101 protein-coding genes, 3 tRNA genes and 1 pseudogene (2 of these 105 only partly in view) are annotated in these 113,756 nt (G+C 62.8%); 51 read left to right on the forward strand and 54 right to left on the reverse strand.

The features are described 5' to 3' along the window. The 6 genes from KVP10_RS09120 to KVP10_RS09145 form a co-directional block, all read left to right on the forward strand. Window positions 1-3,826, forward strand: partial view of an autotransporter domain-containing protein gene (locus KVP10_RS09120; protein WP_217964238.1) — the 3' portion only. It extends 317 nt beyond the left edge of the window; the window shows 3,826 of its 4,143 coding nt (coding positions 318-4,143); its start codon lies beyond the left edge, outside the window; its stop codon occupies window positions 3,824-3,826. A 417-nt stretch (window positions 3,827-4,243) separates the two neighbouring features. Beyond that, window positions 4,244-5,503, forward strand: coding sequence for an ABC transporter substrate-binding protein (locus KVP10_RS09125; protein ID WP_217964239.1), 1,260 nt, complete (start codon window positions 4,244-4,246; stop codon window positions 5,501-5,503). Window positions 5,504-5,623: 120 nt separating this feature from the next. Further along, complete coding sequence (locus KVP10_RS09130) at window positions 5,624-6,499, forward strand: branched-chain amino acid ABC transporter permease (protein WP_217964240.1); 876 nt, start codon at window positions 5,624-5,626, stop codon at window positions 6,497-6,499. Beyond that, entirely contained in the window at window positions 6,492-7,412 is a 921-nt protein-coding gene (locus KVP10_RS09135) for a branched-chain amino acid ABC transporter permease (RefSeq protein ID WP_217964241.1), read from the forward strand. Before KVP10_RS09130 ends, KVP10_RS09135 begins: the two co-directional genes overlap by 8 nt. Next, complete coding sequence (locus KVP10_RS09140) at window positions 7,402-8,196, forward strand: ABC transporter ATP-binding protein (RefSeq protein ID WP_217964242.1); 795 nt, start codon at window positions 7,402-7,404, stop codon at window positions 8,194-8,196. Before KVP10_RS09135 ends, KVP10_RS09140 begins: the two co-directional genes overlap by 11 nt. Beyond that, window positions 8,186-8,902 carry an ABC transporter ATP-binding protein gene (locus tag KVP10_RS09145; RefSeq protein WP_217964243.1) on the forward strand — a complete coding sequence of 239 codons (717 nt, stop codon included), beginning with the start codon at window positions 8,186-8,188 and terminating at the stop codon, window positions 8,900-8,902. The genes KVP10_RS09140 and KVP10_RS09145 overlap by 11 nt, the downstream gene beginning before the upstream one ends. A gap of 99 nt (window positions 8,903-9,001) precedes the next feature. Here the strand turns inward: KVP10_RS09145 and KVP10_RS09150 are convergent, their stop codons facing one another. The 5 genes from KVP10_RS09150 to KVP10_RS09170 form a co-directional block, all read right to left on the reverse strand. Continuing rightward, window positions 9,002-9,409: a DUF427 domain-containing protein gene (locus KVP10_RS09150; RefSeq protein WP_217964244.1), complete on the reverse strand. Its 408-nt coding sequence runs from the start codon at window positions 9,407-9,409 to the stop codon at window positions 9,002-9,004. 192 nt (window positions 9,410-9,601) lie between these two features. Continuing rightward, window positions 9,602-10,726: an NAD(P)/FAD-dependent oxidoreductase gene (locus KVP10_RS09155; protein ID WP_217964245.1), complete on the reverse strand. Its 1,125-nt coding sequence runs from the start codon at window positions 10,724-10,726 to the stop codon at window positions 9,602-9,604. A 39-nt stretch (window positions 10,727-10,765) separates the two neighbouring features. Then, window positions 10,766-11,686, reverse strand: a complete 921-nt coding sequence (locus KVP10_RS09160) for an SMP-30/gluconolactonase/LRE family protein (RefSeq protein ID WP_217964246.1) — start codon at window positions 11,684-11,686, stop codon at window positions 10,766-10,768. A gap of 69 nt (window positions 11,687-11,755) precedes the next feature. Further along, the gene (locus tag KVP10_RS09165; protein ID WP_246600500.1) at window positions 11,756-12,736 is read right to left on the reverse strand and encodes a Bug family tripartite tricarboxylate transporter substrate binding protein; all 981 of its coding nucleotides are present in this window, start codon (window positions 12,734-12,736) and stop codon (window positions 11,756-11,758) included. 133 nt (window positions 12,737-12,869) lie between these two features. Beyond that, complete coding sequence (locus KVP10_RS09170; RefSeq protein WP_217964247.1) at window positions 12,870-13,847, reverse strand: tripartite tricarboxylate transporter substrate binding protein; 978 nt, start codon at window positions 13,845-13,847, stop codon at window positions 12,870-12,872. A 400-nt stretch (window positions 13,848-14,247) separates the two neighbouring features. Here KVP10_RS09170 and KVP10_RS09175 point away from each other — a divergent pair, with 400 nt between their 5' ends. Beyond that, complete coding sequence (locus KVP10_RS09175) at window positions 14,248-15,942, forward strand: AMP-binding protein (RefSeq protein ID WP_217964248.1); 1,695 nt, start codon at window positions 14,248-14,250, stop codon at window positions 15,940-15,942. Between the two features lie 345 nt (window positions 15,943-16,287). Here KVP10_RS09175 and KVP10_RS21510 read toward each other — a convergent pair whose 3' ends face one another. Together KVP10_RS21510 and trxB are read right to left on the reverse strand one after the other, a co-directional pair. After that, on the reverse strand, window positions 16,288-16,791 hold the full coding sequence (locus KVP10_RS21510) for a Smr/MutS family protein (protein ID WP_217964249.1): 504 nt from the start codon (window positions 16,789-16,791) through the stop codon (window positions 16,288-16,290). A gap of 337 nt (window positions 16,792-17,128) precedes the next feature. Further along, the gene (gene trxB, locus KVP10_RS09185) at window positions 17,129-18,088 is read right to left on the reverse strand and encodes a thioredoxin-disulfide reductase (RefSeq protein WP_217964250.1); all 960 of its coding nucleotides are present in this window, start codon (window positions 18,086-18,088) and stop codon (window positions 17,129-17,131) included. A 44-nt stretch (window positions 18,089-18,132) separates the two neighbouring features. Between trxB and KVP10_RS09190 the strand changes: the two genes are divergently transcribed. The 5 genes from KVP10_RS09190 (at window position 18,133) to KVP10_RS09210 (ending at window position 24,937) form a co-directional block, all read left to right on the forward strand. Continuing rightward, window positions 18,133-20,490, forward strand: coding sequence for a DNA translocase FtsK (locus tag KVP10_RS09190; RefSeq protein WP_217964251.1), 2,358 nt, complete (start codon window positions 18,133-18,135; stop codon window positions 20,488-20,490). Continuing rightward, complete coding sequence (gene lolA, locus KVP10_RS09195; RefSeq protein ID WP_217964252.1) at window positions 20,480-21,109, forward strand: outer membrane lipoprotein chaperone LolA; 630 nt, start codon at window positions 20,480-20,482, stop codon at window positions 21,107-21,109. The genes KVP10_RS09190 and lolA overlap by 11 nt, the downstream gene beginning before the upstream one ends. A gap of 68 nt (window positions 21,110-21,177) precedes the next feature. Then, the gene (locus tag KVP10_RS09200; RefSeq protein ID WP_217964253.1) at window positions 21,178-22,482 is read left to right on the forward strand and encodes a replication-associated recombination protein A; all 1,305 of its coding nucleotides are present in this window, start codon (window positions 21,178-21,180) and stop codon (window positions 22,480-22,482) included. A gap of 115 nt (window positions 22,483-22,597) precedes the next feature. After that, on the forward strand, window positions 22,598-23,956 hold the full coding sequence (gene serS / locus KVP10_RS09205) for a serine--tRNA ligase (protein ID WP_217964254.1): 1,359 nt from the start codon (window positions 22,598-22,600) through the stop codon (window positions 23,954-23,956). Between the two features lie 75 nt (window positions 23,957-24,031). Continuing rightward, entirely contained in the window at window positions 24,032-24,937 is a 906-nt protein-coding gene (locus KVP10_RS09210) for a tetratricopeptide repeat protein (protein ID WP_217964255.1), read from the forward strand. 161 nt (window positions 24,938-25,098) lie between these two features. On the opposite strand, the gene KVP10_RS09215 is transcribed toward KVP10_RS09210, so the two are convergent. Next, the gene (locus KVP10_RS09215; protein WP_217964256.1) at window positions 25,099-25,407 is read right to left on the reverse strand and encodes a hypothetical protein; all 309 of its coding nucleotides are present in this window, start codon (window positions 25,405-25,407) and stop codon (window positions 25,099-25,101) included. A gap of 325 nt (window positions 25,408-25,732) precedes the next feature. On the opposite strand from KVP10_RS09215, the gene KVP10_RS09220 reads away from it, so the two are divergent. Beyond that, on the forward strand, window positions 25,733-26,572 hold the full coding sequence (locus KVP10_RS09220; RefSeq protein WP_217964257.1) for a transporter substrate-binding domain-containing protein: 840 nt from the start codon (window positions 25,733-25,735) through the stop codon (window positions 26,570-26,572). A 31-nt stretch (window positions 26,573-26,603) separates the two neighbouring features. Here KVP10_RS09220 and KVP10_RS09225 read toward each other — a convergent pair whose 3' ends face one another. Further along, window positions 26,604-27,323, reverse strand: coding sequence for an aspartate/glutamate racemase family protein (locus tag KVP10_RS09225; protein WP_217964258.1), 720 nt, complete (start codon window positions 27,321-27,323; stop codon window positions 26,604-26,606). 73 nt (window positions 27,324-27,396) lie between these two features. After that, entirely contained in the window at window positions 27,397-28,668 is a 1,272-nt protein-coding gene (locus tag KVP10_RS09230; protein ID WP_246600502.1) for a D-amino acid dehydrogenase, read from the reverse strand. A 330-nt stretch (window positions 28,669-28,998) separates the two neighbouring features. Here KVP10_RS09230 and KVP10_RS09235 point away from each other — a divergent pair, with 330 nt between their 5' ends. After that, on the forward strand, window positions 28,999-29,667 hold the full coding sequence (locus KVP10_RS09235; protein WP_217964260.1) for an amino acid ABC transporter permease: 669 nt from the start codon (window positions 28,999-29,001) through the stop codon (window positions 29,665-29,667). A 163-nt stretch (window positions 29,668-29,830) separates the two neighbouring features. Then, window positions 29,831-30,616: an amino acid ABC transporter ATP-binding protein gene (locus KVP10_RS09240; protein ID WP_281421968.1), complete on the forward strand. Its 786-nt coding sequence runs from the start codon at window positions 29,831-29,833 to the stop codon at window positions 30,614-30,616. 44 nt (window positions 30,617-30,660) lie between these two features. Here KVP10_RS09240 and KVP10_RS09245 read toward each other — a convergent pair whose 3' ends face one another. The 18 genes from KVP10_RS09245 to nusG all read right to left on the reverse strand — a co-directional run bounded on the left by KVP10_RS09245 (window position 30,661) and on the right by nusG (window position 51,997). Next, on the reverse strand, window positions 30,661-32,751 hold the full coding sequence (locus KVP10_RS09245) for a polysaccharide biosynthesis protein (RefSeq protein ID WP_343218712.1): 2,091 nt from the start codon (window positions 32,749-32,751) through the stop codon (window positions 30,661-30,663). Window positions 32,752-32,961: 210 nt separating this feature from the next. Beyond that, on the reverse strand, window positions 32,962-34,158 hold the full coding sequence (locus KVP10_RS09250; protein ID WP_217964262.1) for a DegT/DnrJ/EryC1/StrS family aminotransferase: 1,197 nt from the start codon (window positions 34,156-34,158) through the stop codon (window positions 32,962-32,964). Window positions 34,159-34,220: 62 nt separating this feature from the next. Continuing rightward, a complete protein-coding gene (locus KVP10_RS09255) occupies window positions 34,221-34,844 on the reverse strand; it encodes an acetyltransferase (protein WP_217964263.1) in 624 nt (207 codons plus the stop codon). Next, on the reverse strand, window positions 34,841-35,434 hold the full coding sequence (locus KVP10_RS09260) for a sugar transferase (protein WP_217964264.1): 594 nt from the start codon (window positions 35,432-35,434) through the stop codon (window positions 34,841-34,843). Before KVP10_RS09260 ends, KVP10_RS09255 begins: the two co-directional genes overlap by 4 nt. Continuing rightward, window positions 35,431-36,588 carry a glycosyltransferase family 4 protein gene (locus tag KVP10_RS09265; RefSeq protein WP_217964265.1) on the reverse strand — a complete coding sequence of 386 codons (1,158 nt, stop codon included), beginning with the start codon at window positions 36,586-36,588 and terminating at the stop codon, window positions 35,431-35,433. The genes KVP10_RS09260 and KVP10_RS09265 overlap by 4 nt, the downstream gene beginning before the upstream one ends. A gap of 186 nt (window positions 36,589-36,774) precedes the next feature. Then, on the reverse strand, window positions 36,775-37,860 hold the full coding sequence (locus KVP10_RS09270) for a glycosyltransferase family 4 protein (RefSeq protein ID WP_217964266.1): 1,086 nt from the start codon (window positions 37,858-37,860) through the stop codon (window positions 36,775-36,777). A 7-nt stretch (window positions 37,861-37,867) separates the two neighbouring features. After that, the gene (locus KVP10_RS09275; protein ID WP_217964267.1) at window positions 37,868-39,100 is read right to left on the reverse strand and encodes a glycosyltransferase family 4 protein; all 1,233 of its coding nucleotides are present in this window, start codon (window positions 39,098-39,100) and stop codon (window positions 37,868-37,870) included. 72 nt (window positions 39,101-39,172) lie between these two features. Continuing rightward, window positions 39,173-40,276, reverse strand: a complete 1,104-nt coding sequence (gene wecB, locus KVP10_RS09280) for a non-hydrolyzing UDP-N-acetylglucosamine 2-epimerase (RefSeq protein WP_217964268.1) — start codon at window positions 40,274-40,276, stop codon at window positions 39,173-39,175. Between the two features lie 141 nt (window positions 40,277-40,417). Then, complete coding sequence (locus KVP10_RS09285; RefSeq protein WP_217964269.1) at window positions 40,418-41,662, reverse strand: hypothetical protein; 1,245 nt, start codon at window positions 41,660-41,662, stop codon at window positions 40,418-40,420. Window positions 41,663-41,722: 60 nt separating this feature from the next. After that, window positions 41,723-43,156, reverse strand: coding sequence for a lipopolysaccharide biosynthesis protein (locus KVP10_RS09290; RefSeq protein WP_217964270.1), 1,434 nt, complete (start codon window positions 43,154-43,156; stop codon window positions 41,723-41,725). Beyond that, on the reverse strand, window positions 43,153-44,322 hold the full coding sequence (locus KVP10_RS09295) for a glycosyltransferase (protein ID WP_217964271.1): 1,170 nt from the start codon (window positions 44,320-44,322) through the stop codon (window positions 43,153-43,155). Before KVP10_RS09295 ends, KVP10_RS09290 begins: the two co-directional genes overlap by 4 nt. Before the next feature lie 2 nt (window positions 44,323-44,324). Continuing rightward, a complete protein-coding gene (locus KVP10_RS09300; RefSeq protein WP_217964272.1) occupies window positions 44,325-45,416 on the reverse strand; it encodes a DegT/DnrJ/EryC1/StrS family aminotransferase in 1,092 nt (363 codons plus the stop codon). Continuing rightward, complete coding sequence (locus tag KVP10_RS09305) at window positions 45,413-45,997, reverse strand: acyltransferase (RefSeq protein WP_217964273.1); 585 nt, start codon at window positions 45,995-45,997, stop codon at window positions 45,413-45,415. The genes KVP10_RS09300 and KVP10_RS09305 overlap by 4 nt, the downstream gene beginning before the upstream one ends. After that, entirely contained in the window at window positions 45,994-46,938 is a 945-nt protein-coding gene (locus KVP10_RS09310) for a Gfo/Idh/MocA family oxidoreductase (RefSeq protein WP_217964274.1), read from the reverse strand. The genes KVP10_RS09305 and KVP10_RS09310 overlap by 4 nt, the downstream gene beginning before the upstream one ends. A 56-nt stretch (window positions 46,939-46,994) precedes the next feature. Beyond that, a complete protein-coding gene (locus tag KVP10_RS09315; protein WP_217964275.1) occupies window positions 46,995-49,223 on the reverse strand; it encodes a polysaccharide biosynthesis tyrosine autokinase in 2,229 nt (742 codons plus the stop codon). Between the two features lie 85 nt (window positions 49,224-49,308). After that, window positions 49,309-49,755 (reverse strand): low molecular weight protein-tyrosine-phosphatase, encoded by a 447-nt coding sequence (locus KVP10_RS09320; protein WP_217964276.1) that lies wholly within the window; start codon window positions 49,753-49,755, stop codon window positions 49,309-49,311. Between the two features lie 10 nt (window positions 49,756-49,765). Continuing rightward, entirely contained in the window at window positions 49,766-50,815 is a 1,050-nt protein-coding gene (locus KVP10_RS09325; protein ID WP_246600504.1) for a polysaccharide biosynthesis/export family protein, read from the reverse strand. Window positions 50,816-51,382: 567 nt separating this feature from the next. Further along, the gene (nusG, locus tag KVP10_RS09330) at window positions 51,383-51,997 is read right to left on the reverse strand and encodes a transcription termination/antitermination protein NusG (protein WP_217964278.1); all 615 of its coding nucleotides are present in this window, start codon (window positions 51,995-51,997) and stop codon (window positions 51,383-51,385) included. Window positions 51,998-52,443: 446 nt separating this feature from the next. Between nusG and KVP10_RS09335 the strand changes: the two genes are divergently transcribed. Next, window positions 52,444-53,307, forward strand: a complete 864-nt coding sequence (locus tag KVP10_RS09335; protein ID WP_217964279.1) for a YdcF family protein — start codon at window positions 52,444-52,446, stop codon at window positions 53,305-53,307. Between the two features lie 27 nt (window positions 53,308-53,334). Here the strand turns inward: KVP10_RS09335 and KVP10_RS09340 are convergent, their stop codons facing one another. Next, window positions 53,335-53,976 carry a DUF3761 domain-containing protein gene (locus KVP10_RS09340; protein ID WP_217964280.1) on the reverse strand — a complete coding sequence of 214 codons (642 nt, stop codon included), beginning with the start codon at window positions 53,974-53,976 and terminating at the stop codon, window positions 53,335-53,337. Between the two features lie 429 nt (window positions 53,977-54,405). Continuing rightward, window positions 54,406-55,356, reverse strand: coding sequence for a hypothetical protein (locus tag KVP10_RS09345; RefSeq protein WP_246600505.1), 951 nt, complete (start codon window positions 55,354-55,356; stop codon window positions 54,406-54,408). 137 nt (window positions 55,357-55,493) lie between these two features. Here KVP10_RS09345 and KVP10_RS09350 point away from each other — a divergent pair, with 137 nt between their 5' ends. Together KVP10_RS09350 and KVP10_RS09355 are read left to right on the forward strand one after the other, a co-directional pair. Further along, window positions 55,494-55,772, forward strand: coding sequence for a type II toxin-antitoxin system RelE/ParE family toxin (locus KVP10_RS09350; RefSeq protein ID WP_217964281.1), 279 nt, complete (start codon window positions 55,494-55,496; stop codon window positions 55,770-55,772). Window positions 55,773-55,781: 9 nt separating this feature from the next. Beyond that, window positions 55,782-56,075, forward strand: a complete 294-nt coding sequence (locus tag KVP10_RS09355; RefSeq protein WP_217964282.1) for a HigA family addiction module antitoxin — start codon at window positions 55,782-55,784, stop codon at window positions 56,073-56,075. A gap of 117 nt (window positions 56,076-56,192) precedes the next feature. Here KVP10_RS09355 and KVP10_RS09360 read toward each other — a convergent pair whose 3' ends face one another. The 4 genes from KVP10_RS09360 to KVP10_RS09375 all read right to left on the reverse strand — a co-directional run bounded on the left by KVP10_RS09360 (window position 56,193) and on the right by KVP10_RS09375 (window position 60,309). Further along, on the reverse strand, window positions 56,193-57,044 hold the full coding sequence (locus KVP10_RS09360; protein WP_217964283.1) for an enoyl-CoA hydratase/isomerase family protein: 852 nt from the start codon (window positions 57,042-57,044) through the stop codon (window positions 56,193-56,195). Beyond that, window positions 57,041-58,207 (reverse strand): CaiB/BaiF CoA transferase family protein, encoded by a 1,167-nt coding sequence (locus tag KVP10_RS09365; RefSeq protein WP_217964284.1) that lies wholly within the window; start codon window positions 58,205-58,207, stop codon window positions 57,041-57,043. The genes KVP10_RS09360 and KVP10_RS09365 overlap by 4 nt, the downstream gene beginning before the upstream one ends. Window positions 58,208-58,334: 127 nt before the next feature. Next, window positions 58,335-59,708: an adenylosuccinate lyase gene (gene purB, locus KVP10_RS09370; protein ID WP_217964285.1), complete on the reverse strand. Its 1,374-nt coding sequence runs from the start codon at window positions 59,706-59,708 to the stop codon at window positions 58,335-58,337. 31 nt (window positions 59,709-59,739) lie between these two features. Continuing rightward, window positions 59,740-60,309, reverse strand: a complete 570-nt coding sequence (locus tag KVP10_RS09375; protein WP_217964286.1) for a cysteine dioxygenase family protein — start codon at window positions 60,307-60,309, stop codon at window positions 59,740-59,742. 340 nt (window positions 60,310-60,649) lie between these two features. Here KVP10_RS09375 and KVP10_RS09380 point away from each other — a divergent pair, with 340 nt between their 5' ends. The 3 genes from KVP10_RS09380 to KVP10_RS09390 all read left to right on the forward strand — a co-directional run bounded on the left by KVP10_RS09380 (window position 60,650) and on the right by KVP10_RS09390 (window position 63,973). Next, on the forward strand, window positions 60,650-61,624 hold the full coding sequence (locus KVP10_RS09380; protein WP_217964287.1) for a tripartite tricarboxylate transporter substrate binding protein: 975 nt from the start codon (window positions 60,650-60,652) through the stop codon (window positions 61,622-61,624). Between the two features lie 123 nt (window positions 61,625-61,747). Next, on the forward strand, window positions 61,748-63,103 hold the full coding sequence (locus tag KVP10_RS09385; protein WP_217964288.1) for a class-II fumarase/aspartase family protein: 1,356 nt from the start codon (window positions 61,748-61,750) through the stop codon (window positions 63,101-63,103). A gap of 120 nt (window positions 63,104-63,223) precedes the next feature. Continuing rightward, on the forward strand, window positions 63,224-63,973 hold the full coding sequence (locus KVP10_RS09390; protein WP_217964289.1) for an IclR family transcriptional regulator: 750 nt from the start codon (window positions 63,224-63,226) through the stop codon (window positions 63,971-63,973). Window positions 63,974-64,065: 92 nt separating this feature from the next. Here the strand turns inward: KVP10_RS09390 and KVP10_RS09395 are convergent, their stop codons facing one another. Next, on the reverse strand, window positions 64,066-64,281 hold the full coding sequence (locus KVP10_RS09395; protein WP_217964290.1) for a hypothetical protein: 216 nt from the start codon (window positions 64,279-64,281) through the stop codon (window positions 64,066-64,068). Window positions 64,282-64,618: 337 nt separating this feature from the next. Next, window positions 64,619-64,882 carry a hypothetical protein gene (locus tag KVP10_RS09400; RefSeq protein WP_217964291.1) on the reverse strand — a complete coding sequence of 88 codons (264 nt, stop codon included), beginning with the start codon at window positions 64,880-64,882 and terminating at the stop codon, window positions 64,619-64,621. Between the two features lie 491 nt (window positions 64,883-65,373). On the opposite strand from KVP10_RS09400, the gene KVP10_RS09405 reads away from it, so the two are divergent. After that, window positions 65,374-65,464, forward strand: a tRNA-Ser gene (locus KVP10_RS09405). A gap of 178 nt (window positions 65,465-65,642) precedes the next feature. On the opposite strand, the gene KVP10_RS09410 is transcribed toward KVP10_RS09405, so the two are convergent. The 3 genes from KVP10_RS09410 to KVP10_RS09420 are packed head-to-tail and all read right to left on the reverse strand — an operon-like array spanning window position 65,643 to window position 66,494. Next, window positions 65,643-66,032, reverse strand: coding sequence for a type II toxin-antitoxin system HicB family antitoxin (locus KVP10_RS09410; RefSeq protein ID WP_217964292.1), 390 nt, complete (start codon window positions 66,030-66,032; stop codon window positions 65,643-65,645). A gap of 20 nt (window positions 66,033-66,052) precedes the next feature. Next, window positions 66,053-66,235 (reverse strand): type II toxin-antitoxin system HicA family toxin, encoded by a 183-nt coding sequence (locus KVP10_RS09415; RefSeq protein WP_217964293.1) that lies wholly within the window; start codon window positions 66,233-66,235, stop codon window positions 66,053-66,055. Window positions 66,236-66,275: 40 nt separating this feature from the next. Further along, a complete protein-coding gene (locus KVP10_RS09420; protein WP_217964294.1) occupies window positions 66,276-66,494 on the reverse strand; it encodes a hypothetical protein in 219 nt (72 codons plus the stop codon). Window positions 66,495-66,760: 266 nt separating this feature from the next. On the opposite strand from KVP10_RS09420, the gene KVP10_RS09425 reads away from it, so the two are divergent. Both KVP10_RS09425 and yaaA read left to right on the forward strand, forming a co-directional pair. Then, complete coding sequence (locus tag KVP10_RS09425) at window positions 66,761-67,543, forward strand: 3-hydroxybutyrate dehydrogenase (RefSeq protein ID WP_217964295.1); 783 nt, start codon at window positions 66,761-66,763, stop codon at window positions 67,541-67,543. Window positions 67,544-67,680: 137 nt separating this feature from the next. Further along, entirely contained in the window at window positions 67,681-68,454 is a 774-nt protein-coding gene (gene yaaA / locus KVP10_RS09430) for a peroxide stress protein YaaA (RefSeq protein ID WP_217964296.1), read from the forward strand. A 165-nt stretch (window positions 68,455-68,619) separates the two neighbouring features. On the opposite strand, the gene KVP10_RS09435 is transcribed toward yaaA, so the two are convergent. Next, entirely contained in the window at window positions 68,620-70,959 is a 2,340-nt protein-coding gene (locus KVP10_RS09435; RefSeq protein ID WP_217964297.1) for an FUSC family protein, read from the reverse strand. 559 nt (window positions 70,960-71,518) lie between these two features. Between KVP10_RS09435 and KVP10_RS09440 the strand changes: the two genes are divergently transcribed. The 10 genes from KVP10_RS09440 (at window position 71,519) to pssA (ending at window position 83,507) form a co-directional block, all read left to right on the forward strand. After that, entirely contained in the window at window positions 71,519-73,252 is a 1,734-nt protein-coding gene (locus KVP10_RS09440; RefSeq protein ID WP_217964298.1) for an acetolactate synthase 3 catalytic subunit, read from the forward strand. A 19-nt stretch (window positions 73,253-73,271) separates the two neighbouring features. Beyond that, window positions 73,272-73,763 carry an acetolactate synthase small subunit gene (ilvN, locus tag KVP10_RS09445; protein ID WP_217964299.1) on the forward strand — a complete coding sequence of 164 codons (492 nt, stop codon included), beginning with the start codon at window positions 73,272-73,274 and terminating at the stop codon, window positions 73,761-73,763. Between the two features lie 131 nt (window positions 73,764-73,894). Then, window positions 73,895-75,064 (forward strand): ketol-acid reductoisomerase, encoded by a 1,170-nt coding sequence (gene ilvC, locus KVP10_RS09450; RefSeq protein WP_343218713.1) that lies wholly within the window; start codon window positions 73,895-73,897, stop codon window positions 75,062-75,064. 352 nt (window positions 75,065-75,416) lie between these two features. After that, window positions 75,417-77,732: a TonB-dependent hemoglobin/transferrin/lactoferrin family receptor gene (locus KVP10_RS09455; RefSeq protein ID WP_246600506.1), complete on the forward strand. Its 2,316-nt coding sequence runs from the start codon at window positions 75,417-75,419 to the stop codon at window positions 77,730-77,732. A gap of 34 nt (window positions 77,733-77,766) precedes the next feature. After that, the gene (locus KVP10_RS21280) at window positions 77,767-78,942 is read left to right on the forward strand and encodes a hemin-degrading factor (protein WP_246600508.1); all 1,176 of its coding nucleotides are present in this window, start codon (window positions 77,767-77,769) and stop codon (window positions 78,940-78,942) included. 124 nt (window positions 78,943-79,066) lie between these two features. Then, window positions 79,067-79,855, forward strand: a complete 789-nt coding sequence (locus tag KVP10_RS09470) for a heme/hemin ABC transporter substrate-binding protein (RefSeq protein WP_343218714.1) — start codon at window positions 79,067-79,069, stop codon at window positions 79,853-79,855. An 83-nt stretch (window positions 79,856-79,938) separates the two neighbouring features. Beyond that, complete coding sequence (locus KVP10_RS09475) at window positions 79,939-80,904, forward strand: FecCD family ABC transporter permease (RefSeq protein ID WP_246600552.1); 966 nt, start codon at window positions 79,939-79,941, stop codon at window positions 80,902-80,904. 20 nt (window positions 80,905-80,924) lie between these two features. Continuing rightward, window positions 80,925-81,827 (forward strand): heme ABC transporter ATP-binding protein, encoded by a 903-nt coding sequence (locus KVP10_RS09480; protein ID WP_217964303.1) that lies wholly within the window; start codon window positions 80,925-80,927, stop codon window positions 81,825-81,827. Window positions 81,828-82,048: 221 nt separating this feature from the next. Further along, complete coding sequence (locus KVP10_RS09485; protein ID WP_217964304.1) at window positions 82,049-82,720, forward strand: phosphatidylserine decarboxylase; 672 nt, start codon at window positions 82,049-82,051, stop codon at window positions 82,718-82,720. After that, a complete protein-coding gene (pssA, locus tag KVP10_RS09490; RefSeq protein WP_217964305.1) occupies window positions 82,713-83,507 on the forward strand; it encodes a CDP-diacylglycerol--serine O-phosphatidyltransferase in 795 nt (264 codons plus the stop codon). Before KVP10_RS09485 ends, pssA begins: the two co-directional genes overlap by 8 nt. A 151-nt stretch (window positions 83,508-83,658) precedes the next feature. Here pssA and KVP10_RS09495 read toward each other — a convergent pair whose 3' ends face one another. Continuing rightward, window positions 83,659-84,195 (reverse strand): hypothetical protein, encoded by a 537-nt coding sequence (locus tag KVP10_RS09495; RefSeq protein ID WP_217964306.1) that lies wholly within the window; start codon window positions 84,193-84,195, stop codon window positions 83,659-83,661. A gap of 309 nt (window positions 84,196-84,504) precedes the next feature. Here KVP10_RS09495 and rpsO point away from each other — a divergent pair, with 309 nt between their 5' ends. Next, window positions 84,505-84,774: a 30S ribosomal protein S15 gene (rpsO, locus tag KVP10_RS09500; protein WP_217964307.1), complete on the forward strand. Its 270-nt coding sequence runs from the start codon at window positions 84,505-84,507 to the stop codon at window positions 84,772-84,774. A gap of 175 nt (window positions 84,775-84,949) precedes the next feature. Next, a complete protein-coding gene (gene pnp, locus KVP10_RS09505; RefSeq protein WP_217964539.1) occupies window positions 84,950-87,106 on the forward strand; it encodes a polyribonucleotide nucleotidyltransferase in 2,157 nt (718 codons plus the stop codon). Window positions 87,107-87,329: 223 nt separating this feature from the next. Here the strand turns inward: pnp and KVP10_RS09510 are convergent, their stop codons facing one another. From KVP10_RS09510 to KVP10_RS09520, 3 genes are all read right to left on the reverse strand, one after another. After that, complete coding sequence (locus KVP10_RS09510) at window positions 87,330-88,238, reverse strand: Bug family tripartite tricarboxylate transporter substrate binding protein (protein ID WP_217964540.1); 909 nt, start codon at window positions 88,236-88,238, stop codon at window positions 87,330-87,332. A gap of 207 nt (window positions 88,239-88,445) precedes the next feature. Further along, complete coding sequence (locus KVP10_RS09515; protein ID WP_217964308.1) at window positions 88,446-89,393, reverse strand: hydroxymethylglutaryl-CoA lyase; 948 nt, start codon at window positions 89,391-89,393, stop codon at window positions 88,446-88,448. Next, entirely contained in the window at window positions 89,386-90,540 is a 1,155-nt protein-coding gene (locus KVP10_RS09520) for a CaiB/BaiF CoA transferase family protein (protein ID WP_217964309.1), read from the reverse strand. Before KVP10_RS09520 ends, KVP10_RS09515 begins: the two co-directional genes overlap by 8 nt. A 288-nt stretch (window positions 90,541-90,828) precedes the next feature. Here KVP10_RS09520 and KVP10_RS09525 point away from each other — a divergent pair, with 288 nt between their 5' ends. The 11 genes from KVP10_RS09525 (at window position 90,829) to KVP10_RS09575 (ending at window position 101,506) form a co-directional block, all read left to right on the forward strand. Continuing rightward, a complete protein-coding gene (locus tag KVP10_RS09525; protein WP_217964310.1) occupies window positions 90,829-91,728 on the forward strand; it encodes a LysR family transcriptional regulator in 900 nt (299 codons plus the stop codon). Window positions 91,729-91,765: 37 nt separating this feature from the next. Then, the gene (locus KVP10_RS09530) at window positions 91,766-92,200 is read left to right on the forward strand and encodes a PaaI family thioesterase (protein ID WP_217964311.1); all 435 of its coding nucleotides are present in this window, start codon (window positions 91,766-91,768) and stop codon (window positions 92,198-92,200) included. Between the two features lie 314 nt (window positions 92,201-92,514). Further along, the gene (locus tag KVP10_RS09535; protein WP_217964312.1) at window positions 92,515-93,081 is read left to right on the forward strand and encodes an NADPH-dependent FMN reductase; all 567 of its coding nucleotides are present in this window, start codon (window positions 92,515-92,517) and stop codon (window positions 93,079-93,081) included. Window positions 93,082-93,947: 866 nt separating this feature from the next. After that, window positions 93,948-94,454, forward strand: coding sequence for a hypothetical protein (locus KVP10_RS09540; protein WP_217964313.1), 507 nt, complete (start codon window positions 93,948-93,950; stop codon window positions 94,452-94,454). Between the two features lie 286 nt (window positions 94,455-94,740). Next, entirely contained in the window at window positions 94,741-95,928 is a 1,188-nt protein-coding gene (locus tag KVP10_RS09545; protein ID WP_217964314.1) for a CaiB/BaiF CoA transferase family protein, read from the forward strand. A gap of 36 nt (window positions 95,929-95,964) precedes the next feature. Continuing rightward, window positions 95,965-96,681, forward strand: coding sequence for a FadR/GntR family transcriptional regulator (locus KVP10_RS09550; protein WP_217964315.1), 717 nt, complete (start codon window positions 95,965-95,967; stop codon window positions 96,679-96,681). Next, window positions 96,674-97,489 carry an enoyl-CoA hydratase gene (locus KVP10_RS09555; protein WP_217964316.1) on the forward strand — a complete coding sequence of 272 codons (816 nt, stop codon included), beginning with the start codon at window positions 96,674-96,676 and terminating at the stop codon, window positions 97,487-97,489. Before KVP10_RS09550 ends, KVP10_RS09555 begins: the two co-directional genes overlap by 8 nt. 39 nt (window positions 97,490-97,528) lie before the next feature. Next, window positions 97,529-98,509, forward strand: a complete 981-nt coding sequence (locus tag KVP10_RS09560; protein WP_246600509.1) for a Bug family tripartite tricarboxylate transporter substrate binding protein — start codon at window positions 97,529-97,531, stop codon at window positions 98,507-98,509. A 336-nt stretch (window positions 98,510-98,845) separates the two neighbouring features. Beyond that, the gene (locus tag KVP10_RS09565) at window positions 98,846-99,841 is read left to right on the forward strand and encodes a Bug family tripartite tricarboxylate transporter substrate binding protein (RefSeq protein WP_217964317.1); all 996 of its coding nucleotides are present in this window, start codon (window positions 98,846-98,848) and stop codon (window positions 99,839-99,841) included. A 58-nt stretch (window positions 99,842-99,899) separates the two neighbouring features. Continuing rightward, window positions 99,900-100,688, forward strand: coding sequence for an SDR family NAD(P)-dependent oxidoreductase (locus tag KVP10_RS09570; protein ID WP_217964318.1), 789 nt, complete (start codon window positions 99,900-99,902; stop codon window positions 100,686-100,688). Next, entirely contained in the window at window positions 100,679-101,506 is an 828-nt protein-coding gene (locus tag KVP10_RS09575) for an alpha/beta fold hydrolase (RefSeq protein ID WP_217964319.1), read from the forward strand. Before KVP10_RS09570 ends, KVP10_RS09575 begins: the two co-directional genes overlap by 10 nt. 84 nt (window positions 101,507-101,590) lie before the next feature. On the opposite strand, the gene KVP10_RS09580 is transcribed toward KVP10_RS09575, so the two are convergent. The 7 genes from KVP10_RS09580 to KVP10_RS09610 form a co-directional block, all read right to left on the reverse strand. Further along, complete coding sequence (locus KVP10_RS09580) at window positions 101,591-102,484, reverse strand: PCC domain-containing protein (protein WP_217964320.1); 894 nt, start codon at window positions 102,482-102,484, stop codon at window positions 101,591-101,593. Window positions 102,485-102,880: 396 nt separating this feature from the next. Next, window positions 102,881-104,113: an MFS transporter gene (locus KVP10_RS09585; RefSeq protein ID WP_217964321.1), complete on the reverse strand. Its 1,233-nt coding sequence runs from the start codon at window positions 104,111-104,113 to the stop codon at window positions 102,881-102,883. A 126-nt stretch (window positions 104,114-104,239) separates the two neighbouring features. Beyond that, window positions 104,240-104,563, reverse strand: a complete 324-nt coding sequence (locus KVP10_RS09590; protein WP_217964322.1) for a type II toxin-antitoxin system HicB family antitoxin — start codon at window positions 104,561-104,563, stop codon at window positions 104,240-104,242. Window positions 104,564-104,571: 8 nt separating this feature from the next. Further along, complete coding sequence (locus tag KVP10_RS09595) at window positions 104,572-104,817, reverse strand: toxin HicA (RefSeq protein WP_217964323.1); 246 nt, start codon at window positions 104,815-104,817, stop codon at window positions 104,572-104,574. A gap of 278 nt (window positions 104,818-105,095) precedes the next feature. Next, entirely contained in the window at window positions 105,096-105,704 is a 609-nt protein-coding gene (locus KVP10_RS09600) for a L,D-transpeptidase family protein (RefSeq protein WP_217964324.1), read from the reverse strand. A gap of 20 nt (window positions 105,705-105,724) precedes the next feature. Further along, entirely contained in the window at window positions 105,725-106,468 is a 744-nt protein-coding gene (locus KVP10_RS09605; RefSeq protein ID WP_217964325.1) for a M15 family metallopeptidase, read from the reverse strand. Window positions 106,469-106,494: 26 nt separating this feature from the next. After that, window positions 106,495-106,582: transfer RNA gene (locus KVP10_RS09610), tRNA-Ser, on the reverse strand. Window positions 106,583-106,905: 323 nt separating this feature from the next. On the opposite strand from KVP10_RS09610, the gene KVP10_RS09615 reads away from it, so the two are divergent. The 4 genes and pseudogenes from KVP10_RS09615 (at window position 106,906) to KVP10_RS09630 (ending at window position 109,835) form a co-directional block, all read left to right on the forward strand. Next, entirely contained in the window at window positions 106,906-107,883 is a 978-nt protein-coding gene (locus tag KVP10_RS09615) for an NAD(P)H-quinone oxidoreductase (protein WP_217964326.1), read from the forward strand. A gap of 351 nt (window positions 107,884-108,234) precedes the next feature. After that, entirely contained in the window at window positions 108,235-108,984 is a 750-nt protein-coding gene (tpiA, locus tag KVP10_RS09620; RefSeq protein WP_217964327.1) for a triose-phosphate isomerase, read from the forward strand. 17 nt (window positions 108,985-109,001) lie between these two features. After that, window positions 109,002-109,451, forward strand: a pseudogene (secG, locus tag KVP10_RS09625) (preprotein translocase subunit SecG); the annotation flags it as partial. A 299-nt stretch (window positions 109,452-109,750) separates the two neighbouring features. Further along, a tRNA-Leu gene (locus tag KVP10_RS09630) sits at window positions 109,751-109,835 on the forward strand. A 308-nt stretch (window positions 109,836-110,143) separates the two neighbouring features. Here KVP10_RS09630 and KVP10_RS09635 read toward each other — a convergent pair. From KVP10_RS09635 to ugpE, 3 genes are all read right to left on the reverse strand, one after another. Next, complete coding sequence (locus tag KVP10_RS09635; protein WP_217964329.1) at window positions 110,144-111,532, reverse strand: GntP family permease; 1,389 nt, start codon at window positions 111,530-111,532, stop codon at window positions 110,144-110,146. Window positions 111,533-111,600: 68 nt separating this feature from the next. Further along, window positions 111,601-112,911, reverse strand: coding sequence for a methyltransferase family protein (locus tag KVP10_RS09640; protein ID WP_217964330.1), 1,311 nt, complete (start codon window positions 112,909-112,911; stop codon window positions 111,601-111,603). A gap of 155 nt (window positions 112,912-113,066) precedes the next feature. Beyond that, a protein-coding gene (ugpE, locus tag KVP10_RS09645; RefSeq protein ID WP_217964331.1) for a sn-glycerol-3-phosphate ABC transporter permease UgpE crosses the window boundary here: on the reverse strand, window positions 113,067-113,756 show its 3' portion. The gene runs 153 nt beyond the window's last position; the window shows 690 of its 843 coding nt (coding positions 154-843); the start codon falls outside the window, past its right edge — the gene reads right to left on this strand; the stop codon is at window positions 113,067-113,069.

Here is a 113,756-nt window from a genome sequence, read left to right on the forward strand (position 1 = left end):
CCTGTATATCGTCAATGGCGGAGCCACGATCGGCAATACCGGGTCGGGCGCCATCACCGGCGGAGCTGGCGGCGCCGGTGGATTTTCCGTATTTCTGGGTACTTCGGGCACCGGCGGTGCGGGCATACGCGGAAGCGATCTCCAGATCACCAACGGCGCCACGATCTCGGGCGGCAGTGGCGGCGCTGCTCCGGCAGGCGCCGGAGTGGGGGGCACCGGCGGCGCGGGCATAGTCGGAGACAGTCTCCAGATTACCAACAGCGGCACGATTTCGGGCGGCGTCGGGGGTGCGGCGGCCGGTGGTGTGTCTGTCGCAGGCCTCGGGGGCGCGGGCATCATCGGCACAGGCCTCGTCATCGGCAATACGGGCACGATATCCGGCGGATGGAGCGGCGACGGCACGACGCGGGCGGATGCCATTCATTTCACCGGCGGGGAAAATACGCTGACCTTGAGCGGCGACTGGCACCTGAACGGCAATCTCGAGATCGACTCGGGCAGCCTCACGTTCAACCTGTCCGACTCGCAAACCGTCGACAATTTCATTACCGGCGGCGGCTCCGTGATCCAGGGCGGCGACGGAGTCTTGACGTTGACGGGCGCCAACACCTATAGCGGCGGCACAACCGTTCAAACCGGCGGGGATCTGATCGTGGGCAATGACCACGCTCTGGGCACCGGCATGGTGACGCTGGATGCCGATTCGTTTTTGAAGTTCGGCGTCGATGGCCTGACCTTGGCGAACGATTTCACGCTGAATTCCCACGGAAGCTTTGAGACGAACGCAAACCAGACCGGCACCATTTCGGGTGTCATTGGCGGCGGAACCTCGGGCGACAGGCTGGAATTCTCGGGCGGTGGCAAGCTGGTGCTCACCAATGCCAATACGTATACCGGAGCTACGCTCATCGACTCGGGCACGCTGGCGCTGTCGGGCGCAGGCAGCATTGCCGATTCCATCGGCGTCGGACTCTGTGACTGCGACAGCACTTTCGACATTTCCGGCACGAACAATGGCGCCACGATCCGGGGCCTCGTCGGCGGGGGCCATGTCGAGTTGGGCAGCAAGACACTGACCATCAGCAATGCGACAGCCCTGGTGGACTACTCTGGCGTCATCGAAGGTGCCGGCGGCCTCGTGATCGGCGGCGGCGCTCAAATCTTGTCCGGAAACAACACTTATCAGGGGGGCACGTCCGTCGCTTCCCTCGCGTTCGTTGCGGTGGGCAGCGACACCGCCTTGGGCACCGGGCAAGTGTCCATGGCTGACAACTCCAGCCTGGTTTTCTTCGGTGAAGACCTGAATCTCGCCAATGACTTCAAATTAAGCGGCAAGGCCGGCTTTTTAGCGATCGTAGGCCAGACCGCCACTCTTTCCGGAATCATAGGCGACGGCGCATCTCCAGGTACGCTCGATTATGCTGGCGGTGGCACGCTGGTGCTCACCAATGTCAATACGTACACCGGCCCGACGGTGATCGGCGCGGACACGCTGGCGCTGTCGGGAGCCGGCAGCATCGCCAGTTCCAGCAGCGTCGAGTTCGACCCTTGCGGTTGCGGCGACGGCATTTTCGACATCTCGGCCACGGACAACGGCGCCACCATCCAGAGCCTGAGCGGCGACAGCGGCAGCACGGTCGTGCTGGGCAGCAAGACGCTGACCCTCAGCAATGCCTCGGGCGATTATGCCGGCACCATAACCGGCGCGGGCGGTTTGGCGATCAGCGGCGGCCAGGAATACTTGACGGGCGCCAATACCTATCAGGGCGGTACGATGATCCGTGGCGGCGCCATATTGAGTGTGAGCAGCGATGCGAACCTGGGCGATCCCGTGGGCGGGCTGACGTTCGACGACGGCACGCTCGACGCATACGGCGGCTTCAGTTCGGCGCGCGCGGTGTCCCTGGCCGGCAATGGGGCGTTCTATGTGGACGGCGGCAACACGCTGACCCTGTCGGGTCAGGTATCGGGCCCGGGCGGCCTGACGGTCACGGGCGACGGCAGCGGCAAGGTGGTGCTGAGCCACGCCAATACCTACAGCGGCCCGACGCAGATCGAGGCGGGCACGTTGGCCTTGTCGGGCGTGGGCAGCATCGCCGCGTCCAGCGGGGTTGATATTTGCGATTGCGGCGTGTTCGACATTTCGGCAAGCAGCGGCGGCGCCACGATCCAGAGCCTGAGCGGCGAGGGCGGGGTCAAGCTGGGTGGCCAGACCCTTACCCTGAGCAATGCCTCAGGCGTTTATGCAGGCGTCATTTCCGGCACGGGCGGGCTGGCGCTGGACGGCGGCCAGGAAACCCTGAATGGCAGCAATACCTACACGGGGGGTACTGCGGTGAACGGCGGCATGTTGTCGGTCGGCGATGCAGACCACCCGTCGGCGAGCATCCAGGGCAATGTACAAGTCAACGCCGGCGGCACGCTGCGCGGCCACGGCAGCATCGCTGGCGATGTGAATAGCACCGGCACGGTGTGGCCGGGCGGCTCGATCGGCACGCTGACGATAGGCGGCAACTACACGCAGTCGCCCGGCGGCACGCTGCAGTTGGAGATCAGCCCGACAGAGGCCTCGCAATTGAAAGTAGGAGGTACGGCGACCCTGGCCGGGAACTTGAGCCTTCTGTATGGGCCGGGCACGTACTCGGCGAAGAGCTATACGCTGGTGAGTGCCAGGGTGGTGAACGGCACCTTTGCCAAGGTAACGGCCAACACGCCCAAGGACGTGAATCAGTCGGTGGTTTATGCCGCTGATGCGGTGAGCCTGGGCTTGGTACCCAGCATAGTGGCGCCGACGCAGGCGACGATTTTCGGGGCGATGGGCTCTTCGGCGCTGCGCGCGGGGCAGGGCGCCAATGAGGTATTGCTGGATCGGCTGGCCGGGCCTTGCGGCGTGGTTGCGAGCGGCGCTGCGTCGCGAGGCGCGGCTGGCGCTTTGTCCACTGCTGGCAGCCAAGTTGCCGGCGCGTCAGGCACCGCCGCACAGTCCCTGTCCTGCCCACGCCAAGGCAACGGCCTGTGGATCCAGGCCCAAGGCACGGACACCCGCATCGACGGCAACCACGGCGCGCCCGACTCGCGCGACCGCCGCTATGGCTTCCTGACCGGCGTGGATCACCAATGGAAGGGCTGGACGGTCGGCGTAGCCGGCGGCTACAGCCACGCCGACGTGACCGAATCGGGCAATGGTTCCAAGGGTACCTTGGACACCCTGCGTATCGCCGGCTACGGCGCAAAGAACCTGGGCGCCTACACCTTGGCCGGCACCCTGGGCTACGCCTACGACTTCTCCTCGACCACGCGTTCGTTCGGGGCGCTGGGCAGTGCGAAGGGCGACGGCCATGGCCAGGAGTTCACCGCTGGCCTGCAGGCCAGCCGTCCCTGGTCGCTGGGCCCGGTGGTGCTCACCCCCAGGCTCGGCGTGCGCTACGCCTATCTCGACGGCCTGGGCACGGATGAAACCGGCTCGACGGCGCAGAACCTGGGTGTGGCCAATCAACACCTGCAAAGCCTGCAGCCCTACGTGGGCGTGACGCTGGACTATCCCTTTACTTTGCGCAACAGCGACAGGCCGGCCTCGGTGCAACTGCGGGCGGGCTATGCCTACGAAACGCAGAGCACGGGCCGCAACGTGTCGGTGACGGCGGCCGACGGCACGGGGTTCGTGATCGCGGGTACGCGCGACACGCGCGGCCTGGTGACGGCGGGGCTGGGGGCGACGCTGCCGGTGGGCAAGTCGACCAGCGCTTATGTGCGCTACGACAGTGTGCTGCACACGGGCAATGTCAATGCCCAGTCGCTGCAGGCGGGGGTGGACTACCGGTTCTAATGCCGGGCCGCGGCCGGCTGCCACCGGCCACGGCAACAATGCCTCGAATGGGACAGGGCCGTCCCGGCCTGGCAGCCGGGGCGGCCCTGTCTCGTCTTGGCTCGATGCTCGTAGTGCTTGGGGCTATGTCTCGATGCCCATAGTGCTTCCGGCCATACCGTGCCCGGCCGGATCACGGCCTGGCGCCCTGAGACATCATGGAATACCCCGATGTTCCGTCCCCGTATGATTCAGAGCGACGTAAGTGTTCGGGTATAACATGCCCTTAAGCACCATTCTTGTGTCCACATGACGGATACAGGTTCGTGCAGGGACGCGGCACGCGCGGCCCTGCACCGATGGCGACTCCACAAAGATTGCCACAGGCGATGCGCCGCTTGCACAACGGTCTTCGCCGCATATAAAAGGAGACTACTCATGTTGCGTAAAGCAATATCATCCGTGCTGGCGGCCTCTGCGCTGGCCTTGTCTGCCGGGGCCGTCGCGGCTTCCGCTCCCTCCGAAATCAAGCTGGGCACCCTGTATGCGTCGTCGGGCCCATTCGCGGCCATCTCCATGCCCGTCTACCTGGGCCTGAAGCTCTGGGTCTCGGAAGAAAACGCCAAGGGCGGCGTGATGGTCAAGCCCTACAACAAGCGCATACCCATCAAGCTGGTGTCCTATGACGACCAGAGCAATACCGCCACCGCCACCACGCTCTACAACCAGCTCATCACGCAGGACAAGGTAGACCTGCTGGTGTCCGACAGCGGTTCGGTGCTGACCTCGATCGCCGTGCCCATCGCGCGCGAACACAAAATGATGCTGTTCGACCAGACCGGCACGGGCGGCACTTTCTTCACCCCGGACAACCCCTACATCGCGCTGATGTCCGACCCAGTGTCCACCATCTGGCCCAAGTACATCGCCGATTTCCTGACCCAGGAAGGGCCCAAGCTGGGCATCAAGAAGATTGCGCTGCTGTATGCCACCAATGATTTCACCGGCACGCAGGCCAATGCCTTCCGCGGCTTCGTGCAGAAATCCGGCGCGCCCGTGAAGATCGTCTACGACAAGGGGGTGCCCACCAACACCTCGAACTACACGGTGCTCATCAACAACATCCGCGTCTCGCAGCCCGACGCCGTGGTGGAAATGGGCTATCCGGGCAACGACATTGCCTTCCTGCGCAACCTGCGCGATTCGGGTACGCACTTCAAGTGGCTCTTCGCCATTTATCCGGGCCTGGAAACCGAACACATGGTCGCCACGGTGGGCAATGACGGCCTGCGCTACGTCTACACCTACGCGCCGTCCTCGGTAGTGCAATACCATGCCGAGTCGGGCATGTCGCTGCCGGATTTCAAGGCGGCCTGGACCAAGGCGTATCCCGACAACAAGGTCGCCTTCGGCTTCAATGCCGTGGCGGGCTACACCACCGGCCTGGTGATCCAGAATGCCTTGGCCGTCACCGAAAGCATGGACCAACTGGCGCTGCGCAAGGCCGTGTTCAGCCTCTCGGGCAAGCTCAAGACCATAGACGGCACCTTCGAGCTGGACAAGAACGGTGCGCAGATCGGCGAAATCACGCCGCTCGGCCAACTGGTGCCCGACGGCAAGAAGGGCCTGAAGTTCGCCATTGTCTATCCTCATGATGTGGCCACGGGCAAGGCGGTGTATCCCGCGCCGTCCAACTAAGCCCTTGGCCCGCGGGCGTATCGGGTGCGTTGCGGCCTTGCGCCGCGCGCCCCGGTGCGTGTACGCTGCCCAGTATCGTGTCACTAGTCACTAGATAGTAGATAGCGAACCTATAGCGACATGCTTGCATATTCGATCCTGGCCGGCCTGCTTTTCGGTTTGTACTTCAGCCTCGTCGGGCTGGGGCTGAATCTCATTTTCGGGGTGATGCGCATCGTCAACCTGGCGCATGGCGACTTCGTCATGCTGGGGGCGTTCTCGGCCGTGGGCCTGTACGCCGCCACCATGTTGAACCCGATACTCGCCGCGGTGTTCTGCCTGGTGGTGTTCGCCGCCATCGGCTTTCCCTTGTATTACGCGCTGGTGCCGCGCTTGCTGCGCTCGCCCGACCCGGAAATGCTGTCTATCATCCTGTTCTTCGGCTTGTCGCAGGTGATCGAGTCGCTGGCTACGATTGCCTTCGGGCCGAGCGAACGTTCCATCCCCGGCGGGGCCTTGGGCCATCATCCGGTTTCCATTCTGGGCGAGACCTTTCCCGCCGCCTGGGTGGTCAGCGCCCTGTGCAGCGCGGCGGCGGTGGTGCTGCTGTTCCTGTACCTGTACCGCACGCGCGTCGGACGGCTGACCCGTGCCGTGATGGTGCATCGCGACGAAGCCCTGGCCACAGGCATAGACGTCGGCCGCGTTTCGGCGCTGGCCTTCGGCATAGGGCTGGGCCTGGCCGCGGTGGCCGGCTGTTTTGCGCCCTTCATGCTGGGCAGCGTCACGCCAGCCAGCGGCGTGCACCTGACCATACAGTCCTTCACGGTGATCATCGTCGGCTCGCTCGGCAGCCCGCTGGGCACTGTGCTGGGCGGCCTGATCTACGGAGTCTCGCTGATGCTCATGCAGACCTACTTCAGCTCCTGGGCCGGCCTGCTGCCGTATCTGATGCTGATCGCCATACTGCTCGTGCGCCCCAGCGGCCTGTTGGGCCGGAAGGTGCGCCATGCCTAAAGCGCTGCGACATTCCCTGTTGGTGCTGGTGCCGCTGATCGTGGTGGCGGCGCTGCTGCCGCAGGTGTATTCCAACCAGTTGTTGCTGTTCAATTTCCTGGTGTTCCTGACCCTGGCGCAGGGCGTCAACATCATCTATGGCTTTACCGGCTATCTGCCGTTCGGCTATGTCGGCTTCTTCGGCGCGGGAGCCTATGGTTTCGCGCTGGCCGTCATGCATTTGCACGCCGGCCCGCTGGCCGCCATGGCGGCCGGGGCCCTCACCTCGGTGATCTTCGGCCTGGTGTTGACGCCGCTGCTGCGCCTGTCGGGCCCGTACTTCGCCATCGCCAACCTGGCCGCGGCCCTGGCGATCGCCGAGATCGTCTCCAATCCCGAGCTGGAATCCATCACCAAGGGTCCTTACGGCGTGTCGCTCTCGGGTATCTTCAATCCGGCGTTCAGCTACGCCATCGCCGTGCTGGTGATGGTCTTCACCGTGGGCTGCGTACTGTACCTGCGCTATTCGCGTTTCGGGCTGGCCCTGCAGGCCATCAAGGACGATCCCATCAGCGCCGCGTCCTCGGGCATCAACGTGGTGCGGGCGCGCGTCATCGCCTGGCTGCTGTCGGCGCTGACCGCCGGCCTGATCGGCGCCAACTTCGCCTGGTATGTGTCGGTGTTCTACCCCGACAACGTCTTCAGCCCCGACTTCAGCATCTTCGCCATTGTCTTCGCGCTGTTCGGCGGCGTGGCCACCGTGACAGGCCCGATATTCGGCGTCATCGTGCTGTACGGGCTCTACAATTTCATCGGGATTTCGACGCCGCAGTACTTTCAGCTCATCTACGGCCTGCTGATCATGGCCCTGGTGCTGTTCCTGCCCAACGGGCTGGCTTCGCTGCTGCGGCGCTGGGGGATACATGTCATCTGAAGCCGCCGTCGCCACAGGCGCGCCCGCTGCGGGCGCCGCAACCGTGCCGCTGCTGCGGGTACAGGGACTGGCCAAGCATTTCGGCGCCTTCCGCGCGCTCGACGGCGTCAGCTTCGACGTCATGCCGGGTGAGGTATTGGGCCTGGTCGGCCCGAACGGCTCGGGCAAGACCACCTGCATCAACGTCATCACCGGGCTGTATCGGCCCGACGGCGGCAGCATCCTGTACCAGGGGCGTCCAGTCGGCGGCATGGCGGCGCATCGCCTGGTGCACCAAGGCATCAACCGCAGCTTCCAGATACCCAAGCCCTTCAAGTCGCTGACGGTGCGCCAGAACGTAGAAGTGGCGCGCACCTACGGCCAGCATGCAGCGCGCGCTGGGGAAGCCGAAGGCGGGGTGGCCGGCGACATCGGCGAACTGCTGCGCTTTCTCGGCCTGGAACAGCACGCCGACCGCATGGCGGGCGAACTTACCAGCGCCCAGCAGAAGATGCTGGATCTGGCACGAGCCCTGGCCACGCGGCCCAAGCTGCTGTGCGTCGACGAACTGGGCGCGGGCCTGAATCCCGCCGAGCTCGATCTGGTAGCCGGGCGCCTGCGCGAACTGGCGCGTTCCGGTATTGCGCTGCTCGTGGTCGAGCACTTGATGGATTTCGTCGACGAGGTTACCGACCGCCTGATCGTGCTCAGCGCCGGCAAGAACCTGTTCGCCGGCACCTTGGCGCAGGCGGTACAAGATCCGCGCGTCGTCGAGGTTTTCCTGGGAGCGCCGGATGAGCACTGATTTGCTGCGAGTGTCCGGACTGGACGCCGGCTACGGCAAGGTCCAGGCGCTGTGGGGCGCAGGCCTGACGGTACGCCCGCGCGAAACCGTGGTGCTGCTGGGCCCCAATGGCGCCGGCAAGACCACCTTGATCAAGACCATCATGGGCCTGCTGCCGAGCTGGGGCGGCACCATAGGCTTCGAAGACCACGACCTGTCGCACGAGCGCACCGACAAGCGCGTGCGCCGCGGTATCGCCTACATGTCGGAAACCGCCTGCTTTCCCGATCTGAGCGTCGACGACAACCTGCACATCGGCGGACAGTTCCTGCCGCCGGCCGAACTCAAGCGGCACATTGCCGACCTGTATCGGCGTTTCCCCATCCTGGAAGAAAAGCGCCGCGCGCTGGGCGGCAGCCTGTCGGGCGGCCAGCGCAAGATCCTCGGCGTGGCCAAGGCCCTGGCCGGCCAGCCCAAGCTGCTGGTCATGGACGAGCCTTCCGCGGGCCTGTCGCCGGTGTTCGTCAAGGAAGTCATCCAGGTGCTGCGCCAGTTCCGCGACCTGGGCTTGGCCCTGCTCATCGCCGAGCAGAACGTCAAGTTCCTCGACCTCGCCGACCGCGTCTATACGTTGGAAGGCGGGCGCATAGGCTTCGAAGGCACCGTCCAAGAAATGCACGCCGACGCAGCGCTGGAACGCGCGTATTTCGGGCTCAAGAAGGCTTGAGTATCGCGCGTTCGGAAACTGGCATAGTGCTTGAACACGCCCGTGGCGGCTTCTTCGCCATGCATGGCGGGTTGCCCGTGGCGGTTTGGCTCACTGTTGTCAGGCTTGGTCTTGCACCGGTTCTTCGACAATGTCGACCCGATCGGGGTAGAAGGCAAGGTAATCCTTGATCTGTGCGACCGCGGGGTACGGGTTTTCGTAAGTCCAGACCGCATTCACCAAACGCTCGCCGCCTTCGGGAATGGACAGGTATGCGCAATCGCCTTTGTACGGGCAATAAGTGGCGTGGTCGCTGCGCGTGAGGCGCACCATATCCGTGTCTTTTCTGGGAATATACAAGACGGCGGGATAGTTGGCTTCGCGCAGCGTCAGCGCCTCGCGGGTATCGGCGATGATCTGGCCGGTCAGCCTGATCAGCACGCGGTGGGGATTGTGTTCGATAGTGATGGGATGCTCGGGACCCGGAATCTTGACGGGCTTGGCGGAGGCTTTGACATCGCTGGACATAAGTACACTCCCTGGATGAGCCCCGCCGGGCCTTGTGCTTGGCATGGCTGTCTGGGGCAATGACGGGCTTGTCGAGTTTCGCGCCTTGATGGAGCGTTGGCAATGACATCATAGTGCCGCTTGGCCGGCCGGCGGAGGTGTTTGCGTCGAGAGCCGCCACTGCCCGTGCTGCCGTACACAGCGCGTCCGCGTTCAGTTACCCTGGTTTGCAGCCAACTGCGCCACATACTGTCCGATGGCCAGCGAAGACGTCAGCCCTGGGGATTCCATGCCGAACAGATTGATCAGGCCGGCCACGCCATGGCGCGACTGGTCCTGGATGACGAAGTCGGTTTCCGTGTTGTGCAATGACGACCCCGGCCCGGCAAGCCTGGGCCGGATTCCTGTATAGCCGGGCTGCAGGTCGCCGTCTTGCAGATTGGGATAATAGCGGCGCACCGCCTCGTAGAAGGCGGGCTCGCGTGCGGGATCGAATTCATAATCCACTGTGTCTCGCCAGCTCAGGTCGGGGCCGAACTTGCACTGCCCGCCCAGGTCCATCGTGACGTGCGCGCGCAGCGATCCTTCGCGGCTCGTAGGATACACGAGGTGCTTGAACGGAGACTTCCGGGCCAGCGAGAAATAATGCCCGATGGCGTAATAGATCGGCGGCACGAGCTTCGCGGGCATGCCGTCGATGCGGGACGCGACTTGTTGCGCCCCCAGGCCGGCGGCGTTGATGACGGTCTTGCACGAGACGGTGAAAGGCTCGGCGCCGCCCACTTCGATCACGATGCCTTGCGGGCCTGCGCGGCCGGCTTCGACCTTGCTTTGCAGCGCCAGGGTAGCGCCATGGTTTTCGGCATCGCCCAGATAGGCGAGCATCAGGCCGTGGCTGTCCACGATGCCGGTGGATGGTGAAAACAGCCCGGCCGTGCAGGCGACTTCCGGTTCCATGTCGGCGACTTCGTCGCGCGATAAAAGGCGCAAGTCGGTGACCCCTTGCGCGGCCGCGAGCTCTACGTACTTGTGCAGCGCCGGGATGCCGGTGTCGTCGGTCGCGACGATCAGCTTGCCGATGCGTTGGTGCTTGATGCCGCGTTCGCGGCAATATTCATACATGGCATTCTTGCCGGCGACGCACAGCCTGCCCTTGAGCGAACCGGGGGCGTATGAAATGCCCGCGTGGATCACTTCGGAATTACGGGCGCTGGTGTGCGTGCCGATGGCGGTTTCCGCTTCCAGGATGATTACTTCGCGGCCCGCCATGGACAGCGCGCGAGCGATGGCCAGGCCGATGGCGCCTGCGCCGATGACTACACAATCGATTTTTTCCATCTTCCTTGCTCTTGTTGCGTTCTGCTTTTTTGCCGTGGTTCAGGCGTGGGAAAACAAGGCCAGCCCTTCGGCGGGCAGTTCGGCTTCCAGCAATGTGCCGGTCTGCGATTCCACTATCACCAGTTGCCGGGTACCGGGGCGGAATGCGAGATTGGTGGTCGTGATACCTATGGGCGAGCGCACGTAGTGCGTGATTTCGCCGCGTGGGTTCAGCACGAACGCGCCGCCGAGGCTGGCGTGGCCGACCACCAGCCGGCCTTCCTTGTCGAGAGCCAGGCCGTCGGGGCCGCTGGTGCCGAAGAAGGTCTGGAAGAGCCCGGCCTTGCTGAGGTTGCCGTCGGGCAGCAGGGGGGCGCGCCAGATGGCATTGGCGCGCGTAACCGCAAGATAGAAGACGCTGCCGTCGCCGTTCAGCGCCAGCCCGTTCGGGCTGGGCACATTGCCAATCATGATGTCCAGCCTGCCGCTGGGTTCCAGGCGGTATACACGCCCGCTGGGCTCCTGCAGCCCGGTCTGGCCCTGGTCGGTGAAGTAGCAGCAGCCCTGCGAGTCGAAGGTGAGGTCGTTCACGCCTTTGAACGACTCGCTGGCCCGGTGGCCCAGCACGGACTCTATGGCGCCCGTCGCAGTGTCAAGGCGCAGGATGCCGCGCCTGTAGTCCGCGATCCACAGGCTGCCGTCGCGATGAATCGCCGAGCCGTTGGGCCAGCCGTCGTATTGGGCAGCCAGGGTCCAGTTCAAGCCGGGGTCGATGCGGAAGATCCGCCCGTTGGGTATGTCGGTGACCCATAGATTGCCGTCCCGGTCGAACGAGGGCCCTTCGAGAAAGCTGTCTATCGATTGCCCGGGCTTGTTGGCCCGGGCCCATTCGGTTTGCTGCGGTGTCCGGAATGTGTCCGGCAGCCGGGTCATGACCCGTGCCTCGATGACTTCAGGAGGAGAAAAAGACAGGTTCCACATGGCTGGGTATGAGTTGATGATGAACTATGGGGATATGAATCTATCGACTTGAATCGACCGGCTTGCAAGTCATTGGGGGTGTATCCCGGCTTCTCGAGCCGCCTCGGTCCACACTTTGGTTTCCTTGCGTATCATCGCCGCGAATTCCGCCGGGGCCATGCCGCCGGCGTGGGCGCCTTGCTTGGCCAGCGTCTGCACGATTGCCGGATCGGACAAGCCCTTCTTGATCAAGCCATACATGGCGTCGATGATTTTAGGGGAAGTGCCCTTGGGCGCGGCCATGCCGAACCAGTTCATGACCTTGTAGGCCGGCAGGCCTGCTTCATTGAAGGTCGGCACATCGGGCAGCACGGACACGCGCTGGCCGCCCGTCACCGCCAGGGCGCGAGCCCGGCCGCCCTGTATCTGCGGCACGGCGGTCGGGGTGGCGGTGATGAGGAAATCCACTTGGTTCGATACCAGGCCGCGCATCGCGTCGCCCGCGCCCTTGTAGGGAATGTGGGTGGCGGCAATGTCGGCGTCCTTGTTGAACACCACTGTCTGCAAATGGGTGGAGCTGCCGGCGCCGCCCGAGCCGAAATTCAGCTTGCCTGGGTGCTGCTTTGCGTACTTGACCAGGTCCTGCATGGTCTTGAAGGGGGATTTCTCGGGCACCACCAGCACCACCGGCGTTTCGACCAGGGTGGTAATGGGAACCAAGCCGGTGTCGTGGTTCCAGGGCAATTTGGAATACAGGGCCGGCAGCATGGCATAAGAGGTGTCGTTCGTGAGGAACGTGGCGCCGTCGGGGGCCGCCCGGGCGACTTCCGCCGTGCCTATGGTGCCCGAGCCGCCCGCCTTGTTTTCCACGAAGAACGACTGTCCGGTTTCCTGGGTGAGCTTCTGGGCTATCAGGCGTCCGGCGTAATCGGTAGTGCCTCCGGCCGCGTAGGGCACGATGATGCGCACCGGCCTGGACGGCCAGTCCTGGGCGCAGGCTTGGCCCGCCATGCACAAGGCGGCGCTTGCAAGTACGTAACGCAGGCACTGGGTCAGGGTCTTGCTATTCATGTGTGTCTCCTGTCTTTATGGAATGGGTGGCGGGGCGGATTGCCGCAAGCCGCAGTCTGGCGCGGCCGCCCGCACCAGGCTGCGGCGCCAGGGTGCGAGACGGTGGCCAGCCGCGGGCTTGCGCGATGCCTTTTCATTGCAATGAAATATGCCTTTGCTCGATGAGCGTGGACCATTTCTTCATCTGGCCGTCCAGGAATTTCCCGAACTTGGCCGGGCTGCTGCTGGCGGGCTCTATGCCCATGTCGTGCAGGCGCTTGATCACCGAAGGATCGGACGTTGCGTAATTGGCGGCCTTCGCCAGCTTCTCGACTATGGCCCGAGGCGTGCCGCGAGGCACGAAGAGGCCGTGCCAATCGAGGACTTCGAAGCCCGGGAACCCACTTTCCTGGACGGTGGGCACTTTGGGCAGCACTTTCAGGCGTGTTGCCGATGAAACGGCCAGTGCCCTGACCATGCCGGAACGCACGTAGGGCAGGCCCGATGAGACGTTGGCGAAATAGCAATCGACCTGTCCGCCTATGACATTGGTCAGCGCCGGGGCGCCGCCCTTGAACGGCACGTGCAGCATGCGGGTGCCGGCGCGGTCGTTGAGCAGTTCCGCGGCGAGGTGGGCCGAGCTGCCCACGCCGTAGGAGGCATACGTGATCGTGCCCGGATGGGCTTTTGCCGCGGCGAGCAACTGGCCCAGGGTCTTGGACGGCAGCTTGGGGTTTTCGACCAGGATCATGGCGGCGGTTGCCACCAGCGATACGGGTTCCAGATCGTGCCGGGGATCGAACGGCAGTTTGCGCAGCGACGCGTTCACCCCGAAGGCGAATGTGTCATACAGCACCGTATAGCCGTCGGCCGGCGATCGCACGACGTAGCCTTCGGCGACGGTGCCGCTGGCGCCCGGCTTGTTCTCGACGATCACGCTTTGGCCCAGGCGCTCGGATAGCTTCTGCGCGATGACGCGCGCGGCATTGTCTGCGCCGCCGCCGGCGCTGTAGGGCACGATCAGGCGGATGGGGCGGTCGGGATATGCGCCGGCGGCCTGGGCGGTCGTGGCCCAGCCGCAGGCCGCGGCGACGGCCAGCGCCATGCCGGCCAGGGATAGTGATCGAATCATGCGTGTCTCCTGTGGAATCTGATTGTTTTGATGCTGTGTTTTGTCTCGGCTGCAGCCTTGGCGCGGCGCCTCTTGCGGCGCAGGCGCCACGGCCCGTTCGAGCGAGGCCGTCCTTGTTCGGGACGCTGCACGGCTTACCTCCCGCCGCACTGAATCGCGCCTCGCGCCCACCGGGCAGCCGTTTAATTTGACATATCGAACTTGCGCCGGTCCATTCACTAATTATGATTAACCGATAGATGGCAGTTATGATTTACTTCCGATAGGGCCCTGCGGGCATGGCCCGGACTGGCAGTACGCGGCCATTTTTTTCGTAAGCCTCGTTTAAGAATCGGGGCGCATAATCATTTACAGAGAAAGGAAGCCCGCGGCGTTGCGACCGCGGCCCAAGGAGACTGCAATGACTACGCCCAGCCTTGTCACCGGCGCTACCGAGCCGCCCCTGCGCACTGAAACCATCGGCCAGGCCCTGGAACATGCCGCCCGCACCTGGCCCGACCAAGAAGCCCTGGTTTCCGTGCACCAGGGCGTGCGCCTGACGTACGCCCAACTGAACGAACGCGCCGACCTCATCGGCGCCGGCCTGCTGGCGCTGGGGCTCAAGCGCGGCGATCGCGTGGGCATCTGGTCGCCCAACAAGGCCGAGTGGACCTTGATCCAGTTCGCTACCGCCAAGGCGGGAATGATCCTGGTCAATATCAATCCGGCCTATCGCATCAGCGAACTCGAATACACACTGAACAAGGTACAGATCAGTGCCCTGGTCGCGGCCGAAAGCTTCAAGACCAGCGACTACGTCGCCATCGTCGAGAGCTTGCTGCCCGAAGTGGCGGCGCATAGCGGGCCGCTGCAGGCCGCTGCCGCGCCGCATCTGCGGCACTTGATCAAGATAGGGGGAACGCCGCGCCGGGGTTGGCGCCAGTTCGACGAACTGGAAACGCTTGCGACGCCGCAGCATTCGGCCGAGCTGGCGCGGCTGGGAGCCGACCTTGCCTGCCATGATCCCATCAATATCCAGTTCACCAGCGGCACCACGGGCTTGCCCAAGGGCGCCACGCTGTCGCACCACAATATCCTGAACAACGGCTTCTTCGTCGGCGAATGCGTGGGCCTGAAGCCCGGCGACCGGCTGTGCATACCGGTGCCGCTGTATCACTGTTTCGGCATGGTGATGGGCAACCTGGGCTGCCTGACGCACGGTTCCGCCATGGTCTATCCGTCGGACGCCTTCGACCCGCTGGCGGTGCTGCGCTGCATAGAGGCCGAACGCTGCACCGGCCTGTACGGCGTGCCGACCATGTTCATTGCCGAGCTCACGCACCCCGAGTTCGCCGGCTTCGACTTGTCCAGCCTGCGCACGGGCTGCATGGCCGGCTCGCCGTGCCCCGTGGACATCATGACCCAGGTCATCGAGAAAATGCACATGCGCGACGTGACCATCGCCTACGGCATGACCGAGACCAGCCCCGTCAGCTTCCAGACGGCGGGAGACGACGATCTTCAAAGCCGCGTCTCGACCATAGGCCGGGTGCAGCCGCATTTGCAGTGTAAGGTCGTCGACGCTGCCGGCGATGTGGTGCTGCGCGGCATGCCTGGCGAATTGTGCACCAAGGGTTATTCGGTGATGCTCGGATACTGGGACGACGAGCGCAAGACCGCCGACGCCATCGACGCCGAAGGCTGGATGCATACCGGCGACCTGGTGGTGATCGACGAGCGCGGCTACGGCAACGTGGTCGGCCGCCTGAAAGACATGGTGATCCGCGGCGGCGAAAATATTTATCCGCGCGAGATCGAGGAATTCCTCTACAAGCATCCGGCCGTCAAGGACGTCTCGGTGGTCGGCGTGCCCGACGACAAGTTCGGCGAGGAACTCTGTGCCTGGATAATCCTCAAGCCCGGCCAGGATCCGGACTCGGTCTCGCAGGAATCGGTGCGCGAGTTCTGCGTGGGCCGCATCGCCCACTACAAGGTGCCGCGCTACGTGCGTTTCGTCGAGGAATTTCCCCTCACTGTCACGGGCAAGGTGCAGAAATTCGAGATCCGCAAAAAGATGATGGACGAATTAGGGGTATCGGAACAAAAAACCGCCTGAACCAAGCGTATTCCCTAAGTGTGGCGTGCCCGAACTTAGTGCACAATGCCGTGCATGCAGGTGAGGAGACACACGCCCGCGATGGGCAAGGCCGGTATCCGGCGTATAAAAAATAAAAGCAGTTCCTAATAAAAACAACAAGACAAAAGCCGACGGTTACGCACCGTCGGCTTTTGTCGTTTGTGCCGGCCGGGAATCAAAATGAGCAGGGCGGTAAGGCCGCGGACGGCACTGCAGCACCAGCACCAGCACCAGCGCCGGTACCGAGGCCAGGCCAGGCCAGGCCAGCCCGCGCCGCTTTTATTTTTTATTTGTTTGCTTTCATTTGTTTGATTCCAGGCGCGATCAGGCGTCTGCGCCGGCCCGCAGCAGCACCTGCACCGCGCCACTGCCGCCGTCTTCCTCGCGGCATTCCACGTAGGCCTGCACACAGTCCAGTTGCGCCAGCCAGTGTCGTACCGTGGTCTTCAGCACCGGTTCGCCGCGGCGCGAGCCGTGGCCCTTGCCGTGGATCACACAGACGCAGCGCACCTGGTGCGTCAGGCACGATTGCAGGAATTGGTCCAGGCGCTGGCGCGCCTCGTCCAGGGTGCTGCCATGCAAGTCCAGGGTTGCGCCTATGGCCCATTTGCCGCGCCGCAGGCCCTTGAGCAGGTCGGGGCCGCAGCCGGCGCGCAGGAACGACGAGGCGTCGCGGGCCGCTGCGGCCGGCACGTAATGGTCGGAAACTGCCGCGGGCACTGGTGCGGCCTGGCCGGCCGCGGCCTCGCGGCGCAGGCGCAATTCGCGTGCGCTGGCAGCCGGCACTGGAGGCAGCAGGGCGCGCCGCGTATCGCCAATGGGGATCACGCCCCTGACGGCACGCTGAAACAGTGCGTGATCGCTCGCATCCAGGGGGAAGATTTCCGTGGCGTCGGGTGCGGATGTTGGCGCGGTGCTGGCCGCGCCCGACTCGACGTGCGCTAGGCTGGCCTTTCCCTGTGGGGACCCGCGGCGATTCGAGGCCGAGCGTCCTGAAGCACTGCGACTCGTGGCAGCGGAGCCTCTTGAGCTTTCCTGTGCCTCAGGGGTACCGCCGGCAGCCCCGCGTCGGCTCGCGGCCACGGCCGCCGCATCGGCCCGCGCCTGTTCTTCCTGCGCCAGTATCCGGCGCAAGCCCTCCAGGCCGCCTTGGCTACGGCGAACCCTAGGCTTGCTCATTCTCCAGCCAGCGCTGCGCGTCCAGGGCGGCCATGCAGCCCGTGCCGGCGCTGGTGATGGCCTGGCGGTAGACGTGGTCTTGTACGTCGCCGGCGGCGAACACGCCCGGCACCGAGGTCATGGTGGCCATGCCGTGCAGCCCGCTGCGCGTGACGATATAGCCGTTTTCCATTTTGAGCTGGCCTTCGAAGATGGCTGTGTTCGGCTTGTGGCCGATAGCGATGAACACGCCGTGGACGGCCAGTTCTTCGGTGGCCTTGGTCAGGTTGTCCACCAGGCGTACGCCCGTCACACCCGAATCGTCGCCCAGGACCTCCTGCAGTTCGCGGAACAGCTTGAGGTGCATATTGCCGTTGTTGACCTTGTCCATCAGCTTGTCGATCAGGATGGGCTCGGCGCGGAATTTGTCGCGGCGATGCACCAGGGTGACCGTGCGGCAGATGTTCGACAGGTACAGGGCTTCTTCGACCGCGGTATTGCCGCCGCCCACCACGACTACGTCCTGGTTTTTGTAGAAAAAGCCGTCGCAGGTGGCGCAGCCGGATACGCCGCGGCCCATGAACGCCTGCTCGGTGGGCAGGCCCAGGTACTGGGCCGAGGCGCCCGTGGCGATGATGAGCGCGTCGCAGGTATACACCGCACCCGTGTCGCCGGTCAGGGTAAAGGGGCGCTTGGACAAATCCACACTGGCAATATGGTCGAACACGAATTCCGTGTTGAAGCGCTCGGCGTGGGCCTGGAAGCGCTGCATCAGATCGGGACCCTGCACGCCCTCGACGTCGGCCGGCCAATTGTCGACCTCGGTGGTGGTCATGAGCTGGCCGCCTTGTTCCAGGCCGGTGACCAGCACCGGCGCCAGGTTGGCGCGCGCCGCGTACACCGCCGCGCTGTAGCCGGCGGGGCCCGAACCCAGGATCAGGAGCTTGGCGTGTTTGGGGGTGGTCATGAACGCAAATCCGAAAAACGTAAACAGGCAATTATAATGAGTCCATGGCTAGATTACCCGCAACGTCGTCCCGTTCTTCGCGCAACGTGCGCAATGGCCCTTCACCCCTGCAAACACGGGTTTCCGGGCTCTTCCGAGAGGCTCGCTGGATCCTGTTCGCCGCCTTGGCCGCCTGGCTCGCCCTGGTGTTGGCCACCTGGCACTCGACCGATCCGGCCTGGTCGCATTCCGTGCATAGCGGCGTCACGCAGAACCGTGGCGGGCATTTTGGCGCCTATGTGTCCGATTTGCTGCTTTTCCTGTTCGGCTATTCCGCGTGGCTGTGGGTGCTGCTGCTGGCCCAGCGCGTGGTGGCCGGCTTTTTCAGGCTTACCAGCACCTTGCTGCCCAAGAACAAGCCCGAGCCTTTGCCGCGGGTGCACTGGGAAGTCGGCGTCGGTTTCGTGCTGCTGTTCATAGGCGCCATGGGCATCGAGGCGCTGCAAATGCGCCAGTTGGGCGCGCATCTGCCGGCCGGCGCCGGCGGCCAGCTCGGCAAGCTGCTGGCGCACGCCCTGGCCACGGCCGTGGGTTCCACAGGCTGCACCTTGCTGCTGCTGGTGCTGGTGGCCGTGGGCGCCAGCCTGTTTTTCGGCTTTTCGTGGCTGCGCCTGGCCGAACGTGTCGGCATCGTCGCCGAAAAGGCCGTGCGCGGCCTGTTCGCCCTGAAGGCGGCGCGCGAAGACCGCAAGGTGGGCGTCACCAAGACGGCGGAACGCAACGAAACCGTCGAGGCCCGCCACGAAGAACTGGTGCACGAGCAGCCTGTGCGCATCGAGCCGGCCATCGTCAATATCCCGAAATCGGTGCGGGTCGAGAAAGAAAAGCAGAAAACCCTGTTCACCGCACCGGCCGAGCCCGGCGCCGCGGGCGACCTGCCGCCCATCAGCCTGCTCGATCCGCCCGTCGAAAACCCCGAGACCGTCACTCCCGAAACCATAGAATTCACTTCGCGCCTCATCGAGAAGAAGCTGTCCGATTTCGGTGTCAAGGTGGTGGTGGTTGCGGCCCAGGCCGGCCCGGTAATTACGCGCTATGAAATCGAGCCTGCCACCGGCGTGAAGGGCAGCCAGATCGTCAACCTGGCCAAAGACCTGGCGCGCGCACTGAGCCTGGTCAGCATCCGCGTGGTCGAGACCATCCCGGGCAAGAACCTGATGGGGCTCGAACTGCCCAACCCGCGCCGCCAGATGGTGCGACTGTCGGAAATCATCGGCTCGCAGACCTACCACAGCAATGCCTCGCTGCTTACCATGGCGCTGGGCAAGGACATCGCCGGCAACCCGGTGGTGGCCGACCTGGCCAAGATGCCGCACTTGTTGGTGGCCGGCACTACCGGCTCGGGCAAGTCGGTGGGCATCAATGCCATGATCCTGTCGCTGCTGTACAAGGCCGACGCCACGCAGGTCCGGCTCATACTCATAGACCCCAAGATGCTCGAAATGAGCGTCTACGAGGGCATTCCGCATTTGCTGGCGCCCGTGGTCACCGACATGCGCCACGCCGCCAATGCGCTGAACTGGTGCGTGGCCGAAATGGAAAAACGCTACAAGCTCATGAGCAAGATGGGCGTGCGCAACCTGGCCGGCTACAACACCAAGATCCGCGATGCCATCAAGCGCGAAGAACCCATTCCCAACCCCTTCTCGCTGACGCCCGACGCGCCCGAGCCGCTGGCGACGCTGCCCATGATCGTGGTGGTCATCGACGAGCTGGCCGACCTGATGATGGTGGTCGGCAAGAAGATCGAAGAGCTCATCGCCCGCCTGGCGCAAAAGGCGCGGGCCGCCGGCATCCACCTGATCCTGGCCACGCAGCGCCCCAGTGTGGACGTGATCACCGGCCTGATCAAGGCCAACATTCCCACGCGCATAGCCTTCCAGGTGTCGTCCAAGATTGATTCGCGCACCATTCTCGACCAGATGGGCGCCGAGACCCTGCTGGGCCAGGGCGACATGCTGTACATGCCGCCGGGCACGGGCCTGCCCACCCGGGTGCACGGCGCCTTCGTCAGCGACGACGAAGTGCACCGCGTGGTCGAATCCATCAAAGAGCAGGGCGAGCCCAACTATGTCGAAGGGCTGCTCGAAGGCGCGCTGGAAGGCGAGACCGGCGATGGCGTGGGCTCGGTCACCGGCTTTGCCGACGCGGAATCCGACCCCCTGTACGACCAGGCGGTCAGCGTGGTGCTGAAGAACCGGCGTGCTTCCATTTCGTCAGTGCAGCGCCATTTGCGCATCGGCTATAACCGCGCCGCGCGCCTGCTCGAGCAAATGGAGCAGGCCGGCCTGGTCTCGGCCATGCAGTCCAACGGCAACCGCGAGATCCTCGCCCCGGCCGGAGAAGGTTCCAATGCTGAATAAATCTCATCGCCGCCTGCTGGCCGCGGCCTTGCTGGCGCTGGCGCCCGTGGCGGCCTGGTCGGCCGACGCCGCGACCCAGTTGCGCCAGTTCGTGGCCAAGGTGTCCTCGGCTTCGGGTGAATTCACCCAGCAAACCCGCGCGCGCGACGGCCAGAGCAAGCCGCCGCAGTCGGGCCGCTTCTCGTTCCAGCGCCCGGGGCACTTCCGTTGGCAGGTCGAAAAGCCCTACGCCCAGCTCATCGTTTCCGACGGCAGCACGGTGTATCAGTACGACCCCGATCTCAGCCAAGTCACCGAGCGCAGCGTCGGCAAGGCGGTAGGGGCCTCGCCCGCGGCGATTCTGTTCGGCTCGGGTTCGCTCGACCAGGCCTTCGAGGTCAGTGCGCTGCCCGACAAGGACGGCCTGCAATGGATGCATGCCAAGCCGCGCCAGGCCGATGCGGGCTTTGCCTATGTCGATATCGGCTTCAAGAATGATTTGCCGGCGCGCCTGGAACTCGTCGATTCTTTCGGCCAGACCACGCGCATCGATCTTTCCCATATCGTTTCCAATCCCAAGCTGCCGGCCGACGCTTTCAAGTTCGTGCCGCCCAAGGGCGCCGACGTCGTCAAGATGTAGGCCGGCTGCCGCGCCGCGCCGCTCAGGCTGCCCGCGGCGCCGCTACAGGAACAGAACCCACAGCAATCATGTCCGATCTGTTCAAAGTCGAACCCGCCGCGCCCCTGGCCGAAGCCTTGCGCCCGCGCACGCTGGACGAAGTCATAGGGCAGTCGCACCTGCTGGGCCCCGGCAAGCCGCTGCGCCTGGCCTTCGAGTCCGGCAAGCCCCATTCCATGATCCTCTGGGGCCCGCCCGGCGTGGGCAAGACGACCCTGGCGCGGCTCACCGCCCATGCCTTCGACTGCGAGTTCATCGCGCTATCCGCGGTGTTCTCGGGCGTCAAGGATATCCGCGCGGCCATGGAACAGGCCGAGCGCAATCTGGCCATGGGCAAGCGCACCATCCTGTTCGTCGACGAGATCCATCGCTTCAACAAATCGCAGCAAGACGCGTTGCTGCCGTATGCCGAATCGGGCCTGGTGACCTTGATCGGCGCTACCACCGAGAACCCGTCGTTCGAGGTCAATTCCGCGCTGCTGTCGCGGTCCCAGGTCTACGTGCTGCAGCCGCTGGGCGACGACGACCTGCGCAAGCTGCTCGACCGCGCCCGGGCCACCGAGCTGGCGCAGCTCGATTTCGACGAGGCGGCGGTCGATACCCTGGTCGGCTACGCCGACGGCGATGCCCGGCGCTTCCTGAATCTGCTGGAGCAGACCGGCACGGCGGCCGGCGCCTCCGGCACCACGCATATCACCGCCGAATTCGTCCAGAACGCGCTGACCCTGAATGCCCGCCGTTTCGACAAAGGCGGCGACAATTTCTACGACCAGATCTCGGCCCTGCATAAGTCGGTGCGCGGCTCCAACCCCGATGCGGCCCTGTACTGGCTGACCCGCATGCTCGACGGCGGCGCCGACCCGCGCTACTTGTCGCGGCGCATCGTGCGCATGGCATGGGAAGACATCGGCCTGGCCGACCCGCGTGCCATGCAACTGGCCAACGACGCGGCCAGCACCTACGAGCGCCTGGGTTCGCCCGAAGGCGAGCTGGCCCTGGCGCAGGCCGTCATCTACATGGCAGTCGCCGCCAAGAGCAATGCCGGCTACATGGCCTACAACCAGGCCCGCGCCTTCGTGCGCAAGGACAAATCGCGCGATGTGCCCGTACACCTGCGCAACGCGCCCACCAAGCTCATGAAGGAACTGGGCTACGGCCACGAATACCGCTACGCCCACGACGAGCCCAACGCCTATGCCGCCGGCGAAACCTACCTGCCCGACGGCATGCCCGAACCGGGCTGGTACCAGCCCGTGCCGCGCGGGCTGGAAATCAAGATCGCCGAGAAGCTGGCCTTCTTGCGCAAGCTGGATGAAGAGGCGGGGAAGGAATAGCCCCTCTGTATAATTCCATCGATTCCCGAACCCGCGGGCGCCGCGGGCATATCCATGCCTGGCCCGCGCCGGCTCGCGTGGAATTTCGAACTTATCACACTGCTGGACTCATCCGATGCTAGACCCCAACCAACTGCGCAAAGACCTGCCCACTGTGGTCGAACGACTCGCCCTGCGCGGGCTCGAATTCGATACCGAGCGCTTCAACCGCCTGGAAGCGCGCCGCAAGGCGGTGCAGGTCGAGACCGAGACGCTGCAGGCGCGCCGCAACGCCGTGTCCAAGCTCATCGGCCAGCTCAAGTCCAAGGGTGAAGACGCCAGCAAAGAACTGGCCGAATCGCAGGCTATTCCGGCAAGGCTGCGCGAACTGGAATCGGAGCTTGCCGAAGTGCAGGCCGAGCTCAATGACTGGCTCATGACGCTGCCCAACCTGCCGCACGCCAGCGTGCCGGCGGGCAAGTCCAGCGACGACAACGTCGAGGTGCGCCGCTGGATTCCGCCGGGCATCGAGGTGGACGGGCAGGGCAACCCCAGCCCCTTCCCCTTCGAGACCCGCGATCATGTGACGCTGGGCGAGCCGCTGGGGCTGGATTTCGAAACCGCGCGCAAGCTGTCGGGCGCGCGTTTCATGATGCTGCGCGGCGGTATGGCCCGCATGCATCGGGCGCTGGCCCAGTTCATGCTGGACCTGCAGACCGGCGAGCATGGCTACACCGAATGCTATACGCCGTACATCGTCAATGGCTCGACCCTGTTCGGCACGGGCCAGTTGCCCAAGTTCAAGGACGACATGTTCTGGGTCACCAAGGGCGGCCAGGACCAGGATCCCGAGCGCGACGAGCAGGGCAATGTGGTGGCCAGCGAAGACCTGTACCTGATTTCCACTTCCGAGATCACGCTGGCCGGCTCGGTGCGCGACACCATCGTGCCGCTGCAGGATCTGCCGCTGCGCCTGACCGCGCATACCCCGTGTTTCCGGTCCGAGGCCGGCAGCGGCGGGCGCGACGTGCGCGGCATGATACGCCAGCACCAGTTCGACAAGGTCGAAATGGTGCAGATCGTGCATCCCGACACGTCCTACGATGTGCTGGAGCAAATGGTCGGCCACGCCGAGGCCGTGCTGCAGAAGCTGCGCGTGCCGTACCGGGTAGTGCTGCTGTGCAGCGGCGACATGGGCTTCGGCTCGGCCAAGACCTACGACCTGGAAGTCTGGCTGCCGGCACAGAATACCTGGCGGGAAATCTCGTCGGTGTCCAACTGCGAAGCCTTCCAGGCGCGCCGCATGCAGGCCCGCTACCGTCCCGAGAAAGGCAAGCCCGAATACCTGCACACCCTGAATGGCTCCGGCCTGGCCGTGGGCCGCGCCCTGGTCGCCGTGCTGGAAAACTACCAGCGCGCCGACGGCAGCGTCGGCGTGCCCGAGGTGCTGCAGCCCTATATGGGCGGGGTGGAATCTTTGCAGCTCGGCCTGTAGCGGCGGGATTTTGCCGGCGGAGCTTGAACTTTCCGCCGGCGCTGCCATCTTAGGGTCATAGCTAGGAGCTACCCTATGACAGCAAAAAACCTGGCTCGCGTCCTGTTGGCGGCGTTGAGTCTTAGCCTGGGCATGATGGCTCGGGCTGCCGGCGACCCTACGGTCGACCAGGTATACCAGGCCGCGCACAGCGGGCATTACGAGCAGGCGCAATCCATGATGCGCCAGGTGCTGCGCGACCACCCGAACAGCGCCAAGGCGCACTTCGTCGAAGCGGAATTGCTTGCCGGCCATGGCGACCTGGCCTCCGCGCGCGCCGAGCTGGGCAGGGCGCGCGGCCTGAACGCCGGCCTGTCCTTTGCCAAGCCCGAGGCAGTCCGTTCACTGGAGAGCCGCCTGGCGGCGACCGCAAGCACGCGTGCGCGTAGCGCCTCGCCCACCTGGATGTGGCTGCTCGGTGTGCTGGCCCTGATTGCCGTCTGGGTGGGCGTGCGCTCCTCGCTGCGGCGGCGCGCCTGGGGCCCGGGCGATCCGGGCATGACGGCAGGCGGGCCGGCCTCAGGCCCCGTCGGGCCGGGAGGCCCCATGGGGCCGAGGCCGGGGCAGGGTGTTTATGGCGCTGGCTATGGCCAGGGCATGCCTGGAGCCTCCGGCGGAATGGGTTCCGGCATCCTGGGCGGCCTGGCTACCGGGGCAGCCATGGGCGCAGGTTTTGCCGCTGGCGAGGCGCTGATCGATCGTGCCCTGGGCAATCATCAGGGGGCGATCGCTGCCGGCGCCATTGCCCCAACGCCTGTCGCAGGCAGCACGACCGGCCCCTCGGCTCCCGCCTATGACATGGGTGGCGACGACTTCGGCCTGCAAGACCCTGGCTCCTGGGACACGGCATCCGATGCATCCGCGGGCGCCGATGACTGGGGCGCCGACTCGGGCGGCGACGCTTGGGACAGCGTGGGCGACGATTCCAACGATTGGACCTGATAGCCGGCCAGGCCCGGCCGGCCAGGACGAAAAAAGGCCCCGCTCGCCAGCGGGGCCATATGCAGGTAGAGAAGGCTTGCGGCCCCTCCGGTGCTACAACGCCCGGCCGCGTTGGCCGGGGGTAAGCGATGTCGCGTCGGCGATGCGCCCGCTATGCCTGCTTAGCGGTGCCAGCCGCGGTGGTAATGATGGCCATGATACCCGCGGTAGCCGCGGTATTCCACCACCGGCCTGTAGTAGGGGTAGGGGCGCGGCGCCACGATGACCGGCGCGGGCACGACCACCGGGGCCGGGGCGTATACCACCGGCGGAGGCGGAGGCGCTACATAGACCGGGGGCGGCGCATATACCGGGGCGCCTATGACGACGCCCGGAATCCCGATGGAGACCCCCACGCTTACGTGGGCCATGGCTGCACTTGAACCGGCCAGGGCCAGAGCGGCCACACCCGTCAGTATCAGTCGTTTCATATCAGCACCTGCTGTGTTTGATTCGGTACCCCTATTGTCAAGCAAATTGTGCTCGCCAGGTGTGGGCTGATTTCGGAAAGAGCTTCAATTCGCTACACGAGTGGCGTTTTGGCCACGTTGACTACATATTTCCTTACATTCACTGATTACAGCAGCGAAACAAGTTGGCGAAATCATGCGAAAAGCCTCGCGCAAGGCGCTTTCGGCCTTTCGGATGGCGCGAGAGTGTTGTGCAGAGGAAACATGCGCCGGGCCAGGCATATAATCTGCATTCCGTCCGCGGCTCGCGGCCCGGCGGCATAAAACGGCACAGGAGGCGATCGAAATGGCATCACGTAGGCAGTTTGTGGCGGGTCTGGGGGTGGCAGGTCTGGGCGCCATATTGCCCGCCGCGGCGTCGCTGGCGCAGGGTTCCGAATCCACCATGGCGCGCATCAAGCGCACCAAGACCCTGCGTACGGGTGTGATCGCTGGCGCAGCGCCGTATTTCCAGAAATCGGTGGCCACCGGCAAGTGGCTGGGCTTCGGGCCTGCGTTCGGCCAGCAGCTCGCGCAGTCGCTGGGCGTGCAACTGCAGTTGGTGGAAACCACTTGGGGCAATGCCGTGCTGGATCTGCAGGCCAACAAGATCGATTGCATGTTCGGCATGGCGCCCACCGAGCAGCGCAAGAAAATGGTGGGCTTTTCCGCGCCGCTGTTTCACAACACTTTTACTATCGTGGCCCGCAAGGGTTTCGACCCCAAGACCTGGGCCGAGATCGACAACCCCAAGGTCACGGTGTCGGTAGACGTGGGTTCCAACCAGGACACCTTCGCCACTCAGACCCTGAAGCAAGCCACAATCAAGCGCTTCGATACATCGGGAGACGCCACGATGGCGCTGCAGACCGGGCGGGTCGATGCCCAGGTGCTGGTGGCGCTGCTGTCTGTGACCGTGCTGGCCCGTGCGCCGGGCTTGGGACACCTGGTGATCCCGACTCCCGTCGAAGGTGCGCCTGTGTGCGTGGGTGTCCAGAAAGAGCCCGACACCGCCTTTTTGCATTACCTGGACGGCTGGCTCACCAAAATGCACGAAAGCGGCGAGACCCGCAAGGTGATCCTGCAGAACATGGAAAGCCTGGTAGGCATCAAGGCCAGCGATTTTCCGAAAGCGGTCACGCTGTAGGGCCGGCGCCCGGCTCGAGCCGGGCGGCGTGTCAGCCCGCGGGCTCGATCGCCCGCCGCATCCACAAATCGGCGAGATCCACCAGATCGAATACCGGCAGTTTGCAGCGTCGGCGGATTTCCGCGGCATAGGGACGCATATTGGTGCATTCCAGCACCAGTGCGCCGACGGCCGGATATTCCCGCAGCAGTTGCTGCGCGGCCTGAACGATCTCCTTACCGATCTGTACGAAGTCGCCCGCCGGCAAGTCGCCCAGGATGACCCGGGCGAATTCGCCGTCTTCGCATACGCCGGCGATCGGCGTATCGGCCGCGGCGCCTGCGCCGGCCAGATGCTCGGGCGACAGCGAGCGCTTCGTCGCGGTCACCACGCCCGCCTTGCGCCCCGTGGGCAGCATGGCCTGCAGCATCGGCACCCATAGCAGCGCCGAAGTGGCGACGGGGATCGATACCGCATCGGCAATGCTGCGCTGGTGCAGCGCCAGGAAGCCGCAACTGGAAACGATGGCTGCGCAGCCTTGCGCCTGCAGCTCGCGGGCGCCTTGCCGGAAGGCTTCCACGAGACCGCGGGCCCTGTCGCGCACCACGCGCTCGGTCGAGGCCTGTGCGATGCTCTTGAAGATTACCGGATAAGAAAACGTGGCCGGATTGCCGATATCCCCCGGCGGCCGCGGAAAACGCGTGTCCAGCATCAGGATGCCCAGCGGCGCATTACGCGAGCCGGCAGCCGAGGCGGCGCGTTCGATGGGCATGCCTGCTGGCTCGTGGGCTGCGGGGCCGGCCTCGGAGGGTTCAGCCCGCAAGGGTTCCGGCGCGTCCCGCTCTTTATCCGGCATAGCGTTCGAGCGTCAGCCCCGACAGATCGATCTCGGGCTGCTGTCCCGTCGCCAGGTCGGCCACCACACGCCCCGAACCCATGGACATGGCCCAACCCGTCGAGCCGTGCCCGAGGTTGATGTACAGCCCCGGCACCGGCGTTGCGCCCATCAGGGGCGGGCCGTCCGGCGTCATGGGGCGCAACCCCACCCAATAGCGTGCCGTTTCGGGCTGTACTGCACCCGGGAACCAGTCTTGCAGCACCTTCATCAGGGTGCGGGTGGCCTTGTCGCGGATAGTCAGCGCGCTGTCGCCGAGCTCGGCGGTGCCGGCCACGCGGATGTTCGGGCCCATGCGGGTGATGCTGGTCTTGAGCGCCTCGTCCATGACGGCGCCTCGCAGCGCTTTGTCCGGGTCGGTGACGGCGATGGTCGCCGAGTAGCCCTTTACCGGATATATCGGCACATCCACGCCCAGCGGCGCCAGCAGGTCGCGGCTTTCGATGCCTGCGGCCACGATGATCGTATCGGCCTTCAGGAGCTCGGTGGAGGGCAGCGCCGCATCGCTGATGCGCACGCCTTCCACCCCCGAACGCGAACCCGCCAGCGACCGTACCCGGGTATTGAAGCGGAAGCGCACGCCGTTTTCTTCGCATACCGTGCGCAACTGCTGTGCGAACACTGCGCAGTCGCCCGATTCATCGTCCGGCAGATACAGGCCCGAAGCGGGACGCAGCGCAGCCCCTTTCAGGGCGGGCTCGATTTCCGCGCACCCCTCGGCATCCAGCAGCCGATGCGTGATGCCTGCCTCGGCCAGGATCTGCATGGCCGGCCGCGCCATTTCTTCGTCGAATGCCGTGCGGAACAATTGCAGGTAGCCCTGGCTGCGCCAATATTCGAAGGCGTGTTCGCTGCGGAACTCCGTCAGGCACGCCTTGCTGTAGTAGGCAATGCGCTGCATGCGTTCTTTGTTGACGCGGTAGCGCGGCAGCTCGCATTCGCGCAGCCAGCGCGACACCCAGCGCCATTGGCGCGTGTCCGCCACAGGCCGATAGATTACCGGCGATTCGCTGCGGAACAGGTACTTCAGGATCTTGGTCGGCATGCCCGGCGCGGCCCAGGGCGTTACATAGCCGGGGGCGATCACCCCGGCGTTGCCGAGGCTGGTGGCGCGGGCCACGTCCGGCTCGCGGTCGATGACGGTGACTTCCGCGCCGTGCCGGCGCAGATGATAGGCGGTGCAGACACCGATGATGCCGCCTCCGACGATGATGACTTGCATGGGATCCCCGGAAAGAAGGCAGGGGCGGCCCCGCGCTCCGTGCCTTGCCTGTTGCTGTTCGTGATGTGCGGCTCGTGCGCCGTGCAATTGCGATGCATCGCATTGTAGTCCGGCCCGCTTGGCCGCCGGCCGCCGCACGGCCGCATCCCCTTGGCGAGGGCCGCCTGATCCCGCCGATGCTGCGTCTGCGGGCAATTACCGAGACGCGGCGCGGCCTGCGGCGGGCGTCAGGGCGCTACAAACCGGTAAAATCAACGGATTTACGCGCCAGCGCGAGAACAACAGACAGGCCTGCCGCGCCCGACGGCGCGGCGGCCGACAGGAGGGTGTGTGTATCACTGGAATTTCGGGGCGCTGTGGGACTATCGCTACCTGCTGCTCAGCGGCCTGTTCTACACCCTGGCATTCACCGTGGCCTGCGTAGTGCTCGGGCTGGTAGTGGGGCTGGCCGCGGGCCTGGGCCGCTTGTCGCGCAGTGTGTTGATTTCGGGGCCGATGCGCGCCTATGTAGAGGTGTTCCGCTGCACGCCGGTGCTGGTGCAACTGATCTGGTTCTATTACGCGCTGCCCATACTCACCGGCATCCAGATCTCGCCGGCCGTGGCCTCGGTGCTGGCGCTGTCGCTATATGGCGGCGCCTTCTATGCCGAGATTTTCCGCGCCGGCGTGATGTCGATCGATATCGGCCAGTCCGAGGCCGGCATGGCCATAGGCATGACCCGCCGCCAGATCATGCGGCGCGTAGTACTGCCGCAGGCCTTCAAGCGCATGATCCCGCCTTTGATGAGCCAGTCCATCATGCAGTTGAAAAATACCTCGCTGTTGTCGGTGCTGGCCATTCCCGATCTGCTGTATCAGGGCCAGACTGCGGCGCACGACCTGTACCGCCCGCTGGAATGCTATACCATCGTCGCCATCTGCTACTTCATCGTGCTGTTTCCGGCGACCCTGTTCTCCAAGCGCCTGGAAGACAAGCTGGCGCGGCAGGACGCGGGTTGACGCGGCCGCGGCGACTGAAAGACGGCAAAGGCATGCAAAGTATGAAGAGCCCGGACTATGCTGCAGGCAAGGCAGGCAAGGCAGGCAAGGCAGGCAAGGCAGGCAAGGCAGACGCGCGGACCATGGCCGCGCCGCTAGCTACGGGCGCCACCAGAGGCAAGGTATGAACACTCCAAGCGCAGCAACCATGATCGAGGTGCGCAACCTGCGCAAGCAGTTCGGCTCGAACGTTGTCCTGAAGGACATTTCCCTTACGGTGGAAAAGGGCAGCGTGGTGGCCATGATAGGTCCCTCGGGCTCGGGCAAGTCCACGCTGCTGCGGTGCCTGAATCTGCTTACCATTCCCGATGGCGGCCATATCCGCGTGGGCGATCACGCCGTCACCTTCGACGGCACCGCGGCCTGCTTGCCGGGCGACCGCAAACTGGCCGAGTACCGCGCCAACACCGGCATGGTGTTCCAGCACTTCAACCTGTTTCCGCACATGACCGCGGTGCAAAACGTGATGGAAGGCCTGGTCACGGTACGGCGCCAGCCCAAGCCTCAGGCGCGTGAAAAAGCGCTGGAACTCCTGGCTCGTGTCGGCCTGGCGGCGCACGCCGAACAGTACCCCAATAAATTATCCGGCGGCCAGAAGCAGCGCGTGGCTATTGCACGAGCCCTGGCCATGCAGCCCCAAGTCATGCTGTTCGACGAAGCCACTTCGGCGCTCGATCCCGAACTGGTGGGCGAAGTGCTCAACGTCATGAAAGCCCTGGCCGACGAAGGCATGACCATGATGCTGGTCACCCACGAAATCGCCTTTGCCCGCGAAGTGGCCGACCAGGTGATATTCATGCGCGACGGCGTAGTGGTGGAAAGCGGGCCGCCTGCTCAAGTGATAGAAAGCCCGCACGAGGCCGCGACTCGGTCCTTCTTGGCGCGCTTCAATCCGGCGCTGGCAGGATAGGGGGCCGGGGGCGTCCCGTTTTTGTGCCTGGGCTCCGGCAGCCCTTAGGACGCGTTCCGTTCCGCCGCGGCAGGCGGCACGATGAGGCGGGCGGCGACTTTGCCCGGGGCTAGCCGGCGCCGGGTCCAGTCGACGATTTTTTCGTCCGGAGTGTAGCCGTCCACAGCTTGCAGGAAGAGTTCCCGGATACGTTCGTAGTCGTGGCGGCCCATGGCGGCATACAGCTCGTCCAGTATTGCTTTCAGTTCTTCCCAACCGATAGAGCGCTCGTTGGCGCGCATGATCATGCAGTGCTGGGTAGGTTCGACGTTGTCGCCGATCAGCAATTCTTCGTACAGTTTTTCGCCCGGCCGCAAGCCCGTATAGGTGATGGCGATGTCGCCGGCGGGTGTGGTCTTGCTGCGCAGCGACAGGCCCGAGAGAAAGATCATTTTCTGGGCCAACTGGGCGATTTTCACCGGCTCGCCCATGTCCAGCACGAATACGTCGCCGCCCAGGCCCATCGAGCCGGCCTGGATCACCAATTGCGCGGCCTCCGGTATGGTCATGAAATAGCGCGTGATTTCGGGGTGTGTGACCGTAATCGGCCCGCCTTTGCGGATCTGCTCGTAGAACAGCGGGATCACCGAGCCCGAAGACCCCAAGACATTGCCGAAGCGCACCATGGTAAAGCGCGTGCGGTTTTGCGCAGGCTGCGGCAAGGTGTCGCGGTACAGCACCGGCGCTTGTTCGGCCGCCAATGCCTGCAGCACCAGCTCGGCCAGGCGCTTGGTGCCTCCCATGACGTTGGTGGGCCGCACCGCCTTGTCGGTGGAGATAAGCACGAAGTTGCGCACGCCGGCGCGCAGCGCGGCCTGGGCCGCCTTGAGGGTGCCGTAGAGATTGTTGCGCAGTCCCTCGGCGATGTTTTGCTCTACCATGGGCACGTGCTTGTAGGCGGCGGCGTGGTAGATGGTGTCCACTTTCCAACTGGACATCACGGCATACAGCAGGGTGGTGCTGCGCACCGAACCCAGTATGGGCACTACTTGCGGCGCTACGGCCAGGGTGCGCGCCAAGGCTTTCAATTCGGCTTCGATGGTGTACAGGTTGAATTCGGCATGCTCGAACAGAATCAGCGTGCGCGCCCCGTTATGCATGATCTGCCGGCACAATTCCGAGCCTATGGAGCCGCCCGCTCCGGTCACCATCACGACCTGGCCGCGTATGCACTTGCCCAGCAGGTCGCCATCGGGCTGCACCACATCGCGGCCCAGCAGATCGTCGATACTGATATCGCGCACATTCTTGACCGTCACCTTGCCGGTGGCCAGGTCGGCAATGCCGGGGATCGTGCGTACGGGCAGCGACAGAGCCCGAAACTGCTCGACGATTTCATTGCGACGCAGCCGCGTCGCCGACGGGATCGCCAGCAGTACTTCCTGCGCCCGGGTTTCGAGCAGCAGCGTAGGCAGGTCGTTGGGCGCATAGATCTTCAGCCCGCCCACGTAGCGGTTGGCCAGGCTGGCCTCATCGTCGATGAAGGCCACTGCCCGCATCTCGCGGCTGCTTTGCAGCGCCATCAGCAACTGATTGCCGGACGCGCCGGCGCCGTAGATCGCTACGCGCTTGCGCTCGTCGCCCTTGGCCGCGTCGGGCGTGCTGCCCGGGAACACCAGCGCCCGCAGGCCGAACGGCAGGTTGCTGAAATAATGCCGCATCGACAGCCGCAAGCCGCCCACGAGCAAGGTGCCTACCATCCAGTACAGCACGGGAATGGAGCGCGGCACCAGCGCCTGAGGCTGGCCATGCAGGTAAATGAATACGGCCAGCAGCACCGAAGCCGCCGCCATGGCTCGCACGATGGCCATGATGGCTTGCAGGCCGGCGTAGCGCAGCACCGCGCGGTACAGTCCGAAGCGTACGAACATGGGGATCGTCAGCACGGGAGCCAGCACGAACAGCCAGGCATGGCCGCTGAACGGTTCGATTAAAGCGAGATTGTCCAGGCGCAGGAAAAAAGCCAGCCACAAGGTCACCCAGACCAGCAGCACGTCTGCAGTCACCTGTAGCGCACGCTTCTTGCGGCGCGACAGGCTCAGCAAATATAGACGCAGGCTAGGCCGATGCGCGAGGGCTTCCTTTATTTCTCTCACTGATTTGTGCTCTTGGAGTATCGAATCTTGCGCAATGCCGTCGAATGGTAGCATTCGAATGTTACGTAACCGTGCTTATGCGGAGCATGAATATTCACTAATTGTGTCTATAAATATCTGTGGCAATGCGGTGGATTTAAAAGTTTGAATGAATAATTAATATATCGCTGCATTTTGGGACGGCGATCTCAGTGTCATGCATATCGTTATTCAGGCGGAAGCGGGGGCGGCAGCGGTAGTTGCTTGCGACATGACTTGCTCCAGGGCCGCGCAAGTCTGCTCTATGTGCGCTTCGTCCAGGGTGGGATGCACCAGGAACATGAGCGAGGTTTCGCCCAACTCCCGGGCTACCGGCAGGCGTTGCGCCGGGCGCCAGCCCGTGCCCTCGAAGGCTTTTTCCAGATAGACCTCCGAGCACGAGCCCGAATAGCAGGGCACGCCCAGAGCATTGATCTCGGCGGCAATGCGATCGCGATTCCAGCCTGGCGCCAGCGCGTCGGGCTCTACGAAGGCATAGCATTTGTATGCGGCGTGCTCGATATCCGCAGGCAAGGCGGGCACTCGCAGGCCGCACAGCGTGCGGGCGGTATCCCAGATGCGCTGCGCATGGCGCTGCCGTATGGCCTTCCATTGAGGCATGCGTCGCAATTGAATACGCCCTATGACAGCCTGCGCTTCCAGCATGCGCCAGTTGCTGCCGAAGCCTTCGTGCAGCCAGCGGAACCCGGGCGGGTGGGGACGTTCGTATACGGCTTCCCAGTTTTTTCCGTGATCCTTGACAGCCCACATCTTGAGCCACAGGCCGCGGTCGCGCGTCGTTACCATGCCGCCTTCGCCGCCGGTGCTCATGATCTTGTCCTGGCAGAAAGACCAGGCCCCGATGTGTCCGATGGAGCCTACCGGGCGCCCTTTGTAGCGAGCCCCGTGCGCCTGGGCGCAATCTTCGATGACGAACAGGCGATGCCGCGCCGCAAGTTCCATGATCGGATCCATATCGCAGGGCCAGCCCGACAAATGCACGCAGATGACCGCCCGGGTGCGAGGCGTCAGCACTGCCTCTATCGTCGCCGCGGTGATGTTTTGCGAGTCGCGGTCGATCTCGGCGAACACCGGCACGGCCCCCGCATTGACGATGCATGAGGCCGAGGCCATGAAGGTGCGGGGCGTTACTACCACTTCATCGCCGGGCCCTATGTCCAGCGCCTTCAGTGCGGCGTCCAGGGCCAGGGTGCCATTGGCCAATGCCACGGCGTGCTCGCATCCGGCCCACGCTGCAAATTCCTTTTCGAATTCGCGGCATTCTTGTCCGGTCCAGTAGTTGACCTTGTTCGAGAGGATGACGTCGCGCACGGCGTTGGCTTCTTCCGTCGTAAAGGAAGGCCAGGTAGGGAAGGGGGTATTGAGCATGATGGACTTCGATTGAAAACAGTGTTGTGGCTAAAGATATCTTCCGCGCGGCGGAAGGCGGGTCACGAAGACAGTGGACGCGCGGGTACGCCTGCGACAGTGAGGTCGTCAGGCACGTCGGCGACCACCGCTGCGCCGGCTCCCACGGTGACTCGCGATCCGATCGTGGTCATATGGCGGACGCAGGCCCCTGCACCGATCCAGCTTTCTTGCCCGACCGTGACCGATCCGCTCAGATGTGCGCCGGGACTGACGTGGACGAAGTCGCCCAGCGCACAATCGTGGTCTATGGTGCAGGCGGTATTCAATATGACGCCGTCGCCGATTTTTGCGCCGATATTCACTATGGCGCCGGCGAACAGGACGCAGCCGACGCCTAGCGTAGCGTGGCGGCTGACTATGGCAGCGGGGTGAACAATCGTCACCATTTCCGATCCCGCCGCCTGCAAGCTGCGCTGCTTGCTGGCACGCACGCGGTTGTTGCCGATGGCTACGACTACTCCGTCATAGTCGGGCAGGCGCGACAGCAAAGCTGCGGTATTCCCCCGCACCTGCCAGGGCCCGTTGCCTTGTATATCGGGCCAGGCATCGTCGTAGAATTCGACCAGATCCCAGCCGCTGCATTCGGCGGCATCCGCCACGACACGGCCATGCCCGCTGGCGCCGACGATGGCAAGCCGCTTCATGGCCGGTTGCCCCTGAATTTGGTCGTAGTGGCTTCGCCTTCGGCATTGATGCCGTCGCGTACCAGGACTTTCTTGATGGTCATGAAAATGATCTTGATATCGAGCCAGAGGCTGTGGTGGTCTACGTACCAGACATCCAGTTCGAATTTCTCTTCCCAGGTGATTGCATTACGGCCGTTTACCTGGGCCCAGCCGGTGATCCCCGGCCGGACTTGATGGCGGCGCGCTTGCCGCGCGTCATAATGCGGAAGGTATTCCATCAACAGAGGACGTGGGCCCACGAGGCTCATATCGCCTTTGAAGACGTTCCATAATTCGGGCAGTTCATCCATGCTGGTGGAGCGAAGGAGGCGGCCAAATGGGGTCAGCCTTTCTGCGTCCGGAAGTGGGCGGCCTTGCGCATCTGCTGCGTTGCGCATGGTGCGAAACTTGATCATCCGAAAAGGGCGCCCATTCCGCCCTGGGCGAATCTGGCGAAACAGCACGGGCTTGCCCAGTTTGAAATACGCAATACCGGCTACCAGCATCAGAATCGGACTGAGCAGGACCAGTGCGATGCTTGAAACGATTACATCAAATATGCGTTTCATTGCAGCCCGGCATCGCGGTCCATGATGCCCATTTCGCCCAGCATGGCCGCATTTACCTTGTGCACGTCGTACTTGCTCTCGGCAATTTCGCGAGAGCGGCGGCCCATTGTTTCAATAAGCCCCGGATCGTCGATGAACTTGGTCATGGCTTCGGCCAATTCGTCCACTGCTTTTGGGGGAACCAGAAAGCCATTCTCGCCATCCACTACTGTCTCGCGGCAGCCGGGCGCATCGGTCGTGATGATGGGCCGGCCCATGGCCATGGCTTCGAGTACGGTGCGGGGAGTGCCTTCCCGGTAAGATGGCAATACGTAGACGCTGCAGGCTGCGATCGCCGGGCGTACATCCTGCAGCCGACCGATATAGTTGATCGATCCCGAAGCGATCCACTGCTCCAGTTCGGCGGGACGGATTGCATTGGGGTTTTCGTCGATCCAGCCCACGATATTGAAAGTAATACCCGGGAATTTCTTCCTGATGGCGCCTGCCGCCAGCACATATTCCCGTACCCCTTTGTCGCCCAGCAGCCGCGCAATAAGGAGAAAAACCGGCCGTGGGGGAAACGGCGCGGGGCTGAATGCGGATATATCCACGCCCGAACCATTCACGACGACGGCTCGCTTGCCAGAACGCAAGATTCCATATGACCTGAATAATGCCGCATCGTCGGGATTTTGAAAGAAGATGCCGTCGGCAAAACCAAGCGCCAAGCTGTACAAGCCGCGTATGCCCTGGCGTAGCAGCCTGCTCGGCAGGCCAGGCTCGTCTTCGTCCTGGAAGGTATACCCCAGGCCAGTAATCAACGCGTAGCGATTGGGTATGCGAGCCAGGAATGCGGCAATCAGCCCATATACGACGGGCTTGATCGTATAGCCCAGGGTATAGTCGGGCCGGATCCGCCGCATCAAGCGCCAGAGCAGGTACAAGGTATTCAGGTCGCGTACGGGATTCAGGCCGGTGCGTTGCAGCGCCACGGAATGGACCACGACGCCTTTCTCTTCCAGTTGCTTCCTTACGAGGCCGGCCTCTTCGATATCGGGTGCGGCAACGTGTACCTCCAGGCCTTGTCCGCGCAAATCATCGATTAAAGCTCCGCGGAATCTCGTCAATGAGTCGGCGAAGCTCGATATCAAGAGGAATCTACCGGCTGCCATCTGCCGGCCCGAATTGAATCATTGGGCTTCTCTTGAACGAAGCGCGCCTTGCTTGGGGGGAAATTCTTTGTGGGTGGTAGCCGGCTTGGCCGGATAGGGATTCTCGGATTAGCGGGAAATAGCCTGAAGTCATGAAATATCGAAATGCGTGCGAGCGATAGCTGGCGCTGTTTTTTGGCGGGATGATCAGCTTGCCATTGCCCGGTGGTACAGAGAGAGATATGCCTGTGCGGCATTTTCAATAGAAAAGAGATGCGCATTGCGCAGGGCGTTTTCGGAGTAGCCGAGGAGTTGGTCTCTGTTCGAGACCAGACGGGTGATTGCATGGGCCATGGCTGTCGCGTCCTGGCTTTCCACGACTATGCCGTTTTGGCAAAGACGAATCAGTTCTGCGCAACCCCCCACGTCGGTCACAATGCAAGGCAGTCCGGACGCAGTAGCCTCGATCAATGAAATCGGCAGGCCTTCCCATGCGGAACTCATGATGAACAAATCCGACTCGGCCAGCAGCTTTGGAATATCGCCCCGGTTCCCCAGGAACTGGACGGATTCCTCCAGATTCTGGTCGCGGGCATAGTTGAAGACCTCGTCCATATGAGTTCCGTATCCTTCGCCCGCTATCCTGAATAAGATTCTGCTTCTAGTGTCTTCCCCCAGCAGGGTGATTGCCTTCAAAAGCAGCAGGTAGTTTTTCGCAGGATCGATGCGGCCCACAGAAATGCACTGGACGACATCCCGAGGCAGTCCCTTGTCTTGCCGGCGGAATTTCTCAAGGTCCACGCCGTTGAAAATCGTGGTTATTTCCTTGTTCGTGTAGTTTTTCAGGTTGTCGGAGCAGATTCTGGATATGCCCACATAGTGGTCGAGAATCCTGTCGAAAACAGGAAAAACGAGCTTGTTGGCGTGGACTTTTACGCTGTGCTGGGTGAATATCCGTGGGATACGCAATAAGGCGCCGAACACGACACCGAATATCAGGTGGGTATGGTAGATGTCGATCTTGCGACTTTTCGCAAAGCGCCAGATCTTCCATATTCCCAGCCAAGGCATTCTCCTGGCCTTGTGTCCGATGAAAAAGTACGAAACCCCCGCGCCATCGAGTTCCTGCAAGAAGAGCCTTTCAAATTCCTGGCTGCGTCCGTAATCCGAGGCGTGCCAGCAAAACCCGATAAAGACCTTGTGCCCCATGGCTTGCTGCGCTTTCGCGAGGTCTTTGATATATATCTCTGCCCCACCCGCCGCGGGAGCCGAAATAACATGCAATATATTCATGGCGGGGCTAGCCGGCATGCTGTTCGAAGCTGTCTACTATGCCTATCGCCATGCCTCTAAGCCTGGAGAGCTGGTGCTCTCTGGTCAGTTCGACGGGGATCGCACCCAAGGTCCACCTTCCCGAAATATAGTCTTTGATGAACTCGGAAATCCGGCTCGGTGATCGTGACGCTATCCCCAGTTCGTATTTCGAAATGAGCCCGGCAAGCTCGCTGTCTTCGTCGCAAATGGCTATTATCGGTTTTCTCGCGGCGATGTATTCGTAGAATTTTCCGGTAAGAACGCCTTTTTCGAATTTTCCAGAACCCAGGGCCAATATCAGGAAGTTGCTTCTTTCTTGTATCTGTTGAATCGCGTCGTGGCTTACCCTGGCGTGGCTTGTGATCTCCAGGGTGGGGTACTTGTCTATATAGCCTGCTACGACATTTTGTTCCGATCCGTAAAAATCGATCGAGCAGTTCAGGCCCAGGTGCGCCAAGGCGTCGAAGACAGGGGTAGGGTCTCGATAGCCCGAATAAAGGCCGCCCGAGTAGGTGAACAACAGTTTTCCCGTCATGGGGGCTTGGTCTTGGCCGGCGCTCGTGGGGGTCAATTTGTCGGCGCCATTGCGTATGACAAAGACCCGCTTTGACGCGTTCGGGCCAATCTGGCCTTCCAGCGCCTCCTTCATCATGTCGCCGATTACCGTGCATGCGTCGGCATCGCGCAATATCTTTCTTTCGAAAGCCCTGTCCAGATATCTGAGCAGCCGGGGAGACTTTCTGTATGGGCTGAGCGCCCAAAGATCCCGGTTGTCGGCAATCCAGGGAACGCACAGCTTCTTCGCTACTTGCCGGGCTGCCACATGGGTCGAAAACGGCAAGGCGCTGGATATTATCAAATCAATCCGGCTGTCGCGAGCCGATGCAAGGCCGCGCGCCTTGGTTTTTATTTCCCGAGCGGCCAGGAAAAAAGGGTCCGGATAGATCGCCAGCCGCAAGATGCCTTTCATGGCTTTGGTGAAGGGAGATCTTGCGGCCCGGGACGGCTCCAGATATTTTGTTATCCATGGCAGCGAATAGCGCAGGACTTCGATGCCCGACAGGTCGGATTCGAGATTCTGGTCAAAATTGGATTCGCCCGTGCAAATAACGGTAACTCGATCTCCCTGGTCCGCAAAGTGCCTGGCAATCTGGTAGGGGCGTATGGCGCCGATGATGTTTGTCGGAGGAAACCAATGGCTGATAAGGACTACGTGCATGTATGGGTTCGGTGCTTGGCTTGGGTGCCTTGAAAATGAAAATCATGGAAGTGGCCGCCGGGTGCTGACGACTCAGTTGCCGGGGGCATGAGTGTCGCCCGAGTTCATATATGCCTGAAGGGCATCCACAATTTGCTCTCCGGCATCTCCGTTGCCATAGATCGGGTCGTCAGGGAAAGAAAAGCCGCTCAATTTCCCAAAGCTCGAAACTATCTTTTCGGCATCGGCGCCCGCGAGCATGTTTGCACCTATATCCACAAGTTCGACCCATTCAGTCTCGTCTCTCAATGTGATGCATGGGGTTTTATGAAAATAGGCCTCCTTCTGAACCCCTCCGGAATCGGTCAATATCAGGGAGGCTCTCTTTTGCAGCCAAATCATCTCCAGATAGCCCACGGGTTCTATCACGTGGATATTGCCTCCAAGCTGGATGTCGGCGGTTTCGATCCGGTTTCGGGTCCTGGGGTGCATCGGCAAGATGATAGAAATGGGTAACGATGCCAGCCCTTGCAGGATTTCCCTCAGTCTTGCGGTGTCATCGGTGTTTTCCGCCCTATGAATCGTGCACAGCGCGTAGTCTTTTTCGAACACGTCCATGTCCACAGACGTCGTGGGCGCTTTCGCATGCTCACCGTAATACAGCACTGCGTCGTACATGGTGTCCCCGACTATCCTGATTTTGCTGTCATCTATCCCTTCTTTATGCAGGTTCCGGGATGCATGCGCGGTAGGCGTGAGCAAGATGCTCGAAAGGTGGTCGGTCAGCACGCGATTTATTTCCTCGGGCATTTTCCTGTTGTAGGAACGCAGCCCCGCCTCGACATGCGCGATCGGCACCTGTATCTTTGACGCTGCAATGGCGCCGGCCAGCGTGCTGTCGGTGTCGCCATAGACCAACAGGAAATCGGGCTTTTCGGGCAATAAGATTTCCTCGATTTTTTCGATCATACGGCCGGTGTTTTTTCCATGGCTGCCTCCGCCTATTCCCAGGTGAAAGTGCGGTTTGGGTATGTCCAGTTCGTGGAAAAATATATCCGACATATTGGGGTCGTAATGCTGCCCCGTATGCACGATGATTTCTTGTATCCCCGATTTGTGCTCGCGAATGGCTCTGGAGACGACTGCCGCTTTAACAAACTGGGGCCGGGCTCCGACGATGGTAATCAGTTTCTTCATTGATGAGGCTAGGTTGGGTTCGAACAGATACCTGGATGTGGGTGTCGCGCCGCGGGGGTTACAGATTCGCGCTGAGGATCAAGCCGATCCTCAGCCTGCCGCCTTGAGACCACAGGTCTCGATGCCCGCCGCCGAGCCATGTCATTCCCGATTTATCGCCTGCTTCCCGGACAATGATGCGCGAGGAACTCCTATCAGGAAGTTGCGCTTCATAAGAGCGCTGGCCAGGCATATGCCAAAGAACAGGACACAATAATTCCTGATGAAAGAAATATCGGTGAACGTGGCATTCCTGTTGACATAGAGCAAGGTAAGAATCGCTATATAGATCAAAAAGATCCGCAAGGCGCCGGTCGTGTGCTTGATCAGGAAATCCAGCAGATGGCATTTTGCGCCCAATATCAGGGCATACAGTAAAACCCCCATATACTGCAGATTGATCCAGAATTCCCCTATGGGATTGCCGCCCATTCCATAATCGGCGTACGGGAAAATATGCGCCTTTATTATGTCGTTGTGATAGTTCGTTATGAGGCCGAGTTCGGACGTGCCCGGAATCAGTGTCAGGGGGATTTGGTATAGGTAGAATTTATAGAAATGCGAGGCATACACATAGTTCAAGATGCTGGAAACGCTGAAACTTTCCAGGGAACTGCTCATCATGGCCATTACCGAATTGTAAGTGGTGCTGTCATAGAGGTAGTTGGCTATGGCTTTTCCGAGCAGTATGGCAATGCAGAAGGCGATGAATATGATCTTTTTAGGCCCCATTATGGTGGGGCTTAGCCTTCTGCCGTAGTAGACATACACAAAAGCCGATATTACGGGGAAAAAGGCTATGGATCGTGTTCGCAGCAATAAAACCGAATAGAAAATCAATAGCGCTGAAACTACGATGTATTTGGCTTTTTTTGCCCTGGTCTTGGCCTTGATGGCCCTGAGGCTCGATATCAGGATAGTCAGGCTGAAGAAGTATTGAATCAGCACTCCGCCAAATCCCAGTGCGAGATACTTGGCCTTTCCCTCGATGCCCGCTGTTTGCGGGATAAATATGATCGCAACCAGCGCGGTAATCGGGAAAAGAATCATGCATAGGGAACGCTCGTCTATGCTGTAGATTCGTTTTGCCGTGGCGGGAACAGTCTTTTTCTTGCCGACAAACGAAGAGCAGTACAACGCAAAGAATATGATCAGTATGGATATTTCGAGATTGGGGTCGGGTGTCTTGCCGTATGCGTAAGCGGACGCCGATTGGTCCAGGTAGGCAAGCCCGTCGAAATATATCGGGAAATAATATATTACGAGCCCGGCAGCAGCGAGTGCATGAGTGTCCAGCTTTCTTCGAAGCAGGAATAATATGATCAGGGTAATGAATAAATAGAGCATGAAACTCTTTTGATTGCTTGCGCCGTGCCTGAGGGTGGCGGGCTGCCCGGTTTATCGTGTTTACGCAGGCGATCTAATGAGATTCGACAGGGAGGACGAGGCCAGGCGGTAGGCCGTAGCCAGTACTTGCTTGAAGAAAAACGCCCCGATGATGCCGGCCGACAACCATATGACCGCCCATGTCGATCGCTGGATATGCTGGAAAAGAGACATGCAGATGACCAGCGCCAGGATCGCGGTGCTTATTCCGTACAGCTTGGCTCTCGGTATCGCTTGCCATACGAGGCATGAAAATTCCGTCCTGCATATCAGGAACAGCCAAAACGCGAATGCTGTCGAAATGGCCGCCCCCGCCGCGCCATAATGGGGAATCAGCAGATAGTTGCCGAGCACGTTCACGAGTACAGCTATGAGCGAGGCCGCCATGGAATAGCTCGTCTTGCGGGCTATGCCGATACCCGAGGCAGTTACCTCGGAAAGCGCATATAACAGGGGGCTTACCATGCAGGCGGTAATCAGGTACTGGACCTGAAAATATTTGCTCGGCAGCAGGTATTCCAGCAGCCAGGAAAGTGATCCCGCCAGTACGAATATGAAGAATATCGCCGCAAGCATGTATTCGATGATCGACTCTATTTTCTTCAAGTCGGCTCCGTCCGCCGACCATTTATAGACCGTCGGAGCCCATATCGTGCTGAAGATGCCCGAAAAGATGCTGAAGCCCGCGGCGATACTGGCCGCAACAGAATAGATGCCCAACTCTTCGAATGTGGACAGCCCTCGCAAGAAAAGGCGGTCTGCCGCGACCAGGCCCCAAGAGGCGATGCTTCCCAATATCAAGGGCATGCCGAAGCGGGCCATCGAGCTCAGTTTTTCCTTGTCGATTGTTGCGTTCAGTGCAGGCAGCCATTCTTTCCGGGTGTTCCAGGCAAACAGGACCATGATGGTCAATGTCGAAACTACCTGGGCCGTTATGAGAGCCATGAAGTCATGGTCTACGGGGAACAGCACGTATGAGAGGATGATCAACAGAAAAACCAGCTTCGGTAATACTTGGCTCGCGGAATAGGCCAGGCCTCTTTCCTGCATGCGCAGGATCAGGGATAGAAAGCGCGAAATGTAGCTTGCGGACAAGAATACGGCCGCTAATATTCCTATGGTCGAGCTGTCGATAGAAAAGAGGGCCGAGGACAGGATGGTCGGCTTGTAAATGAACAGCGCCGCTATGCACAAGAGCAATAGCGCCGCACCAGGAGCGCTTGCCGTCTTCAATAGCACGGGCTTGTCCTTGGTTTCGTGGTATTCGCGCACATAAGCCTGGTCCAGGCCCAGGCTGTACAGAAGCGTGCAGAAGTTTGCCGCCACCTGCATCATCGAAATACGGCCGACGTCGGCCGTCGAGAATATCCAGGTCGTTGCGGGCAGCGCGACAAAGCTCAGGGCTGCGCCCAGTATGGGCCCCAGGCTGAAGGCCGCTATCTTCTTGGGCGTCATGGCGCTCTGCTGGTGGAATCGGCGAAGATTGCGCTATCCCACTGCTTTATGGTCACGTTCCAGCTAGAGGCATTCTTTATATATTGCTTGACTCCTGCCGTCGGCTTCGTCTCTTTGCAGCAATGGGCCTCGATTAGTTCCGTCAGTGCCCTGGCTATGCCTTCCGGCTTTTCTACCAGTTTGATCTTCGCTCCGGCGTCGATGATTTCCTGGTAGGGCAGCCAGGCCCCGGCTATGACATAGCCTCCTGCATAGAGGGTTTCCTGCATCGAGCCGCTGAATTGATCGCTGCTTTGTATATTGATCAGGATGTCCGTAATGCATCGCAGCTTCGCCGCGTCTTGGAAACTATAGAAATCGGTAAGTATGGAATAGTTGGCGGCCTGGGCCTGCGTCAATTTTTCTTCTATGGCCTTTTTTACCTCGGGTGACCCATAGCCGACAGGAAACACGAGGTGGATAAGGTTCCTGATCGCCGGCTTCAGTCCGGCCAGGGCCGCGATGATCAGGTCTTGCCTGTGTGCGAGGCTGCCGCTATATCCCGCCAGAACGATTATCTTGTCGTCGGGCAAGCCGAAGAAATCATATGGCAAATCGGTTCTGCCGAATGTATGGGCTTTCAATTTGTCGATTTCGTCCAGCACAGGCAGGCCAAACCTGGCAATCCGCAGCTTGTCGGCCAGTATATGAGGGTTCTTTTTCGAGAAATCCTCTAGCGTTTTGGGGTTGGTGAACACGATGCTGTCGGCATTGCGATATATCTTTATTTTGAGTATGTCCTGGGCCCGAGTCGACCGGTAATAGTCGCTGCCCCATACGACCGCCACGACCCTCCGGGCTTTTTGCTTGAGCATCTTCATGCTTGGGGCAAGAAAGATGTTGATGCCGTGGATTACCGCCGCTTCATATCCATCTGGCAGCTTGCTTATGGCACTTTTGGTGTCTCTTATTATTTTTATGTGCCTTCCGATTTTGCCGAACAAGCTATTTGCGACTGGCCCTATATTGATTTGGATGTCAACGGCTTCCAGCCGATCGGCCTTGCCTGTCGATATCAAGTCTACGGTATAGCCCCTATGCGCGTATTGGGATATGAAATCTTTTACGAAAACCGAGCTTGCGAGCCCTATTATCAAGATTCGTTTGTTATGGTTGTGAACGGCCATCTCTAGCGGATGCCCAGGCCCAGGGCGTTTGCTATCCTCTGAATCTGCTGTTCCGAGAGGTACGGATGCATGGGCAGGCTCAGCGCCTGCTCGGATGCTTTGTCGCCTTCGGGGAGGCGTTTCGTATCGTCGCCCACGGCCGGCTGCTTGTTCAGCGGCAGGGGATAATAGATTGCGGTCGGAATGCCCAGTTCTTTCAGTCTTTTCTGGGCTTCGTCGCGGTCTTGCAGGCGAATCGTATATTGGGCGTATGCGCTTATATTGTGGGGCTCGATATAAGGAGTCGTGTCTATGCCCGCATCCTTGAGGGCAAGGCCATACATTTCCCCGACCTTTTGGCGCAGATGGATTTCCTCTTCGAAAATCGCCAGCTTGTTGAGCAATATGGCTGCCTGCAGCGTATCCAGGCGGCTGTTTGCCCCTATGCGAACATGGTAGTAGCGGCGTTCCTGGCCGTGGCGGGCAATCTGGCGAGACGCTTTTGCCAGATTTTCGTCATTGGTGAAAATTGCGCCGCCGTCTCCATAGCAGCCCAGGGGCTTGCTCGGGAAAAAGCTCGTGCATGCGATGGTGCTTAGATTGCATGAGCGACTGCCCTTGTAGCTTGCGCCAAAACTCTGGGCTGCGTCCTCTATTACCGGTACGCCGTATTTGGCGGCAATGGTGTTTATTGCGTCCATATCGGCGCATTGCCCATACAAGGACACGGGAATGATGGCCTTGGTCTTGGGGGTGATCGCCGCTTCCAGCAGCGCCGGGTCGAGATTGTAGGTACGTGGGTCGATGTCCACATACACCGGCTTGGCGCCCAATATTGCCGCCGCCTCGGCGGTGGCGATATAGGTGAACGCGGGTGTGATGACTTCATCTCCCGGGCCGATGCCCAGCGCCATCAGGGCGATTTGCAGGGCGTCGGTGCCGTTGGCGCAAGTAATGCAGTATTTGGCGCCGCAGAAGCCGGCCAGCTTTTCTTCAAGTTCCGAAACTTCGGGCCCCAATATATATTGCCCGTGTGCGAGCACGCGTTGAATGCTCGCGTCGATCTTGTCTTTGATACGCGCCTGTTGCGTTTTCAGATCGATAAAATCCATCATATGGCAGTGTCCTTGCGCAGACATCCGTTTTCCAGGATGTAGTGTTCGTTGGTGTCAGGGCATATGGCGCGGCCATTGCCGGTCAGGGGCAATCGCAGGCGCGTGCCGAACTCGCTCATCCAGCCGACCTGTCGTGCCGGCACTCCCACCATCAAGGCGTACGGCGCAACGTCTTTATTGACGACGGCGCCGGCGCCGACGAACGCGAATTCTCCGATTACGACACCGCAGACGACGGTGCAGTTGGCCCCCAGGCTTGCACCCTTCTTCACCAGAGTGGGGCGGTATTCGTGCTTGCGTTCCACCAGCGCGCGCGGGTTGTAGACATTGGTGAACACCATGCTGGGCCCGCAGAACACGCCTTCCTCCAGGGTTACGTCGTCGTATATGGAAACATTGTTCTGCACCTTGCAGTTGTCGCCTATCGCGACCGTGTTGCCGACGAAGACATTCTGGCCCAGAGACACGGCCTTGCCGATGCGGGCGCCGGCGCACACATGCACAAAGTGCCATATGCGCGAGCCCTCGCCGATTTGCGCGCCCTCGTCGACGATGGCACTGGGGTGCTGGTAGTGGCTCATTTCTTCAAGAACGGATGGTAGTCGCCGTTAAGCGGAGCGATTTCGGCGTTGCGTATTGCCGCCACCGTGCTGATCGCCGTGCGGTTCTCTTCCAGTCCATAGCCCCGGCCCGCCAGGATCTCTTCATAGCTGCGGGTATGGAGATCGGTGAAGCCGCCCGAAAATTCGATTTCCTCGCCGTCCACGGTAATGGACCGGAATGTGCGTTGCCCCGCGTGCCTCTGCTTGCCCGGCACATCCTCTATGTCGACGGAGAGAAACCAACGGACGCGGGCATGTTGGTATTCCAGATACCCGGCGGCCTTGGTGTCGGAGGAAAGATGCACGACATTGTCTTGCAGGTCGCCGAATATGAAATGCAGCATGTCGAAGAAGTGCACGCCGATATTCGTGGCGATCCCGCCGGACTTCTTCAGGTCGCCCTTCCAGGACTGCAGGTACCAGTGGCCGCGCGAGGTGATGTAGGACAAATCTACCTCGTGCTTGGTGTCCTGGCTCTGGCTTCGCACCTTCTTCCGCAGCGCGATGATGGAAGGATGGACCCGCAATTGGAGAATGGTGTTGACCTTATGGCCGGTGTCGCGTTCGATGTCCTGCAGGCCGTCGATGTTCCACGGATTCAAGACCAGGGGCTTTTCGCATATGACATCGGCGTCCGAGCGCAAGCCGAATCGCATGTGGGAGTCATGCAGGTAGTTGGGCGAGCAGATCGATATGTAATCGACTTGTTTGCTGTGTTTGGCCCGGCGCAGCTTGTCGATATGTCGATCGAAGCGTTCGAACTCGGTAAAGAAATCCGCGTTGGGGAAGTGGCTGTCTATGATGCCGACCGAGTCATTGACGTCTAGCGCGGCAATCAGTTCGTTGCCGGTGGCCTTGATCGCCTGCATATGGCGCGGGGCGATATAGCCCGCCGCACCGATGAGCGCAAAGTTTTTCATACCTTCCTGTGCTATGTATGGACGTAAAGATGAATCGATATGCCTAGGGGGATCCGTCAGCCGGGAGTGCCGTATTCATAGTTGGTATAGCGGTAATTCCCGTACTTCGATCCGTAGCGCCGGTTGGTGGCTACCAGGTCGTTGAAGATCACGCCGCTGACATGGGCGCCGGCCTGGCGCAAGCGTTTTGCCGATTCCTCGAGCTCGCCCAGGGTGCTTGCTTGCGCGCGAGCCAGCAGGAACAAGGTCCCCGCGTGAGGGGCCAAGGCCATGGCGTCCGAGACGGCAAGTATCGGCGAGGTGTCCAGCAGCACGATGTCGTATTGGGCCGACAACTCGCGCAGTATTTGTGTGGTGGCCTGGGACAGCAGCAGTTCGGCGGGATTCGGGGGCACGATGCCGGTGGTGATCAGATCCACATTGGGCAGCACGTTTTTATGCACAGCATCCTCGGCCCGCAGGCTGCCGCTGATCAGCTCGCTGTAGCCCTTGTTGCGCTCGAGTCCGAAATATTGGTTGATGTAGCCTTTGCGCAGGTCCGCGTCGATCAGCAGCACGCGCTTGCCGGCAGCGCCCAGGATCGCCGCGAAGTTCACACTGGTAAACGACTTGCCTATGCCTGGGGTCGGGCCGGTGAGCAGCACGATATTGTTGCTGGCGTCCAGCATCGCGAACTGCAGGGCGGTGCGCAAGCTGCGCAGGCTTTCCACCGCCGGCTCCGTCGGGGCAATCTCGGCCAGCACATGAGTGCCCGGCGCCTTGCTCATGGCCAGTTCATGCAGCCGGCCCTGCGAGGCCGAATGGGGGATAGTGGCGAATACATGCAGGCCCAGCGCGGACTCGATGTCGCTGGGGTCCTTGATGCCGGGGTTCAGCCAATTGCGAATGAAGGCGATGATGGCGCCCAATACCAGGCCCAGCACCAAGGCAATGGCCAGAACCAATAGGCGCCTTGGCCATACGGGTTTTTCGGGCGTTACGGCGGGGTCCACGACCCGCACATTGCCTACCTTGCCTTCCTTGACCAGCTTCAGTTGCTGCGAACTGTTCAGCAGGTTTACGTACATGTCGCCGTTGACTTTCACGTCCTGCATCAGGGTCAGCAGCTGCTGTTCCAGGTCGGGCAGCTTCTTGATACGTTGCTGCACCTGGGTAATTTTCTTGTGCAAGGCGGCGATCTGCTCGTCGACCACCCGCACGCTGGGGTGGGCAGGCGTGAATTGCGCCAGCAGTCCGCGGCGTTTCTGCTGCAGATCGAGCAACTGGCTCTGCAAGTTGACGGATGTATTCAGCGCCAATCCGCCCTCGGTGGTGAGGTCGAAAGTTCCATGCTGGTCGCGGAACTTGGTGTACTTGGCGGTGGCCTCGTCCACCTTTTTCTTCAATTGAGGCAGGTAGGTGCTCAGGAAGCTCAGGGACTTTTCGGCCTCTGCGGCTTTGCGATCCACGTTTTGCTTCACGTATTCGGTATCGACGGCGTTCAGCACTCGCATGATATGCACAGGGTCCGGCCCTTTCAGGGTGACCGCGATTACCCCGGATTGTTTGCCTTGTTCGTTGATTTGCAGGTTTTTCTGCAGGTTGGCGATCGAGGCCAGGCGCGACTGGCGCACCAGGGTAAAGGACGCCCCTGGCTTGGCCTGGAGGCTGGCGACCCGGATGCGTCCAGGTTCGTCTTTTGCCGTGAATTCGCTCACACTGCCCACGGTGCCGTTTACCAGTATCCGGCCGTCGGGGTCCTTCAGCACATATCCCTTGCTGCTTGCGACCAGCTTCAGTTCCTTGCCTTCAAGTTCCTTGGGCACGTCCAACTGAGTCACTTCAATGGATTCGGTGCCTGTCACATATCCCCCCATGCCCAGGAAGCCCGGGTTGGAAAGACCGGATGCATGCCGGGCCAGCCATTGGCCTATGAAGGGCAGGTAGTCGGGCGCAGCGTTGATGTACAAGTGCAGGGCATCGGCTGCGCCGCCTACCACCAGGCGCGAGCGCAGGATTTCCATTTCGGCGGAGGTGGGGGACATCCCGCTGAATAGGGAAGTCAGTTCGGTCAACTGGGTGCTGGTGTCGTTTTGGCTCTGCTCCACCTGAATCAATGTGTCCGCCTGATAGATGGGCTGGGTCAGGAGCACATACGCGACACTGATGGCTAGCACGACGGCGGCCACGGACAGTATCAGCCAGCGAGCGTCCAGCAATATGTCCAGCAGGCCTATGACGTCGATTTCGTCCGAGTCCTGAGTTTCGGCAAGAGGGGCTGGCGCGGCGTTTTGTGGAGTATTCATTCAGTCGCTGAAGGTTCTATTTGGCGTTTGTATGTGGATGTATTGGCGATGCCAGGCATGCCTGTGGCGGGGCCTGTCGCTTGGTTCAGCTCAGGCGCTCGATGCGGTGGGCCCACTGCCTGGCCCCTAGCTCGATGTGCTGGTAAGCGGTTTGGAAAGCATCCAGCCCTTGGCGGTAAGGGTCGGCAATATCGACGGGCGGCTGGCCTGCCTTGGCGATGCCCAGGCAATGCACTTTGCCGCGGGCATAGGGATACAGGCGCTCGATCTCCTGTCGCTGCGAGTTTTCCATTACCAGGATCAGGTCGGCGTCGGTGCACATCCAGCCGGCCAACTGCTGCGCGCGATGCGCGGACAGGTTGAGCTGGTGCTCTCTGGCGACTGCCTGGGCCAGGGGGTCGGCCTCCTGGCCGACCAGCGCCGCGAGGCCCGCGGACCATACTCTTGTTCGGGGAAGCAACTGGCGCAGCACTGCTTCCGCGGTGGGGCTGCGGCAAATATTTCCTATGCAGACGGTCAGAATCTTGTCCATCGGCTTGCGTTTACTTCGCTACGGCATTGGTCGTCGACGTAGTGGTCACGACGGCGCCATAGCTGGGTAGCAGCATGCTGATTACGCGGTTCCAGCGCACGACCGGCGCCGGGTCGATGAAGACCACGTCATGCGGCTTCATGGCGAAACTGTCCGCAAGCACGAACGCGGTTGGCGACTTGGCATTCAGGTGGAAGATTTCCGCCTTGTTGTCCCGGCCCTTGCGTATCACATAGATTTGTTTCGGATTGGATGTCGTGGGGTTGGGGCCGCCGGCCTCGCCTATGGCTTCGGTCAGTGTCATTTGGCCATCGCGCAACTGCTGCGAATGGGGGCTGACTACTTCGCCCATCACGAAGATCTTGGATTCGTCCTGATTGACGACACGCAGCAGGTCGCCATTGGCCAGCATGAGCCGGTTCGGGTTGACCCCCAGGCGCGTGAGTTCGGGCAGATCGATGTGTATGGTGTGGCCGTGGCGCGTCAGCAGGATGGACGAGCGATCCGCTGCTTCGGTGAATCCGCCCGCACGGTTGATCGCCTCGGGCAGCGTCATGGGAAGATCGTCCATGACTTGCAGGCCCGGATTACGCACTTCGCCGTCTATATAGACGCGGCGGTGGCGATAGTTCTGCACCCGTACCGTGAGTTCGGGGTCCTTGACGTACTTGGCCAACTTCCTGGTCAATAGCTCGCGGATCTGGTTTTCGGTAAGGCCGCTTACCTTGACGGCCCCCATGAACGGGAACTGAATGAAGCCGCCCGAGCTGACGTTGTAGCCGTTGCCTACGTCCGCCTGGCTGGGCGACCCCGTGGCGTGATTCGACGCCACGGGTATCAAGGCAAGTTCCGGGTGTCCCCACACCATCACGTTAAGCACATCCCCCGGCCCCACCGTGTAGGCGGAGCCTTTGCCGAACAGGCGCCTTACGTCGCCCTTGACCTCCTGGGCCTGTGCGGCTTCTTGCTTTTGTATAAGTTCGGAGGTAATGGGAATCAGCGCCCCCGGCGGAGCCGGATCTTCGGCCATGTGCTTCTGCACGTCCTGCGGCGTACCCATGTGCATGCCTGGCGACAGGGCGCAGGCGGAAAGCAGCGCGGACAGACACAGGCTGATTAACAGGCGTGGGGCTCGCAGCAGGGCGACAGGTCTTGCAAGGGCCGAATTAGTCATCAAGAATATTTTTCTATGGCGAAAGTTAGACGATGGCCGGTATTTCACTTGCCTGTACAAGGCACTGGAAATATGCCCGAGGCGTGGCTGTGTGGTATTCGTCGGGGGGAGGGCAGCATGCTCGGAAGGGCGAATAAAGCCCCGAGACCGACGGCATGTGTAATGGGGTTTCCCCCGGGATATTTATATTTGGCGCAGGCTACCGCAATGTTTTTGGCTATCGTCGCCAAAAACAAAATGGGCCGTCTGTCGTGTAGCGGCTGCTATTGTAGTAGCCGATTCCTGCACTCATGTGTCTGATCCATGGGTTTGATTGCGTGCATTTGTGACTGCTTGTTGCCATATTGATTTGCCAGATTATGTATTGCGGCGCTTGGAGTTGGGCTATTTTTATTTTGGGCTTGCGCTGTTATCGCCTTGTTATTGGGGGCCTGACGGCAAAAATCCCGATGTTCAATCCACCAGTTCCAACTGGCCGTGCTCGACCCGCAATGTTTTCTGACGCCCTAGAATCTGTAGCAATATTGTGACGCGCTTGGCCGATACTGAATGCACCAGCCCTTCCAGCGTATTCAGGCCGGGCTCGCACAAGCGCACTCGTTTACCGGGCTGGAAGGGACTGATGGTTTGCAAGGGCGCCTCGTTGCGTTGCTGCTCCAGCAGTTGTATGGCGTCCAGGGTATTTGGCTGTAGTGTGGCCAGCTCGGGGCCGAAACGCACCAGGTTGTTGACGCCGCGCGTAGAGCGCACGGTGGCCAGCGACTGCTGGGGACGGGCGGGGCGCAGGAATACGTAGCGGGGAAACATAGGCTGGTACACGACCTGGGCATCGGAAACCTGGCCGTCTTGGCTGGTCGCGGGCTGCTCGGGACGTTCGGCGGCAGCCGTCCTGGGCTGCTTTTGTACAGCCTTGTACAGCGGCAAATAGGTATGGAAGCCTTGGCGTTGCAGATTCTGCACGGCGCTGTGTTCCTGGCGCGGCTTGGTATAGGCCACGTACCAGCATTGCTCACTCGTGCCGTCATGAGATTGGGCTTCGCTCGCGTGTATGTCTTGTGCGTCGTTCATTTCTACCAATGTCGTATCGTATCCATTTATTTTCGCTGCATATTGTTTATATATATGCAACGTCTGCCGTGTACGATACACGCACTAAAGCGCTACATGTGCAACATGATTTAGCACAATTTAAATGTAGATGATCGACTTAAAAATGTACTATATCCCCGCATTTATGCTTGCAATTCCCTTTGGTGAAGAATGAGGTGTCGCTATGTCTGTCGTGCAACTATTTATTGCGATAATTTACGTAGTTGTACTGGTTGTTCCGGCCCAGAAGCTGTTGCGTCGCGCCGGCTATAACCCCTGGCTGGCGATATTGGCTGTGATCCCTTTGATTAATCTCGTGGCATTATGGGTTTTTGCGTATGCGCGCTGGCCCACGCGTCGCAGAGTGCCATAGGGATTTATGTATTATTCCCATTTAAATCGACGGGAGGCCGTCCCGATTATCGATGTCGGCTAGTCTCATCTTTACCAAGAGCATTGCCCTGTTCCTGCTGTTCCCGGGTAATTTGCTGTTCGCCCTGCTGCTTGCCCTGTTTCTGTTGAAGACTCGCCGCCGGGCCTGGGGCTTGGGCGTGCTATGGGTTTGCGTGCTGATGCTGGTGGTGCTGGCCATGCCGGTGGTGGGGCAGAAGCTGGTCAGCACAGTGGAAACGGTGCCCCCGATTGCCGCTGCAGCGCTGCCGCCGCCCGTGGCCGGCGTCTGCGGGGCAAGCGGGGAAGGGGCCGAGCTTCTTGCCGCGCCGGACGCTCCTGCTGCCCCTCGGGCCATTGCATCCGGCCCCTTGCAGGGGGCCCAGGCCATCGTCGTCATCAGCGGCGACATCGATTATCACCAGGCCGAGTACGGCGGCGGCTCCGCGGGGCCTTCCACGCTGGAACGCATACGCTATGCGGCGTATCTGTATTGCCGCAGCGCTTTGCCGATATTGGTTTCGGGAGGCATCCCGGTGGAGGGCGTATCCTCGGCCGATGTGATGCGGCGCGAGCTTACCGGCTTGTTTCGGGTACCGGTGCGCTGGGCCGAAGGCCGCTCGCAGAATACCGCGCAAAATGCGCGCTATTCCTGGAGCCTGCTGCATTCGCAGGGGATCGATACGGTGGTGCTGGTGACCAGCGCTACGCACATGCCGCGGGCGCTGGAAAGTTTCAAGCGCGCGGGTTTCAGGGTGATTGCCGCGCCCACCGGCTTCGATACGCCGCCGGTGATGGGGCTGCTGGACTATATCCCGCAGATGAGCGGGCTAGGTTTGTCGAATACCGCCCTGCATGAGTGGATAGGCCGCTTGTGGTACGACCTGCGGGGCATGTGACCCCGCAGGCTTGTTGCTGCTGCGGCCTTACGAGCAGGCCTTGCCGTGATCGGCGCGTGCGCCCATCGACCTGGCTTGCGATTCGCTCATGTATTGGCCGTTCTTGGTCTTGCCGTACCAGCGGTCGCCCTGGCAGTGGTAGACCTTGCTTTCAGTGTTGACCCACACTTTGCCGGCGCCGCCGCCGGCAGCCATGGGCGCCGGGGCGGACTGGCGCATGGCCGGGGCGTTGGCCGAGGGCGCTGTGTTGCGGGCTACCGGGGCCGCCGGCCGGGCTGCGGCTTGGGGCGCGCTTTGGGCGCCATACCATTCCTTGATGCCTTTATGGCCCGAGCAGGCGCCACGCTTGCTGGCGCCGCTGTAGGACGTGCCGTCCTTGCACAGGGCGGTAGCACCCGCGGCCGGTGCGGCGGGGGCCGCCGGAGCCGCGGCGCGAGCGGTGGGCTTGGGTGCGCTTTGTGCGCCATACCATTCCTTGACGCCCTTGTGGCCCGAGCAGGCGCCGCGCTTGCTGGCGCCGCTGTATGAGGTGCCATCCTTGCACAGGGCCGTAGCGCCCGGAGCCGCTGCGGGCGAGGTGCTCGCCGCCTGCGCGGGTGAACTCGCCATGCCCAGCGTCAGCGCCAGCGCACCGGCGGCAAAGGTACATGCTTGTATGAATGTCTTCATGCTCGTAAACCTCTTTCCTGTTGATCTTGATGTCGAACGTCGATGTGTCCGCAATGTCCACACGGGCGAAAATGTAACGCCGAAACGCCGGACGGCTACGCGGACATGTAAGCGATCGTAGAGTTTGCCTGTCCGGCCCCGGCATGGCGTGGCGTGCTGCGGCCCGACCAGTCGGATGTAGTGCTCTCTGCCGAAGAGCAGGGAGCAGGCGGTGCCGCAGTCGGCTGCGCCGGCCCGCCGAGGCCGTGTGCTGCCGGATTACGTCGAGGGAGCCATCCACCTCCTGCTTGCGTGTAGATCATTTATGGACTGTGATTTTCCGCCCATAAAACAATAATCGCCAGTCTTTTCAATACATCGAGATACAAAATGACTGTCAGGCAGTGTCAAGCCCCGCGGGATGTCCGTGGATGGAGCGCGCAGGCGAGCTTACTTCCCGACTGCGGCGTAGCGCTGCTGGCTTGGCGACCAGCGGAAGTTGCGGCGCCACTTGCCCGATCGTTGCTGCAGGCGCAAGTCGTGAAAGCCATCGCTGGTACCGTTCAGCACGGACAGCACATTGCTCGCGTCGGTCTGGATATGGTCGCGTGTGCCATCCTTGTGCCAGTCGCCGGCCAGCATTTTCGTGTACATCATGGGCTGCGCGAAAACCACTCGCAGCTTCGCACCGTCCACCAGGAAGAGGTATAGCGCCTCGAACGAAGCGCCGCCGCCGGCGTAGCCTTCGGACCAGCCGGTGCGCACACCGAAGGCATAGTCTTTGCCGCGCAGGCGATAGGCCGCGAAATCGAAGCGCAGCCAGCTTTGCGGCATGCCCTCGGCGCGCCCGGTTTTCGGGTCGTTGCCTATGCTTTGCGGCGCATCGATATCGGTGTCGCTCCAGTCTACCGGCGTGTCGACGGGGGCCTGAGTGCGTGCGACCAGGCGCGGCGCGCCCTGGGCATCGCGCGTGTACACGCCGAACCAGACCTCGTGGGGCGTATCGTCGTCGCCGCTGCACGAGCTGGGGTCGTAGTGCAGTTCCGTCTTGGCCTGCTCGGGTGTGGTGGCCAGACATACGATGGCCACATAGGATTGCGCTTGCTGCGGCCAGGGCTTGGCGCCCGCCAGAGTCAGGCGTTTCGGGTCTTGCCCGGGCGCGAGCTGCGCAAGCAGCAGTTCTTTGGTAAAACCTTGCGGCAGTTGCGTGCCGAACCCGTCGGGCTGCGGCACGCCGCCTATTTGCTGGTCGAAGGCGGCGCGCCCCTCCGGGCTCTTGATCGCCCCGCGCACCTGGTCCAGTGAATGCACGGTGACCGCGCCGGCAGGGACGCCCAGGCATAGGCATAAGGGCAGGCAGAGTGCCAGGGGTTTTAAGTTGTTAGCGATGAGGGATTTCATGCCCGGAATCATATTGCAAACCTATCGCGGGGAACATCCCTCGCTGACTGATGGGGCGCCCGCAGCGGCCTGGCTTGTGTAGGCGTGACAAAATAGTATCGCTTGACGTTAGTATTGTGGCTCGTTACTATCACCGTATGATCAAGTCCTTCGCCTGCAACGATACCGAAGCGATGTACAACGGTACGCGTATTGCCCGGTTTGTGAATATCGAGTCGGTGGCGATGCGTAAGCTGGCGATGCTGCACCGGGCGGCACGCCTGGACGATTTGCGCATTCCGCCGAACAACAGGCTCGAACAATTGAAAGGCGACAGGAAGGGGCAGCACAGCGTCCGGATCAACGACCAATGGCGCATATGTTTTGTCTGGACAGGGCGCGATGCCGAAAACGTCGAGATCGTGGACTACCATTAGGAAATGATTATGCGTACCGTACCGTATCCCACTCCTGGCGAAATCCTGCTGGAAGAATTTCTGAAGCCGATGGGCATCACGCAATATCGCCTGGCCAAAGATATTAGGGTGCCACAGCGGCGGATTAGCGAAATTATTGCCGGTAAGCGCGCTGTGACGGCTGATACCGGCCTGCGCCTGTCGCGCTACTTTGGCACCTCGGACGAATTCTGGACCGGCTTGCAATTGAGTTTCGATCAGGCGCGGGCCAAGGACGCGCTGGCCGATGTGCTGGCGAAAATCCAACCGCGGGAACACGCATGAGCGTTGCGAAGAGCCCTCGCCATAAGGCCGGAGTTCTTTTCTAGGCGTAGCCCTCCACGGGAACGAGGAGGCCACGCTTGGCCCGTTCGAGGCAAAGGCGAAACGGGGACGGCAGTTTTATCTTGCCGTCTTCGCCAGTTGGGCCTGACGGTATTGCGTGATGCGCTGCTTCAACCCTGGCTCGGCGGCGGAGCGCACCAGGGCGGCCAAGTCCGCATCGCCGTGGGTATCGGCCAGGGCAGCCGCGCGCAGGGCGGCCACGGTCGCGCGGGGCGCGGCGGGGGGGCGGCTCAGGGTGGCCAGCAAGGTCTCGGCCTCTTCGGGGGTGGCGGCCGCATGGCTGGCCAGCCCGGCTTGCAAGGCCTGTGCGGCGTCCAGTATTTCGCCTTCGCAGGTCAGGGCGTGGGTGCGCTGCATGCCCACCCGCGCAGCCAGGCGCCGGGTGCCCAGCACCAGGCCGAAGCCCGCGCCGGGAAAGGCATAGCGGCTGCCCTGCACGGCCAGCCGCAGGTCGCAGGCCGCAAACAGATCGGCGCCGGCGCCCCAGGCGCGGCCGGCGCATAGCGCGATGGTACGCATCGGGGCGCGCCAGATGGCGTCCAGCAGCATCTCGATACGGACGAAGCGGGCCAGCAGGTCGCCGTCGCTTTGCGTTTCCAGGTCGCCCAGGTCGAAGCCGGTGCAGAAATGCCGGCCGCGCGAACGCAGCAGCAGCGTATGTACGGCGATGTCGGCGCCGGCCGCTTGCACCAGGGGCAGCAAAGTTTCGACCATGGCGGCCGATAGCGCGTTGCCGCGTTCGTCGTGTTCCAGCCAGAGCGTGGCCACGCCATCGGCGACCTGCAGCCGCGCCGGGGCCGCGGCGGGCGCTTGCGGCGCTTGTGCGCGCGCTTGTGCGCCCGGCGCTGCTGTCGCTTGGATTTGCGTCACTTGCGCCTGGTCCTTCTGCGCCTGTTGCGTTTTCGTCATCGCGGCCCTTTCCAGGCGGCGGAGTGTTCGCGCAGGGCCTGCGTATGCTGGCCCAGTTCGGGCAGATCCAGGTCCACTTGTACCGGCGCGCCGTTGATCCACACCGGATTGCCCACTGTGCGGGTCTGGTGGCCGCCGGGCAGCGTCAGCGCGAGCGTCAGTTGCAAGTGTTTCGCCTGCGGATCGGCCAGTGCGTCGTCATAGCCGTTGATCAGCGCGCAAGGCACGCCCGCGGCGCGGAATTCGTCCAGCAGCGGGCCGGTGTCGCGTTGCGCGAATTCGGGGTCGAGCATGTGCTTGATCTCGGCCTGGTGCGCAGCACGCAGCGCATTCGAGCCGTAGCGCTCTTCGCCGGCCCACTCGGGGTGTCCGACCACCCGGCATACCGAGGCCCACAGCTTGTTGTTGCCCGCGGCAATGGCGAACCATCCGTCGCGCGCCCGATACGCCTGGTAGGGCGCATTGCGCGGATGCGCCGAGCCCAGCTTGCGCGGATTGCGCCCGGTACCGAAGTATTCGCTGGTTTGCAGCGCGGCGATCGCCAGCGTAGTGCTGAACATCGGCACGTCGATGTGGCCGCCCGCACCGCCTGCGCGCACCCGCGCCAGCATCGCGGCGATCGAGAATGCGCCGTACAGGCCGGCGGTGAAGTCCGATACGGGCACGCCGCACTTGACCGGCTCTCCGTCGGGCTCGCCGGTTACGCTCATCACGCCGGCCGCGGCCTGGATAGTCAGGTCGAAGCCGCCTTCGCCGGCGCGCGGCCCCGTCTGCCCATAGGCTGAAATCGAGCAATACACCAGCTCGGGCTTGCGTTCGCGAAACCAGTCCCAGCCCAGGCCGAGCCTGTCCATGACGCCGGGGCGGTTGTTTTCCACGAGTACGTCGGCCTCGAGCACCAGACTGCGCGCCAGGTCGCGGTCGGCCTCGTTCTTCAGGTCGAGGCAGGCCGAGCGCTTGCCGCGGTTCAAGGACGCGAAGTTCTCGCTGTAGCCTTGCTGGATAGGCGGCCATTGCCGCAATCCGTCGCCTTGCGGCGGCTCGATCTTCAGGACGTCCGCGCCGTAGTCGGCCAGCAGCATGCCGCAAAACGGCCCCGCGGCGATTTGACAGAACTCGACGACTCTTACGCCGCCAAGCAGCCCTTGCTTGTTTACATCCATGGATAGCTTCCGTGCTGATTCGGGTGGCAAGCCGGACCGCAGGCCAAGCTTGCCGAAGATAAAGTCTGGGGGCTGCCAGCCGTTGCGGGCCGACCCGCACACACGGCAGCCCGGCGGGGGCAGCCTGCTACGCGGCTGCGGCCGCACCGGCCGGCGATGTGCCCGCGGCGACCACGCGATCCACGAACACGCCTGCCTGGCCGGTATAGGCGTGCGGATCGAGCATGGCGTCGATGTCGGCTTCGGTGATGCGGCCTTGCACTTGGGCGTCGTTCAGCAGCGCGTCCTTGAGCGTGCCGCCACGCTCGAATACGTCCATGCAGATGCGATACACGATTTCATGCGCTTCCTGGCGGCCCATGGTGTCGCTGAGCTTCATCATCACCGCCTCGGACAACAGCAGGCCGTTTTGCACGTACAGGTTCTTTTCCATATTGTTCGCGCGCACGCTGAGATTGCCGGTGACAAAGGCCATCTTCTTGGCGGCGGCGTCGGTGACGCAGCACAGCCTGGAGATGAATTCGCGCTCGGTCTGCAGCACCATCTTGTCGCGCTCGTGTTCGGTGACAATGGCTTCGATGGCCAGCGGCACGGTGGATCGCGCGATGCGCGCCAGAGCCACTACGGTTTCGCAGGCGGGGGGATTGCGCTTGTGCGGCATGGTGCTGCTGCCGACCTTGCCGGGCGCGAAAGGTTCTTCCAGTTCGCCGATTTCGGTTTTTTGCAGGCTGTAGACCTCATGGGCGATCTTGCCCAGCGTGCCGGCGCAAATGGCCAGGACGCTGGCCAGTTCGGCGATGCCGTCGCGTGACACGTGCCAGGTGATGACCGGGCAGCCCAGGCCCAGTTCTTTGAATAGTGCTTCTTGCACGGCAACGCCCTGGTCTCCCAGCGCGGCCAGGGTGCCGACCGCCCCGGAAAACTGGCCTACCAGCACACGCTGGCGCATCTGCGACAGCCGCTCCAGGTTGCGGCGTATCTCTTCGGCCCAGGTGGCCGCCTTGAAGCCGAAAGTGATGGGCAGCGCCTGTTGGCCGTGGCTGCGGCCGACCATGATGAGGTCGCGGTGTTGCGCCGCCAGCGCCACGGTATTGCGGTGCACGGTGCGCAGCGCCACTTCGATTTCGTCCAGGGCATCGCGTACCTGCAATACCGTGCCCGTATCCATGATGTCCTGCGTGGTTGCGCCCCAATGTATGTATTCGCCGGCATCGCCTGCACACAATTGCTTCATCGCCCGCAACAAGGGCACGATGGGATGGGCGGTGCGATCCATTTCGGCCTTGAGCGCAGCCAGGTCTATCAGTTCGGCCTTGGCCTTGCTCTGGATTTCTTCTGCGGCAGCCTGCGGGATGATGCCCATTCTTCCTTGGACTTTGGCCAGTGCCGCCTCGACGTCCAGCCAGCGCTGCACGGTTGTCCGGTCGCTGAATATATTGCGCGTGGCCTCGGTGCTGAACTGGTCGCGAAAAAGTTCGCTGTCTATTACATAAGCGCTCATGAATGTTCCTTGTTGCGGGGCAGTATGGGGCTCAGGCCCAGAAATTGGGCAGCACGCCGGACGAAAAGCCGGACACGAATTCTTTGGCGGCGCCGCTGGCCGGGTCGAATGTGTGCCGCCGCACCTTGCCTATGTTCGCGCCATAGACATGGATGCTGATGGAAACCTGGTCCTGGAGGGCGTTGTTGACCACATGGATGTCGCCGTCTTCGGGCAGCAGCGTTTCCACCTGGCCGGGAAGCAGCGTGGCGCTGGCGCCTGCGCGCAAGGCCTGGCCGCTTTTGGCATAGCGGGTCGAGGTCTCGGAACCCCGCAGCATGCCCACCAGGCCCCATACCATGTGGTCATGCACCGGCGTGAGCTGCCCGGGTCCCCAGACGAAGCTCACGACACAGAAACGTTCTTGCGGGTCGCAGTGCAACAGGTATTGCTGATAGTACTGGGGGTGCGGTTGCGCGAAAGCGTCCGGCAGCCAGTCATCGTTGGCGATGAGCCGTTCCAGCAGCGGTTTCGTTGCATTCATTCGGGCTCGATCGCCGGACACCGTGTCCATGACACGAGTGGCTTCTTGCACGAATTCCTTGAGTCTTGCGAGGGACATCTCTACTCCGAGTGCGGGGCCGGCCCCGAAGGCGCCGCGACGCGGCGCTTGCCTGTACTGTTGGCCGACTATGTTGGCTTTTATTGTTCTAATATATAGAACATTGTGTTGCAATATGGGATTGGCGAATCATAGGGCTGCCTCGCCGATGTTGTCAAGAATGCGATTTTCATGGTTGACACGCATCGTCGGTTCATCTATGTTATTTCATAATTCAGATTCGCGTTCTAAATTGTAAAACACTTGCCGGTGACACGGCACCGCATCTGGATTCGGCAATCCGCCCGGGCTGCGTAGCTGACCCGCCGTCGGGGCCATACCAACGCGAAGGAGACATCGCATGTCGAGGCTTACTACTGCGGCAGCCGGCTTGGCCCTGCTGCTTTCCTTGTCGGGTTCATACGCGGCCGCGGCCGACGCCTATCCCGATCATCCGATCAAATTGGTGGTGGGCTATACGCCGGGCGGCGGGGCCGACATCATGGCACGCCTGATACAGCAGCAACTTTCCGAGGCGTTCAAACAGTCGGTGATCGTGGAAAATCGGCCCGGCGCCGGACAGAATATTGCCTCCTCGTATGTAGCCCACTCCAAGCCCGACGGCTATACGCTGCTGGTGAGCTCTTCGGCGCTGGCCGTCAATACCAGCCTTTATCGCAAGCTCGACTACGATCCGGTCAAGGATTTCGCGCCCATTGCCGTGTTCGCGGAAAGCCCCAACTTGCTGGTGGTGCGCAAGGCCTTGCCGGTGAACTCGGTCAAGGAACTCATCGCCTACGCCAAGAGCCGGCCCGGCGCCTTGAATTTTTCGTCATCTGGCAGCGGCAGCACGCAACACCTGTCGGGCGAGCTGTTCAAGCTCAAGACCGGCATCAACGCGATGCATATCCCCTACAAGGGAACCATGCCCTCGATCACCGCGGTGCTTAGCGGCGAGGTCGATTTTTCCTTCATGAACATCCCTAGCGCCAAGACCTATATTCTCAATCATCAACTCAAGGGCCTGGCCATTACCGCGGCGAAGCGTTCGCCGGTCGTGCCCGAAATCCCCACGATGGAAGAGGCGGGTGTCAAGGGCATGGACGTGGCGGCCTGGTATGGCGTGCTGGGTCCTGCAGGAATGCCCAAGGCGGTGGTGCAGAAGCTCAATGCGGCCATAGACAAGGCCGTGGCCAGCGGCGCCTTCAGGAAAAAACTCGAAGACCTCGGCACCACGCCGCTGGACGAGTCGCCTGCATACTTCAAGCATTTCTTGTCCGAAGACATAGCCCGTTGGCGGGATGTCATTCACGCGGCCCATATACACCAGCAATGACGCGCGCAGCCTGTAGCGGCGGCCTTTGCGCCGGCCGCTGCCGGCAACGCGCTTCGGGAAATGTCCGGCGGCTGCGCCGGTGTATGGCTGCAGGAAGCCAGCAGAGTAAAACAGGAATCCGCCATGTCCGTCTTTACCTCCAAGGTAGTGGGAAGGCTGTTCGGCACTGACGAGATGCGCGCCGTATTCTCCGACGAGCGCCGCATAGCCGCATACTTGCAGATCGAGCTTGCGTTGGCCAAAGTAGAGGCGCAGCTGGGCATCATCCCCGAGCAGGCCTATGCCGATATCGCCGCAGGCGCCCGGGCCTTCTCGGTGGACTGGGACAGGCTGGGCCGCGACGTCGAGGCGGTGGGCTACCCGGTGCTGCCGTTCTTGACGCAATTGTCGGAAGCTTGCGGCGCTTCAGGAGAATACCTGCATTGGGGTTCGACGACGCGCGACATTACCGACACGGCGCTGGCGCTGCAGTTGCGCGAAGCTCTTGCACTGATCGCCGCCGAGCTGGGCCGCATCGAAGCCGCCTTGTTGCGGCTGGCCGAACGCCATCGCGACACGGTGACCATAGGCCGCACTCACGGCATGCATGCGCTGCCCACGACTTTCGGGTTTCGCGCCGCTATCTGGTTGTCGGAGGCCGCGCGGCAGCGCGACCGGCTTGCCCGCCTGCGCGAGCAGCCTCCCGTAGGCCAGTTCGGGGGCGCGGTGGGCACGCTGGCGGCGCTGGGCGAGCGCGGCCTCGATGTACAGCAGGCCCTCATGGCCGAACTCGGCCTGCGGGCGCCGGAAATTTCCTGGTACGCGTCCCGCGACCGAATTGCCGAGATCGTTTTTACAGTGGCCTCGATTGCCGGCACCGCCGCCAGCATAGGCAAGACGCTGGTCGTCATGACCCGCAACGAGGTCGGCGAAGCCCGGGAGCCCGCCGGGGCCGCGCGCGGCACCAGTTCCGCCATGCCGCATAAACACAATACGGTCGGGTCGGAACTGGTCATCATGCATGGCCACATGGCCGCGCAGCAGGTGGCGCCCGCGCTGGATGCGATGGTGCAGGATTACGATCGCGATTGGCAGGGGCACTTCGAAAGCATCGCCGTGCCGCAGGTTTTTCTGCACGCGCATGCGGCGCTCAAGCAAATGGCGACAATACTAGAAGGACTGCAAGTGTTTCCCGAGAGGATGCGGGCGAACATCGACGTCACGCGCGGGCAGGTCATGGCCGAAAGCGTCATGATGGCGCTTGCGCCCGCATTGGGGCGCAAACACGCGCATCGCGTGGTGTCGGCCCTGTGCAACGAGGCCCTCGAGCGGGACGACGACCTGCGCGCCGTTCTGGCCCGCAGCCCCGAGATCATGCAAGCCCTGAGCCCCGCGGAGCTCGACAGGGCGCTGGACCCCGCCAACTATGTCGGCATGGCCTCCACGGTGGTCGACAATGTGGTTCGCGGTGTGCGCGCAGCCGCGCGGGGCTCTATATAAGACAGGCCCCGATTCGGGGCACGGGCCCATGGCAAGCCGCCGACGCGGCTCGGCCTGGAATGAGGTGTCGGGCTGTAGAATACGTCACGCCGCGGCATGCCGTCGCGGGCACGATCGCTTATGGACAAGACTTTTCTCAAAGGCCTGACCCTGCTGGAAGCCCTGGCGCGCAGCGGCAAGGCCTGCGGCGTCACCGAACTGGCCACCACGCTGCAACTGACCAAGAGCAATGTGCACCGCCTGCTGCAGGGCCTGGTGCATCAGGGCTTTGCGCGCAAGAATGCCGAAACCGGCCGCTACGAGCTGACCATGAAGCTTTGGGAATTGGGCTCGTACGTGTTGGGCCAGCTCGACGTGCGCCAGGTGGCGCAGCCCTTCCTGGAATCCCTGGCCGCCGAGACTTCGGAGACTGTGCATCTGTCGGTGCTGGACGGTGCCGAGGTCCTGTACATAGCCAAGATTGACAGCCCGCAGCCGGTGCGCGCGTATTCCACAGTGGGCGGCCGTGCGCCCGCGCAGTGCGTGGCCACCGGCAAGGCGCAACTGGCCTGGGCGCAGGACGAAGCCGTGGCCCGCATCGAGCAGGCCTTGCATGCCTACACGCCTTACAGCATTGTTTCTGCCGCCGAACTCGACGCCGAACTGGCGCGCATCCGCAGCCAGGGCTATGCCGTCAATCGCGGCGAATGGCGCGAACAGGTCTGCGGGGTGGCCGCGCCCATCCGCGACGCCACGGGGGCGGTCATCGCCGCCATTGGTATTTCGGGGCCGGCCGAAAGACTCAAGCCGCGCCAGATGAAGGATATAGGCCCGTCGATCGTGCGCGTGGCGCAGCAGATCTCGCGCTTGCTGGGGTATGTGGCGGAATAGGGCGGATTCGATACCCGCCGCGGCCTTTGCCGGAGACGGATGCCGAGGATTGCTGCTTGCCCGTGATGGAGGCTTGCAGGCGGCTCGCGCTGCTACAGGTCCGACGCAGGGTCTTGCAGTTTTTTGACTTCGGCGCGCAGGGCCTGGACTTCCTTGATCAGACCGCTGACGAGCGCAAATCGCTCTACGTGCAGCAGCACGGCGGCATTGGTGTCTATGCCGTGCCGGCGCAGTTCTATCAGCCAGTCTTCTTGAGCCTTGCCGATGCGCTGAAATTGTCGCTGCAGCTCAATTTCCAGATCGTTCATTGGAGATCCTGCCCGTGTGGAGCGTATATATGTATAGCCTAGATGTATAGCCTAGCCGGAAACCTATGTGGCAGTATGTAACTTAACACTAATTGATAATTATTGCAGTTTTTGTTCAATAAGCAACGATTCCATTGCTGCTGTTTTAGATTTTTCGTTATAGATGCAGTGGGAAACCGAGATTCAGAGCGGTGCCCGAAGAGAAGGCGGAATCGTGTGGCACGCGGATCGCCGAATCCCGATTATGAGGCATAGCCTGGCAGGGCTGGCACGGCGGCCTCTGGGCTAGGGAGCTCGTCACCGTGCGGCGAACGCCGACGGTATGACGGCGCGCTTGTTACCTGGCGAGAACCGCCGTATGCTGGTGGGGCGCCCGGCTTGTTTCGGGTTTGATGCCGTTCATGTTTGACTGGCTGAGCGCCTCGATTTCGGCGCGTAAACAGCCGATCTGTTCCAGCAACAGGCCCGTCAAAGCGAAACGCTCGATTTGCAGCACGACAAACGCATTGGTGTCCATGCCGTGCGCTTGCATTTCATCCATGCATTGCTGGTAGGCGGCATTGATTCGATGCAATTGCTTCTGGATTTTCAGATTGCCCATGTCGCGCTCCAATTCCTGTCCTTTGGTCTGCTGGGAAGGCTCTACGGCTTCGCAAGAAACATTCTACTCAGATTTGCTCAGTTTGCATTCAATTTATATCCGAAAAACGGGCGCTTGAGCTTGCCCGGGGCAGAGTCTTCGCATATTTATTTTTTCTGCCGGGGGCTCTTGCACGCATTCCGCCCAGGAAGAATGCCCGCGCAAGCGCGGACGCGCTCGGCGTCGTACCGGCCGACGTCCGTGGCTTGGACACTACGGCCATAGGCAGGCAGCGCGGGCGGCATTTGCGGCGCCCGGGCGGCACAGGAGGCCTGGGCTCAAACCGGGCCGATCCGCCTGCCTGAGAGTGGCCCAAGGGGGCCGGCAGCAGGAATTTTTTTCCTTGCTATAATGGCGGACTCTTTTTATCGGCCCGACGCTTCGGCGCAGCGCCTGCGCAGCCATGGCTGGCGCACGTTGCACCATTTCGAGGCGGCCTCCGCAATACCCAAGGACAGGTGGCAGAGTGGTCGAATGCGCCGGACTCGAAATCCGGTATACGGTTCTCCCGTATCGTGAGTTCGAATCTCACCCTGTCCGCCAATCTCTGAGGAAACCCGCATGGTCATTGGCTTTGCGGGTTTTTTCTTGTGACAGTCAAGAGCAGAAGTGAAGACCACCAAACCATAGCCTGAGCCTCGCCGCGGCAGGTGCTGGCGCTTAGTGTGATGGATCCGTTCAATTACCGGCCCGGCACCGGCTGGGTGCGGGTGAGCTGAAGTCAGGCTTCTGCCATTTCCCGTTCCGCAGCCTTTGCCAGGAACGCGGAGCGCGACAGACGCTGAGCCTTGGCCACGGCGTCGATGCGGTGTACTAAATTCTCCGGCAGGCTGATGTTCAGGCGTACGGCTTTGGTGTTGACCTTGGATAGATCGATATCCACCATCATCCAGAAGCCTCCCTCGAATTCCTCATGGTCTTTCCAGGCCTCGGGAGCGCTGGGGTTGGGGATTGCCTCGGTTTCGCCATAGAAGTGCGCCTCGACCGCCTCCTGTGCGGCACGGGGCAGCTCCTGCAATTCATCGGCACCAGCAAAGCAGCCAGGGAAGTCAGGGAAGGACGCGCCATAGGCGCTGTCGCGGTCCTTATGTACGTGGATGGGGTAGAGCATTTGGTTCTCTCCTGGCCCGCTTATCGCAGGCCGGCTTGTTTGAGGATGCTGCGTTGTGTTGCCAGGGGCAGGTCCTTTTTGGGGTGTGGCACTGTGACCTTACCGGGTTTGGTTGGGTGCTTGAACTGATGATGTGACCCAACGGTATGTACGAGATACCAGCCGTCGGCTTTCAGTTGCTTGATAAGGTCTGCGCTGTTCATGTGTGTAATTATACACAATACACAAGAATACACAATACATTTATTTCGGCCTCTCATGAGTGTGGCTGAAGCCCTGCTTCGGCAGGCCGCGCGGGCCGATCTCCGGGCGATAGATTTTCTGCTGTCTGCTCTCGGCCTGCCAAGGCCTTCCCCGCCCCGCTGAGTCTTCGGACTCGCGGGGCCGAATGTCTTGCGCCATGCTCGACATCAAGATCACCTCGAATATCAAAGCGATCTCGCGCAGGATCGACGCCTTCACGGCACGCCGGCTACCGTTCGCACTGGCCCAGGCATCAATACCACCGCGGCGCGCGTGCAGGCGGCGGAAACCAAGAACATCAAGGACACCCTGTCCGCCACTGACCGTACTACGTACTACGCGGTTCCAGGCAATTTCCCATCCAGCATTCCCGAAAGCATGGCCATGACGCCCGGCTACAATAGGCCGGCGGCTTTCCGCGCTTGCGAGCTCTGCGCAAGCGCCCGGAGAAAGCCTATCCAAGGTTCACGAAAAAGGAACGGATCATGCTGAAAGGTAAAAACGCGGTAGTCACCGGTTCCACCAGCGGTATCGGGCTGGCGATTGCGCGCGCGCTGGCCGCCGAAGGGGCGAATGTGGTGATCAATGGCTTCGGCGACGCCGCGGCCATCGAGAAAGAGCGCGCCGGGCTCGAGCAGGAATTCAAGGTGCGGGCTTTTTATGTAGGCGCTGATCTGTCCAAGGGGCCGGAGGCGCGCGCCTTCATCGAAGACGCGGTCAAGGCGCTGGGCGGCATCGATATCCTGGTCAATAACGCCGGCATCCAGCATACCGACCTGATCGAAGATTTCCCCATCGAGCGCTGGGACATGATCATTGCGCTGAACCTGTCGGCGGTATTCCATGGCACGGCGGCAGCGCTGCCGCACATGAAGAAGCAGGGCTGGGGGCGCATCATCAATATCGCCTCGGCGCACGGCCTGGTGGGCTCGCCCTTCAAGTCGGCCTATGTGGCGGCCAAGCACGGCGTGGTGGGCCTGACCAAGGTCACGGCGCTGGAAAATGCCGGCAATGGCGTGACTTGCAACGCGATCTGCCCCGGCTGGGTGCGCACGCCCCTGGTCGAAAAACAGATCCAGGCCATGGCCAAGGAAAAAGGCATAGAGGTCGAGGCGGCCGCCAAGGAAATGCTGGTCGAAAAGCAGCCCTCGCTGCAGTTCGTCACGCCCGAGCAACTGGGCGGGGCCGCGGTGTTCCTGGCTTCGGATGCCGCCGCGCAGATGACCGGCACCACGATGTCGCTGGATGGCGGCTGGACGGCTCGATAACAAAGCACGGCGCCGCCGGCCGCGCGGCCCTGTGCGCGTCCGGGGGCTATGCCGCCGGGTGGCGGCGCTGCAGCTCCGGCCTGGCGGCCGGGGTTCCCGATACGCCGCTCCGCTGGATACGGAAGGAAATCAACATCATGCTGCTGGTATTGTCTCCGGCCAAAAAGCTGGACTACGACTCGACTGTGCGCACCACGCTGCACACCAAACCCCTGTTCGTCGAGCAGGCGGCGGGGTTGATCGATGTCCTGAAAAAGAAGTCCGCGTCGCAAGTGGCCGAGCTCATGAGCCTGAGCGATGCGCTGGCGCGCCTGAACGTGGAACGCTACGGCGCATGGGAACCGCGCTTCACGCGCGCCAATTCGCGCCAGGCGGTGCTGGCCTTCAATGGCGACGTTTACGAAGGCCTGCAGGCCTCGAGCCTGTCGGACGAGCAGCTCGAATGGGCGCAGGAGCATGTGGCGATACTCAGCGGCCTGTACGGCGTGTTGCGGCCGCTGGACTTGATGCAGCCATATCGACTGGAAATGGGCACGCGCCTGGCGACTGCGCATGGCCAGAATCTGTACGATTACTGGGGCAGTTCGATCGCCCAGTACCTGAACAAGCGTCTGGCCAAGCAGGCCGATCGGGTGTTGTTGAACCTGGCCTCGGAAGAATATTTCAAGTCGGTCGACCTCAAGACGCTGAAGGCGAAGGTGGTGCAGTGCGTGTTCCAGGACCAGAAGAACGGCGCCTGGAAGGTCATCAGCTTTTATGCCAAGCGCGCGCGCGGCCTGATGGCCCGCTATGTCATCGACAAGCGCATCGACGAGCCCGGCGCCTTGCGGCATTTCAAGACCGATGGCTACGCCTACGCGGCCAAGGAATCCACGCCCGATCGCCTGGTGTTCCGGCGGCCCGAGGCTTAGGGCCTGCATGGCACGCAGTACGCCGGGCTAGTATGCCGGGCGTACCGGCCCGACCGCAGCTTCTCCGGCAAGGGGCGCTGCGGCCGGGCCGTTTTTTTTCGACCAGGCATCGGACAGCTCGCCGGCGCGGCGCATTGCCGCCGCCAGGGTTCGGCCGCTGAGTGCTCAGGCCTGCACGGCCAGAATTTCCCGATGTATCAGTTGCGCGGCCTTGGCCATCTGGCGCAGCGGATAGGCGAGGGCGGCCAGTTCTCCTTCGGTTTCCAGCGAGGCGGGCGCCTCGGCGTCGCGGCCTGCCAGCAGGCTCTCGATCGCTTCCAGCGATTTCTGCACCCCCTCGGGCACCGTATGCAGGCTGCCGAGTATGGGAATGGCGGCGCTGATCTGCGAAGCCAGCACATGGTTCTGGATCAGCATATTGTTCAGTTCCGGCACATTCTTCTGGTGGCTGGCCGGTTCGTCCATCATGCGGTAGAACGCCGCCGCGAAATTGGCGAAAGCAATATGCACATTGTTGCGGGCCAGTTGCCATGCTAGTTCGGCATCTTGCAACTGCATGTCGCGCGCCTTGGATTCGGCTGCGGCGTCCACGCCTGCGGCAGGAGGGGAGCTTGCGGCGGCATCGGCGGATGCAGGGCCAGCGGACGCCACCTCGGCTCCGGCTGCTGCCCCGCCCTGCGACGCGGCATCTGCCGTGGCGTCCGTCGTAGCGGCGTTCGCGTCCGCCGCGGCCTGCGCCTGGCGTTGCAGCGCCGCGTATTGCAATCCCGTCTTCAGGTATTCCTCGTTGGCGCGCTGGGCCGCCAGCGCCAGCGGGCGCATGGCGTTGCGTTCCCACCAGGGGAGGATATAGCTGCAGGGCAGCGCCAGGGCGCATCCCAGCAGGGTGTCGGCGAGCCGTTCGCCGACCACGAAGGTGGTGCCCGGCGTCAGGAAATGAAACACGATCAGCACGAACAGCGTGTTGAAGATGGCGGCCAGGGTGTAGTTGACCTGCACCAGCGCATAGCCCAGTATGCTCGTCAGCAGCATGGCGGCCAGGTAGAGCTCGGGGTTGTGCGTGACGGTGAACAGCAGCATGCCCAGCACGCAGCCTATCACGGTGCCCATCAGGCGCCAGCCGTTGCGCTGGCGGGTCAGCGCGAAGCCGGGTTTCATCACGATGATGATGGTCAGCACGATCCAGTAGCTGTGCGCCGTCAGATCGATCTTGATGTCTTCCATCTGCAGGATCAGCGACAGCACCGTGGTCGCGGTCATGGCCATCAGCGTGGCGATAGTCACCCGCAGGGCGTAGCGGAAGTGCGAAGAGCTCAGGCGCAGGTTGCTGGTGATCATGCCGAAACGCAGCTCCTGGCGCGACAGGAAGCGGGTCAGCGATTTGTCGAGGCGGCGGGAATTTTCTTCGCTGCCCGCGTCGCCGCGCGTGCGCGCGGCCATGCGTTCGATGACGCGCGTGGCGTTGCGCAGGCGGCGCAGGATCTGCACCAGCAGGGCGTAGACTTCGGGTTCTTCGCGGGCCAGCCCGCGGTTGCGGTATTGCTCCAGCTCGTATTCGATGGCGCGCAGTTCGGCGCGCACGCTGCTGCGCGTGCTCGCGCCCTTGTTGCGCGCGATGTTCAGGGCCAGCGTAGCCAGGTTGGTCGACAGCTTGTACAGGGCGTCGCGCGCGAAAATCAGCACGTCGCTGTCGGGCAGCCGGCGGCGCAGCGTGGCGTAGTCGGTGTGCGTGGCCACCAGGCTGTCGAGCAGGTCGATCATGTCGATGAAGATGTTCAGCAGCATCACCCGGTGGCGCTCGCCGCGCCCGTCGCCGCCGCGCGGCAGCTCGCGCAGCACCAGGTCGCGCGCGGCCTGGTGCTTTTCGGTCATGACGGACTGGAAGTGGATCAGGCGCCGGTAGCAGGCGTCCAGGTCGATATTGATATCGTAGAACTGCGAGCGCGCGGCCATGTAGTCGGCGGTGGCGAACAGCGCCACCGACAGGCCCTGCTGTTCTTCGCGGTACCACAGCAGCAGGCTGACCATGTAGCTGAACACAAAATAGAACACCCCACCCAGGAATGAATACAGGGTGTGCTGCAGCACCTGGGAATAGTCCAGCGGCGTGCGCATGGTCAGCGTCATCATCAGCAGGCAGGCGAAGCCGATCAGGCCGCCGCGCTTGCCGTATACCGTCAGCATCGAAAAGCCGAAGCACATCGCCGGGATGACGAACCACAGCAGCACCGGATGCGGCGAGGCCAGGCCGGTCACGGCGGCGGTCAGCGGCACCAGCAGCAAGCCGCCCAGCATTTCGTTGCGGCGATTGCGGCGCGGCCCCCCAGGCTGGTCGATGATGGCCACGCAGGCCGCGCCGATGGCGATGATCACGCCCACGGCGTACAGATGGAAGACGCCGATCAGGACCAGGGCCGGCAGCAGCACTCCCAGGGACTGCCGCAGGCCGCCGAAGAAGTAGTGGCTGTAGAAAAAGCGTTGCAGTTGCGTGACGCGAGGTGCCATGGGCCCATGGGGAAACTGTGGACATGCCAAGTATAGAGGAGGATGGCCGCGTTGGAGGCGCGTAGGCGGGGTGCTTCGGCGCGCGAGTCGGGGCGCGCCCGGCGGGCGGTTCGGGCAAGACGGCGGCCTGGCTTGCGCCCAGGCGGCGCGGCGGGCCTCGATTTGCGTCCGTTTGTGCAACGCGGTAAAGTAGCCGCTATCGGACCGCCCCTCTATCCCGGGCGGCCTCGCCCAGGCTTCGTACTCCGGGCTATCCGCCCGGTTTTTTGCGCCTATAGTGTCCTGTTGCATTCCTGTGCAGTGCAAGAATGCAACAGGACACTGACAATTTGCCGTTGGCCGCGCCACAAGCGTGTGTTGCCAAGGCGTCCATTTCTACCTCCCGCGTTCGATTGAACGCGCGTGCTGCGTTTCGACGAGTGCGTGTCGGGACGGCAAGGTGTCCGGGTGGCATGGCTCCGTGAGCCATAAAGCGCCGGATCATGTTGCCGCGACCGGCCCGGCTCTGGCCTTCAATGGCCGATCGGGGCGGCAGCGCCGGTCATGAAAGGAATACAACATGGAACTCAATGGCGCCGACATCGTCGTGCGCTGCCTGGCCGAAGAAGGCGTGGAACACGTTTTCGGCTATCCCGGCGGCGCAGTGCTGTACATCTACGACGCAATCTACAAGCAAGACAAATTCAGGCACATTCTTGTGCGCCACGAGCAGGCTGCCGTGCATGCGGCCGACGCCTATTCGCGCTCGTCGAACAAGGTGGGCGTGGCGCTGGTCACCAGCGGCCCCGGCGTCACCAATGCCGTCACCGGCATCGCCACGGCTTATATGGACTCGATTCCGCTGGTCATCATCAGCGGCCAGGTGCCCAGCTACGCCATTGGCGAAGACGCCTTCCAGGAATGCGACACCGTGGGCATCACGCGGCCCTGCGTCAAGCACAATTTCCTGGTGCGCGACGTCAAGGATCTCGCCGAAACCATGCGCCGCGCCTTCTACATCGCGCGCACCGGCCGGCCCGGCCCGGTACTGGTGGACATCCCCAAGGACATCACGGTCGCGCCGTGCAAGTTCGTGCCCAAGAAGGGCGAGGTGCACATGCGCTCATACGCCCCGGTGGTCAAGGGCCACCAGGGCCAGATCAAGAAGGCCGTGCAGATGCTGCTGGCCGCCGAGCGCCCCATGGTGTATGCGGGCGGCGGCGTGGTGCTGTCGGACGCGGCGCCGGAACTGCGCGAACTGGTCGATATGCTGGGCGCGCCCTGCACCAACACCTTGATGGGCCTGGGCTCGTTTCCGGCCAGCGATCGCCATTTCGTGGGCATGCCCGGCATGCACGGCACGTACGAGGCCAATATGGCCATGCAGAACTGCGACGTGCTGTTGGCCGTGGGCGCGCGCTTCGACGACCGCGTCATCGGCAATCCCAAGCATTTCGCGCAGAACCCGCGCAAGATCATTCACATCGACATCGACCCTTCGTCGATTTCCAAGCGCGTGCGCGTGGACGTGCCTATCGTCGGCAACGTCAAGGACGTCCTGCAGGAGCTCAACAGCTTCTACCGCCAGGCCACCGAGCAGGGCCAGGGCCCCTCGGCCGCCGGCAAGGCGGCGCAGGCCAAGTGGTGGGAACAGATCGACACCTGGCGCGCCCGCCAGTGCCTGAAGTACGAACCGTCCGACGAGGTCATCAAGCCGCAGTCCGTGATCGAGACCCTGTGGGACGTGACGGGCGGCAATGCCTTCGTCGCCTCCGACGTGGGCCAGCACCAGATGTGGGCTGCCCAGTATTATCGTTTCGACGAGCCGCGGCGCTGGATCAATTCCGGCGGCCTGGGCACCATGGGCGTGGGCCTGCCTTACGCCATGGGCGTGCAGATGGCCAATCCGGGCAGCGAGGTCGCCGTCATCACCGGCGAGGGCTCGATCCAGATGAACATCCAGGAACTGTCCACCTGCAGCCAGTACAAGCTGACGCCCAAGATCCTGTGCCTGAACAACCGGTACCTGGGCATGGTGCGGCAGTGGCAGCAGATCGACTACGGCTCGCGCTATTCCGAGTCGTACGTGGACGCATTGCCCGATTTCGTCAAGCTGGCCGAAAGCTATGGCCACGTCGGCCTGCGCATCGACAAGCCGGCCGACGTCGAGCCGGCGATCCGCGAGGCGTTCGGCAAGCACAGAAACCGCCTGGTGTTCCTGGATTTCATCACCGACCAGACCGAAAACGTCTGGCCGATGGTGAAGGCCGGCCGCGGCCTGACCGAGATGCTGCTCGGTTCCGAAGACCTTTGACCTGCAGGGAGAAAAAACCATGAAGCACGTGATTTCTATCCTGCTGGAAAACGCCCCGGGCGCGCTGTCGCGCGTGGTGGGCCTGTTCTCGGCGCGCGGCTACAACATCGAGACCCTCACGGTGGCGCCCACCGAAGACCCGACGCTGTCGCGCATGACGATCGTCACCGAAGGGTCGGACGAAATCGTCGAGCAGATCACCAAGCATTTGAATCGCCTGGTCGACGTAGTCAAGGTGGTGGACTTGTCCGAAGGCGCGCATATCGAGCGCGAGCTGATGCTCGTCAAGGTGCGTGCGGTAGGCAAGGAGCGCGAGGAAATGAAGCGCATGGCCGATATTTTCCGCGGCCGCATCATCGACGTGACGGACAAGGTCTACACGATCGAGCTGACGGGCGTACAGGAAAAAATCGAGGCCTTCCTGGGCGCGCTGGACCGCAGCGCGATTCTGGAAACCGTGCGCACGGGGGTGTCGGGCATAGGCCGCGGCGAACGTGTGCTGAAGCTTTAGGGCGGGCCGGGCGGTGGACGTGTCCGGCGCCTTGCGGCGCCTGCCGGCCTCGCCGCGGTTCCGTAAATTAAAATATCGGCAATTTAATTGTTGGTTTGTGGGTTTCGAGGTCTCGGTCCCCACGCTGGTTTTTGACGAAACAACTGTTAAATGGCCGCTCAATTGAGCGGGCTGGCCGGGCATATTGGCCGAGCTCTTGCTCAAATCAAGTCCATGGGCCGGCTTGTAGGGCCTGTAAATCGAACTACCGAAAATACTGCTTTAAATACTGGAGCTCTGTAAAAATGAAAGTCTATTACGACAAAGACTGCGACCTGTCCCTGATCAAAGGCAAGAAGGTCGCCATCATCGGCTATGGCTCGCAAGGCCATGCGCATGCGCTGAACCTGCACGAATCTGGCGTGAACGTGGTGGTGGGCCTGCGCAAGGGCGGCGCCTCCTGGAGCAAGGCCGAGAACGCCGGCCTGCCGGTGCAGGAAGTCGACCAGGCCGTCAAGGGTGCCGATCTGGTCATGATCCTCTTGCCCGACGAGAACATCGCCGAGGTCTACCGCAACCACGTGGCCGCCAACATCAAGGCTGGCGCCGCGCTGGCTTTCGCACACGGCTTCAACATCCATTACGGCCAGGTCGTGCCGCGCAACGACATCGACGTCATCATGATCGCCCCCAAGGCCCCGGGCCACACGGTGCGCGGCACCTACCGCCAGGGCGGCGGCGTGCCTTCGCTGGTCGCCGTGCATCAAGACAAGTCGGGCGCCGCGCGCGACGTGGCGCTGTCGTATGCCTGCGCCATCGGTAGCGGCCGTGCCGGCGTGATCGAGACCAATTTCCGCGAAGAAACCGAAACCGACCTGTTCGGCGAGCAGGCCGTGCTGTGCGGCGGCACCGTCGAACTGATCAAGGCCGGCTTCGAAACCCTGGTGGAAGCGGGCTACGCGCCTGAAATGGCGTATTTCGAATGCCTGCACGAGCTCAAGCTGATCGTCGACCTGATCTACGAAGGCGGTATCGCCAACATGAACTACTCGATTTCGAACAACGCCGAATACGGCGAATACGAAACCGGGCCGAAGATCATCACCGACGAAACTCGTGCCGCCATGCGCCGCGCGCTGGCCGACATCCAGTCGGGCGCGTATGCCAAGAACTTCATCCTCGAGAACGCTGCCGGCGCCCCCACGCTGCTTTCGCGCCGCCGCATCAATGCCGAATCGCAGATCGAGCAGGTCGGCTCCAAGCTGCGTGCGATGATGCCCTGGATCGCGGCCAACAAGCTGGTCGACCAAAGCAAGAACTGATCGCAGCTTTTCCTTGTGCGCGCCGAGGCTTTGCCCCGGCGCGCAACCCTCGAAGCGGCCCGTGCGGCCGCTTCTTTTATTTCTTGCCGTAGGTCGCGCCGTGGTCCGCTGGAATGCGGAGCGAGCGGATGAAATCGCCTTCGCGGCAGGCCACCGCCCGGCGAACCTGGGTGATGCGCAGGCTATAAAGTGTTTCGATGCCGGTGGGAGGCTTGATGCTCGAAATCTTTTCCCAGCGCAGGCCCTTATCGCGTTTCGCGGTTCGTCCTTGATCCTGGTAAATTCCCTTTGCATTTATAAATAGTAATAGTTATCATTTCTGATCTCATTATTATTTTGAAAGGGCGAGGATATGGCTAGCGGCAAGTCGGCAGTATGGTGGGGAGGGGCGCTGCTGATGGTACTGGCCGCGCCCGGCGTGGCACAGGTGGAGACTGTGCCGCCGGCCGACAATGCCGTGGCGGTTCCGTCGCTGGCGCCGGTCACGGTGCAAGGCCAGGTGTTGCAAACGGCGCTGCCCGAAGGCGCCACCGTAACCACCCGTGCGCAGCTCGACGACAGGTCGATCGATAGCTGGGAAGATTTGAGCCGGCGCGGCGAGCCCGGCGTGAACTTCAATCGCCAGAACAACAGCGTCAATCTGCGAGGGCTGGACGGCGATCGGGTCGCCACGACCCTGGACGGGGTCCCGCTGCCATGGCTTACCGACGGTGCACGCGGCGTGCAGGGCGGCTTGAACACCATAGACTTCAATACCTTGTCGGCCATCGATGTGCTGCGCGGCCCGAATGCGGCGCGTTCGGGCGCGCTGGCCGGGGCGCTGGCGCTGCGCAGCCTGATGCCCGCCGATGTGCTGGAGCCGGGCAGGGACTTCGGGGCGCTGTTGAAGTCGGGCTACGACAGCGCCGACGACAGTATCGGCGCAGACGCTGCGCTGGCAGGCCGGGTGGGCGAGGGCACTTCGTGGCTGCTGCAGGCCGGACAGCGCCGCGGCCACGAATTGCAGAACATGGCCGACCGCGGCGGCTATGGCGCGCAGCGCGACCAGCCCAATCCCGAAACCTACAAGCAGCAGAACGCGCGCCTGGTGCTGCAGCACGAGTGGTCGGGCGGCCATACCCTGAGCCTGAGCGGCGACACGTTCCGGCGCCAGTCGACGATCGACATGCGCACGGAGCAAGGCACGGGCGAAGATTTCCGCATTGGCCACGACACCACGAATGAAGAGCTGGCGCGCGATCGCGTAATGCTGGATTATGGCTACCGGGCGCCGCAGGGCCACGCTCCGCTGGACGAGGCGGCCGTGAAGCTCTATTGGCAGCGCATGCGCCTGGACACATCCAACGATGGCCTGCACAACACGGATGCGCGCGCCTATATCATTCCGGGCGACCCGTTCCGCTATGGATATCCCAGCGGTCTCTACGGCCGCGACAATTCCATACAGGAATCCGGTTTCGGCCTGCAGGCCAGCGCGGCAGGGCATCTGGACGGCGCCCTGGCCCAGCACTGGAGCGTGGGCGCGCAGTGGTACGGCAATCGCACCGAGCAGTTGTCCGATGGTTATGACAATTGCCCGACTCTGCCGCCGGGCCTGCCCGCAATCTTCGGCCCGCGCACTTGCGACTTCCTGCACAGCAACCAGGCGGATATGCCGAGGGTCGCGGGCAATCAATGGGCCTTGTGGGCGCAAGACGAATTGTCCTGGGCCGACGGGCGCTACGGCCTGACCCCCGCGCTGCGCTTCGATGCCTATCGGCAGAAGCCGGAGAACGGCGGCTCGTATTCCAACAACCCGAATTCAGATGTGGAAAGCCTGTCGTCCAGCAGCGGCCAGCGTCTGTCGCCGTCCTTGCTGGCGAAATTCCGGCCGCGCGACGACGTCACGCTCTATGCCAAGTACGGCTATGGCTTCAAGGCGCCTTCGGCCACTCAGCTTTACCTGAACTATGGCGGCCCGGGCACCTATCTGAGCGTGGGCAACCCCAACCTGAAGCCCGAGACCAGCCACGGCTGGGAACTGGGCGTCGAGGCCGGTGATGCCGAGCTGGGCGGGCGCCTGAGCTTCTACGACAACCGCTATCGCAACTTCATCGAAGACGTGCCGCTGACCGCGACGTCCCCCGAGTGGCAGCAGGCATGGAACGGCCTGTATCCGCTGGGCGTCACCGGCTACGTCAATCGCGCCCGCGTGCGCATCTATGGCGCGGAATTGAGCGGGCACTGGAAATTCATGCCCGGTTGGCACGTACGCGGCTCGCTGGCCTGGGCCGATGGCCGCGACCAGGAAACCGGCCAGCACTTGAATTCGGTGGCGCCGCTCAAACTGATCGCCGCGGTGGGCTATGACACCGAGCATTGGGGGGCCGAGGGCAGCGTCACGGCGGCGCGGCGGCGCGGTCAAGTGGAGTATCCGCAGGCGACGGCCGATGCGCCTTACGCCGATTTCCAGGCGCCCGGTTATGGACTGCTGGACCTGACCGCTTGGTGGAAACCGGCGGCGGCCAAGGGGCTGCGAGTGCAGGCGGGTATCTATAACGTATTCGACAAGAAGTATTGGAACGCCTTGGATGTGCCCACGGCGGGAAGCTCGGCGATTCCGCTGCCGGTGGACACCTATACGCAGCCGGGGCGCTCGCTGCGCGTGGCCCTGACATATCGGTATTGAGTTGAGCAGTGCATACGAGGAGTGTTAGATGACGATGGAACCATTTGAACAGCAGGGCCGGGTCTTGCGCGAACGCTATGCCGAGCTGGCCGCCGCCGCGCCCAAGGCGCGCATACGCAACCTGGCCGCGCAGATGCATGTCAGCGAGCTGGAGCTGGTGCTGGCCGGTTGCGGGGGCATCAGCCCGCGCATGCTGCGCGAGCCGCCGCAGGACGTGTTTCGCCGCCTGGGCGAACTGGGAAGGGTGATGGCGCTGACGCGCAACGAGTGGTGCGTGCATGAGCGCCATGGCCGCTACGAAGACATTCGCGCCGGCAAGAGCATGGGTATCGTGCTCGGCCCCGACATTGACCTGCGCATGTTCTTCAGCCATTGGAAATACACGGTGGCGGTCGACGATGGCCAGCGGCGCAGCCTGCAATTCTTCGACGCGCAGGGCGAGGCTGTCCACAAGGTGTATTGCACCGATGCCAGCGACGTGCAGGCCTACGAGGCTTTGGCCAGCTCGCTGCTGGACCCCGAGCCGGCCTGGCCGCAACTGGCGCAGGCCGCGGGCATGGGCCGGCCCGCCCAAGGCGTTGCCGCCGCTGTCGGTGTTGATACCGATGCCATGAGCGCTGCCGATGCCGATGCCGATGTTGCCGGTGCTGATGCCGCCGGCGTTGCTGCCACCGAAGCCGGTGCGCCGATGCCGGTGCCGGACAAGATTGAGCCTGCGGCAGGCTTGCGCAACGAATGGCTGGCCATGAAGGACACCCATGAGTTCGCCGGGCTGCTCAAGCGTCACAAGCTGTCGCGCCTGGCCGCTTTGCGCGAAGCCGGCACCGATCTGGCGCAGCCTGTGCCCAACGACACGATAGAGCGCATGCTGCATGCGGTGGTCGAGCGCGGCACATCCATCATGTGTTTTGTCGGCAACTGCGGCATGGTGCAGATTCATTCCGGCCCGATCGAACATCTGTTGAGGACCGGGCCTTGGTTCAATGTGCTGGAGCCGCACTTCAATCTGCATCTCGACACCACGGCCATCGAATCCACCTGGATCGTCAACCGTCCCAGCGACGATGGCTGGATCACGTCGCTCGAAGGCTATACGGCCGGCGGCGAGCTGATCGTACAGTTTTTCGGCGCGCGCAAACCGGGCATACCGGAACTGGCTGCTTGGCGCGAGTTGATGGTGGGCTACTGCCCCGTGCCGCTGGCGGCTTGAGATGGCACGGTTTTTTATGTCTGCTTCACGGCTCGCACGCCGCTTGGATTCGCCAAGGGCGGCGCAGCTTGCGGCGCCCGGCATTCATCGCCGCGCTCTTCTTGCCGCGCTACTGTGCGCGAGCGTGCCCGCCGTGGCTCTGGCGGTGCCTGCGCCGCCGCGGCGCGTGGTGTCGCTGGGCGGCAGCGTCACGGAAATCGTCTACGACCTGGGGCAGGGCGGCCGCCTGGTCGGGGATGATCTGTCCAGCCTGTACCCCGAGGCGGCCACGCGCCTGCCGCGCGTCGGGTATTACCGCGCGGCGCCGGTGGAAGGAATACTGGCATTGCGTCCCGACCTGGTGCTGGCTTCCGAGAACGCGGGGCCGCCCCAGGCCCTGGAACGGCTGGCATCGTTGGGTTTGACGGTGCGGCGCGTATCGGACGCGCCATCGGTGGATTCGCTCTACCGGCGTGTGGAACAAGTCGCCGAAGTGCTGGGCGTGCCGCAGGCGGGCGAGACGCTGGCCGCGCGCCTGCGCGCCGAGATCGATACGGCCCGCGCGATACCCGCGCCGCGCCACCGCGCGTTGTTGCTGGTCAATCGCAGCGGCCAGTTCCAGGCGGCCGGCCGCGATACCGCGGCCAATGCGCTGCTGGGGCTTGCGGGCCAAGACAACGCTCTGGCGGCGCAGCGCGGCTACAAACCCTTGTCCGCCGAGGGCCTGGCGGCGCTGGCGCCCGAGATGATCGTCATCACCAGTGCTTCGTTGCAAGCCGTGGGCGGCATGGCCGCCCTGCGCGCCAGCCCCGGGGTGGCCGATACGCCGGCCGCGCGCGCCGGCCGTATCGTGCCGATGGACGATTTGCTGGCTCTGGGCCTGGGGCCGCGGCTGGCGCTGGCAATACGCGAACTGAAGAAGGCGGCGCAATGAGTGCTGTGTCTACTGGCTGCGGGCCGCGTCTGCCATCGGGGCGCCTGGCTCCGCGCCCGGCGCTGGCCTGGCTGGCCGTCTGCCTGCTGCTGGCCGCGCTGGCCGCCAGCGCCAGCGGCGCCATGCCTATTCCCTGGTCGCGCCTGCCCACGTTGTTGTGGGGCGAGGCACAGCCCGGCGACCGCTTGCTGCGTAGCGTGCTGCTGGACATCCGCCTGCCGCGCGTGCTCTTGTCCATGACGGCGGGTGCCGCGCTGGCCGTGGCCGGCGCGGCGATGCAGGCCTTGTTCCGCAATCCTCTGGCCGAGCCCGGGCTGGTGGGCATTTCGTCCGGCTCCGCGCTGGGAGCGGTGTGCGCGATCGTGGCCGGTGCGGCCGGCCTGCCTGCGGTGGCGGGGGCGGCCTTCGTCGGGGGACTGGGCGCGACCTTCCTGGCCTATGGGGCAGGGCGCCGCTACCCCGGCATGGCCGGGCTGCTGCTGGCGGGCATTGCCATCAATACATTGGCCGGCAGCGCCATCGGCCTGTGCACTTATATGGCTACCGACAGCCAGTTGCGCGACCTGACCTTCTGGAGCATGGGCAGCCTGGCCGGCGCGAACTGGCGCCTGCTGGCCTTCTTCGGGCCGTGGACGCTGCTTTTGCTCGTCTATTTCTGCCGCCGCTGGCGTGAATTGAATGCTTTGCTGCTGGGCGAGCGCGAGGCCGCCCATCTGGGCTTCGCCCTGGGGCCGCTGCGGCGGCGCCTGATCCTGGCCATGGCCCTGGCGGTCGGGCCGCTGGTGGCCGTCACCGGCGGCATTGGCTTTGTCGGGCTGGTCGTACCGCACCTGGCTCGCATGCTGCTGGGCGCGCACCATCGCTATCTGCTGCCGGCCTCGGCCCTGGGCGGCGCGCTGGCTTTGACGCTGGCCGACTGCGCCGCGCGCCTGGTGGTGGCGCCGGCCGAACTGCCCGTGGGCCTGGTGACGGGGCTGGTGGGCGGCCCGTTCTTTTTCTGGCTGCTGTTTCGCGCCGGGCGGCAGATGGCGCGGGCGGGGGCCCAATGAGCAGGGCCAGGACCTGGGCGATGGCGAAAAGACTGGGCGGCGCGCGGGCCTTGGGCCCGGCTGCGGACGTGGGCGCCGATGCGGCGGAAGCTCCGACAGATGCCGCGGCGCAGCCGGAGACCTTCGAGGCGCACCGGCTGGGCGTAACCCGCGGCGCGCGCAGCGTCCTGCGTGATATCGACCTGGCGCTGGCCGCGGGCGAACTGCTATGCCTGCTGGGCGCCAACGGCGCCGGCAAATCCAGCTTTCTGTCGGCCCTGGCGGGCGAGCTTGCGCCCCAGCCGGCGGCGCCAGGCTGCGAACCGATCCGCCTGAACGGCCGGGCGCTGGCCGAACTGGATGCCGCCACCCAGGCGCGTGCCCGCGCGGTATTGCCGCAGCGCCCCGGCCTGGGTTTCGACCTGACCGTGGACGAAGTGGTGGGCATGGGAGCTTATCCATTTGCGGAACTGTCCCCCCGGGAAGTGGAGGGGCTGCTGCGGCGCGCGCTGGGGCTGGCGGGCATGGCCGGCTTCGCGCAGCGGCGCTATCTCGAGCTTTCGGGCGGCGAGCAGCAGCGCGTGCAGTTCGCGCGGGTGCTGCTGCAGGCGCTGGCGGGCCGCGGCGCCGATTCCCAGGCCCGCTACATCCTGCTGGACGAACCCACCTCCAGTCTCGATCCTCTGCACCAGCAGGAGCTGCTGCGTGCCGTCGCGGACGTGGCGCGCGCCGAGCGCATCGGCGCCCTGGTCGTGCTGCATGACTTGAACCTGGCCGCCAGTTGGGCCGACCGCATCGTTCTGCTGGCCGACGGCGTGGTGCTGGCTTGCGGCACGCCGGCCGAAGTCTTGACGGCTGAACATATCTGGCATGCCTATGGCATCGAAGCCGAAATCCTGCAGCATCCCCGCCGTCCGCAGCGCCCGCTGGTCGTGTTCGCCTGAAGGCCGCCCGGTGCGCCGCGCCACTTGCCCTGGACGCGCGCAGGGGCCTTTCGGGATGAGCTGGCCGCGGCAATTGCAGGGGACGTTCGCAGCCGAAAGAACCGCCCGGTCCTAAGATGCCACCATGGCTGCGGCGACCGTTGCCGGCGGCCTGGCGCGGGGTTTTCCCGTTCTACATCGCAGCGCCGAAGCGCGCCAATTCGGTTATTCTTCGCTTTACGATGAATAAACCTTCCTATCCGCATCCTCTCATTGCCCGCGAGGGCTGGCCTTTTATTGCGATCGCCGTAGTGGTGTCGCTGGCCGTGACCTTCTGGTCGCCGTGGGGCTCGCTGCCCCTGTGGCTGATCACCCTGTTCGTGCTGCAATTCTTCCGCGATCCGCCGCGCGTGGCGCCGGATGGCGCCCTGAACGTGCTGTCGCCGGCCGACGGCCGCGTAGTGGCCGTCGAACAGGCCCAAGATCCCTACGCCCATCGCGACGCCTTGAAGATCAGCGTCTTCATGAATGTATTCAATGTGCACTCGAACCGTGCGCCCGTCGACGGCGAGGTCGTGTCCACCGATTATTTCGCCGGCCAGTTCTTCAATGCCTCGCTGGACAAGGCTTCGCAGCAGAACGAGCGCAACGCCATCGTGCTGCGCACCCGGCAGGGCGGCCTGGTGACCGCGGTGCAGATCGCCGGCCTCGTGGCGCGGCGCATCCTGTGCTACACCAAGGCCGGCGACCAGTTGTACCGCGGGCAGCGTTATGGCTTCATACGCTTCGGCTCGCGCGTCGATGTCTACCTGCCGCCGGGCTCGCGGCCCAGGGTCGCCCTGGGCGACAAGGTTCAGGCCACCAGCACCGTCCTGGCCGAGCTGCCCGCCGCGAACGAGGCCGAACATGCCTAATTTCCCGCTGGACGAACACACCCGCCGGCGCAGCATCTACCTGCTGCCCAATGCCTTCACCACCGCCAACCTGTTTGCCGGCTTCTACGCCGTGGTGCAGGCCATGAACGGCCGCTTCGAGATCGCGGCCATCGCGATCTTCGCCGCCATGGTGTTCGACGGCATGGACGGCCGCGTGGCGCGCCTGACCAATACCCAGTCGGCATTCGGCGAGCAATATGACTCCATGTCCGACATGGCGTCGTTCGGCATAGCGCCGGCGCTGGTCATCTACGAATGGACCTTGCGCGATCTGGGGCGCTGGGGCTGGCTGGCGGCATTCGTCTATGTAGTGGGCGCGGCGCTGCGCCTGGCGCGTTTCAACACCAATATCGGCGTGGTCGACAAGCGCTTCTTCCAGGGCTTGCCCAGCCCCGCGGCCGCGGCCCTGGTGGCGGGTTTCGTCTGGCTGGCGGTGGACAACAAGTTCTCGCTGCAAAGCGGCACCATAGCCTGGCTGGCCTTCGCCCTGACGGTCTATGCCGGCGTCGCCATGGTCAGCAACGCGCCGTTCTACAGCGGCAAGACCTTTGCTTTGGGGCGCAGCGTGCCGTTCTGGGTAATCCTGGTGCTGGTGGCTGTGTTCGTGTTCGTGTCCAGCGACCCGCCGGTAGTGTTGTTCGGCCTGTTCGTGGTCTACGGTTTGTCGGGCTGGGCGGTGTTCTACTGGCGCTGGCGCCGTGCGCGTAAGCTCGGCATCCGCATGCGCAAGGCCAGCCACGAAGAACCTCCGCAGGATACCCAGTAAAAACTTTGCGGGCCGGCGCCTCGCGGCGCCCGGGCCCATTCGGCTGGAGCAAGGCCGGCGCAAACGTTTACCGCCTATGTGCAGCGCCCGTCCCATGCAGTGCATCGACGGCAGTGCATCGAGGGCTGTAGGCATCTGGGCCGAAAATGCGCTAGAACATCGACCAGCGGTCGTGCTCGTACATCGGGTCGGGGCCGGGGTTGAAGTGGGTGACGTGCGAGCCGTCATGGCCGAAATACACGTACATCAGCGAATTCCAGACCGAGCCCTGGCGATAGCGGTAGCTCCAGACGAGTTGGTCGCTGGACGGCAGCCCTACCCGGTCGATGACGGCCGGAGGACCGAATTCGCAGCGTACACGTTCCTGGCTCCAGGTGCCCTTGGAAAGCAGGTTGAAGTGCTCGTCGCTGAGCAGCAGCGTGACCTTGCCGGTGCCGCCGGCGGCATCGACGTGCACGCCCCAGGCATATTGGCCCATGGGCTGCTGGGTCCAGATCAGGTGCTGGCCGCCGCCGGCGTCAGGGCACGAAAAATTGGGCCGGCCGTACTTGGCCTCGATCTGGGATAGCGGCGTGCCCGGCGGCAACTGGCTCATGTTGGCGCAGGCGCCCAGCGTGCCCAGCACGGCCAGCGCCAGGACGGCGCGCAGGGCGCGCGCCGGCGTGTAAGCGGGTTTATTGCGGATCATAGCCATGCTCCTGCGTCGATATTGGGCGTGCCCCGCGGCGGCGCCCGCTACGGTACCCGGCGAGCGGGCCAGCGTAGACTGCCGCTTATCCGCTATAATGCCGAAGTTCCAGGCGAATGTAAGCATGTGTGCGTCCCAGGGCGGATGTTTTTTCCGCGGATGCAGGCGGCTTGCGGGCAAGGCTCCGGCAAAATGCCGGCGCTCTGCGATACGCGCCGGGAACAAATCATTGTAGTGATAATCATTGTAGTTGTTCGTTAACGCCACGTCAGGGCACCTCGGCCCTGGCGCCAGTCAAAGAGGCCATAAATGTCTGTTTCCGACATCAAGAAATCCGATATCGTCGCGCAATATCAACGCGCCCAGGGCGATACCGGCTCCCCCGAAGTACAAGTAGCGCTGCTGACGGCTCGCATCAATGAGCTGACGGGCCATTTCAAGACTCACATGAAAGACCACCATTCGCGCCGCGGCCTGCTGCGCATGGTCAGCCGTCGCCGCAAACTGCTCGATTACCTCAAGGGCCGCAATCCCGATTCGTATCGCGCGCTGATCGAAAAGCTCGGTCTGCGTAAGTGATCCCGGGGCGGGCTCGCTGATGCAACCGTGGACGCTGCGATGGAATGTCGCGGGGTCCACGGTTTTTTATTTTCGGGCCGGCCTGCGGATACGAAACAGGACAAGCAGGGCTCACGTGGGCTCGGCCGCGCAAGCGGCACATGCGGAACCTTTTCTAAAGTAAGGATATTGTGTGATGTTCAATAAAGTGACGAAATCGTTCCAGTACGGCCAGCATACGGTCGTGCTGGAAACGGGCGAGATCGCCCGACAGGCCTCGGGCGCAGTGCTGGTGTCGGTCGACGACACCGTAGTGCTGGCCACCGTGGTCGCCGCCAAGAAACCCAGGGCCGGCCAGGACTTTTTCCCCCTGACGGTCGACTATGTCGAAAAGACCTACGCGGCCGGCCGTATTCCGGGCGGCTTCTTCAAGCGCGAAGGCAAGCCCTCTGAAAAAGAAACCCTCACCTCGCGCCTGATCGACCGGCCCCTGCGTCCGTTGTTCCCCGAAGGCTTCTACAACGACGTGCAGGTCATCATCCATACCGTCTCGGTCAATCCCGAAGTCGATCCCGACATCCCTGCGATGATCGGCGCGTCGGCCGCGCTGGCCATTTCCGGCATCCCCTTCAACGGCCCCATCGGCGCGGCCCGCGTCGGCTATGTCGACGGCCAGTACGTGCTCAACCCCACCACCGCGCAGCTCAAGGATTCGAAAATGAATCTGGTGGTGGCCGGCACCGAAGCCGCCGTGCTGATGGTCGAATCCGAAGCGCAGCAACTGTCCGAAGACGTGATGCTGGGCGGCGTGGTTTTCGGCCACGAGCAAATGCAGGCAGCCATCAACGCCATTCACAGCCTGGTCGCTGAGGCCGGCAAGCCCGAATGGGATTGGCAGCCCGCGCCGCGCAATGAAGCCCTGATCGCGGCCGTTTCCGCCGCTGCCCAGGAAAATCTGAACGCCGTCTATCAGATCCGCGAGAAGCAGGCCCGCACCGCCAAGCTGCGCGAAGTCTATGCCGACGTCAAGGCCAAGCTGGCCGAGCAGGCCGCCGCCCGCGGCGAAGCCGAGCCCGACGGCGTCGAGGTCGACAACATCCTGTTCGACCTGGAAGCGCGTATCGTGCGCGGCCAGATCCTGAACGGCGAGGCCCGCATCGACGGCCGCGACACGCGCACCGTGCGCCCCATCGCGATCCGCCTGGGCGTGCTGCCGCGCGCTCACGGCAGCGCCCTGTTCACCCGCGGTGAAACGCAGGCCCTGGTGGTCGCTACCTTGGGCACCAAGCAGGACGAGCAGATCATCGACTCGATCATGGGCGAGCACCGCGACCGCTTCATGCTCCACTACAACATGCCGCCGTTCGCCACCGGCGAAACCGGCCGCTTCGGCGTGCCCAAGCGCCGCGAAATCGGCCACGGCCGCCTGGCCAAGCGCGCGCTGATATCGCTGCTGCCCGAACCGCAAGACTTCCAGTACACGATCCGCGTGGTCTCCGAAATTACCGAATCCAACGGCTCGTCGTCGATGGCATCGGTGTGCGGCGGCTCGCTGGCCATGATGGACGCCGGCGTGCCCATCAAGGAACACGTGGCCGGCGTGGCCATGGGCCTGATCAAGGACGGCGGCAAGTTCGCCGTGCTGACTGACATCCTGGGCGACGAAGATCACCTCGGCGACATGGACTTCAAGGTGGCCGGTACCGTGCATGGCATCACCGCCCTGCAGATGGACATCAAGATCCAGGGCATCACCAAGGAAATCATGCAGGTGGCGCTGGCCCAGGCCCGCGAAGGCCGCATGCACATCCTGGGCAAGATGCGCGACGCCCTCGAAGGCTCGCGCACCGAACTGTCGGAATTCGCGCCGCGCATGCTTTCGGTCAAGATCAATCCCGAGAAGATCCGCGACGTGATTGGCAAGGGCGGCGCCACCATTCGCGCCCTGACCGAGGAAACCGGCACCCAGATCGACATCGCCGACGATGGCGTCATCACCATCTCCAGCGCCGATCTGGACAAGGCTCGCGAAGCCGAGCGCCGCATCAAGGAACTCACCGCCGATGTCGAAGTCGGCCAAGAGTACGAAGGCCCGGTGCTGCGCCTGCTGGACTTCGGCGCAATCGTGCAAGTGCTGCCCGGCCGCGACGGCCTGCTGCACATTTCCGAAATCGCCAACTACCGCATCGCCAACATCAACGATGTGCTGAAAGTGGGCCAGGTCGTGCGCATCAAGGTCATCGAGGCCGACGACAAGGGCCGCCTGCGCCTGTCCATGAAGGCTATCGGCGGGATCGAAGCCCAGGGCGGCCCGCAAGGCCCCGCCACGGCAAATTCGGGAACCGCCGCCTGAAGGCGACAAGCCCCGCAAGGCGGGGCAGGGCCGCAGCAGTGCTTGCGGTTCTGCCCTTGCCGAATAAAAAACGCCACGATGGTCTCGTGGCGTTTTTTTTACTGTGCTGTATCGAGCTTGTGCTCCGGTGGTGGGTCGTGGCCTGCGAAGGCTGCGCGGGCCGGCCCAGGCCTGCGCCCGCGCCACGTCGCGGCGGCTTATGCCGGCCGCGCCGTGATCACGTTCATTCCGGCTGGATGCCCGCCTTCTTGATGATGTCCCCCCACTTCTTCGATTCGGTGATCTGGAAGTTCATCAGGCCTTCGGGTGTGGTGTTGATCGCTTCGGCGCTGGTATTGGTGTAGTAGGTCTTGACGACCTGCGAGGACGATGCCTTGACGAACATTTCGTGCAGGCGCTTCTGCAGTTCCGGCGAGGCGCCCTTGGGCAGATAGGCGGCCGTCCAGTAGGACATGTCGTAGCCCTTGACGCCGCTTTCGCTGACCGTGGGCACATCGGGTGCTGAGGCCAGGCGCCGCGTGCCGCTGACCGCCAGCGCGCGCAGCTTGCCGCCGTTCATTTGCGGCAGCGCGGTGGACGTGTCCGCGAACATGAAGTCTATCTGACCGCCCAGCAGGTCGACGATGGACTTGGGGTTGCTGGTGTAGGGCACGTTGACGATATCGGTTCCGGTCATCTGCTTGAGCAGTTCGCCGGCGACGCGGCTGGACGAGCTGCCGCTGCCGAAGTTCAATTTGCCGGGCGCCTTGCGGGCCGCGGCGATCAGGTCGGAGACTGTCTTGTAGGGCGACTTGGGGTTCACCAGCAGGAACATATAGCCCTTGGAGAGCAGCGTGATGGGCGTGAAGTCCTTGACCGGGTCATAGGACAGTTTCTTGAACAGGTGCTCGTCGGCGGCCTGCGTGGTGTTGGTCGTCAGCATCAGCGTGTAGCCGTCGGCCGGGGCCTTGGCCACGTACTGGGCGGCGATCATGCCGCTGGCTCCGCCTTTGTTCTCGACCACGATCTCGGCGCCGAATTCGGTGCTCAGGGCCTGGGCGTAGGCGCGCGCTTGCTGGTCGGTGCCGCTGCCGGCGCCGAAGGGCACGACCAGCGTGATGGGCTTGCCGGGGGCGGGGTAGCTTGCCGCCATGCCGGCTCCGGCCGCAAGGCTCAGGCCCAGCCCCAGGCCGAGCGCGGCCAGGGTCCGCAAGCCGCTGCGCCGCCCGGCGCGCAAGGCTTGGGCTGTGTCAGCGGCGGCTGCGGCTGTGGTGGCTTGTCTGCGGTCGGCGCGTATCGGTGTTCGCATCATCAGGTCTCCTGTCTGGTATTCGATGGGTACTGTTGTCGTTCGTAGGTTTTATTGAGTGCGCCAGCGCGTCAGCGTGCCGCCGCGCATCAGCTTGCCGGGCAGCGGATGGCCCACGAGTTCTTCGGCGTAGCGCGCGCATTCGGCCAGGGCGTCCAGGTCCACGCCGGTTTCTATGCCCATTTCCTCGCACATGAACGCCAGGTCTTCGGTGCAGATATTGCCGGCTGCGCCCTTGTGGCCAGCGAAGGGGCAGCCCCCCAGGCCGGCACAGGAACTGTCGAAGGTGTCGATGCCGAACTGCAGGCCGACCAGGGCATTGGCCATGGCCGTGCCGCGCGTATCGTGCAGATGCAGCCCCAGGCGCAGCTCGGGCCACTTGTCGCGTATGGCGCCCAGCAGCGTGGCCACGGATTTCGGGTTGGCCCAGCCCACCGTGTCGGCCAGCCGCAGTATCGGCAGTTGCAGGCCATAGCCTTCGACGAAGTCCAGCAACTGGGCAATGCGTTCGACCACGCGGGTGGCCGGGATTTCGCCTTCCAGGTTGCAGCCGAAAGCGGTGGTGACGATGCCGCCGGACAGCGGAATATTGTTTTCGATGCAGTATTGCAGCGTGGCGCCTTGTTCCTGCAGCGATTCTTCGACATTCCTGCCGTTGTTGCTGAGGGAAAATGCATCCGAGCCACTGGTGCGCACATAGCCTTCGGTGTGCAAGGGCGTCTGCAGCGCGCGCAGCAGGCCGCGGTGGTTGAGCCACAGGCCGGTGTAATGCACATCGTCGCGCTGGTGGATGGCGCCGGCCACGTCCTCGGCGTCGGCCATGGTGGGCACGCGCCGGGGATTGACGAACGATACGCACTGGATCTCGGTCAGCCCGGTTTCGGCCAGCATTTGTATGAAGCGCACCTTGTCGGCGCTGGCGATGGGGCCGGGCTCGATCTGGAAGCCTTCGCGCGGCCCTTCTTCGTGGATATGAATACGGCGGGGCAGATCAGACATGGTCTTCTCCTGTGAGATTGGGCGGCAAATCGAATTCGGTATTGTGCTGGCCCAGCCTGGGCGCCGGGCCGCGGCGTGTCGGCCGCGCGCCGTCGACCGAGAACGGCAGGGCGGTGAGCCGGAAGTCTTCGCCGGGCACTTCGCGCAGTTGCTGCAGGGCGCGCACCTGGGGGTGGTCCAGGGCTTCCGGGATGGTATGGATGGGGGCGCAGGGCACGCCGGCCGCCTCGAAGCGGGCCAGCCAGTCGGCGCGGGAACGGGCGCGCAGCCGAGGGACGATCTGCGCCAGCAGTTCGTCTTTGTTGCGCAGGCGCGCGCGGTTTGTGGCGTAGCGTTCGTCGCTGGCCCAGGAGTCGCAGTCCAGCTCGTGGGCGAACTTGGCAAACAGGCGGTCGTTGCCGCAGCACACCAGCAGCGGCGTATCGGCGGTCTCGAAGGCTTCGTAGGGAACAAAGCCTGGGTGTCCGGAGCGATGGCGCACCGGCAGCTTGCCCTCGTTGGTATAGGCATCGGCCTTCTGGCCCGTCCAGACCATGGCGGTTTCCAGCAGCGAGGCGTCGATGACGCCGCCCTGGCCCGTGCGGTGGCGCCGTTCGAGTAGCGCCAGCGCGCCGATCACCGCCCACATGCCCGTGCCCTGGTCGCATACCGAGGCGCCGGTGCGCATGGGCGGATCGTCCGGGCCGCCGTTGATGCTGGACAAGCCGCTGAAAGCCTGTACCAGGGGTTCGTATCCGGGGCGCGCCGCCATGGGCCCGGTGTGGCCGAAGGCCGAGATCGCGCAGTAGATCAGCCGCGGATGCCGCGCGCACAGAGCCGGGCCGTCGATGCCCAGGCTGGCCGTGACGCCCGGGCGCAGATTGTGCACCAGGATATCGGTTTGCGCGGCCATGCGCTCGAAGGCGGCCATGCCGTCCGCCGACTTCAGGTCTATGGTTATCGACTTCTTGCCGCAATTGAAAACGTGGAAGTTCAGGGCGTCTCCGTGGCGGAAGGCGGGCCCCATGCGGCGCGCATCGTCGCCGCCGTCCGGGCGTTCGAGCTTTACCACTTCCGCTCCCAGGTCGGCAAAGATGGCGCCCGCGAAAGGCCCGGCCAATACCTGGCCCAGTTCCAGCACGCGTATGCCTTGAAGAATTCCGCTCATCGGTTTTCGTACACTCCTTTCCCTATGCGTAGCCGGGCGGGCTTGCGGCGCATGGCCACGGCTGCCCACATGCCATTCTGGCGCCAGCCTGTTGATATGTGAATTACAATGTTTTTATAAATTTGATAACCTGAATGGATCAATCCGCCAGGCGGTACGCGATAAAGGGCCGGCCCGGCGGCCCAAGCCGGGCGACAAAGGGGCCTGCCGAGGCTGCCTTGCCGGTGGCCGGTGCGCGTTGGCCGGCAAGGCCGGATCCGTCCAGGATACGTCCTATCGGAGCCTCCCATGAGAATCAAGCTCACTTTGCAGCAGCTCGAGGCCTTCGCCATGGTGGCGACCAAGCGCAACTTCCGCGCCGCGGCGCAGGCTTTGCATGTGTCGCAGCCGGCCCTGACCCGGACCATCAAGCTGGTCGAGGGCGTGGTCGGCGCCCAGTTGTTCGACCGCGACACGCGCCACGTCAGCATCACTGCGGCCGGGGCGGAGCTCTTGCCCATCGCACTGCGCATATTGGACGACTTCAACAGCGCCTTCAGCGAACTGTCGCAATTCCTGGAAGGGCGCAGCGGTCACATTACCGTGGCCGCCTTGCCCTCGGTGGGGATCGCGCTGCTGCCCAATGCCATCGCGGCATTTCGCCGGCAGTATCCGCAGGTCAGCTTTTCATTGCTGGAGGGGCCGGCCGAGGTGCTGCGCGGCCACGTGAACGAGGGCAGGGCGGATTTCGCCATCGGGGTACCTTCGGAGCCGGATGCCGCGCAGCGCTACCTGCCGCTGCTGGACGACCCCTTCGTATTGCTGTGCCATCGCGACGACCCGCTTGCCGCCCAGGCCTGGGCGCCATGGTCGGCATTCGCCGCGCGGCCATTCATAGCCAGCATGCCCAACAGCAGCATCCGCCCCATCACCGACGCCGTGTTCCTGCAAAAGGGCATGCATGTGGTTCCGGCGCTGGAAGCCCCCAGCATCGCGGCCAATGGCGCGCTCGTGGCTGCCGGTCTGGGCGTGTCGGCCGTGCCGCGGCTGGCCCTGCACCTGACCAAGAACGACGATCTGGCGCCGGTGCCGCTGCAGCGTCCCGCCGTATCGCGTTCGATAGGCCTGATCACGCGCATAGGGCGTTCGCTGTCGCCGGCCAGCCAGGCCTTCATGGACGCATTGATCGCGAGCATACGGGCGCTATGATGGCGTCTACTCGAAGACGCAGAATCGGAGCCTGTCCATGAGCGATACCCAACAACGAGTCGCGTCCAGCTTCGCCGCGCAGGGGCTCATGCAGACCCTGGGCGCGGAACTGGTGCTGGTGGAAGACGGCGAAGTGCATATCGCGCTTGCCTTTTCGGGGCACTTGTCCCAGCAGCATGGTTTCGTGCATGCCGGCGCCATCACCAGTATCGTCGACAGCGCCTGCGGCTACGCGGCGCTGACCAAGGCGCCGCCGGGCAGCGAAGTGGTTACCGCCGAATTCAAGATCAATTTCCTGAGGCCCGCGGCGGGCGACCGTTTTCTCGCCATAGGCAAGGTGCAGAATGCGGGCAAGTCTCTTGCCGTGTGCACGGGCGAGGTCCGCGCCTTCAAGCACGGAGAGTCGGCTTACAAGGTAATCGCCCTGATGCAGGCCACCGTCGCCAACGTCGCCTACGCCACGAAGAAATAGCGCTGGCCGGATCTCTCCGGTCTGATGGCGTCAATCAAGTGGCGCCGATCAAGCGGCTCCGATCAAGCGGCTCCGATCAAGTGGCGTCGATCAAGTGGCGCCAGCCTCGAGCGTGCCGGCCGTGAGCCCATGGCCGTGCACGGGTGGCCGTATCCTTGCTGCCTCGCGCCTTGTCGCGCCGCAGCCCGACGGCGCCGGGATATGATAGCGCCTGGTATGCCGGAGGACGGATCCCGTTGACCGCGCAAGCGCTGCCGAAGTCCTGCGGCTTGCTCAAGGCGGCCTCGCCGCAACGATTTCATAATGGAGATGTCATGTCGCTCAAGCTTCACATCGTTATTTGCAGCACCCGGCCCGGGCGCGTCGGGCCGTCGGTTGCCCGCTGGTTTCACGAGTATGCCCGCCAGCATGGCGGGTTCAATGCCGAATTGGTCGATCTTGCCGATTTCAATCTGCCGATCTATGACGAACCGGTGCATCCCCGCATGCAGCAATACGAACACGAGCACACGAAGCGGTGGAGCAAGAGCGTAGCCGCGGCCGACGCCTATGTGTTCGTCACGCCCGAGTACAACTACAGCCCCCCGCCGTCGCTGATCAATGCCCTGGACTACGTATACCGCGAATGGAATTACAAGCCTTGCGGCTTTGTGGGCTATGGCGGCGTCTCCGGCGGCGTGCGCGCCGTGCAAATGGCGAAATTGCACGCCACTACGCTGAAAATGATGCCCATGGTAGAAGGCGTCATGGTGCCCGTGGTTGCCAGCCATATCAATGACAGCGGCGTTTTCGGCTCGAACGAGCTGATCGACGCTTCGGCCAAAACCATGCTCGACGAACTGGTCCGCTGGGCCGACGCCTTGAAGCCCTTGCGCGCGTAAAGAGAAGTATTCGGCCGCCGCTGTTCGCGCGAATAGTGTCTATTCGTGCGGCGTGGCCGGCCATGCCTGGCCCACGCCGATAGCGGGCGAGCGAAAGAGGGTGGTGCCCGAGACCGGAATCGAACCGGTACGCCTTGCGGCGAGGGATTTTCTTCCCGCTACGGCTTTCGCCGCCCGCGCTTGGAGCGCGGTTCGTGGGCTGGAGCACGCCTTCACCATGGCCTTGCGGCTGTAGGTGCCCGCCGTCTGCTCTCTACACCTTCCCGGCCTTGCGGTCCGGGCTTGGCTCGGCGTTGGCTCGGATGCCGCGGCATCCAGGGCGTTCGCCGACTTTGACGGGCGTCACTTCGGGTGTTTCCCCCCGAAGGCTCAAATTGTTCAAGTCCCTTGTGTCTACCAATTTCACCACTCGGGCGTGGCATCGCTCCGGCCGGCTTGGCCGCGGGCGCAAAAGGCAAGATTGTGGCACGAAGTGCCGTTTCCTGCATGGCGCCTGACGGCTGTGCGTCATGACGGGCGCACGGGTATTTTAGTCGACGCACATGCCGCAGGCTTGCGCAGCGATGGGCGTTGGAGTGGAAGCAGGCGTCTTTCATCCCGGGGCCGGCGGCAATGGCCACGATCGTAGACAGCATCTGGCGATATCGGGCGTCGAAACGGGAATCGGTTTGAGGTCTCGAAATGGATTGAAATAGGTGTAGACAAAGGTATCGACACAGGGCGTGCCGGCACCGCGCTATTTGGGTAATATATTCAGCTTGTTGTAGGGTTCGGGCCGAACCGCCGCTGGGCGCCTGACGGAAAGCGCCGGATTCTTCACGCAAGACTCGAAAGCCGATATCCAATCGCCCACAGGAAACACAGTAGTGAAAAACTTCTTGAATCGCTATGCCACGCCCCTGACCACGGGGTTTTTTATTGTCTCGACCATTTCGGGGGTGGCCCTGTTCTTCCATTGGCAGTCGAGCACCTTTCATTCGATGCACGTATGGCTCAGCATGGTGTGGCTCCTGCCTTTCGTCTTTCACGTCTGGAAAAACTGGAACGCCCTGGTGGCCTACGCCCGGCGCAAGACTCTTGTCATTCCCATCGTGTTCAGCATAGTCGTGGCCCTTCCCTTCGCTTATTCGGGGGCGACGAACTCCCGGCGCGGGGGTAATCCGGCGTTCCAAGCCGCTGCGCTGATGACCCAGGCCCGGGTTGCGGACCTCGCGCCCGTCCTGAAGACCACCCCCGATGCCTTGATCGCATCCTTGAAAAACAAGGGATACCAGGCCGAGTCGGCCGATCAGACCCTTGCCGCCATAGCCACAAGCGCGGGCAAGCCGCCGACCGAAGTATTGCGCGCCGTGTTGCCGGCACGCCAGCGATAGCTGCAATGATGCCCATGCTCATGGGCATCGCCGCCCGCGGCTGCGGGCACCCTTTCTAGCCGGGGCGTTGCGCCAGGCTGTACGCCTGGTCTGCCGCCGTCGCCCCGTCGCCCCGTCGCCCCGTCGCCCCGTCGCCCCGTCGCCCCGTCGCCCCGTCGCCCCGTCGCCCCGTCGCCCCGTCGCCCCAATTTTCATCATCGGTATGCATTGACATGTGGGAATTACAGGACATAGAATGTCCAACAACCAACAAGTAATCGCATTGCATTTCTGACCGGGAGCCGTTGTGAAGCAGGGAACCGCCAAGCCGTTGGAACGTTTTACCGTATTGGATCTGACTCGCGTACGCTCGGGCCCCGCTGCAGTGAGGCAGTTCGCCGATTGGGGCGCCCGGGTCATAAAGATCGAAGACCCGGGCATCCGCGCCGACGACAAGCCGGGCGGCCCGACCCAGGTCGCCGACTACCAGAACACGCATCGCAACAAACAAAGCATCGCCCTGAATCTCAAGCATCCCAAGGGCAAGGCGCTGTTTCTCGAACTGGTGAAGCAGGCCGATGTCGTGGTCGAGAATTACCGCCCCAATGTCAAACACAAGCTCGGCATCGATTATGAGTCGCTGCGGCAGGTCAACCCGCGCCTGGTGTATGCCAGTGTGTCGGGCTTCGGCCAGGATGGCCCCTACAGCCTGCGTCCGGGCCTGGACCAGATCGCCCAGGGCCTGAGCGGCATGATGTCCGTTACCGGCGAGCCCGGCCGCGGCCCCATGCGGGCCGGCATTCCGGTCGCCGACCTTACCGCTGGCCTGTTTTGCGCGATCGGGATCCTTATCGCGCTGCTCGAGCGCGAGCAATCGGGCCAGGGGCAATGGGTGCATACCTCTTTATTGCAGGCCCAGCTCTGGATGATGGATTTCCAGGCCATGCGCTGGCTCATGAACAAAGAAGTGCCCGCGCAAAGCGGCAACGACCATCCCACCAGCAGTCCCACCGGGGTGTTTCCGACCCGTGACGGCTATATGAATATCGCTGCAATGGGCAACGATATTTTCGCGCGCCTGTGCAAAGTGCTGGACCGGAACGATCTGATAAGCGACGAGCGCTTCCTGACCGTGCCGTTGCGGGCCAAGTTCCGCGCCGACCTGAATCAGGCCATTGCCGAGCGCACGCGGCTCAAGACTACCGAAGAATGGATCGACTTGATGAATGAGGCCGGGGTGCCTTGCGGGCCCATCCTGTCGATGGACCAGACGTTCGAAAACCCGCAGGTGCGCCATCTGGGCATGGCCAGCACCTTGAATCACCCGAAACTGGGCGACATACAGATAATGGGGCCCGCGGTCAATTTCAGCCGCTCGCAACGGGGCGAGCTGAAACCCGCCCCCGAGCATGGCGAGCACACCGAGTCGGTTTTTGCCGAGTTGGGGCTGTCGAAGGAGGAGCTCGCAGCGTTGAGGGCGGAAGGAGTGATATAAGAACCATGTTTCTCACTCTGGTTCCTGGCGACCGATATGTTTACTTCCTTCGAAAGACCCGACAACCTTCCCGACGCGATTGCCCAGCAGATTCGCTTGAAAATCCTGGCGGGCGACTTCGAACAGGGCGCGAAACTGCCGACGGAATACGAACTGTCCGAGATTTTCAAGGTCAGCCGCAACGTCGTCAGGGAAGCCATTGCGCGGCTCAAGCTCAATGGCTTGATCGAGACCCGCCGCGGCATAGGTTCGTTCGTGTCGCAGAACGCCTTGGCCAGGAGATTCGAAGTCCTCGCGGAAGATCTTCTGGATCTCGACCAGCTCAAGCAGATATATCAGTTGCGCATCGAGATCGAATCGGGCGCTGCGGCTTTGGCCGCCGAGCACCGGACCGAGGCGCAGTTGGCCGCCCTCGAGGAAGCCTTGGCTCGTTCGGATGTGGCAGGCGGTGATTGGGAACGCGGGGCCGAGGCGGCGATGAAATTCCACCTGGCCGTGGCCCAGTGTTCGAACAATTTTTATTTCATCCAGCTTATGGAACATCTGAGTTATGTCATCCATAAGGCGGTTCGCACATTGCGCTACAGCAGCACCGGCACCGAAAGAATAGGGCGCGTCGAATACGAACACCATGCCGTGGTCGATGCGATCCGGCAAGGCGATGCGGAGCAGGCGCGGCAGGCCATGCGCATGCATCTGAGCAACGGCATGGCCCGTTACAGCTATATGCAGGGAGATACCAAGAATGGGTAGGGAACGTTTGTTCGCGGGGCAGATCACCGATGGATTGATCGTAGAGACGGACGGCCATACCGGCTGGATAACGTTCAACGATCCGGGCCGGCACAATGCCGTTTCCTTCGATATGTGGGCGGCCATTCCGATTGCCTTGAAGCATTTCGAAGACGATGCGGACATACGCAGCGTAGTGCTGACCGGGGCCGGCGAAAAAGCGTTCGTCAGCGGCGCCAATATTTCGCAGTTCGAGAAATTGCGCACCGGCACGGCTGCGGTGGAAGAATACGAAGTCGTAGCGGAAAATGCGCAGTTGTCGCTGCACAGTTTTTCCAAACCAACTATCGCCCGCATCAATGGCTACTGCATAGGCGGCGGCTTGAATATCGCACTGTGCTGCGACATACGCCTGGCCAGCGATATTTCGATATTTTCGATTCCCGCGGCGCGGCTTGGCCTGGGGTACCGCTACTCGGCCATACAGAACCTGGTGCGCGCGGCCGGTACGGCCAATGCGCTCGAGATATTCATTACCGCGGCCAAGTACCCGGCGCAGCAGGCCATGGACCGCGGCCTGGTGCACGCGGTGTGCGAGAAAGACAAGCTGGACGCCCTGGTCGACACCTACCTGAGCCAGATCAATGCCAACGCGCCCTTGACCATGGCCGTAGGCAAAAAAATGATCAAGCTGCTGGCCGAGCGCGATGCCAAGATCGACCCGGACCAAATGAAAGCATTGGTACTGCAGTGCTTCGAGAGCGAAGACTACAAAGAAGGTAAAGCGGCTTTTGCGCAAAAAAGGCCGCCCGTATTTAAAGGTCGTTGAAATTAAAGGCCGCTAAAGGCCAATCCCAGGAGGAAGTCAATGAAGGCAAACAAGATGGTTGCCAAGGGGACGCTTTGCGCGTCGATTATGGCACTGAGCATGTCCGCCGCGCTGGCGGCGTATCCGGATCAACCGATACATGTCGTGGTCGGCTATTCCGCCGGCGGGACCACCGACATACTGGCCCGGGCATTGGGCGAGCAGTTGTCCAAGATACTGAAGACGCCCGTGGTGGTCGAGAACAAGCCAGGCGCCGCCGGCAGCATTGCTGCGGCCTACGTCTCGAATTCGAAGCCGGACGGCTACACTTTGTTCATCGCCACGGTGTCCAGCCATGGCATCAATCCGGCCTTGTACAAGAAGCTGGGCTACGAGCCGGTCAAGGGCTTCGCGCCGGTTTCCATGCTGGCCTCGATTCCGCTGGTCCTGATCGCCAATCCGAAGCTGAAATTCAAAACCGTGCAAGACCTGGTCGACGCAATCAAGGCCAAGCCCGGCACGTTCAACTATTCGTCCAGCGGCAATGGTTCTCCGGTGCATATCGCCGGGGCCATGTTTGCCGACCAGGCCCACCTGAAGGCAGTGCACGTGCCCTATCGAGGCGGGGCGCTGGCCAACACCGCCGTCATATCGGGGGATGTGCAATACAGTTTCGCCACGCTGCCCGCGGCGCTGCCCCAGGTGAAGGCGGGCACCGTGACGGCTTTGGCGGTGACCACCAAGAAACGGTCTCCGCAGTTGCCGGACGTTCCCACCGTGGCCGAGAACAAGAATTTCCCCGGCTACGAGATCAATACCTGGAACGCTTTGCTGGCGCCGGCGGGCACGCCGGAAGCGACCGTCAAGAAGCTGAACGCCGCCGTGGTCGAGGCCATGAATACCAAGAAGCTGCAAACCACTTTCAAGTCGCAAGGGGCGGAGCCCGAAAGCAGTACTCCCCAGGAGCTGCAAGCCTTCATCGGCGAGCAGTTGGCGCATTGGAAGACTGTCATGGACAAGCTGAACATACACCTCAACTGATCCCCGGCGCCCGGCCCGTGCGTGTTGACGAGGCCATGCTTCTGCGGGGCAAGTGCCTCGCTTCGACGCGGCATCGGGTGCTGGCCCTTGCCGGGCGTGCCTGTTCGGGCTTGTTCCAGCAAGTGTTTGCCTTGCACGCACGCCGGGGCCCGAACCGGGCGTCCGATCATCAGGCCGTACAGTTATTAAAAAAATGAATTTGCCACGCACCGGGCGAGGCGCGCATAGTGTGCGTGGTGCAGTGGCGAAACCGGCCTGGCGACTGAAGAGTGCCGTTCCGAATTCATATATCGATAACATCCGGGGAAAAACCCGGAGCCACACAAGGAGACAAAAATGATTGCGATGTTTCGTAAGAGCGCCTTGGCCTGCACGCTGGCCGCGACTTCTGTTTTGCTGGCCTGCGGTACGGCCGGCGCGGCGCCGGCGGCACAATATCCGACCCATAGCGTGCATGTGGTCGTGCCTTTCCCGCCGGGTGGTTCCAACGACGTCATTGCCCGCATCCTGACGCAGAAGCTCACCCAGAATACAGGCCAGGCCTTTGTCGTCGAGAACCGCGGCGGCGCGGGCGGGAACGTGGGGTCCGGCATAGTGGCCGAGTCTCAGCCGGACGGCTATACCTTGCTCTTGACGGCCTCGCCGCCGCTGACATCGAATGTCGCGCTATACAAAGACATACCGTTCAATCCGACGAAGGATTTCGCGCCGGTTGCCCTGATCGCGTCCGTGCCTATCGTTCTGGTGGCCAATCCATCCACCGGCATCACCACATTGAAGGGCCTGATCGCCAAGGCCAAGGCGCACCCCGGCACGCTCAATTTCGGCTCCTCGGGCAATGGCTCGACCAACCACCTGGCGGGCGAACTGCTCAAGCACAAGGCCGGCATCGACATCATCCATGTCCCCTACAAGGGCGCCGCGCCGGCGCTGAATGACTTGCTGGCTGGACACATACAAATCATGTTCGACAATTTGCCCGCCTTGCTGCCTCACATCCGGGCCAAGGCTATCAACGCCATTGCAGTGGCGGGCCAGCACCGGGTCAGCGTGCTGCCGGGCGTACCGACGGTGTCCGAAGCCGGTGTTCCGGGCTTTGACGCCAGCGCCTGGTTCGGCCTGGTAGCGCCCGCCAAGACCCCGCCCGCCGTGCTTGCCCAGCTGCGGGCCGAAGTCGAGACCGCATTGAAGGCCCCCGACGTGAAGAAGCGCTTCGAGGATCTCGGCGCCCAGCCCGGCACCTTGTCGGGCGAAGCGTTCCGGAAATTCATGGCCGACGAAACCTCGAAATGGGTTGAAATCATCAAGATATCCGGAGCCCGGGTCAACTGATATCGGGCGTGTCGCAGCGCGACAGCGCTTTCAAGACTATGCGGGAAAGGAAAGAGTCATGGATCTACAACTGGACGGAAAAGTTGCCGTGGTCACGGGCGGAAGCCTGGGGATAGGGAACGCCATTGCAGGGGAGCTGGCCCGCGAAGGTGCCCGTGTCATGATCGTGGCGCGAGATGCACAGCGTACCAGCGACGCCGCACAAGAGCTGTCGCAGCAGGCGGGCACGCAAGTGCTGGCTTGCAGCGGGGACATGATGGATCCATCGTCCATAGACTGCGTAATGGCGCAGGCGCGCGAGGCCCTGGGGCCTGTCGACATCCTGGTCAATAATGCGGGGTCGTCGCCCATGGGCACGATCGCCGCGACCCCCGATGCGGTTTGGGAAAAATGCCTCAACCTGAAGCTGCTGGGCTATATGCGCTGCGCGCGCAATGTGCTGCCGGAAATGCGCGCGCGGCGCTGGGGGCGTATCGTCAACATCATCGGGCGCAGCGGCCACCAGCCCCGCGCCGCCTACATGGCGGGCGGCGCGGTCAATGCCGCGCTGCTGAATTTCACCTTGGCGCTGGCCGAAGAATGCGCCCCCGACAATGTGCTGGTCACGGGTGTCAATCCGGGGCCGATACAAACCCCACGCTGGGACACCTTGGTGTCGCAGAGCGCGGCGCTTAGCGGCACGAATGCCAATGCGGCCAATGCCGCGGCCGTCGCATCCGTGCCGCTGGGCCGTGTCGGCCAGCCTCATGAAATATCCGGGATGGTGGCTTTCCTGTGCTCGGAACGGGCTTCGTTCGTTACCGGCACATGTATCAATATCGACGGTGGAGGAACACGATGCATCTGAAGACTGCGCAAGTATCCAAAGTCCGCGTGAGCGACGATTGCGAACTGGCCGTGCGCGTGGACGACTATGTACGGCCGTGGGATCACAAAGCCCCCGTGCTCATGCTGCACGGGTTGGCCGAAAGCGGCGAAGCCTTTCGCTCCTGGGTGCCGCACCTGGCCTTGCAGCATGTCGTCATACGCCCCGATCTGCGCGGATATGGCGACTCGACACCCATGGCGGACGACTACGCCTACCGTTTCGATGGCCTGGGGCGAGACATCATCAAGCTGCTGGACGAGCTGGCGCTGGATCGTGTTTTCCTGGTTGGCGGCAAGATCGGCGGCACGCTTGCCATGCACCTTGCGGCACGTTATCCCGAGCGGGTCATCGCGGTGGCGGCGGTCGGTGCGCCAGTGTCGCTGACGTCCTTCTCCGAGCGCGCGCCCACCTGGCGCGGCCAGATCCGCGAGCGTGGCGTGAATTGGTGGGTACGCGACACTACCGTGGGGCGCCTGGGCACATCCCTGCCGCCGGCGGCCATCGAGTGGTGGGTGAACCTGATGTCCAAGACTCCGGCTTCCACGCTGGAGGCTTTCCTGAAAATGGTGCCGACCGTCGACGCCACCAAGGATGTCCCGCATATCCAGTGCCCCACCGTAGTGATCACGACTACCGGATCCGGCCTGGGCAGCGTCGATACGGTAAAGGCCTGGCAGCAGACGATTCCGAATTCCGTGCTGGAAGTGTTGCCCGCCGATTCCTATCACGTGGCCGCGACGCATCCCGACGAATGCGCTGCCATCGTCAGCCGTTATTTTGCGGGCATAGCTGGGTAATATCGCGGCGGCTATCGGCGTGTTGCGCGTCGATAGCTGTCCGATTCGCGGCATCCGGCCGCCGCGGGCCTGGTCCCGGCGCTTTCAGTTTTCGTATTCCAGCGGCTGCAGCACCAGCTCGAAAGTGACCAGCACCGGATTGGCGCCGCGGCGCAGGCGGCCGCGGGAAGTCGTGCCGGTGTAGTCCACCAGCGTCACGTCCACGGTAGCGCAGGGGCGCCCATCGGGGCCGGGCTCGACCATGCCGTGCTCGATGAATAATTCCGTGGCGATGGGCTGCACCGTGCGCCCGTCATCGAACGTGGCGCCGATCAAGCTGCCCACGCCGCCGCGCAGCGCAGCGCGCCGTATGCCGCGCTGTGCACATAGCGATTCCACCGCAGTGCAAAAATCTTCATTGGGGCGGATTTGCAAGGCATAGGCCTCGGCCTCCCCCGTATTGCCGGCGATTTCCGGGCGTGTGTCCGCGGCGGCCAGGGCACGCGGCTGGAACAGGGAAAAATTCGTTTCCGCATCGGGCGCCACCTCGAAGCGCATGCCGCGCAGCAGCGTTGCCGTGACCCGCAACGGCTCGGCCAGCACCGTCTCGTCGGGCAGCACATGGCCGCAGCGCTCGGCGCCGTCGGCTTCCGTCCAGATGGCATGGCAATGCAGCCAGGGCGCGCCTTCGCGCTGCCCGTAAGTGATGCGCCCGGCCCGGATCCGCGTCGAACCGGCGGGGGCCTGGTAGCGCTGGCTGTAATACACCGCGTGTGCAGGCGTCTCGGACATGGCCGGCAGCACGTACGCAAAAGGCTCGAACTTGCCGCCCTGCAGTTCCAGCACCGCGCTGTCGGCATGTTGCGACTCGAGTGTGCGAGTGATTGCCGCGAGCAGAGGCACGCCTGCCGGCAGATCGAGTTCCATGGTATGGACCATACCGGCTACGCATTGTGTGCGTTCGGCTTGCGCCGGGCCGGGGTGTTGAATGTGGCGCATTGCGGGGTGTCTCCTGATCGATATCGATGCGTCAGTTTGCCGAGTGTTTTCGGCTCTGTGTCCATTTTGCCTGCATGGGCGGCGTGCGTCCATCTCGGAGAGAGGCGCGTGGTGTACGTGCCCTTGCGGATCGTCGCGAACCAAGAGGGCAGCGTAGTGATGCTGACCTTGTTCCGCCAGCCACAAATGAGCGCCGAGAAGTTTGCCGAGGATGAGGCCTGGGTCAGGAGATCTGGCCAGCCTCAAGGCGCTCGCGGAAGGCATATAGAGCCGGACCAGTCGGTTACGATCACCGTGCTATATGAAGAGCGTACGCGGGGCAGGGGAGTTTCGCCCACGTCCAACAGGAACGGAGCGGCCACGCCGTATAGCCCCGATCCCCTGCGATTGCCGGGCTCAGGCCGCGACTGTTGCTGGCCGCTCTGCCAACCGTGACACGGGCGAGATCAATATGACAGCCGCCTGCATGGCAAAGGCGACGACGGCGGCGAGCAGGCAGGCCTGGGCTCCCCACTCCCCGCCGATCAGTGCTCCCAGGCTCGCGCCTATCGGGCGCGCGCCATAGGCCAGGATATTGATCGCCGACACTCTGCCCAGCAATTGAGGAGGCGTGATCGTCTGCCGCAGGGTGGTCGTGCTGATGACCCACAATATCGGGCCCGCGCCCAGCAACAGGAACGCCGCTGCCGCCAGCGCCGGATACGGCAGCCAGATGGTAAGCGCCATCAGCGCTCCGCCCGCCAATCCGGCGACAGGGCCGGTGGCAATCACCGTGCCGAAGTTCAGGCGGCGCATGACGCGCGTTGCGCACAGCGCCCCGATTATCATGCCGGCGCCATAGGCGCTCAAGGTCTCGCCGACTCCTTGGGCCGACAAGTGCAATCGCGCCATTGCGTGCGGCACATACGCTGAATAAAGCATGAAGAATGCAGTGTTGAATATGAGTTGGGTCACGAACACCGGCAGCAGCAGCGGATGGCCGAGCACGAAGGCAGCACCTTCCTTGAGTTCCAGCCATGCCCGGCGACGAGGCGCTGTGCTGCGAGCCGGCTCGCCCACGCGCGACAGCAGCAGTACCGCGGCGAGCGACAGCGCGGCTGCCCAGGAGAACGCCTGCACGGCGCCCAGGTGGCCGACCAACAGCCCGCCCAGCGCCGGCCCGGCCGCATAAGCGCTGGTACGCGCCAGTTCGATGCGCGCATTGGCTCTGGGTAGATCCGATCCATTCACTAAACCAGGGACCGTGGCCGGCGCAGTTACGCTATAGGCGACCGTGCCGCAAGCGCCGACGAAGCCCAGCAAAGCCAGCAGCGGCAGCGTGATCAGACCCGTGGCAGCCAGCAGCACGATGCAAAGCAAGGATGCCGTGCGCAAGGCTTCCGTGGCTGCCATCAGGCGCGAGCGGTGCACGCGGTCGGCGAGCAAGCCGATGGGGATCGCGAACAGCAAGAAGGGCAGCGTCTGGGCCATCTGCAAAATGCCGGTCTCGCCCGCGCCGGCGCCCAGCGCGAGCACGGCAAAGATGGGCGAAGCCGCGAGCCCTATCTGCTCGGCGCACTGGGCGGCCAGATTCGACCACGCCAGGTAGCGAAAAGGCGCGGGCAGGGATGATTGGGCGGGCTTCAGCATGGGCGGGTTCCGGCAAGAGACAGTTCCGGATTATGGACAAGCCCGAGCCCGCGGACACCCCGTTATTTGCCGGCAAATTCTGGCTGATGAAGTATGCCGGGCCGCCTCGAAGTCAAAGAGTCGGTTTCAAAGCGCCAGCTTGGCACTTGCCAGCCGGTTCATGCTGATGCCTTTTTCGGCTGCTTCCAGTGCCAGTTTGCGATGAATGGAAGGCGGCACGCGCACCATGAATTTGCCTGTATAGGTGCGATCGGCCAGCGGCGCGGGCACCGGCTCGCCGGTGGCGCGCAGGTCTTGTACGCAATCGGCGGTAACTTGCATGATGCCTTGCAACGCAGCGCCAGGCCCGTCCGCCAGCCACGAGAGTGATGGAAGCTCGGCACACAGTCCCACATATTGTCCGTCTTCGGGCGACCATGTCACGCGGTATGTGTAATGCGTTATATCCATCTTGCATCTCACTGCGAATCCAATTTTTCCAGCGCGGCGAGCACTTGCCGGATCTGATATGGCTTGGCCTTGCCGTTTGCATTCTGGATGTTGATGCGAGGGTCTCCAATCCAAGGTGTCTTGAAAACTGCATGGCTGCTACCTGTTTGCCGCGGTTTGCCGAAATAGGCTAGGCATACTGCAAAAAGCTCGGCATACCGTAGGTTGTACGGCTCATCCCGCATTTTTGCGACGATTTTGTCGATGCCAGCCATTGCTCGTTGGTAGCTTGTCGATTATATATTAATAGTATCTTTATTGATACTAAATTGTTGGGCATCACAAGTTGATGCCAAGGCTCGCGAAGCAAAAGTGCGGGCGACCCGGATAATCAAGCTCGAAGGGCGCCGGAGCCGGGCCTTGCACGAGAAGCATATATGTCGAGATGCTGGTCGAGGCGTCCGTCAGGACGGATTTCTCCATGCCAAATGGTTGAAACCAGCATTCGAGACGTTTGATGAGGGCGAATAGCGCCGACGCGAGACGCGCTCGATCAATCCGGGCGGATATCGATCATCGTTCCCGGCGAGCAAGCTGCCAGGACGGCCAGAACATGCTCGATGCGCATGGAAACGCAGCCCGACGTGGGCAGCAGGGCATTGCCGTTCTGCCGCGCGACATGCAGGAAAATCGCGCTGCCTGCTCCTGGGAAGGGTGGCGCATCGTTATATCCGATCACGGCAAGCACATCGTAAAGATGGTCGTCCCGCCACATGGTTTCGGCGTCGGCCCGGTATGGCAAGCGAACTAGGCGGTTGTAGGCGGCATCTTGCGGGTCGTCGCACCAACCGTCCCTGGGGGCGGCCTTGTATATGGGCAGCCCCGATTTCGGCGCGGCCATCCTGTCGGGCCGATAGCGAACTTCACGCAAAGGAAAAATGCCTGTAGGCGTGCCGCCGTCGCCCTCGTGTTTCGGATGCAGGATTCCTGATCTGCCGAGCGCGCACGCATATTCCCGGCCCTTGAACAGCAGCTTCCCTGTGGTCGATCCAGCAGGCGCCCGCACCTGAATGATGTCCCGATTGCTTGAAGCGCTGGCACGTTTGCCCAACAGCGGCAAAGCCGCTGCAGCACAAAGTATTTGTCGTCGTGTTGCGCTCATTTGCCCTGTGTCCCGAAGTATCACTCAACGATTTTGTATCGGGCTTTCACGACATGCGCGGGCAGGGCATCGTAATGCCACCATTCTTGCTGCAACTGTATGAAGCCGGCGCGGGTCATGACTTTGCGAAGAATGAGGCGATTGGCGATCTGTGCCGGCGTCAGCCGGCCCTTTTTGAGCATGGCCTGCTCCCGGTCCGGTTCGGCCGCCTGCGAGAAATCGTCAAAATCCGTACCCATGTCCAAGGGCTTCCCGTGTTCGTCGACCAATGTCAGGTCGAGCGCGCAGCCGAAATTGTGGATCGAGCCGCTGGCCGGGTTGGCGACATACCTTTCTTTTTCTCGAGGCGTGCCAGGCACACGATTCCAGAACACCCATTGCACGGATCGAGGACGCAGCGCATCCCAGATCAGGAATTTCCAGCCGGGATGTTCCCGCTCGAGTATGGCCTCGGCCGTTTCGAATTTTTCAGCGGCAACGCGGCGCAGATACGCACGGTGAAAATCGCCGTACAAATTTGTGTGCGTGAAATTATTCGTGGTGGCGTAACGGAGATCGACCTGCACGGCGGGGCCGTTCTTGATTTCGACGAAATCGGGGTCCGCAGAAATTCTTCGAAACGATGCGGCAACCGATTGCGCGAGATCCGCCGATGCTGGAGGGTTTTGCACTACGGCCGCCATAGATATACCCCCCGAACAGGCTAGTAAAACAGTGGCCGCTGCAGGACGGGCAAGCAATCTGGCGAGTGTGGTCTTGCGCATCGACTCTCCGCGGTCCTGTTCCGAAGTGGCGGAAGGGGTGGGATTCGAACCCACGGATGGTTGCCCATCGCCGGTTTTCAAGACCGGTGCATTAGACCACTCTGCCACCCTTCCTGATGACGGCCCGTGTCTGGCGCTTGGGGCTTGTTCGAGCACTGGCATGGCGTTTATGCGCGTCCGTGCATGGACGCAATTCCATAGCCAGCGGGCCTAGGCGCCGCGGCGCCTTTGCGTCGAAAAGCACGAAAGTGTAGCGCATGTCACCCTGCCTGTCTGTCCAAGCGGCCGGTGCCGCGGCGGCTGGCGTTGCGGTGATGGTTTTCGTGGGCCGTGCAATGGACGCAAGGCAGGCTACCTGGGACGCTCCCGTATCCCCGTGCCCGCGCCTTTTGCGATAATCAGGCTTTGCTTCAGGCAATTTGGACACAGGAGTCGTCATGCAAGCAGTCGAAATTTCCCATCCCGGAGGGCCCGAGGTGCTGGTTCCGGTGGAACGCCCCACGCCCGAACCCAAGGCCGGCGAGGTCTTGATCAAGGTCGCCGCGGCGGGAGTCAATCGTCCCGACGTGTTCCAGCGCAAGGGCAATTACGCCCCGCCGCCGGGGGCGTCCGACCTGCCGGGCCTGGAGGTGGCGGGCGAGATCGTCGGCGGCGACCCCGCGGCGGGCGGCTTGAAGTTAGGCGACAAGGTCTGCGCTCTGATCGCCGGCGGCGGGTACGCCGAATACTGCGTCGCGCCTGCGGCGCAATGCCTGCCGATACCGGCCGGGCTGACCGAGGTCGAAGCCGCCGGCCTGCCCGAAACCTATTTCACAGTCTGGAGCAATGTGTTCGACCGCGGTCGCCTGTCTGCCGGCGAGACCCTGCTGGTGCATGGCGGGGCCAGCGGCATAGGCACTACGGCCATACAACTGGCCAAGGCCATGGGCAACACGGTATATGCCACCGTGGGCAGTGACGAACGCGCCCGCGCGGTGGAAGGGCTGGGTGCGGCACTCGGCATCAATTACCGCAAGCAGGATTATGTGGAAGAGATCAAGAAGGCCACCGGGGGCAAAGGCGTGGACGTGATCCTGGACATGGTGGCGGGGGAATACATCAACCGCAACCTGAACTGCCTGGCCGATGACGGACGCGCCGTCATTATTGCGCTGCTGGGCGGCGCCAAGGCCACGATCAGCGCCGACCAGATCCTGCGCCGCCGCCTGACTGTCACCGGCTCGACACTGCGTCCGAGGCCCGTAGCCTTCAAGGGCGAGATCGCACAGGCCTTGCGCCGCCACGTCTGGCCGCTGCTGGAAGCAAAAATGATCCGGCCTATCGTGTACGCCACGTTCCCGCTGGCGCGAGCCTGCGACGCCCACGCCATGATGGAAGCCGGCGAGCAGATAGGCAAGATCGTCCTGACCGTATAGCTGCGTAAAGGGCCCGCCCGTATAGCTGCATAGAGGGCCTGCCCGCCTGCCAGCCGCAACCCGGATGGCGGACGGCGCGGTTGGGCCGTCTCGGGCAGGATGGCCGGCGCCTGTCTGGGGCAGGAAGCTGCCAGATGGTAGGTGGCGGCTCGAATTCAAAAAACTCACGGGTCTTTAATATTTTCGGCCATCGCTGGACGGCCGCCTGTGCCCGGTATTCGCGCGTCCTGGCGGATGCCCTCCGGGCATTAGGCGAACAGGCCTGCATCACGCTACAATGCCAAGTTTATCCAATTTTGGACGCGGGCCGTGGCGGCTGTTTTGCGCCTTGCGCGTGCGCTTTCCATTTTTATGACAGCCACCAAGAATACCCGTACACGCCTGGTAATGGGCAACTGGAAAATGAACGGCAACCTGGCTACCAACGCCGAGTTGCTGGCCGGCTTGCACCTGGGGCAGCCGGATCCGGCTGTCGAGCTTGCCGTGTGCGTGCCGTTTCCGTATTTGGCGCAAGCCAGCGTGGCGCTGGCCGGCGGGCACGTCTCGTGGGGCGCACAGGATGTCAGCGCACATGCGCAAGGCGCCTATACCGGCGAGGTCTCGGCTTCGATGCTGGTCGATTTCGGCTGCCGCTGGGTGCTGGTGGGCCATTCCGAGCGCCGCAGCATGCATGGCGAAAGCAGCCAATTGGTGGCGGACAAGGCTGTCGCGGCACTGGACGGCGGCTTGGTGCCTGTGGTCTGTGTGGGCGAAACCTTGACCGAGCAGGAAGCCGGCCAAACGAACCAGGTCATAGCGCAACAGCTTGCGCCGGTGCTGGCCTTGGGCACAGAGGCCCTTGCTAAAATCGTGGTCGCCTATGAGCCGGTGTGGGCGATCGGTACCGGCCGCAGCGCCACGCCGGAACAGGCGCAGCATGTGCACGCGGCCATACGGGCCAGCCTTGCCGGCGCCGGGTCGCAGCAGACCCGCATTCTATATGGCGGCAGCGTCAAAGCGTCCAATGCCGCCAGCTTGTTCGCCATGAACGATATCGACGGCGCCCTGGTGGGCGGCGCTTCGCTGGTGGCGCAGGAATTTCTACGTATTGCGGCCGCATAGGCTTCGGAGTTTTCTACATGCAATGGTTGTCTCCTCTTCTTCTGACGATACAAGTCATTTCGTCGATCGCCATCATCGTGCTGGTGTTGTTGCAGCAAGGCAAGGGCGCGGACATGGGTTCGGCCTTCGGCAGCGGCTCGGCCGGTAGCCTGTTCGGCGCCAGCGGCGCGGCCAATTTCCTGTCGCGCACCACCAAGTGGGCGGCGATCATATTCTTCGCCACCACCGGCGGCCTGGCCTATATTGCGCACCACCCCAGCACTTCTCCGCTGGACACCGGCGTGATGAAGGGCTTCAAGCAAGAAGCGCCCGCCCCGGCTCCGGCCCCCGCCGCCACCGGCTCGGCAGTGCCTTCGGTGCCCGGTGCGCCGGCTCAGCCTGCGCCGGCCGCCGGCGGGGCTGCCGCTCCCGCTTCGAATGCGGTGCCGTCGGTGCCTGCCTCTCCGTCCGCCCCCGCGGCCGGTGGCAAGTCGTCCTCCGCAACGCCGTCAGCGGCCGCTCCCGCTGCCGCGCCGTCTGCCGACGACAAGGCGTCGAACCAGTCCGGCGGCAATGGCAAGAAGGTGGATCCTTCCACCTTGGCCAAGTAACGCAGGCTTAGTGCCCGAACGCCATCGGCATGGTGGCGTCGGCCGCGATGGCGGTGCATGCGGCTTTTCGATAAGGCCGCGGCAGGATCGCACCGCCGCGCAACGCCCTAGGCTGGGGGCGTTTCATGCTAGAATCTCGTTCTTCGCAAAAGGGTAGAACCTTGGCAAAGAGCCCAGCCGACGTGGTGGAATTGGTAGACACGCTATCTTGAGGGGGTAGTGGCGAAAGCTGTGCGAGTTCGAGTCTCGCCGTCGGCACCACAGTATCAAGCGATACAGTACGAATTCAATTGAAACCCGCATGGCTATTGGCCTTGCGGGTTTTTTAATGGCCCGGGATTGCGCGGTGCCGTACCATGCACCCATGGATTCCTTGCTTTTGGGTACATTTTTGGGTGCTGTTTGAAGCACCTCTTGAAAAACGCCCCAACGGGGCCAGTCCGGGCTCGGCCACTACGCAGGTGCTTGCGTGCCAAGGGCCGTTAAAGCCGCAGCCGGCATAGCGCACGGCGGCGCAAGCTTTGAAGCCGGCGTGGGCTACACCCTCGGGCAGGGCGCTTACGGCCCGATCACCCCAGTTTCGGCAGCAGGTCGAACAACAGCACCATCACGAGCCCCACCACCGACACAATGGACTGCACCACGGTGATGGTCTTGGTGGCTTCGCCCATGGTCATCCCGAAAGATTCCTTGACCATCCAGAAGCCCGCGTGATTGGCATAGTTGAAGAACAGCGAGCCGCAGCCGATGGCCAGTGCCAGCAGCGGCACGTGCAGCGTCGGGTCGACGCCTACCAGCGGCGCCAGCAAGCCGGCGGCGCCCACGATGCCTACGGTGGCCGAGCCGGTGGAAACCGACAGCAGCATCGCGATCAGCCATCCCAGGACCAGCGGCGGCAGGTCGAACTGCTGCGTCAGGTGCACGATGGCGGTGCCCACCTGGGCGCTGGTCAGTACCTGTTGGAAGGCGCCGCCGCCCGCGATGATAAGCATGATTCCCGCAATGGGCTTGAGGCTCTGGCCAAGCGCGTCGCGCAGTTTTTCGGCATCGCCGCCGTGCGTATACACCAGGAAGATCGACGCAAAGAACACGCCCAGCAGCATGGCGATGAGCGGATTGCCCAGGAATGCGGCGATATGCAGCAGGCCGGAGTCTTTCGGCAGCAACACCTCGGCCAGTGCATGGAGCAGCATCAGGATCGCCGGCAGCAGCGCAGACAGCACGCCTATGCCCACGCCGGGCGGATCTTTAGGGGCATCTTCGGGCGTGCTTGCCGTGAACTGCTCCAGCAACGCCGCGTCGGGGCGTACGCTCATACGTGGCGCAATGAAAGCGCCATACAAAGGCCCGCCCAGCACCATCGCGGGTATCGCGGCGACAAAGCCGTAAAGCATCGTCGGCCCGACAGAGGTATGCAGGATGGCAATCGCGGTAAGCGGGCCGGGGTGCGGCGGCACCATGCCATGCATGGCGGCCAGCGCCGAGATCACCGGCACGCCTACATATACATAACCCGACCCTTTGAACTTTTCGCGGCTTTCGAGTTTGCGCGCCACGCTGAAGATCAGCGGCAGCATCACCACCAGGCCCACCTCGAAGAACATGGGGATGCCGATGACGAAGGCCACCAATGTCATGGCCCAGGGGATCATGCGGTCCGACGAGCGTTTGAGGATCGCATTGGCCAGGTGCTCGGTCGTGCCCGAATCCGCCAGGATCTTGCCCAGCATCGCGCCCAGCGCAATCACCACGCCGACGGCCCCCAGTGTCTTGCCGGCGCCATTGGTAATGTTTTTGACAATATCGCCCGGAGCCATGCCGGTGGCGATGCCCACGCCTATGGACACGATCAGCAGCGCCAGCAGCGGGTGGGTGTGGAGGCGCGAGATGATAAGCGCCACCAGAACAAGCACGCTTAGCAGGGCAGTGACCAATAGCTGGATATCGACGGGAGACATATAGGCCTTGGGATTTTTCGCGAGTGGAAGTCACCGCCCTCGCAACAACTGCCCGTACCCGGGGGTTGCTAAGGCAGCCGGATCAGTACCGGCAGCCAGCCCGATACCTGGGCCCATTCGATCAGCTCGAACAGGGGAATCGCCAGGAAATAGGGCAGGGCGTCGCGCAGGGTGTTCCATAGTCCGGACATCGAGACCGTCAGGTGTTCGTCGCTTCTCCAGCCAGCGAAGCGCGGCCCGAAGCGGGGAACCCGTGCGCAATAGGCGTCGAATTTCGGCCCGAAGACCTTGCGCAGCAGCCGCTCTTCTTCTTCGATGACGTTCTTGAAAACTGCATAGACGAACAGCGCCATGATGGGGCCCAGCAGCAGGCTGCCGGATTGAGCGCCGATGCCCGTGACGGCGATCATGGAAAACCAATACAGCGGATTGCGGCTGATGGAATAGGGGCCCTGGTCCATCAGTTCCGCGCCTTTGCGTCCGCCCAGGTACAGGATGCACCAGCAGCGTCCCAGCAGAGCCACCGCGATCAGCGCCAGGCCTACCCATTCCACGGATTCGTGCGGCCAGGATTCGGGCGCCGCCGCCGAGCCGATGAAGGGCACCAGGCAGACCAGGAATACGCCGTATATGCCCAGGGTCGTGCGGCGCTGCACCTGTACGGTGGACAGGTGCTTCCATATTTCTTCCAGCGTGTGGTCGTCCGTGGCCAGGCTGGCCACCCCGTGGCGGGTGACCACCAGCCGGAAGAAGAGCACGCTGCACAGCAGCCACGCCGCGGCGGCGGCCCACAGGGTCTCGCTGACGAAGTGAGTGCTGTGCATCAAGTAGACCAGGCACAATACCAGGCCTACGGCTACTGCCAGGCCCAGGCCCAGCCAGCGCAGGCGCCGGCGCTCCAGCGCCCAGCCGGCAAAATACAGCTCGAACAGGGAAAAATACAGCCCGAACAGCGCCAGCCCGACGCTGGGATGCGCGCCGAAGGCCGTCAGGGGGTGGGGCACGAGCGCGGTCTGGCGCAGTACCCAGGCCAGCATCGCCGCCAGCAGAAAGACGCCGAACAGCACTCGGAACAGGGTGCGTCCCGAGCGGGCGGCGGCATCGTTGCGGCCGCGCAGGGCCAGCGCGCCATTGACCAGGATCAGGCAGGGCAGCACCAGCCATTCGACCAGGTGGGCGGCCAGTTCCAGCCCGCGGCCATATATCGTGGCGTGGCCCCACGCAGTGGGCCCGGGCGGCTGGAGCATGTGTGCGGCGCCAGTCGCGCCCAGATGTTGGAGACTGTATGCCAGCCAGCCTAGCAGCAGTGAAATGCCGATGATCTGGGTGAGCACGTAGAAGAAGGAATTCCGGTAATGCATACCGGTGGGTCGAGACATGAAGAGCATCCCTGGCAAGAAATGGGTCCGAAGTGCCGCGGATCGCGGTTTCGGAGCCGTGCCGCCGCGATGGCGGCCGGCGCGGCGTAGCATACATCGCCTGGGGGAAACTTGGTACTGAAATTTGTTACCTGGAATTCGCCGCGGACGCCCGCCTATTTTTCGGGCTCGATGAGGCCTTTGACGAACTGCCGCTGCATGGCGACGATGACGACCAGCGGCGGCAGGATGGCAAGCACCGCCGTGGCCATGACCCAGTTCCAGGGCGGCACGCTGTCCGGCACGTTTGCCAGGTGCTGCAGGCCCATGACTATGGTGTACATGTCCTCGCGCGTGGTGGCTATCAGCGGCCACAAGTACAGGTTCCAGCCGTAGATGAACTCGATGACGAACAGGGCCGCGATGGTGGTGCGCGACAGCGGCAGCACGATGTCGAAGAAGAACCGTATGGGGCCCGCGCCGTCGATGCGCGCGGCTTCGGTCAGCTCGTCGGGAATGGTCAGGAAGAACTGGCGGAAGAAGAACGTGGCGGTGGCCGAGGCGATCAGGGGCACGATGAGGCCCGCGTAGGTGTCGAGCATGTGCAGGTCGGCGACGACCTGGTAGGTGGGGAGAATGCGCACTTCCACCGGCAGCATCAGGGTCAGGAAGATCAGCCAGAAGCAGAACTTGCGCAGCGGGAAGCGGAAATACACGACGGCGTATGCCGAAAGAATCGAAATGGCGATTTTCCCTATGCTGATGCCCAGCGCCATGATCAGGCTGTTGAGCATCATGCGCGCCACGGGCGGCGCCGCCCCGCCTATGCCCGCAAACAGCACATGCTTGTAGTTCTCGAAGAAGTG

Source organism: Candidimonas humi (genome assembly GCF_019166065.1).
GTDB classification, from domain to species: domain Bacteria; phylum Pseudomonadota; class Gammaproteobacteria; order Burkholderiales; family Burkholderiaceae_B; genus Candidimonas; species Candidimonas humi.

Bases quoted from the DNA above. Each gene is read 5' to 3' on its own strand.
- KVP10_RS09210 (WP_217964255.1), top strand. From the start codon at position 24,032: ATGACAGCAAAAAACCTGGCTCGCGTCCTGTTGGCGGCGTTGAGTCTT.
- KVP10_RS09590 (WP_217964322.1), bottom strand. From the start codon at position 104,563: ATGGATATAACGCATTACACATACCGCGTGACATGGTCGCCCGAAGAC.
- KVP10_RS09615 (WP_217964326.1), top strand. From the start codon at position 106,906: ATGCAAGCAGTCGAAATTTCCCATCCCGGAGGGCCCGAGGTGCTGGTT.
- KVP10_RS09350 (WP_217964281.1), top strand. From the start codon at position 55,494: ATGATCAAGTCCTTCGCCTGCAACGATACCGAAGCGATGTACAACGGT.
- KVP10_RS09295 (WP_217964271.1), bottom strand. From the start codon at position 44,322: ATGGCCGTTCACAACCATAACAAACGAATCTTGATAATAGGGCTCGCA.
- KVP10_RS09275 (WP_217964267.1), bottom strand. From the start codon at position 39,100: ATGCACGTAGTCCTTATCAGCCATTGGTTTCCTCCGACAAACATCATC.
- KVP10_RS09640 (WP_217964330.1), bottom strand. From the start codon at position 112,911: ATGTCTCGACCCACCGGTATGCATTACCGGAATTCCTTCTTCTACGTG.
- KVP10_RS09325 (WP_246600504.1), bottom strand. From the start codon at position 50,815: ATGGGTACGCCGCAGGACGTGCAGAAGCACATGGCCGAAGATCCGGCT.
- KVP10_RS09455 (WP_246600506.1), top strand. From the start codon at position 75,417: ATGGCTAGCGGCAAGTCGGCAGTATGGTGGGGAGGGGCGCTGCTGATG.
- KVP10_RS09425 (WP_217964295.1), top strand. From the start codon at position 66,761: ATGCTGAAAGGTAAAAACGCGGTAGTCACCGGTTCCACCAGCGGTATC.
- KVP10_RS09250 (WP_217964262.1), bottom strand. From the start codon at position 34,158: ATGCTCAATACCCCCTTCCCTACCTGGCCTTCCTTTACGACGGAAGAA.
- KVP10_RS09335 (WP_217964279.1), top strand. From the start codon at position 52,444: ATGTCGGCTAGTCTCATCTTTACCAAGAGCATTGCCCTGTTCCTGCTG.
- KVP10_RS09560 (WP_246600509.1), top strand. From the start codon at position 97,529: ATGAAGGCAAACAAGATGGTTGCCAAGGGGACGCTTTGCGCGTCGATT.
- nusG (WP_217964278.1), bottom strand. From the start codon at position 51,997: ATGAACGACGCACAAGACATACACGCGAGCGAAGCCCAATCTCATGAC.
- pssA (WP_217964305.1), top strand. From the start codon at position 82,713: ATGCCTAATTTCCCGCTGGACGAACACACCCGCCGGCGCAGCATCTAC.
- KVP10_RS09315 (WP_217964275.1), bottom strand. From the start codon at position 49,223: ATGAATACTCCACAAAACGCCGCGCCAGCCCCTCTTGCCGAAACTCAG.
- KVP10_RS09585 (WP_217964321.1), bottom strand. From the start codon at position 104,113: ATGCTGAAGCCCGCCCAATCATCCCTGCCCGCGCCTTTTCGCTACCTG.
- KVP10_RS09380 (WP_217964287.1), top strand. From the start codon at position 60,650: ATGTCGAGGCTTACTACTGCGGCAGCCGGCTTGGCCCTGCTGCTTTCC.
- KVP10_RS09255 (WP_217964263.1), bottom strand. From the start codon at position 34,844: ATGAAGCGGCTTGCCATCGTCGGCGCCAGCGGGCATGGCCGTGTCGTG.
- KVP10_RS09220 (WP_217964257.1), top strand. From the start codon at position 25,733: ATGGCATCACGTAGGCAGTTTGTGGCGGGTCTGGGGGTGGCAGGTCTG.
- KVP10_RS09440 (WP_217964298.1), top strand. From the start codon at position 71,519: ATGGAACTCAATGGCGCCGACATCGTCGTGCGCTGCCTGGCCGAAGAA.
- KVP10_RS09240 (WP_281421968.1), top strand. From the start codon at position 29,831: ATGAACACTCCAAGCGCAGCAACCATGATCGAGGTGCGCAACCTGCGC.
- KVP10_RS09270 (WP_217964266.1), bottom strand. From the start codon at position 37,860: ATGAATATATTGCATGTTATTTCGGCTCCCGCGGCGGGTGGGGCAGAG.
- KVP10_RS09555 (WP_217964316.1), top strand. From the start codon at position 96,674: ATGGGTAGGGAACGTTTGTTCGCGGGGCAGATCACCGATGGATTGATC.
- KVP10_RS09520 (WP_217964309.1), bottom strand. From the start codon at position 90,540: ATGAGCGGAATTCTTCAAGGCATACGCGTGCTGGAACTGGGCCAGGTA.
- rpsO (WP_217964307.1), top strand. From the start codon at position 84,505: ATGTCTGTTTCCGACATCAAGAAATCCGATATCGTCGCGCAATATCAA.
- serS (WP_217964254.1), top strand. From the start codon at position 22,598: ATGCTAGACCCCAACCAACTGCGCAAAGACCTGCCCACTGTGGTCGAA.
- KVP10_RS09495 (WP_217964306.1), bottom strand. From the start codon at position 84,195: ATGATCCGCAATAAACCCGCTTACACGCCGGCGCGCGCCCTGCGCGCC.
- tpiA (WP_217964327.1), top strand. From the start codon at position 108,235: ATGACAGCCACCAAGAATACCCGTACACGCCTGGTAATGGGCAACTGG.
- KVP10_RS09510 (WP_217964540.1), bottom strand. From the start codon at position 88,238: ATGGCGGCAAGCTACCCCGCCCCCGGCAAGCCCATCACGCTGGTCGTG.
- KVP10_RS09515 (WP_217964308.1), bottom strand. From the start codon at position 89,393: ATGTCTGATCTGCCCCGCCGTATTCATATCCACGAAGAAGGGCCGCGC.
- KVP10_RS09160 (WP_217964246.1), bottom strand. From the start codon at position 11,686: ATGTGGAACCTGTCTTTTTCTCCTCCTGAAGTCATCGAGGCACGGGTC.
- KVP10_RS09415 (WP_217964293.1), bottom strand. From the start codon at position 66,235: ATGAACAGCGCAGACCTTATCAAGCAACTGAAAGCCGACGGCTGGTAT.
- wecB (WP_217964268.1), bottom strand. From the start codon at position 40,276: ATGAAGAAACTGATTACCATCGTCGGAGCCCGGCCCCAGTTTGTTAAA.
- KVP10_RS09390 (WP_217964289.1), top strand. From the start codon at position 63,224: ATGGACAAGACTTTTCTCAAAGGCCTGACCCTGCTGGAAGCCCTGGCG.
- KVP10_RS09485 (WP_217964304.1), top strand. From the start codon at position 82,049: ATGAATAAACCTTCCTATCCGCATCCTCTCATTGCCCGCGAGGGCTGG.
- KVP10_RS09410 (WP_217964292.1), bottom strand. From the start codon at position 66,032: ATGCTCTACCCCATCCACGTACATAAGGACCGCGACAGCGCCTATGGC.
- KVP10_RS09550 (WP_217964315.1), top strand. From the start codon at position 95,965: ATGTTTACTTCCTTCGAAAGACCCGACAACCTTCCCGACGCGATTGCC.
- trxB (WP_217964250.1), bottom strand. From the start codon at position 18,088: ATGACCACCCCCAAACACGCCAAGCTCCTGATCCTGGGTTCGGGCCCC.
- KVP10_RS21280 (WP_246600508.1), top strand. From the start codon at position 77,767: ATGGAACCATTTGAACAGCAGGGCCGGGTCTTGCGCGAACGCTATGCC.
- KVP10_RS09140 (WP_217964242.1), top strand. From the start codon at position 7,402: ATGTCATCTGAAGCCGCCGTCGCCACAGGCGCGCCCGCTGCGGGCGCC.
- KVP10_RS09320 (WP_217964276.1), bottom strand. From the start codon at position 49,755: ATGGACAAGATTCTGACCGTCTGCATAGGAAATATTTGCCGCAGCCCC.
- KVP10_RS09535 (WP_217964312.1), top strand. From the start codon at position 92,515: ATGTCGCTCAAGCTTCACATCGTTATTTGCAGCACCCGGCCCGGGCGC.
- KVP10_RS09260 (WP_217964264.1), bottom strand. From the start codon at position 35,434: ATGAAACGCATATTTGATGTAATCGTTTCAAGCATCGCACTGGTCCTG.
- KVP10_RS09200 (WP_217964253.1), top strand. From the start codon at position 21,178: ATGTCCGATCTGTTCAAAGTCGAACCCGCCGCGCCCCTGGCCGAAGCC.
- yaaA (WP_217964296.1), top strand. From the start codon at position 67,681: ATGCTGCTGGTATTGTCTCCGGCCAAAAAGCTGGACTACGACTCGACT.
- KVP10_RS09375 (WP_217964286.1), bottom strand. From the start codon at position 60,309: ATGTCCCTCGCAAGACTCAAGGAATTCGTGCAAGAAGCCACTCGTGTC.
- KVP10_RS09600 (WP_217964324.1), bottom strand. From the start codon at position 105,704: ATGAGCGCAACACGACGACAAATACTTTGTGCTGCAGCGGCTTTGCCG.
- KVP10_RS09300 (WP_217964272.1), bottom strand. From the start codon at position 45,416: ATGATGGATTTTATCGATCTGAAAACGCAACAGGCGCGTATCAAAGAC.
- KVP10_RS09135 (WP_217964241.1), top strand. From the start codon at position 6,492: ATGCCTAAAGCGCTGCGACATTCCCTGTTGGTGCTGGTGCCGCTGATC.
- KVP10_RS09125 (WP_217964239.1), top strand. From the start codon at position 4,244: ATGTTGCGTAAAGCAATATCATCCGTGCTGGCGGCCTCTGCGCTGGCC.
- KVP10_RS09155 (WP_217964245.1), bottom strand. From the start codon at position 10,726: ATGGAAAAAATCGATTGTGTAGTCATCGGCGCAGGCGCCATCGGCCTG.
- KVP10_RS09435 (WP_217964297.1), bottom strand. From the start codon at position 70,959: ATGGCACCTCGCGTCACGCAACTGCAACGCTTTTTCTACAGCCACTAC.
- KVP10_RS09530 (WP_217964311.1), top strand. From the start codon at position 91,766: ATGAGCGATACCCAACAACGAGTCGCGTCCAGCTTCGCCGCGCAGGGG.
- KVP10_RS09225 (WP_217964258.1), bottom strand. From the start codon at position 27,323: ATGCCCATCGAACGCGCCGCCTCGGCTGCCGGCTCGCGTAATGCGCCG.
- KVP10_RS09170 (WP_217964247.1), bottom strand. From the start codon at position 13,847: ATGATTCGATCACTATCCCTGGCCGGCATGGCGCTGGCCGTCGCCGCG.
- KVP10_RS09345 (WP_246600505.1), bottom strand. From the start codon at position 55,356: ATGAAATCCCTCATCGCTAACAACTTAAAACCCCTGGCACTCTGCCTG.
- ilvN (WP_217964299.1), top strand. From the start codon at position 73,272: ATGAAGCACGTGATTTCTATCCTGCTGGAAAACGCCCCGGGCGCGCTG.
- KVP10_RS09365 (WP_217964284.1), bottom strand. From the start codon at position 58,207: ATGGATGTAAACAAGCAAGGGCTGCTTGGCGGCGTAAGAGTCGTCGAG.
- KVP10_RS09175 (WP_217964248.1), top strand. From the start codon at position 14,248: ATGACTACGCCCAGCCTTGTCACCGGCGCTACCGAGCCGCCCCTGCGC.
- purB (WP_217964285.1), bottom strand. From the start codon at position 59,708: ATGAGCGCTTATGTAATAGACAGCGAACTTTTTCGCGACCAGTTCAGC.
- KVP10_RS09305 (WP_217964273.1), bottom strand. From the start codon at position 45,997: ATGAGCCACTACCAGCACCCCAGTGCCATCGTCGACGAGGGCGCGCAA.
- KVP10_RS09480 (WP_217964303.1), top strand. From the start codon at position 80,925: ATGGCGAAAAGACTGGGCGGCGCGCGGGCCTTGGGCCCGGCTGCGGAC.
- KVP10_RS09340 (WP_217964280.1), bottom strand. From the start codon at position 53,976: ATGAAGACATTCATACAAGCATGTACCTTTGCCGCCGGTGCGCTGGCG.
- KVP10_RS09265 (WP_217964265.1), bottom strand. From the start codon at position 36,588: ATGGCAGCCGGTAGATTCCTCTTGATATCGAGCTTCGCCGACTCATTG.
- KVP10_RS09385 (WP_217964288.1), top strand. From the start codon at position 61,748: ATGTCCGTCTTTACCTCCAAGGTAGTGGGAAGGCTGTTCGGCACTGAC.
- KVP10_RS09525 (WP_217964310.1), top strand. From the start codon at position 90,829: ATGAGAATCAAGCTCACTTTGCAGCAGCTCGAGGCCTTCGCCATGGTG.
- KVP10_RS09595 (WP_217964323.1), bottom strand. From the start codon at position 104,817: ATGGCTGGCATCGACAAAATCGTCGCAAAAATGCGGGATGAGCCGTAC.
- KVP10_RS09150 (WP_217964244.1), bottom strand. From the start codon at position 9,409: ATGTCCAGCGATGTCAAAGCCTCCGCCAAGCCCGTCAAGATTCCGGGT.
- KVP10_RS09310 (WP_217964274.1), bottom strand. From the start codon at position 46,938: ATGAAAAACTTTGCGCTCATCGGTGCGGCGGGCTATATCGCCCCGCGC.
- KVP10_RS09575 (WP_217964319.1), top strand. From the start codon at position 100,679: ATGCATCTGAAGACTGCGCAAGTATCCAAAGTCCGCGTGAGCGACGAT.
- KVP10_RS09215 (WP_217964256.1), bottom strand. From the start codon at position 25,407: ATGAAACGACTGATACTGACGGGTGTGGCCGCTCTGGCCCTGGCCGGT.
- pnp (WP_217964539.1), top strand. From the start codon at position 84,950: ATGTTCAATAAAGTGACGAAATCGTTCCAGTACGGCCAGCATACGGTC.
- KVP10_RS09605 (WP_217964325.1), bottom strand. From the start codon at position 106,468: ATGCGCAAGACCACACTCGCCAGATTGCTTGCCCGTCCTGCAGCGGCC.
- KVP10_RS09635 (WP_217964329.1), bottom strand. From the start codon at position 111,532: ATGTCTCCCGTCGATATCCAGCTATTGGTCACTGCCCTGCTAAGCGTG.
- KVP10_RS09145 (WP_217964243.1), top strand. From the start codon at position 8,186: ATGAGCACTGATTTGCTGCGAGTGTCCGGACTGGACGCCGGCTACGGC.
- KVP10_RS09570 (WP_217964318.1), top strand. From the start codon at position 99,900: ATGGATCTACAACTGGACGGAAAAGTTGCCGTGGTCACGGGCGGAAGC.
- KVP10_RS09165 (WP_246600500.1), bottom strand. From the start codon at position 12,736: ATGAATAGCAAGACCCTGACCCAGTGCCTGCGTTACGTACTTGCAAGC.
- KVP10_RS09395 (WP_217964290.1), bottom strand. From the start codon at position 64,281: ATGAACGATCTGGAAATTGAGCTGCAGCGACAATTTCAGCGCATCGGC.
- KVP10_RS09400 (WP_217964291.1), bottom strand. From the start codon at position 64,882: ATGGGCAATCTGAAAATCCAGAAGCAATTGCATCGAATCAATGCCGCC.
- KVP10_RS09130 (WP_217964240.1), top strand. From the start codon at position 5,624: ATGCTTGCATATTCGATCCTGGCCGGCCTGCTTTTCGGTTTGTACTTC.
- KVP10_RS09355 (WP_217964282.1), top strand. From the start codon at position 55,782: ATGCGTACCGTACCGTATCCCACTCCTGGCGAAATCCTGCTGGAAGAA.
- KVP10_RS09190 (WP_217964251.1), top strand. From the start codon at position 18,133: ATGGCTAGATTACCCGCAACGTCGTCCCGTTCTTCGCGCAACGTGCGC.
- KVP10_RS09565 (WP_217964317.1), top strand. From the start codon at position 98,846: ATGATTGCGATGTTTCGTAAGAGCGCCTTGGCCTGCACGCTGGCCGCG.
- KVP10_RS09230 (WP_246600502.1), bottom strand. From the start codon at position 28,668: ATGCAAGTCATCATCGTCGGAGGCGGCATCATCGGTGTCTGCACCGCC.
- lolA (WP_217964252.1), top strand. From the start codon at position 20,480: ATGCTGAATAAATCTCATCGCCGCCTGCTGGCCGCGGCCTTGCTGGCG.
- KVP10_RS09285 (WP_217964269.1), bottom strand. From the start codon at position 41,662: ATGCTCTATTTATTCATTACCCTGATCATATTATTCCTGCTTCGAAGA.
- KVP10_RS09360 (WP_217964283.1), bottom strand. From the start codon at position 57,044: ATGACGAAAACGCAACAGGCGCAGAAGGACCAGGCGCAAGTGACGCAA.
- KVP10_RS09290 (WP_217964270.1), bottom strand. From the start codon at position 43,156: ATGACGCCCAAGAAGATAGCGGCCTTCAGCCTGGGGCCCATACTGGGC.
- KVP10_RS09580 (WP_217964320.1), bottom strand. From the start codon at position 102,484: ATGCGCCACATTCAACACCCCGGCCCGGCGCAAGCCGAACGCACACAA.